The sequence below is a fragment of the uncultured Aquabacterium sp. genome, from assembly GCF_913773725.1.
In the GTDB taxonomy this organism is placed as follows: Bacteria; Pseudomonadota; Gammaproteobacteria; order Burkholderiales; family Burkholderiaceae_C; genus Aquabacterium.
In genome coordinates this window covers 1-113,076 of record NZ_CAJYGK010000053.1, presented here as the reverse complement: position 1 = coordinate 113,076, position 113,076 = coordinate 1, and the positions used below count along the sequence as shown (strand labels likewise).

Annotated in this window: 99 protein-coding genes (1 of these 99 only partly in view); 41 read left to right on the top strand and 58 right to left on the bottom strand. The window is 67.5% G+C overall.

Translation table 11 applies throughout. The features are described 5' to 3' along the window. The 3 genes from QZ709_RS06380 to QZ709_RS06370 all read left to right on the top strand — a co-directional run. Positions 1 to 2,201: the 3' portion of an FtsX-like permease family protein gene (locus QZ709_RS06380; protein ID WP_294636420.1), read on the top strand. It extends 394 nt beyond the left edge of the window; only the last 2,201 of its 2,595 coding nucleotides appear in the window; its start codon lies beyond the left edge, outside the window; its stop codon occupies positions 2,199 to 2,201. 35 nt (positions 2,202 to 2,236) lie between these two features. After that, complete coding sequence (locus QZ709_RS06375) at positions 2,237 to 3,376, top strand: carotenoid 1,2-hydratase (RefSeq protein ID WP_294636419.1); 1,140 nt, start codon at positions 2,237 to 2,239, stop codon at positions 3,374 to 3,376. 135 nt (positions 3,377 to 3,511) lie between these two features. Next, the gene (locus QZ709_RS06370) at positions 3,512 to 3,766 is read left to right on the top strand and encodes a hypothetical protein (RefSeq protein WP_294636418.1); all 255 of its coding nucleotides are present in this window, start codon (positions 3,512 to 3,514) and stop codon (positions 3,764 to 3,766) included. Here the strand turns inward: QZ709_RS06370 and QZ709_RS06365 are convergent. Further along, positions 3,727 to 4,629 (bottom strand): Sir2 family NAD-dependent protein deacetylase, encoded by a 903-nt coding sequence (locus tag QZ709_RS06365; protein ID WP_294636417.1) that lies wholly within the window; start codon positions 4,627 to 4,629, stop codon positions 3,727 to 3,729. The genes QZ709_RS06370 and QZ709_RS06365 overlap by 40 nt on opposite strands. Positions 4,630 to 4,684: 55 nt before the next feature. Then, the gene (gene arfB, locus QZ709_RS06360; protein WP_294636416.1) at positions 4,685 to 5,083 is read right to left on the bottom strand and encodes an alternative ribosome rescue aminoacyl-tRNA hydrolase ArfB; all 399 of its coding nucleotides are present in this window, start codon (positions 5,081 to 5,083) and stop codon (positions 4,685 to 4,687) included. 79 nt (positions 5,084 to 5,162) lie between these two features. Between arfB and QZ709_RS06355 the strand changes: the two genes are divergently transcribed. From QZ709_RS06355 to chrA, 3 genes are read left to right on the top strand one after another with little or no spacing between them, the layout of a single operon-like run. Continuing rightward, positions 5,163 to 6,221, top strand: coding sequence for a diacylglycerol kinase family protein (locus QZ709_RS06355; protein WP_294636415.1), 1,059 nt, complete (start codon positions 5,163 to 5,165; stop codon positions 6,219 to 6,221). A 7-nt stretch (positions 6,222 to 6,228) separates the two neighbouring features. Then, positions 6,229 to 7,044 carry a metallophosphoesterase gene (locus tag QZ709_RS06350; RefSeq protein ID WP_294636414.1) on the top strand — a complete coding sequence of 272 codons (816 nt, stop codon included), beginning with the start codon at positions 6,229 to 6,231 and terminating at the stop codon, positions 7,042 to 7,044. A gap of 46 nt (positions 7,045 to 7,090) precedes the next feature. Beyond that, positions 7,091 to 8,437: a chromate efflux transporter gene (gene chrA / locus QZ709_RS06345; RefSeq protein ID WP_294636494.1), complete on the top strand. Its 1,347-nt coding sequence runs from the start codon at positions 7,091 to 7,093 to the stop codon at positions 8,435 to 8,437. On the opposite strand, the gene QZ709_RS06340 is transcribed toward chrA, so the two are convergent. Then, positions 8,427 to 9,017 (bottom strand): GNAT family protein, encoded by a 591-nt coding sequence (locus QZ709_RS06340; RefSeq protein WP_294636413.1) that lies wholly within the window; start codon positions 9,015 to 9,017, stop codon positions 8,427 to 8,429. The two genes, chrA and QZ709_RS06340, sit on opposite strands and share 11 nt — an antisense overlap. A 151-nt stretch (positions 9,018 to 9,168) precedes the next feature. On the opposite strand from QZ709_RS06340, the gene QZ709_RS06335 reads away from it, so the two are divergent. Together QZ709_RS06335 and QZ709_RS06330 are read left to right on the top strand one after the other, a co-directional pair. Then, positions 9,169 to 10,110, top strand: coding sequence for a lipase secretion chaperone (locus QZ709_RS06335; RefSeq protein WP_294636412.1), 942 nt, complete (start codon positions 9,169 to 9,171; stop codon positions 10,108 to 10,110). A 25-nt stretch (positions 10,111 to 10,135) separates the two neighbouring features. Continuing rightward, positions 10,136 to 11,086: a triacylglycerol lipase gene (locus QZ709_RS06330; RefSeq protein ID WP_294636493.1), complete on the top strand. Its 951-nt coding sequence runs from the start codon at positions 10,136 to 10,138 to the stop codon at positions 11,084 to 11,086. Positions 11,087 to 11,113: 27 nt separating this feature from the next. On the opposite strand, the gene alaC is transcribed toward QZ709_RS06330, so the two are convergent. Further along, entirely contained in the window at positions 11,114 to 12,322 is a 1,209-nt protein-coding gene (gene alaC, locus QZ709_RS06325; protein WP_294636411.1) for an alanine transaminase, read from the bottom strand. A gap of 109 nt (positions 12,323 to 12,431) precedes the next feature. Between alaC and QZ709_RS06320 the strand changes: the two genes are divergently transcribed. After that, on the top strand, positions 12,432 to 12,938 hold the full coding sequence (locus tag QZ709_RS06320; RefSeq protein WP_294636409.1) for a YbaK/EbsC family protein: 507 nt from the start codon (positions 12,432 to 12,434) through the stop codon (positions 12,936 to 12,938). A gap of 10 nt (positions 12,939 to 12,948) precedes the next feature. On the opposite strand, the gene QZ709_RS06315 is transcribed toward QZ709_RS06320, so the two are convergent. From QZ709_RS06315 to QZ709_RS06290, 6 genes are all read right to left on the bottom strand, one after another. Continuing rightward, the gene (locus QZ709_RS06315) at positions 12,949 to 13,227 is read right to left on the bottom strand and encodes a hypothetical protein (RefSeq protein ID WP_294636408.1); all 279 of its coding nucleotides are present in this window, start codon (positions 13,225 to 13,227) and stop codon (positions 12,949 to 12,951) included. Between the two features lie 22 nt (positions 13,228 to 13,249). Next, a complete protein-coding gene (locus tag QZ709_RS06310; protein ID WP_294636407.1) occupies positions 13,250 to 14,395 on the bottom strand; it encodes an alpha/beta hydrolase in 1,146 nt (381 codons plus the stop codon). 92 nt (positions 14,396 to 14,487) lie between these two features. After that, positions 14,488 to 15,081: an HD domain-containing protein gene (locus QZ709_RS06305; protein ID WP_294636406.1), complete on the bottom strand. Its 594-nt coding sequence runs from the start codon at positions 15,079 to 15,081 to the stop codon at positions 14,488 to 14,490. A gap of 74 nt (positions 15,082 to 15,155) precedes the next feature. Next, the gene (locus QZ709_RS06300) at positions 15,156 to 15,473 is read right to left on the bottom strand and encodes a nucleotide pyrophosphohydrolase (protein WP_294636405.1); all 318 of its coding nucleotides are present in this window, start codon (positions 15,471 to 15,473) and stop codon (positions 15,156 to 15,158) included. An 11-nt stretch (positions 15,474 to 15,484) separates the two neighbouring features. Then, positions 15,485 to 16,459, bottom strand: coding sequence for a hypothetical protein (locus QZ709_RS06295; RefSeq protein WP_294636404.1), 975 nt, complete (start codon positions 16,457 to 16,459; stop codon positions 15,485 to 15,487). A 136-nt stretch (positions 16,460 to 16,595) separates the two neighbouring features. Further along, a complete protein-coding gene (locus tag QZ709_RS06290; protein ID WP_294636403.1) occupies positions 16,596 to 17,576 on the bottom strand; it encodes an MDR family oxidoreductase in 981 nt (326 codons plus the stop codon). A 145-nt stretch (positions 17,577 to 17,721) separates the two neighbouring features. Between QZ709_RS06290 and QZ709_RS06285 the strand changes: the two genes are divergently transcribed. The 3 genes from QZ709_RS06285 to QZ709_RS06275 all read left to right on the top strand — a co-directional run bounded on the left by QZ709_RS06285 (position 17,722) and on the right by QZ709_RS06275 (position 21,356). Then, the gene (locus QZ709_RS06285; protein ID WP_294636402.1) at positions 17,722 to 18,198 is read left to right on the top strand and encodes a prepilin-type N-terminal cleavage/methylation domain-containing protein; all 477 of its coding nucleotides are present in this window, start codon (positions 17,722 to 17,724) and stop codon (positions 18,196 to 18,198) included. Between the two features lie 8 nt (positions 18,199 to 18,206). Continuing rightward, a complete protein-coding gene (locus QZ709_RS06280; RefSeq protein WP_294636401.1) occupies positions 18,207 to 20,564 on the top strand; it encodes an EAL domain-containing protein in 2,358 nt (785 codons plus the stop codon). A gap of 93 nt (positions 20,565 to 20,657) precedes the next feature. Further along, entirely contained in the window at positions 20,658 to 21,356 is a 699-nt protein-coding gene (locus QZ709_RS06275) for a DUF4197 domain-containing protein (protein ID WP_294636400.1), read from the top strand. Between the two features lie 12 nt (positions 21,357 to 21,368). Here the strand turns inward: QZ709_RS06275 and QZ709_RS06270 are convergent, their stop codons facing one another. Genes QZ709_RS06270 through QZ709_RS06260 form a run of 3 tightly spaced genes read right to left on the bottom strand, consistent with a single transcriptional unit; the run spans position 21,369 to position 24,675 of the window. Then, on the bottom strand, positions 21,369 to 22,607 hold the full coding sequence (locus tag QZ709_RS06270) for an MFS transporter (protein WP_294636399.1): 1,239 nt from the start codon (positions 22,605 to 22,607) through the stop codon (positions 21,369 to 21,371). 10 nt (positions 22,608 to 22,617) lie between these two features. Next, positions 22,618 to 22,971, bottom strand: a complete 354-nt coding sequence (locus tag QZ709_RS06265; protein WP_294636398.1) for a hypothetical protein — start codon at positions 22,969 to 22,971, stop codon at positions 22,618 to 22,620. Positions 22,972 to 23,031: 60 nt separating this feature from the next. After that, on the bottom strand, positions 23,032 to 24,675 hold the full coding sequence (locus tag QZ709_RS06260) for a response regulator (protein ID WP_294636397.1): 1,644 nt from the start codon (positions 24,673 to 24,675) through the stop codon (positions 23,032 to 23,034). A 120-nt stretch (positions 24,676 to 24,795) separates the two neighbouring features. On the opposite strand from QZ709_RS06260, the gene QZ709_RS06255 reads away from it, so the two are divergent. The 4 genes from QZ709_RS06255 to QZ709_RS06240 are packed head-to-tail and all read left to right on the top strand — an operon-like array spanning position 24,796 to position 30,472. Then, positions 24,796 to 25,674, top strand: a complete 879-nt coding sequence (locus QZ709_RS06255) for a hypothetical protein (RefSeq protein ID WP_294636396.1) — start codon at positions 24,796 to 24,798, stop codon at positions 25,672 to 25,674. 1 nt (position 25,675) lies between these two features. Next, positions 25,676 to 27,238 (top strand): hypothetical protein, encoded by a 1,563-nt coding sequence (locus tag QZ709_RS06250; RefSeq protein ID WP_294636395.1) that lies wholly within the window; start codon positions 25,676 to 25,678, stop codon positions 27,236 to 27,238. Beyond that, positions 27,219 to 28,142: a glycerophosphodiester phosphodiesterase family protein gene (locus tag QZ709_RS06245; RefSeq protein WP_294636394.1), complete on the top strand. Its 924-nt coding sequence runs from the start codon at positions 27,219 to 27,221 to the stop codon at positions 28,140 to 28,142. Before QZ709_RS06250 ends, QZ709_RS06245 begins: the two co-directional genes overlap by 20 nt. Then, a complete protein-coding gene (locus QZ709_RS06240) occupies positions 28,139 to 30,472 on the top strand; it encodes a hypothetical protein (RefSeq protein WP_294636393.1) in 2,334 nt (777 codons plus the stop codon). The genes QZ709_RS06245 and QZ709_RS06240 overlap by 4 nt, the downstream gene beginning before the upstream one ends. A gap of 4 nt (positions 30,473 to 30,476) precedes the next feature. Here the strand turns inward: QZ709_RS06240 and pbpC are convergent, their stop codons facing one another. The 3 genes from pbpC to QZ709_RS06225 form a co-directional block, all read right to left on the bottom strand. Next, positions 30,477 to 32,717, bottom strand: a complete 2,241-nt coding sequence (gene pbpC, locus QZ709_RS06235) for a penicillin-binding protein 1C (protein ID WP_294636392.1) — start codon at positions 32,715 to 32,717, stop codon at positions 30,477 to 30,479. Further along, positions 32,714 to 38,872, bottom strand: a complete 6,159-nt coding sequence (locus tag QZ709_RS06230) for an MG2 domain-containing protein (RefSeq protein WP_294636391.1) — start codon at positions 38,870 to 38,872, stop codon at positions 32,714 to 32,716. The genes pbpC and QZ709_RS06230 overlap by 4 nt, the downstream gene beginning before the upstream one ends. 79 nt (positions 38,873 to 38,951) lie before the next feature. Further along, positions 38,952 to 39,878 carry a Na/Pi symporter gene (locus tag QZ709_RS06225; protein ID WP_294636390.1) on the bottom strand — a complete coding sequence of 309 codons (927 nt, stop codon included), beginning with the start codon at positions 39,876 to 39,878 and terminating at the stop codon, positions 38,952 to 38,954. A gap of 100 nt (positions 39,879 to 39,978) precedes the next feature. Here QZ709_RS06225 and QZ709_RS06220 point away from each other — a divergent pair, with 100 nt between their 5' ends. The 3 genes from QZ709_RS06220 to QZ709_RS06210 all read left to right on the top strand — a co-directional run bounded on the left by QZ709_RS06220 (position 39,979) and on the right by QZ709_RS06210 (position 43,497). After that, positions 39,979 to 41,391 (top strand): TAXI family TRAP transporter solute-binding subunit, encoded by a 1,413-nt coding sequence (locus tag QZ709_RS06220; RefSeq protein ID WP_294636389.1) that lies wholly within the window; start codon positions 39,979 to 39,981, stop codon positions 41,389 to 41,391. A gap of 208 nt (positions 41,392 to 41,599) precedes the next feature. Then, the gene (locus tag QZ709_RS06215) at positions 41,600 to 42,478 is read left to right on the top strand and encodes a glycine betaine ABC transporter substrate-binding protein (RefSeq protein ID WP_294636388.1); all 879 of its coding nucleotides are present in this window, start codon (positions 41,600 to 41,602) and stop codon (positions 42,476 to 42,478) included. A 38-nt stretch (positions 42,479 to 42,516) separates the two neighbouring features. Further along, on the top strand, positions 42,517 to 43,497 hold the full coding sequence (locus QZ709_RS06210) for a porin (protein WP_294636387.1): 981 nt from the start codon (positions 42,517 to 42,519) through the stop codon (positions 43,495 to 43,497). Between the two features lie 113 nt (positions 43,498 to 43,610). Here the strand turns inward: QZ709_RS06210 and QZ709_RS06205 are convergent, their stop codons facing one another. The 21 genes from QZ709_RS06205 to QZ709_RS06105 all read right to left on the bottom strand — a co-directional run bounded on the left by QZ709_RS06205 (position 43,611) and on the right by QZ709_RS06105 (position 70,414). Then, a complete protein-coding gene (locus QZ709_RS06205) occupies positions 43,611 to 44,678 on the bottom strand; it encodes a GlxA family transcriptional regulator (RefSeq protein ID WP_294636386.1) in 1,068 nt (355 codons plus the stop codon). 24 nt (positions 44,679 to 44,702) lie between these two features. Then, positions 44,703 to 45,575, bottom strand: coding sequence for a proline/glycine betaine ABC transporter permease (locus QZ709_RS06200; protein WP_294636385.1), 873 nt, complete (start codon positions 45,573 to 45,575; stop codon positions 44,703 to 44,705). Then, entirely contained in the window at positions 45,568 to 46,605 is a 1,038-nt protein-coding gene (locus tag QZ709_RS06195; RefSeq protein ID WP_366937146.1) for a glycine betaine/L-proline ABC transporter ATP-binding protein, read from the bottom strand. Before QZ709_RS06195 ends, QZ709_RS06200 begins: the two co-directional genes overlap by 8 nt. Before the next feature lie 273 nt (positions 46,606 to 46,878). Beyond that, complete coding sequence (locus tag QZ709_RS06190) at positions 46,879 to 47,994, bottom strand: hybrid-cluster NAD(P)-dependent oxidoreductase (protein ID WP_294636384.1); 1,116 nt, start codon at positions 47,992 to 47,994, stop codon at positions 46,879 to 46,881. Positions 47,995 to 48,009: 15 nt separating this feature from the next. Beyond that, a complete protein-coding gene (locus QZ709_RS06185) occupies positions 48,010 to 49,266 on the bottom strand; it encodes an aromatic ring-hydroxylating dioxygenase subunit alpha (protein ID WP_294636383.1) in 1,257 nt (418 codons plus the stop codon). A 58-nt stretch (positions 49,267 to 49,324) separates the two neighbouring features. Continuing rightward, entirely contained in the window at positions 49,325 to 50,116 is a 792-nt protein-coding gene (locus QZ709_RS06180; RefSeq protein WP_294636382.1) for a hypothetical protein, read from the bottom strand. Beyond that, complete coding sequence (locus QZ709_RS06175) at positions 50,116 to 51,288, bottom strand: electron transfer flavoprotein subunit alpha/FixB family protein (RefSeq protein WP_294636381.1); 1,173 nt, start codon at positions 51,286 to 51,288, stop codon at positions 50,116 to 50,118. Before QZ709_RS06175 ends, QZ709_RS06180 begins: the two co-directional genes overlap by 1 nt. Next, a complete protein-coding gene (locus QZ709_RS06170; protein ID WP_294636380.1) occupies positions 51,285 to 53,258 on the bottom strand; it encodes a DUF3483 domain-containing protein in 1,974 nt (657 codons plus the stop codon). Before QZ709_RS06170 ends, QZ709_RS06175 begins: the two co-directional genes overlap by 4 nt. A 2-nt stretch (positions 53,259 to 53,260) precedes the next feature. Beyond that, positions 53,261 to 55,321, bottom strand: a complete 2,061-nt coding sequence (locus QZ709_RS06165) for an NADH:flavin oxidoreductase (protein WP_294636379.1) — start codon at positions 55,319 to 55,321, stop codon at positions 53,261 to 53,263. Between the two features lie 11 nt (positions 55,322 to 55,332). After that, positions 55,333 to 55,875, bottom strand: a complete 543-nt coding sequence (locus QZ709_RS06160) for a DUF5943 domain-containing protein (protein ID WP_294636378.1) — start codon at positions 55,873 to 55,875, stop codon at positions 55,333 to 55,335. Positions 55,876 to 55,937: 62 nt separating this feature from the next. Next, positions 55,938 to 56,921, bottom strand: a complete 984-nt coding sequence (locus QZ709_RS06155) for a dipeptidase (RefSeq protein ID WP_294636377.1) — start codon at positions 56,919 to 56,921, stop codon at positions 55,938 to 55,940. Positions 56,922 to 56,946: 25 nt separating this feature from the next. Continuing rightward, positions 56,947 to 58,221, bottom strand: coding sequence for a serine hydroxymethyltransferase (gene glyA / locus QZ709_RS06150; protein ID WP_294636376.1), 1,275 nt, complete (start codon positions 58,219 to 58,221; stop codon positions 56,947 to 56,949). A gap of 48 nt (positions 58,222 to 58,269) precedes the next feature. Then, positions 58,270 to 58,950 (bottom strand): sarcosine oxidase subunit gamma, encoded by a 681-nt coding sequence (locus QZ709_RS06145; RefSeq protein ID WP_294636375.1) that lies wholly within the window; start codon positions 58,948 to 58,950, stop codon positions 58,270 to 58,272. Next, on the bottom strand, positions 58,943 to 61,948 hold the full coding sequence (locus QZ709_RS06140) for a sarcosine oxidase subunit alpha family protein (RefSeq protein ID WP_294636374.1): 3,006 nt from the start codon (positions 61,946 to 61,948) through the stop codon (positions 58,943 to 58,945). The genes QZ709_RS06145 and QZ709_RS06140 overlap by 8 nt, the downstream gene beginning before the upstream one ends. After that, complete coding sequence (locus QZ709_RS06135; RefSeq protein ID WP_294636373.1) at positions 61,945 to 62,292, bottom strand: sarcosine oxidase subunit delta; 348 nt, start codon at positions 62,290 to 62,292, stop codon at positions 61,945 to 61,947. Before QZ709_RS06135 ends, QZ709_RS06140 begins: the two co-directional genes overlap by 4 nt. A gap of 40 nt (positions 62,293 to 62,332) precedes the next feature. Then, the gene (locus tag QZ709_RS06130; protein WP_294636372.1) at positions 62,333 to 63,589 is read right to left on the bottom strand and encodes a sarcosine oxidase subunit beta family protein; all 1,257 of its coding nucleotides are present in this window, start codon (positions 63,587 to 63,589) and stop codon (positions 62,333 to 62,335) included. Between the two features lie 126 nt (positions 63,590 to 63,715). Beyond that, the gene (locus tag QZ709_RS06125) at positions 63,716 to 65,107 is read right to left on the bottom strand and encodes an L-serine ammonia-lyase (protein WP_294636371.1); all 1,392 of its coding nucleotides are present in this window, start codon (positions 65,105 to 65,107) and stop codon (positions 63,716 to 63,718) included. A 130-nt stretch (positions 65,108 to 65,237) separates the two neighbouring features. Beyond that, positions 65,238 to 65,594, bottom strand: a complete 357-nt coding sequence (folB, locus tag QZ709_RS06120; protein ID WP_294636370.1) for a dihydroneopterin aldolase — start codon at positions 65,592 to 65,594, stop codon at positions 65,238 to 65,240. Next, entirely contained in the window at positions 65,591 to 66,472 is an 882-nt protein-coding gene (gene purU / locus QZ709_RS06115; RefSeq protein WP_294636369.1) for a formyltetrahydrofolate deformylase, read from the bottom strand. The genes folB and purU overlap by 4 nt, the downstream gene beginning before the upstream one ends. 191 nt (positions 66,473 to 66,663) lie before the next feature. Continuing rightward, positions 66,664 to 68,478 (bottom strand): NERD domain-containing protein/DEAD/DEAH box helicase, encoded by a 1,815-nt coding sequence (locus QZ709_RS06110; protein WP_294636368.1) that lies wholly within the window; start codon positions 68,476 to 68,478, stop codon positions 66,664 to 66,666. A gap of 160 nt (positions 68,479 to 68,638) precedes the next feature. Beyond that, positions 68,639 to 70,414, bottom strand: coding sequence for an EAL domain-containing protein (locus QZ709_RS06105; RefSeq protein WP_294636367.1), 1,776 nt, complete (start codon positions 70,412 to 70,414; stop codon positions 68,639 to 68,641). Between the two features lie 201 nt (positions 70,415 to 70,615). Here QZ709_RS06105 and QZ709_RS06100 point away from each other — a divergent pair, with 201 nt between their 5' ends. The 4 genes from QZ709_RS06100 to QZ709_RS06085 all read left to right on the top strand — a co-directional run bounded on the left by QZ709_RS06100 (position 70,616) and on the right by QZ709_RS06085 (position 74,369). Continuing rightward, on the top strand, positions 70,616 to 71,605 hold the full coding sequence (locus QZ709_RS06100; protein WP_294636366.1) for a glycosyltransferase: 990 nt from the start codon (positions 70,616 to 70,618) through the stop codon (positions 71,603 to 71,605). A 12-nt stretch (positions 71,606 to 71,617) separates the two neighbouring features. Further along, positions 71,618 to 72,694 carry a radical SAM protein gene (locus QZ709_RS06095; protein ID WP_294636365.1) on the top strand — a complete coding sequence of 359 codons (1,077 nt, stop codon included), beginning with the start codon at positions 71,618 to 71,620 and terminating at the stop codon, positions 72,692 to 72,694. 112 nt (positions 72,695 to 72,806) lie between these two features. Continuing rightward, positions 72,807 to 73,745, top strand: coding sequence for a class I SAM-dependent methyltransferase (locus QZ709_RS06090; RefSeq protein WP_294636492.1), 939 nt, complete (start codon positions 72,807 to 72,809; stop codon positions 73,743 to 73,745). Between the two features lie 117 nt (positions 73,746 to 73,862). Then, entirely contained in the window at positions 73,863 to 74,369 is a 507-nt protein-coding gene (locus QZ709_RS06085) for a hypothetical protein (protein ID WP_294636364.1), read from the top strand. A gap of 6 nt (positions 74,370 to 74,375) precedes the next feature. On the opposite strand, the gene QZ709_RS06080 is transcribed toward QZ709_RS06085, so the two are convergent. After that, complete coding sequence (locus QZ709_RS06080) at positions 74,376 to 74,840, bottom strand: Lrp/AsnC family transcriptional regulator (RefSeq protein WP_366937151.1); 465 nt, start codon at positions 74,838 to 74,840, stop codon at positions 74,376 to 74,378. Positions 74,841 to 74,983: 143 nt separating this feature from the next. Here QZ709_RS06080 and leuA point away from each other — a divergent pair, with 143 nt between their 5' ends. Beyond that, positions 74,984 to 76,645 (top strand): 2-isopropylmalate synthase, encoded by a 1,662-nt coding sequence (gene leuA, locus QZ709_RS06075; RefSeq protein ID WP_294636362.1) that lies wholly within the window; start codon positions 74,984 to 74,986, stop codon positions 76,643 to 76,645. A gap of 7 nt (positions 76,646 to 76,652) precedes the next feature. Here the strand turns inward: leuA and QZ709_RS06070 are convergent, their stop codons facing one another. Further along, positions 76,653 to 77,951: a hypothetical protein gene (locus QZ709_RS06070; protein WP_294636361.1), complete on the bottom strand. Its 1,299-nt coding sequence runs from the start codon at positions 77,949 to 77,951 to the stop codon at positions 76,653 to 76,655. Between the two features lie 239 nt (positions 77,952 to 78,190). Between QZ709_RS06070 and QZ709_RS06065 the strand changes: the two genes are divergently transcribed. Genes QZ709_RS06065 through QZ709_RS06040 form a run of 6 tightly spaced genes read left to right on the top strand, consistent with a single transcriptional unit; the run spans position 78,191 to position 80,851 of the window. Continuing rightward, positions 78,191 to 78,457, top strand: a complete 267-nt coding sequence (locus QZ709_RS06065) for a hypothetical protein (protein WP_294636360.1) — start codon at positions 78,191 to 78,193, stop codon at positions 78,455 to 78,457. 12 nt (positions 78,458 to 78,469) lie between these two features. Continuing rightward, positions 78,470 to 79,249, top strand: coding sequence for a DUF692 domain-containing protein (locus QZ709_RS06060; protein ID WP_294636359.1), 780 nt, complete (start codon positions 78,470 to 78,472; stop codon positions 79,247 to 79,249). Then, on the top strand, positions 79,225 to 79,494 hold the full coding sequence (locus QZ709_RS06055; RefSeq protein WP_294636358.1) for a putative DNA-binding domain-containing protein: 270 nt from the start codon (positions 79,225 to 79,227) through the stop codon (positions 79,492 to 79,494). The genes QZ709_RS06060 and QZ709_RS06055 overlap by 25 nt, the downstream gene beginning before the upstream one ends. Beyond that, positions 79,454 to 79,969: a DoxX family protein gene (locus QZ709_RS06050; RefSeq protein ID WP_294636357.1), complete on the top strand. Its 516-nt coding sequence runs from the start codon at positions 79,454 to 79,456 to the stop codon at positions 79,967 to 79,969. The genes QZ709_RS06055 and QZ709_RS06050 overlap by 41 nt, the downstream gene beginning before the upstream one ends. 7 nt (positions 79,970 to 79,976) lie before the next feature. After that, positions 79,977 to 80,615, top strand: a complete 639-nt coding sequence (locus QZ709_RS06045) for a sigma-70 family RNA polymerase sigma factor (RefSeq protein ID WP_294636356.1) — start codon at positions 79,977 to 79,979, stop codon at positions 80,613 to 80,615. After that, on the top strand, positions 80,615 to 80,851 hold the full coding sequence (locus QZ709_RS06040) for a hypothetical protein (RefSeq protein WP_294636355.1): 237 nt from the start codon (positions 80,615 to 80,617) through the stop codon (positions 80,849 to 80,851). The genes QZ709_RS06045 and QZ709_RS06040 overlap by 1 nt, the downstream gene beginning before the upstream one ends. A gap of 30 nt (positions 80,852 to 80,881) precedes the next feature. On the opposite strand, the gene QZ709_RS06035 is transcribed toward QZ709_RS06040, so the two are convergent. Continuing rightward, complete coding sequence (locus tag QZ709_RS06035; protein WP_294636354.1) at positions 80,882 to 83,080, bottom strand: hypothetical protein; 2,199 nt, start codon at positions 83,078 to 83,080, stop codon at positions 80,882 to 80,884. Between the two features lie 31 nt (positions 83,081 to 83,111). Continuing rightward, a complete protein-coding gene (locus QZ709_RS06030) occupies positions 83,112 to 84,143 on the bottom strand; it encodes an ABC transporter substrate-binding protein (protein ID WP_294636353.1) in 1,032 nt (343 codons plus the stop codon). A gap of 488 nt (positions 84,144 to 84,631) precedes the next feature. Here QZ709_RS06030 and QZ709_RS06025 point away from each other — a divergent pair, with 488 nt between their 5' ends. Beyond that, the gene (locus QZ709_RS06025; RefSeq protein WP_294636352.1) at positions 84,632 to 85,630 is read left to right on the top strand and encodes a 2-oxoglutarate and iron-dependent oxygenase domain-containing protein; all 999 of its coding nucleotides are present in this window, start codon (positions 84,632 to 84,634) and stop codon (positions 85,628 to 85,630) included. Here the strand turns inward: QZ709_RS06025 and QZ709_RS06020 are convergent. From QZ709_RS06020 to QZ709_RS06005, 4 genes are read right to left on the bottom strand one after another with little or no spacing between them, the layout of a single operon-like run. Beyond that, on the bottom strand, positions 85,597 to 86,046 hold the full coding sequence (locus QZ709_RS06020; protein WP_294636351.1) for a hypothetical protein: 450 nt from the start codon (positions 86,044 to 86,046) through the stop codon (positions 85,597 to 85,599). The genes QZ709_RS06025 and QZ709_RS06020 overlap by 34 nt on opposite strands. Beyond that, positions 86,043 to 86,882, bottom strand: coding sequence for an FAD:protein FMN transferase (locus QZ709_RS06015; protein ID WP_294636350.1), 840 nt, complete (start codon positions 86,880 to 86,882; stop codon positions 86,043 to 86,045). The genes QZ709_RS06020 and QZ709_RS06015 overlap by 4 nt, the downstream gene beginning before the upstream one ends. Positions 86,883 to 86,892: 10 nt before the next feature. Next, positions 86,893 to 87,435 carry an FMN-binding protein gene (locus tag QZ709_RS06010; protein WP_294636349.1) on the bottom strand — a complete coding sequence of 181 codons (543 nt, stop codon included), beginning with the start codon at positions 87,433 to 87,435 and terminating at the stop codon, positions 86,893 to 86,895. Between the two features lie 8 nt (positions 87,436 to 87,443). Next, positions 87,444 to 88,334, bottom strand: coding sequence for a DUF6662 family protein (locus tag QZ709_RS06005; RefSeq protein WP_294636348.1), 891 nt, complete (start codon positions 88,332 to 88,334; stop codon positions 87,444 to 87,446). 143 nt (positions 88,335 to 88,477) lie between these two features. On the opposite strand from QZ709_RS06005, the gene yccS reads away from it, so the two are divergent. Then, positions 88,478 to 90,646, top strand: a complete 2,169-nt coding sequence (gene yccS / locus QZ709_RS06000) for a YccS family putative transporter (protein ID WP_294636347.1) — start codon at positions 88,478 to 88,480, stop codon at positions 90,644 to 90,646. A 103-nt stretch (positions 90,647 to 90,749) separates the two neighbouring features. Here the strand turns inward: yccS and QZ709_RS05995 are convergent, their stop codons facing one another. The 5 genes from QZ709_RS05995 to dnaA all read right to left on the bottom strand — a co-directional run bounded on the left by QZ709_RS05995 (position 90,750) and on the right by dnaA (position 97,577). Further along, positions 90,750 to 91,079 carry a nucleotidyltransferase family protein gene (locus tag QZ709_RS05995; protein WP_294636346.1) on the bottom strand — a complete coding sequence of 110 codons (330 nt, stop codon included), beginning with the start codon at positions 91,077 to 91,079 and terminating at the stop codon, positions 90,750 to 90,752. Further along, positions 91,072 to 91,500: a nucleotidyltransferase substrate binding protein gene (locus QZ709_RS05990; RefSeq protein ID WP_294636345.1), complete on the bottom strand. Its 429-nt coding sequence runs from the start codon at positions 91,498 to 91,500 to the stop codon at positions 91,072 to 91,074. Before QZ709_RS05990 ends, QZ709_RS05995 begins: the two co-directional genes overlap by 8 nt. Before the next feature lie 20 nt (positions 91,501 to 91,520). Continuing rightward, on the bottom strand, positions 91,521 to 94,046 hold the full coding sequence (gene gyrB, locus QZ709_RS05985) for a DNA topoisomerase (ATP-hydrolyzing) subunit B (RefSeq protein WP_294636344.1): 2,526 nt from the start codon (positions 94,044 to 94,046) through the stop codon (positions 91,521 to 91,523). Between the two features lie 174 nt (positions 94,047 to 94,220). Continuing rightward, positions 94,221 to 95,363 (bottom strand): DNA polymerase III subunit beta, encoded by a 1,143-nt coding sequence (gene dnaN, locus QZ709_RS05980; protein ID WP_294636343.1) that lies wholly within the window; start codon positions 95,361 to 95,363, stop codon positions 94,221 to 94,223. Positions 95,364 to 96,011: 648 nt separating this feature from the next. Then, the gene (gene dnaA, locus QZ709_RS05975; protein ID WP_294636342.1) at positions 96,012 to 97,577 is read right to left on the bottom strand and encodes a chromosomal replication initiator protein DnaA; all 1,566 of its coding nucleotides are present in this window, start codon (positions 97,575 to 97,577) and stop codon (positions 96,012 to 96,014) included. Positions 97,578 to 97,971: 394 nt separating this feature from the next. Between dnaA and rpmH the strand changes: the two genes are divergently transcribed. From rpmH to yidC, 4 genes are all read left to right on the top strand, one after another. After that, positions 97,972 to 98,106 carry a 50S ribosomal protein L34 gene (gene rpmH, locus QZ709_RS05970; RefSeq protein ID WP_058086564.1) on the top strand — a complete coding sequence of 45 codons (135 nt, stop codon included), beginning with the start codon at positions 97,972 to 97,974 and terminating at the stop codon, positions 98,104 to 98,106. Between the two features lie 141 nt (positions 98,107 to 98,247). After that, entirely contained in the window at positions 98,248 to 98,799 is a 552-nt protein-coding gene (locus tag QZ709_RS05965) for a ribonuclease P protein component (RefSeq protein WP_294636341.1), read from the top strand. A 77-nt stretch (positions 98,800 to 98,876) separates the two neighbouring features. Next, a complete protein-coding gene (yidD, locus tag QZ709_RS05960) occupies positions 98,877 to 99,131 on the top strand; it encodes a membrane protein insertion efficiency factor YidD (RefSeq protein ID WP_294636491.1) in 255 nt (84 codons plus the stop codon). Continuing rightward, on the top strand, positions 99,128 to 100,816 hold the full coding sequence (gene yidC / locus QZ709_RS05955) for a membrane protein insertase YidC (protein ID WP_294636340.1): 1,689 nt from the start codon (positions 99,128 to 99,130) through the stop codon (positions 100,814 to 100,816). The genes yidD and yidC overlap by 4 nt, the downstream gene beginning before the upstream one ends. Positions 100,817 to 100,913: 97 nt before the next feature. Here the strand turns inward: yidC and QZ709_RS05950 are convergent, their stop codons facing one another. After that, positions 100,914 to 101,042: a hypothetical protein gene (locus QZ709_RS05950; protein ID WP_294636339.1), complete on the bottom strand. Its 129-nt coding sequence runs from the start codon at positions 101,040 to 101,042 to the stop codon at positions 100,914 to 100,916. Between the two features lie 121 nt (positions 101,043 to 101,163). Next, positions 101,164 to 102,126 carry a sterol desaturase family protein gene (locus QZ709_RS05945; RefSeq protein ID WP_294636338.1) on the bottom strand — a complete coding sequence of 321 codons (963 nt, stop codon included), beginning with the start codon at positions 102,124 to 102,126 and terminating at the stop codon, positions 101,164 to 101,166. 127 nt (positions 102,127 to 102,253) lie between these two features. Here QZ709_RS05945 and mnmE point away from each other — a divergent pair, with 127 nt between their 5' ends. The 5 genes from mnmE to QZ709_RS05920 all read left to right on the top strand — a co-directional run bounded on the left by mnmE (position 102,254) and on the right by QZ709_RS05920 (position 108,310). Then, positions 102,254 to 103,720 carry a tRNA uridine-5-carboxymethylaminomethyl(34) synthesis GTPase MnmE gene (gene mnmE / locus QZ709_RS05940; protein ID WP_294636337.1) on the top strand — a complete coding sequence of 489 codons (1,467 nt, stop codon included), beginning with the start codon at positions 102,254 to 102,256 and terminating at the stop codon, positions 103,718 to 103,720. Positions 103,721 to 103,894: 174 nt separating this feature from the next. Beyond that, the gene (locus QZ709_RS05935) at positions 103,895 to 105,112 is read left to right on the top strand and encodes an integrase arm-type DNA-binding domain-containing protein (protein WP_294636336.1); all 1,218 of its coding nucleotides are present in this window, start codon (positions 103,895 to 103,897) and stop codon (positions 105,110 to 105,112) included. A gap of 993 nt (positions 105,113 to 106,105) precedes the next feature. Further along, positions 106,106 to 106,417, top strand: a complete 312-nt coding sequence (locus QZ709_RS05930; protein WP_294636335.1) for a DUF4031 domain-containing protein — start codon at positions 106,106 to 106,108, stop codon at positions 106,415 to 106,417. Position 106,418: 1 nt separating this feature from the next. Further along, the gene (locus QZ709_RS05925; protein WP_294636334.1) at positions 106,419 to 107,639 is read left to right on the top strand and encodes a nucleoside triphosphate pyrophosphohydrolase family protein; all 1,221 of its coding nucleotides are present in this window, start codon (positions 106,419 to 106,421) and stop codon (positions 107,637 to 107,639) included. After that, the gene (locus tag QZ709_RS05920; protein ID WP_294636333.1) at positions 107,636 to 108,310 is read left to right on the top strand and encodes a uracil-DNA glycosylase; all 675 of its coding nucleotides are present in this window, start codon (positions 107,636 to 107,638) and stop codon (positions 108,308 to 108,310) included. The genes QZ709_RS05925 and QZ709_RS05920 overlap by 4 nt, the downstream gene beginning before the upstream one ends. On the opposite strand, the gene QZ709_RS05915 is transcribed toward QZ709_RS05920, so the two are convergent. The 6 genes from QZ709_RS05915 to QZ709_RS05895 form a co-directional block, all read right to left on the bottom strand. Further along, positions 108,280 to 109,149, bottom strand: coding sequence for a hypothetical protein (locus QZ709_RS05915; protein WP_294636332.1), 870 nt, complete (start codon positions 109,147 to 109,149; stop codon positions 108,280 to 108,282). The two genes, QZ709_RS05920 and QZ709_RS05915, sit on opposite strands and share 31 nt — an antisense overlap. Positions 109,150 to 109,151: 2 nt before the next feature. Then, positions 109,152 to 109,793 carry a C1 family peptidase gene (locus QZ709_RS21290; RefSeq protein ID WP_366937150.1) on the bottom strand — a complete coding sequence of 214 codons (642 nt, stop codon included), beginning with the start codon at positions 109,791 to 109,793 and terminating at the stop codon, positions 109,152 to 109,154. Between the two features lie 2 nt (positions 109,794 to 109,795). Then, complete coding sequence (locus tag QZ709_RS05910) at positions 109,796 to 110,815, bottom strand: ImmA/IrrE family metallo-endopeptidase (protein WP_294636331.1); 1,020 nt, start codon at positions 110,813 to 110,815, stop codon at positions 109,796 to 109,798. Beyond that, on the bottom strand, positions 110,812 to 111,177 hold the full coding sequence (locus tag QZ709_RS05905) for a helix-turn-helix transcriptional regulator (protein ID WP_294636330.1): 366 nt from the start codon (positions 111,175 to 111,177) through the stop codon (positions 110,812 to 110,814). Before QZ709_RS05905 ends, QZ709_RS05910 begins: the two co-directional genes overlap by 4 nt. Then, positions 111,174 to 111,437, bottom strand: a complete 264-nt coding sequence (locus QZ709_RS05900; RefSeq protein ID WP_294636329.1) for a hypothetical protein — start codon at positions 111,435 to 111,437, stop codon at positions 111,174 to 111,176. Before QZ709_RS05900 ends, QZ709_RS05905 begins: the two co-directional genes overlap by 4 nt. A gap of 339 nt (positions 111,438 to 111,776) precedes the next feature. Beyond that, complete coding sequence (locus tag QZ709_RS05895) at positions 111,777 to 112,907, bottom strand: hypothetical protein (RefSeq protein WP_294636328.1); 1,131 nt, start codon at positions 112,905 to 112,907, stop codon at positions 111,777 to 111,779. Between the last annotated feature and the right edge of the window lie 169 nt (positions 112,908 to 113,076).

Below are 113,076 nucleotides of genomic sequence, written 5' to 3'. Positions count from 1 at the left end.
CATCGCTGATGCCCCGACAGGCGCCACAAACCGAGGTGCCGGCCAAGGAAGCGGGTGCCGACGACGGACGCTTCACGCTGCTGCAGCCGGACGCGGTGTCATTGAACGCCGCCGCCCGGCGCACCCTGGGCGTGCAGGCCGGTGACGTCATTGAGGTCCAGGCCGGCCTGCGCTGGCAGCGCCTGCGGGTGGTCGGCACGGTCAGCGCAGGCGGCGCCGCACTCGGGGTGATGGACATCGCCGGAGCACAGCAGGTTTTCGCCCAGTTCGGTCGCCTGCAGCGGCTGGACCTCAAGCTGGTGGACGGCGCCCGTCCCGCCGACGTGCGGACGGCACTGGACCTGCCGCCCGGCGTGAGCGCCGATGCCAGCGAGGACGCCGGCGAGCGGGTGTCCAACGTGTCGAGCGCCTACCGCATCAACCTCACCGTGCTGGCCCTGGTTGCGCTGTTCACCGGGGCCTTTCTCGTGTTCTCCATCCTGTCGCTGTCGGTGGCCAAACGCCAGCAGCAGTTCGCCCTGCTGGGCGTGCTGGGCCTCGGCGCGCGTGAGCGGCTGCAGCTGGTGCTGGCCGAATCGGCGCTGATCGGCGTGGTGGGATCGGCGCTGGGGCTGGCCCTGGGCACGGGACTGGCGGCCGCGGCGCTGCGGCTGCTGGCAGGCGACCTGGGCGGCGGCTACTTCCCTGGCATCGCGCCCACCCTCCAATGGTCTCCCGGTGCGGCGGCGCTGTATGGGGGTCTGGGCATCGTCGCCGCGCTCGCCGGTGGCTGGCTGCCGGCCCGCGCCGCACAGCGGCTGGCACCGGCCCAGGCGCTCAAAGGGTTGGGCGAACTGGGCGGGGCCGGACGGTCCGCGTGGATCGGGCCCGGCCTGCTGATCGCCGGCACCGGAATGGCCCTGCTGCCGCCGGTCGGTGGGGTGCCGCTGTGGGCCTACCTGGCCGTGGCGGCCATCCTGATGGGCGGCATCGCCTGCGTGCCGGCCGCCGTCGGCGCCATGCTGGGCACCTTGCCGGCCCCCCGCCACCCGGCCGCGTTGCTGGCCATGGAACGGGCCCGGCGCATGCGCCACACCGCCACGGTCGCCATCGCTGGGGTCGTGGCCAGCCTCAGCCTGTCGGTGGCGCTCACGGTGATGGTGGCCAGCTTCCGCGAGTCGGTCACCCAATGGCTGGATGTGGTGCTGCCGGCCGACCTGTATGCGCGCACGGCCACCAGCAGCGACCATACCGACACCCTGAACCTCGGCCCCGCGCTGCTGGACGGCATCCGCGCGCTGCCGGGGGTGCGCCGGGCCGAGGGCGTGCGCGTGGTCGACCTCCGGCTCGACCCGGCCCAGCCAGCGATTGCCCTGATCGCGCGCCCGTTGGCGGATCCGGCACGCGACCTGCCGCTGGTGGGGCAGGCGTGGCCGACCCGCGCGCTGCAACCGGGCGAAGTGGGGGCCTGGGTGAGCGAGGCCATGGTCGACCTGTACGGCGCCCGCCCGGGCACCCGCCTGCTGTTGCCCCTGCGCGCAGGCCAGCCGCCTGTGGCCACGCGCGTGCTCGGCGTGTGGCGCGACTATGCCCGTCAGCAGGGCGCCGTGGTGCTGACCGAGTCCGACTACCAGCGCCTGACCGATGACCGCGCGCTCAACGACCTGGCGCTGTGGCTGACTCCGGAGGCCCGCACCGACGTGCTGCAGACCCGCATCCGGGCGCTGGCCAGCCAGCAAGGACTGGACGGCGCGCTGCTCGAGTTCGCCGAACCCCGGCAGATCCGGGAGGTCACGCTGCGCATCTTCGACCGCAGCTTTGCCGTGACCTACTGGCTGCAGGCGGTGGCCATCGGCATCGGCCTGTTCGGCACGGCGGCCAGCTTCTCGGCGCAGGTGCTGGCTCGGCGCAAGGAGTTCGGCCTGCTGGGCCACCTGGGCTTCACCCGGCGGCAGATCCTGGCCACCGTGGCGGGCGAAGGCGCGGCGCTGACGGGCGTGGGGGCGCTGCTGGGCCTCGGGCTGGGGGTGGCGGTGAGCGTGGTGCTGGTGCACGTGGTCAACCCGCAAAGCTTTCACTGGACCATGGACCTGATGCTGCCCGGCTGGCGCCTGGCCGCCCTGTGTGCCAGCGTGGTGGCCGCCGGCACGCTGACCGCCTGGCTGGCCGGGCGCGCCGCCGCAGGCCATGACGCCGTGATGGCGGTGAAGGAGGACTGGTGATGGGCGTGTCACGCCGCATGCATCTGGCTCACATCATGAGCCTGTCTGCAGGATGGAGCCTGTTGCCGAGCCGAACCCTGGCCGCGCAGGAAAGCGCAGCCGTGCCGGCCGACGGCCGCTCGCCGGAAGACATCCCGAAGCCCGGCCGCGCGCTGCGCTTTCCGCGCGACTTCGGCGCCCACCCGGGCAGCCGCACCGAATGGTGGTACCTGACCGGCTCGCTGCAGACCGAGGGCGAGGCCCCGCGGCGCTTCGGTTTTCAGATCACCTTCTTCCGCTCACGCACCGACGTGGCCCCCGGCAACCCGAGCGCCTTTGCGCCACACCAGCTGCTGTTCGCCCATGCTGCGGTCACCGACCTGGCTGGCCGGCGCCTGCTGCACGACCAGCGCCTGGCCCGCGCCGGCTTCGGCCTGGCGGAGGCCAGCACGCGGGACACCGCCGTGCGCCTGCGCAACTGGACCCTGCGGCGCGAAGGCCCGCCCGAGCAGAGCCGCTACCTCGGTCACATCGAGGCCGGCGATTTCGTGCTCGACCTGCGCTTCACACAGACCCAGCCCGTGCTGCTGCAGGGCCAGGCCGGCTTTTCCCGCAAGGGGCCTGACGTGACCCAGGCCAGCCACTACTACTCGCACCCCCAACTGCGGGCGACCGGGCACCTGACGCTCAAGCGGCCCACCGGCCAGAGCAGCCCACCGCGCGAGGCCGTGGCTGTCACGGGCCTGGCATGGATGGACCACGAATGGAGCGAGACCGTGATGCACCCCGATGCCGTGGGGTGGGACTGGATCGGCATGAACCTGGCCGACGGCAGCGCCCTGACGGCCTTCCGTCTGCGGCGTGCCGATGGCAGCACGCTGTGGACGGGCGGCAGCTGGCGGGCACCGGGCCAGCCCGCGCGGGCCTTCACCCATGGCGAGGTGCAGTTCGCGCCGGGCCGCGTGTGGCGCAGCCCGGCCACCGGGGCCGCCTATCCCGTCAGCTGGACCCTCACACTGCCGCAAGGGCGTCGCTACACCGTGCAGGCCGAACTGGACAACCAGGAGCTCGACAGCCGGGGCAGCACCGGCAGCGTCTACTGGGAAGGGCTGAGCGTGCTGCGCGACGCCACCGGGCAGGCGGTGGGCAGCGGGTATCTGGAGATGACGGGTTACGCCAGCCGCCTGGCCCTCTGAGCCGCAACACGCCCGGGTACCGCGGGGTTCCCCGGTCTTGTGCCCGGCTCCTGATCGGCATTCAATGGCGTTTCGCGTGGCATCCCTCACGATTTGCTGCCCTCAGCGGCCACGCCATCCCCCTCAGGAGGCGCCGTGGAAACTGTGCATGCCCCTTCCGCGTGGCGACGCTCGCGCGTCATGGCCACCGTGGCCTGTGCCCTGGGCCTGATGGCCGCCATCTGGGCCGGCTTCACCGGGCACCTGCCCATGGCCGCGGTATTGAGCCTGTCGGCAGCGCTGTTGCTGCCGCGGTCACTGCTCGGGCGCGGCGCCCGCCGGCAGCGGCCTCCCAGCGCGCCTGCCGCCGATCAGTCCGCGTCCAAACCAGACTGGCGACGGGTCGCCTGATCCAGGCGGGCATCGAGTGCCTGCAGGGCGGCCAGGGCCCCCATGGGCAGGCCCACGTCCAGCGGGCTGGGCACCGCTGGCTCGCGCAGGTTGATGCGCACCAGGCGCCCCCCCAGTTGCTGCACCACGGCGTGGCTGAAACGGCGCACCGTCGGTACCGCCGTGCCGGCGCCCAGTTCCACCACCACCGGGCGGCTGACCTGTGCCAGCCAACGTCGCAGTCGATCGGACTGGGCCGACTCCCGGTCATCCACCCAGCCACCATCCCCGAACATCAGGATGTTCGGGCGCGCCAACCCACCGCATCGCGGGCAGGTGGGCGGCGCGTTGCGCAGCAGGCAGGCGTCGTCGTCCACATCGGGCACAAAGGCATCGGCCGGCCAGATGGCGTCGCTGCACGGGCCCAGGCACTGCAGATGGTGGATGGAGCCGTGGCACTCGTGCACGGCCTCCGCGTCGAACCCCGCCTTCTGAAACTGGCCATCGACATTGCTGGTGAACACCCGCACGCCCTGCAGCATGCCCTCGCCCCAGCGTTTCAGGATGCCGAAGCCGGCATGCGGCGCGGTGGCGCGGTACAACGCCAGCCGATGGCCGTAAAAGCCCCAGGCCAGCCCCGGGCGGCGATGAAAGGTGTCCGGCGAAGCGGCGCCGTAGAAATCGATGCGGGCCCGGCCCAGCGCCGGGTAGGCCTTCCAGAAGCCTTCGTTGCCGCGGAAGTCCGGCAGGCCTGAATCGATGCCCATGCCGGCACCGGCCGCCACGATCAGGGCGTCGGCCTGGGCGAGCAACTCGGCGGCATGGTCCAGGGCCGCGGCAAGGTCGGGCGCTGGCGGGGTGGGGTCCGGATCGGAGGGGTCCATGGGAACGGTCTGCGTCACAACGGGAGATCGGACGGCATGCCCGGGGGCCGCGGCCTCACCACGTGAGCTTACCGCGCCCGGCCTTGACCTCGGCGCGCACCGCCTTGCCCTTCAGGCGGCGCTGCTTCGAGCCCAGCGTAGGCCGCGTGGCCCGGCGCGCCTTCTGCACCACGCTCGCTTCGGCCACCATCGCTTCCAGGCGCGCCAGCGCTTCGGCCTTGTTCTGGGCCAGGCTGCGGGCCGATTGCGCCTTGATCACGATGACCCCGTCCTTGCTGATGCGCTGGTCGCCCAGCGCCAGCAGCCGGGCCTTGATGGCCTCGGGCAGGGAGGAAGCCATCACGTCGAAGCGAAGGTGCACGGCGTTCGACACCTTGTTCACGTTCTGCCCGCCCGGGCCTTGCGCCCGGATGGCGATGAACTCCACTTCGTGATGGGCAACCGTGGTCGACATGGGGGCTCTCCAGGATCGGCATCATAGGACGGCCTGCGGGCATGCCGTTTGCCGCCCGGGGGTGCACCCAGGAACCCCGATGCCCGTCACACCGCCTCCCCTGCTGCGCGCCGATCTGCCTCGAATGGCGCAGGCGCCGGCGTGCACGCCGGCCGAGCCGCTCGGGTCGGGTGGGGCTCCTGGCAGCGGGTGGCCCCAGCCGGATGACGGTGCCGCCCTCCTGTCCGACGCCCCGCTGCACATCGTGCTGAACCCGGGCTCGGGCCGCCCGGACAGCGCGGACTGCATGGCCACGCTGCGCCAGGTGCTGGACGCGGCAGGCCGCCGCTACGAACTGCACGCCCTGCGCCACCCGCGCGAGTTGGCGCGCGCCGGCCGGCGCGCCGTCGATGCGGCACGCGCCAGCGGCGGCGCCGTGGTGGCGGCCGGCGGGGACGGCACGGTCAACGCGCTGGCCGCACTGGTGCTGCCCACCGGTCTGCCGTTCGGGGTGTTGCCACAAGGCACGTTCAACTATGTGGCCCGCGCTCACGGCATTCCGACCGACACCGAAGCCGCCCTGCAAGGGCTGTTGAATGCCCGCATCCAGCCGGTGCGCGTCGGCCTGGTGAACGGCCGGCCCTTCCTGGTCAATGCCAGCATGGGACTGTACGCGCGGGCGCTCGATGACCGGGAGGAGATCAAGGGCCGGCTCGGGCGCAGCCGCCCGGTCGCCATGCTGGCCGGCCTGCTGACCGTGCTGCGCCCGCATCGCAACTGGGTGATCCAGCTCGAGGTGGATGGCCAGGCCACGACCGTCGTCACCCCCACCCTGTTTGTCGGCAACAACGCGCTGCAGCTCCAGCAACTGGGGCTGGATGCAGCCGCACAGCCCGGTGAGGACCAGCTGATGGCCATCATGACGGCCCCCATGAGCCGCATGCAGATGCTCGGTCTGCTGCTGCGCGGTGCAGCCGGCCGGCTTGCCGAAGCGGAAGCCGTGACCTGCCTGCCGTTTCACACCCTGACCCTCAGCCCGCGCCTGCCCCGCAAGCCACGGCGACTCAAGGTCGCCACGGACGGCGAAACCACCTTCATGCAGACCCCGCTGCGCTTCACGGTGGCGCCGCAGCGGCTGCAGTTGCTCGTGCCGGCATGAGGGCGGCATGCCGGTGCTGCTGCAGATGTCCGACACCCACTTCGGGACCGAGTGCCCCGCAGCACTCGAGGCCCTGGCCGCCTTGTGGGCGCAAGAGCAACCCGAGGTGCTCGTCTGGTCGGGCGACATCACCCAGCGTGCCCGCGGGGCCGAGTTCGACGCCGCACGGCGCTTCCATGCCCGCCTGCGTCCGCGCCACACGGTCTGCGTCCCGGGCAACCACGACATCCCGCTGTTCAACCTGCCGGCGCGCCTGCTCGATCCCTACCGCCGCTACCACCGGGCGTTCGGCCCCCCGGACGATGTCTGCCTGTCCCTGCCCGACCTGCTGGTGCTCGGCGTCAACACCACACGGGCATGGCGGCACAAGCACGGTGAGGTGTCGGCCGCCCAGGTGGAGCGCGTGGCCGCCCGCCTGCGCCGCGGCACGCCCGGCCAACTCCGGGTGGTCGTGGTGCACCAGCCCCTGTGGGTGACCCAGCCGCAGGACCGACGCAACCTCCTGCGCGGCCATGCCCGCGCCCTGTCCTGCTGGGCCGAGGCGGGCATGCAGGTGGTGCTCAGCGGCCACATCCACCTGCCGTCCATCCATCCGATCGCGCGCGCTGGCGCAGCGCCTTTTGCCGCACCTGTGTGGAACGTCCAGGCAGGCACCGCGGTGTCCCGCCGGGTGCGCGGCCACGCGCCCAACTCCGTCAACCTGATCCGCCTGGGGCAGGGCTCGGCCACCGACGCCGTCATCGAGCGCTGGGACTTCGACCACCAGGCAGCGGCATTCCGGCGCGTCGAGGCCCATGCCATGGCCGCCCCCCTGATGCCGTGATGCGCCCTGACACACGGCGGGACGACAATGGCGGCGTATGACGCCCATGCCGCCCGCCACACCACCCGCTCCACCCACCTTCCGCGAAGCCGTGGCCTACTGGCTGCGGCTGGGATTTCTGAGCTTCGGTGGCCCGGCGGGCCAGATCGCGCTGATGCACGACGACCTGGTGGAGCGCCGGCGCTGGATCTCCGAGCGGCGCTTTCTGCATGCACTGAACTACTGCATGGTGCTGCCCGGCCCCGAGGCCCAGCAGCTCGCAACCTACATCGGCTGGCTGATGCACCGCACCTGGGGCGGCCTCGTCGCAGGCGGGCTCTTCGTGCTGCCGTCCTTGCTGATCCTGATCGCGCTGTCGTGGGTCTACCTGGCGTGGGGGCATGTGCCGGCGGTGGCCGCAGCCCTGTACGGCATCAAGCCGGCCGTCACCGCCATCGTGGTCTCGGCCGCGGTGCGCATCGGCAAACGCACCCTGCGCAACGCCTGGTTGTGGGGCATCGCGGCCGCGGCCTTCGTCGCCATCTTCGCCGCCGGCCTGCCTTTCCCCCTGATCGTGATCGCGGCTGGCCTGATCGGCCACCTGGGCGGGCGGGTGGCCCCCGCCGCCTTCACCGCCAGCGCGGGCCACGGACAGGCCGGTGGGCCTCACGCACCGGCCGTCATCGACGACACGACGCCCGTGCCGAGCCATGCCCGCTTCACCTGGGCGCGCTTTGCGCGGGTGCTGGCGGCAGGCCTCGGCCTGTGGGCCCTCGGCATGGGCGCGCTGACGCTGCTGCTCGGCTGGCAGGCCGTGCTCACGCAGATGGCCTGGTTCTTCACCAAGGCAGCGCTGCTGACCTTCGGCGGTGCGTATGCGGTGCTGCCTTACGTCTATCAGGGTGCGGTCGACCACTTCCAATGGCTCACCGCCGGGCAGATGATCGATGGCCTGGCGTTGGGCGAGACCACGCCGGGGCCGCTCATCATGGTGGTGTCCTACGTCGGCTTCGTCGGCGGCTGGACCCACGCCCTGTTCGGCCCCGACGCCCTGCCGCTGGCCGGCATCGCGGCCGCCTGCGTGGTCACGCTGTTCACCTTCCTGCCGTCGTTCTGCTTCATCTTCCTCGGCGCGCCCTTCATCGAGTCCACGCACGGCAAGCTCGCCTTCACCGCGCCGCTGACCGGCATCACCGCCGCGGTCGTCGGCGTCATCGTGAACCTGGCGCTGTTCTTTGGGTGGCACGTGCTGTGGCCGGCAGGCTGGTCGGGCCCGTTCGAATGGCCCGCCGCGGTCATCGGGGTGCTGGCGGCCGTGGCGTTGATCCGCTTTCAGACCAGCGTGATCAAGGTGGTGCTGGTGTCGGCGGCAGCCGGGCTGGTCGTGCGCCTGCTGCCCGGGCTCATGACCTGAGTGCCATCTTCGCTTCCAGGCCGGCCTTGACCTGCGGCCACTCGGCGGCGGTGATGCTGAAGATCACCGAGTTGCGCACAAAGCCGTCGCGCATGACCATGTGGCTGCGCAGCAGCCCTTCCTGAACCGCGCCCAGCCGCGCGATGGCCTGACGCGACCGCGTGTTGCGCTCGTCGGTCAGGAGTTCGACCCGGTTGCAGCCCCACACCTCGAAGGCGTGGGTCAGCATCAGGCACTTTGCCTCGGTGTTGATCGCCGTGCGCTGGGCCGACGCGGCCAGGAACGTGAAGCCGATCTCGACGCGGCGGTGGGCCGCCTCGATGTTGCGAAAGCGCGTGCTGCCCACCACACGGCCTGTGGCCGCGTCCACCGTGGCAAAGGCCAGTTCGCGCCCTGCGGCGAACGCCGCCTCGGCGTTTGCCAGCAGGCCCGCCACCTCCGCCGGGGGCGGCACAAAGGTGAAGGGCAGTTCCCACAAACGCCCGTCTTCGATCGCCAGCGCAAGACCGGGCAGGTGAGAGGCCACCAGCGGCTCCAGCCGCACATGCCGTCCCACCAGCGCCACCTTATCGATCTTCATTCAACCCACCTCGTCTTTTTTCTGCCGATCACGCCAGCATGCACCAAAACCTGGTGCCAAGCGCCCCGGATCCAGGGACTTTGCCTGATGTGCGGGGGCGCCCGCCTGGGGCTGAATAGCCGGTGACGCACCGTACCACGCCCACACCCGCATGCCCTCCGTCCATCCCGCCGTGCACCTGACACCCGCTCGTCGACACCGCCTGCCGTGGCTCTGGGCCACCGTGGTGCTGAGTGGCGCCGCGATGCTGGCATGGCACGCCGCACGGCCTGACGACACGGCCGGCCACGCCAGCCCCGGTGCGGCCGAGACGCCCTGGCTGGCCCCCAGCCTCGCGGGCACCGAGCCCGATGGCCAGGTGCACGCAGGTGGCGGCCAACTGAGGCTGAGCCCCGAGCTGCTGCGCCGCTTCGATTACTGGCTGACCACGTATGGCGAACGGCCGCTCGAAGCCATCGACGCCGACGTGCGCAGGGACCTGGCCGGCGAACTGAACGCCGAGGCGCAGGCTCAGGCCATGAGCCTGTGGAAGGCCTATGTGGCCTTCAAGGCCGAACTGGCCCGCCTGCCCGCGCTGCCGAGTGGCTCGCTCGAGGCCGAGAGCCTGAGCCGTCAGGTGCAGGCCGTGCGCGCCGTGCGGGCCCGCCACTTCACCCCCGCCCAGGTGCAGGCCTTGTTTGCCCAGGACGATGCCGACGACGACCTGGCGCTGGCTCGTCTGCGCATCCAGCAGGACAGCACGCTGAGCGCCGGCGAGCGCAGCCGTCGACTCACGGACCTGCAGGCCCGCCTGACGCCAGCCCAGCGCGAGACGGAAGCCGCCCCGCTGCTGCACCAGACGGTGCGCGAGGCCGTGGAGGCCGCCCGCGCCCGCGGTGCCGATGCCGCCGAGGTGCAGGCCATCCGCACCCGCCTGGTCGGCCCGGAAGCCGCGGCCCGCCTGGCCGCACTCGATGACGCCGAAGCCGCCTGGCAGGCCCGCGTGCAGCGCTACCGCCACCTGCTGCAACACGATCCCCAAGAAGCGGCCGCCCACAAGGCCGCGCAGTTCAGCGAGACGGAACAGCTCCGCCTGGCTGCCTACGAGCCCTGACCCCGAAGAGGAGACAACCCTGATGATGAAGCGCACCCTGACCCGCGTGGTGGCCGCCCTGACCATCGCCACCGGCACCCTGACCGCCATGGCGCCCGCCCAGGCGCAGACGGGCACCTACACGCAGACGCGTTACCCGGTCGTGCTGGTGCATGGCCTGTTCGGCTTCGACTCGCTGGCCGGCTCGCTCGACTATTGGTACAAGATCCCGCAGGCCCTGCGTGCGGGCGGTGCCCAGGTCTACGTGGCCAAGGTGTCGGCCGCCAACTCGACCGAGGTGCGCGGCGAGCAGCTGCTGACGCAGGTGCGCGAGATCCTCGCGATCTCGGGTGCGAAGAAGGTCAACCTGATCGGCCACAGCCACGGCGGCCCGACCACGCGCTACGTGGCGGGGGTCGCTCCGGAGATCGTCGCGTCCGTCACCAGCATCGGCGGCGTGAACCGCGGCTCGGCCGTGGCCGATGCGCTGCTCAAGATCGCCCCGGACGGCTCGCCCTTGAACGGGACCCTGGCCGGTGCAGTGGACAGCACGCTGGTCGCCCTGATCGAAAAGCTTGCCGGCCAGCCTGCGCTGCCGCGTGATTCGGGCGCCGCACTGGTGTCGCTCAGCACCGCCGGCAGCGCGAAGTTCAACCAGCGCTTCCCCGCCGGTGTGCCCACCAGCGGCTGCGGCGACGGCGAGCACGTGGTCAAGGGCGTCCGCTACTACTCGTGGGGCGGCAACCGCACGCTCACCAACCCGCTCGACATCAGCGACCCGCTGTTGGCCGCCACGGGCCTGCTCTTCAAGGGCGAACCGAACGACGGCCTGGTGGCCGCGTGCTCGATGAACCTGGGCAAGGTCATCCGCACCGACTACCGCATGAACCACCTCGACGAGGTCAACCAGGTGCTGGGCCTGGTCAGCCTGTTCGAGACCAACCCGGTCGAGGTGTTCCGTCAGCACGCCAACCGGCTGAAGAACGCGGGCCTCTGAGCCCGCACACGCCGGCCTGGCGCGAGGTCAGGCCGGCGTCACCCCGTCGGCCTTGAACATCGTCTTGATGCCACGGATGGCCTGGCGGATGCGCGATTCGTTTTCGATCAGCGCAAACCGCACATGGTCGTCGCCGTGGTCACCGAAGCCGATGCCGGGTGACACGCACACCTTGGCCTTCTCCAGCATCTGGCGCGCGAACTCGATCGAGCCCAGGTGCTGGTAGGCCTCGGGGATCTTCGCCCAGATGTACATCGAAGCCTTCGGCTTGTCGACCATCCAGCCCGCCTCGTGCAGCCCCTTGACCAGCACGTCGCGGCGCTTCTGGTACTGCGCGGCGATGTCCTTCACGCACTGCTGATCGCCTTCCAGCGCGGCAATGGCAGCCACCTGCAGCGGCGTGAAGGTGCCGTAGTCGTGGTAGCTCTTGATGCGAGCCAGTGCGGCCACCAGATCCGGGTTGCCGACCATGAAGCCGATGCGCCAGCCCGCCATGTTGTAGCTCTTGCTGAGCGTGAAGAACTCGACCGCGATGTCCTTGGCGCCGGGCACCTGCATGATCGACGGGGCCGTCCAGCCGTCGTAGACGATGTCGGCATAGGCCAGGTCGTGCACGACGAAGATGTCGTGCTTCTTCGCCAGCGCCACCACGCGCTCGAAGAAATCCAGCTCCACGCACTGCGCCGTCGGATTGGATGGGAAGCCGAGGATCATCATCTTCGGCTTGGGGTAGCTGCCGCGGATGGCCTTTTCCAGTTCGGCAAAGAAGTCCACGCCCGGCACCAGCGGCACCGAGCGGATGTCGGCCCCGGCGATCACGGCGCCATAGATGTGAATGGGGTACGACGGGTCGGGCACGAGCACGGTGTCGCCGCGGTCCAGCGTCGCCAGCATCAGGTGCGCCAGGCCTTCTTTCGAGCCGATGGTGACGATGGCCTCCTTGTCGGCATCGATGTCGACGTCGTAGCGGTCCTTGTACCAGTGCGAGATCGCGCGGCGCAGACGCGGGATGCCCTTCGAGGCCGAGTAGCCGTGGGTGTCGGGCCGCTGGGCCACTTCGGTGAGCTTGGCGACGATGTGCATTGGCGTGGCCCCGTCGGGGTTGCCCATGCTCATGTCGATGATGTCTTCCCCGCGGCGGCGGGCGGCCAGCTTGAGTTCGGCCGTGATGTTGAAGACGTAGGGGGGAAGGCGGTCGATGCGCGCAAAGCGGCGCTTGCCCGTCAGAGAGGACATGGTGTGGTCTTTCACGTGAGCGCCCGGAACCGTCCGAGCGACGTGACCGCGCAATGTGGCGCAGCCCGCAGCCATCCTAGCCGAAGTGCTGGCAGCGATAATCCCCCGCATGTGTGGAGCCGAAGTCAAACCCCTGTCCGACAGCGTGCGCCGCGTGTGCACGCTGCTTGAAACCCTGGGCCACCCCCATCTGCCGATCGCGCTCGACGACGCCGCGCACACCGCGCAGCAGGCGGCCGATGCGCTGGGCGTGTCGCTGGGTCAGATCGCCAAGAGCATCATCTTTCGCCTCAAGCCTGATGACCGCGCCGTGCTGGTCGTGACCAGCGGCGACCGCCGGGTCGACGAGCACAAGGTGCAGGCGCTGGTGTGCGGTGCGGGCCAGTCGCTGGGCCGCGCGAATGCCGAGTTCGTGAAGGCGCGCACGGGCTTCACGATCGGTGGGGTGTCGCCGCTGGGGCATGTCGAACCGCCGGTGGTGCTGCTCGATGAAGAGCTGGGCCGCTTCGATGTGATCTGGGCGGCGGCCGGCCACCCCAACGCGGTCTTCAAGCTGACGCTGGCCGACCTGGTGGCGTGGACGCAGGCGCCCGTGGTGGATGTGACGGTGCGCTGACGCCCGGCGATCAAGCCAGGGTCTTCGGCGGATTGCCCTTGTCGGGCGGGCCGCCCCGGTGCGATTTGGTCCAGCTGTAGTCGGCCGGGCGTTCGTCGCTGACGCCCGCGAGGCCGACGTGGTCGCCCAGCTCGGTGCTGATGACCACGTGGCGGTGCAGGGGCTGGCCCTCGGCACTGCGCGCCTTGCGCTGCGCTTCGGCAAAGGCCAGCGCCTCGGACAGTTCCCCATCCGCAAAGCCCTGCACGCCCGGGCCTTGCTCGCTCAACCAGTAGACGACGATGCTCATGCCGCGATCATCGCACCTCCGCTCAGGCGGCCGGCTGCAAGCCGATGTCTTCGGGGGCCACACGGGCGGGCGCGGCCAGGTCCACCGGCGTGTCGGGCGTGACCAGCGACGACACCTCGCGCACGGCGTCGAACACGGCATCGGGATCGGTGTGATGCACCATGTGGCCGGCCCCCGGCACGATGTGCAGCCGGGACTGCGGCAGGCGGTCCTGCACGCGCTTTGAATGCCAGCCGGAGGTGATGAGCCGGTCGTGTTCCCCCGCCACCAGCACCACGGGCACTTGAAGGCGGCTGTGCCGCGCACGCTGCACGACAGACGACGGGATCAGCATCGCGGCCTCGGCTGCCGCGGTCTGGATCGACAGCGGGCGCAACGTCATCCACTTCGGGTAGCGCGCGTTGAAATCCCGACGCACCGCGCTGTCGCCGGGTGAGAACACGCGCCACATCGTCGGCCCCCAGATCGCCCGCGACAACAGCGGCGACAAGGTGTTCGCCATCAGCGGCCCCAGCAAGGGCAGGGCCGGCAAGCTGTTGATCAGCACGTCGAAGCGTGGCGCGGGCGTGTAGTAGCCGCCCACCAGCACCAGGCCCTTGAGCTCGCTCGGCGCCTGCTCCGCCATGGCCACCGCCACCAGCGTGGCCCAGGAATGGGCGAGCACCACGGGACGGTGCACGCCCAGCAAGGTCAGCGCCTGCAAGAACAGCCGGGCCTGCTCATCGGGTGTGTAAAGGCGGCCGGACGGGCGGGTGCTGTGCCCGTAGCCCGGGCGGTCGAACACGAACACGTGATACTGCCGAGCGGCGCGCTCCACCAGCCCGCTCATCTCCATCTCCTGACCCATCATGCCCATGCCGTGCAGCAGCACCAGCGGCGGCGCAGCCGGGTCGCCATGCCGGGTGTAGTGCAGGCGCACACCGTCCACTTCGACGAAGTGCCCGGTCGGCGGGTTCTCGGCTTCCACCCGCGTGCGCTGGCGGTTCACGTACCAGGCGCTGGCTCCCAGGGCGGCCATGGCCCCCAGCGCCACAGCCCAGGTGGACGGCCGCGCAGCCGCACGGCGTACCGACCGCGCCGCCGGCTGAAGGGCGGCTGCCGCATCGTGCAGGCGGGCGACCGGGACGGATCCGCGCACGGATCCACGCGTGAGAGGGGACAGGGACATGACGGCTCCTCTGAAGGGTTCAGGATCCCGTCGTCCGGCAAACCGGATGCCTGCCGAGCTTCCACCCGCCTCAGGACGAGGCGCGGGCAGGCTCAGCTTTCGAGTGCGCGCTGATACAGGCTGCGCTTCGGCGCCGCGAACACGCGCCGCACCATGGGCTCGAAGAACTCGAGGGGCAGCGTCTCGGCCTCGGGGTCGAAGGCCGCCGCGTCGTAGCGCTCGCAGAAATGCGCGGTGCGGCGGTAGAGCTCGGTCTGGTCCTTGAAGCGCTCGCGCAGATTGCGGTCCATGCCCAGGTGGTGGAAAAAGTAGTAGCCCTGGAAGATGCCGTGGTGGGCCACCATCCAGTGGTTTTCCTCGCTCACGAAGGGCTGCAGGATGACGGCCGCCACGTCCGCATGGTTGTAGCTGCCCAGCGTGTCGCCGATGTCGTGCAGCAGCGCGCACACCACGTACTCCTCGTCCTGCCCATCGCGGTGGGCCAGCGTGGCCGTCTGCAGGCAGTGCGTGAGCCGGTCAACCGGGAAGCCGCCGAAGTCGCCATCGAGCAGCTTCAGGTGCGTCAGCACGCGGCCGGGCAGCTCGCGGGCGTAGGCGCCGAACTCGCGCGCGATCACGGCCCAGTCTTCGGGCGTGCCGTCGCGCATGTGGTGGAAGGTGGCAGTGGGGGGCGCAGCAAGGGTCATGCGCCCACTGTGCGCCGGCGACGCAGCCGCTTCAACCGGGAAAGCCAGCACCCCCGGGTCAAGTCAGGGCGCGCTCAGGTGGGCGCGGGGTACTTGACCGCATTCTTCACCAGCTTGTCCTGCACGGCCGCCTCCAGGTCGATGCCGGTCTGCATCGCGATCTGCACGAGGTAGAGCATCACGTCAGCCATCTCCTCGCCGATGTGCTGGCGCGTGGCCGGGTCGTCGGCCGCGTGGGCCGATTCTTCCGGTGTCATCCACTGGAAGATCTCGGCCAGCTCGGCCGCCTCGACCATCAGCGCGGTCGACAGGTTCTTGGGGGTGTGAAACGGCTGCCAGCCGCGCGCGTCGGCAAACGCGCGCAACTGAGCCTGCAGGTGCGTCAGGTCCATGGGACCGCAGCTTAGCGCTCCATTGAGTCACCCGAGCTCCAGCGATGCCGGCGTGCCAGCACACCCAAGCCGGTCAGAGCCAGAATCACGGCTGAAGGCTCGGGCACCTGCGGAGTCAATCCGTGCTGGGCAAGAACCGCCGCCACGACGCCCCCTGCGCCGCGCGACATGGACGACTGACCCAGCAGGCCATCACTGTAGAAGCCCCGCACCTCGTCAAAAAGAAATGGCATGCTGCTGAATAGCATGCCAGGGAGCTCCTCGACCCTTCCATCCACGATGGTGAAGGTGTCGCCCAGAGTGAAGGTAGGCAGGGCAGACAGATACCAGCGCAGATCAACCAAGCTGTAAAGCCGGTCACCAGGCCCAAGTTCGCCATCCAGATTCGTGTCGGCGAAAAGGTCCGGTATGTTCACCTGGGCGCGGGGCCCCAAAGTCTGGGCGATCGTGCCGAAGACATCCACGAGTCGGTAGCGCCCCCCTACCGGGTCGAACACTGTGGCCTCTATGGACAGGTCGCTCACCTCTCCCGCCACGACCTCATCAGGAGTAGGCGCCGCCCGATTGCCAGTGCCCGCTGGTGTGTATCCGCCCGACACCTTCTGGATGATCTGATGAATGTCGGGAAGGGTCGGGTCGGCGGCGACTCGGACTGTCACATTGTCTCGAATGTAGCGCTCGGCGGGAGGCAGACCGGGGAGGCGAACAATGTAATCGCCGCCGCCGCCGATCTTGGTGATCACCTGGCCTTCCACCAGGGCCGGCTGCACATCCTGCTTTTGCGCGTTGGTCCGCCAGATCGAGACCGCCGCGAAATCGAACAGTGTGTACTCAGTCACGACCCCGTCAACGGGCGCTGGAATCACAACGTCTATGGGGTCCGCTGCTGTTGCAGCCGCAGCCACCACAGCCAGCACGGCTCCCGTAGCCACCCTCCAGATCACAGCTTTCATGAGCTCTCCCCTCATCAATGCACGCTCAACCATGCGCGGCTCCGCAGGGAGTGCCCTCAGTGACCACCCCCCCCGTTCGCCGGCTCGCATACTTCAGGATTCAGCATAGACAAAGCACATCCCACCGACACTCCCTAGGTCAATGGCACATCGCTTGAGGGCCGTGCATTCAGGCGATCTTCACGACGACACGGCCGCGCACCTGGCCGTCCAGCAGCTTCTGCGCTGTGGGGATGGCGTCGGCCAGCGAAATGGTCTCGGTGATCAGCGCCAGCTTGCCCGGGTCGAGATCACGGCCAAGGCGCGCCCAGGCTTCCAGGCGCTTCTCGCGCGGGGCCATCACGCTGTCGATGCCCGCCAGCGTCACGCCGCGCAGGATGAAGGGCGCCACCGTGGCGGGGAAGTCCATGCCGCCGGCCAGACCGCAGGCGGTGACCACGCCACCGTACTTCGTGCTGGCACACACATTGGCCAGCGTGTGGCTGCCCACGGTGTCCACCGCCCCGGCCCAGCGCTCTTTGGCCAGCGGCTTTCCCGGGTTGCTGAACGCGCTGCGCTCGAGGATCTCGGCTGCGCCCAGGGTCCTGAGGTAGTCGGCCTCCTGCGGACGGCCGGTCACGGCCACCACGGTGTAGCCGAGCCTGGCCAGCAGGGCCACGGCCACGCTGCCCACACCGCCCGCGGCCCCGGTCACGACGATCTCGCCGCGGTCCGGCGTCACGCCGTGGCGCTCCAGCGCCAGCACGCACAGCATGGCCGTATAGCCCGCTGTGCCAATGGCCATCGCCTGTTCAGGGGAGAAGGCCGATGGCAGCGGCACCAGCCAGTCGCCCTTCAACCGGGCCTTCTCGGCCAGGCCACCCCAGTGGGTTTCGCCCACGCCCCAGCCATTGAGCACCACCTGATCGCCGGGCTTCCAGTCGGCGTGCGTGCTGGTCTCGACGGTGCCCGCCAGGTCGATGCCCGGCACCAGCGGAAACTGGCGCACCACAGGGGATTTGCCGGTGATGGCGAGCCCGTCCTTGTAGTTCAACGTCGATGCGGCCACACGCACCGTGACGTCCCCATCGGGCAGTTGGGCGTCGTCGATGGACTCGAGGGCAGCGCGGTAGCCTTGTTCGTCCTTGCGGATCAGGATGCCTTGAAACACGTCTTGTCTCCATGCGGTTGGCGGGATGCGGAGGGCAGCATACTGCTTTGCTGTCTGCGCCGTGCGGCTTGCCCCCATGGGCTCAAGTACCCCCCGCGGTGTCCGATATCCCATCAGGCGCCTGTTCCGACATCTCCGACATCCCATGTTCCCTTCCCTGGTCTCAGCCCGGCGCCCGGCTCGTGCCCCCCGCGGGTTCACGTTGATCGAGGTCCTGCTCGTCGTCGCGCTCCTGGGCGTGCTGGCTGCCATCGCCCTGCCCGCCTACAACAGCCATCAGGACCGTCTGCGCGCCCGCACCGCCGTGCAGGACATCGCCACCCTGTCCGTCCAGATCCAGCGCCACTGGGACGATCACCGCGCCTTTCCGGACAGCCTGGCCGCCATCGGGGCCGCCCGCAACGACCCCTGGGGTCGCCCCTACGTCTACTACAACGTCGATGCGAACGGCCGCGGTGGCGCACGCAAGGATCGGGATCTCAACCCCATCAACAGCGACTTCGACCTCTACAGCCTGGGCCCGGACGGTGCCACCAAGAGCCAGATCTCCCAGAAGGACAGCCTGGACGACGTGCTTCGGGGCCGTGACGGTCAGTTCGTCGGTGTGGCCACCGATTTCTGACGGAGCCCATGGCAAGGTCCACGCCCCTGTCTCTGCGCACGCTGTTGAGCCAGCGGCTGGCCCATCGCCTGTTCGCCCTCTTCCTTCTGGCCGCCGTGCTGCCCCTGGCGCTGTCGGACGGCATCTCGCACATCGCGGTGCGGGAGGTGGCCCAGACCCTGGACGAACGCGCCAGGGCCGACACCACGCGACGCACGGCACGGCAGGTGTTCGACCGGTTGCTGGCGGGCAAGACGCTGCTGGCCGCCACCCCGGCCGCCGACCCCGTCCGTGACGGCCTGGCTGCGGCCTGGCTTCCGGGGCTGGAGCGGGTCTTCCAGCGGCTGTCGTGGCTGGACGATCGGGGCCGCACCGCCTGGTCCAGCGACCCGGCCGTCGACCTGGGCCGACGCTGGGAAACGGCCCAGGCCGGCCCCTACAACCGGCCGCCGATCCCCGAGTCGCGCGGCGACCACCGCATCGAGGTCCGCCTGCGCGTGGCCACCGGTGCCGACCACGCCCCCCAGGTGCTGCTGGCCGTGAGCCGGGACGGCCTGATCCGCTGGATCGGCGAGCTTCGCGCCGACCACCTGTGGGCGCCGGTGCTGGATGCCGGCCACGACGGCCTGTGGCGGGTGCGCGATGCCCGGGGCGTGGAACTGGCCCGGCTGGGCGGTGGCGACGCGCTGCGCACGGACAGCGACGCTCCCCAGCTGCGCACCGAGAGCCGGCTGTTCCTCGGGGCCGAGTTCGGCGCCGGCGACTGGGTGTTCGAGCAACGCAGCCCGCAGCCCGAAGTGCGCTGGATGGGTCAGCCGCTCAGCGTGTGGTTGGGGCTGGTGGCCGCTGCGACGCTGCTGGGCATTGCGCTGCTGTGCCTGTGGCAGCTGCGTCGCACGCTCAGGCCGCTGGCCGAGCTGACGGACGGCGCACGCCGGGTGGCAGAAGGCCGCCGCGGCACGCGGGTGCAGACGGACCGCGCCGACGAGATCGGCGTGCTGGCCCGGGCCTTCAACGACATGGCCGCCCGCATCGACGACCGTGAGCAGCAGCTGGTGCACCGCGCCGTGCACGACAGCCTGACCGGGCTGCCGAACCGGGACGGTCTGCACGAACGGCTCCAGAGCCTGCTGGACGCGCCAGGCGCCGCAGCCCGCCTGGCCGTGCTGTTCATGGACCTGGATCACTTCAAGGACGTCAACGATAGCCGTGGTCACCAGGCAGGCGACCAGATCCTGCGCCTGGTGGCCCAGCGCCTGCACGAGGCGGTGCCGCCGGGCACGTTCGTGTCCCGGCTGGGCGGAGACGAGTTCGTCATCGTGCTGCCCGAGGCCGACGAGCACGATGCCGTCGCGGTGGCCCAGGCGGTACTCGGCCGCATCTCGGCGCCCTACGAGCTGGGCACCAGCACCCATGTGCTGGGCGCCAGCCTGGGCATCGCCCTGAGCCCGGGGCACGGCCGCACGGCCGCCGAACTGCTGCGTTGCGCCGACATCGCGCTGTACGCCGCCAAGGCCGACGGGCGGGGCCGGCATCAGGTCTTCCAGCGCGCGCTGGACCTGGCCGCCCGCCAACGCGTCAGCCTGCTGGCCGAACTGCGCCAGGCCCTGGCCCGCAACGAGTTCGTGCTGCACTACCAGCCCCGCGTGCGCCCGGCCGACGGCGCGATCGACTCGGCCGAAGCCTTGATCCGCTGGCAGCACCCGGTGCGCGGCCTGCTGTATCCGGGCCACTTCATCGAGGTGGCCGAAACCGGCGGGCTGATCGGCGAGATCGGCCTGTGGGTGCTGGATGCGGCCTGCGCCCAGATCGCGGCCTGGCGCAACCAGGGCCTGCTGCTGGGCCGGGTGTCGGTCAATGTCTCGCCCCAACAGCTGGCCGATGGCGCGCTGGTCGCCCATGTGCGCGATGCCCTGGCGCGCCACCATGTGCCGCCCCAGGCGCTCGAGCTGGAGGTGACCGAAAGCCTGCTGGTGGGCGACACCGCCGCGGCACGCGCCCAGCTCGCCGAGCTGCGCCAGTGGGGCATCTCGATCGCACTGGACGACTTCGGCACAGGCTACTCGTCGATGGCCATCCTGCGCCAGCTGCCGATCGACGTGATGAAGATCGACCGGGCCTTCGTGACGGACCTGGGCCGGGACGACGGCGCCATGGCGATGGCCTCTGCCATCGTGGCCATGGCCAAGGCACTTCGGCTGCACCTGGTGGCCGAGGGCATCGAGACCGAAGGCCAGGCCACCATCCTGCGCGAGATGGGTTGCGACGAACTGCAAGGCTTCTTCTACAGCCGCCCCCTGCCGCCCGAGGCCTTTCACCTGCTGCCGCGCCACCTGCTGCCGGCGCTGTCGGGCGCCACGCCGGTCCTCGCCTCGCGCCCGGGCTGACGCCGGGGCATCGCCGGTTGGCCAGGGGCGGCCCCGCAATCGGGTCATGCCGACAGGCCCCCAACCGGGCGCGCCCGCGCTACAGTGGCCTTCATGTCACGCCGCCTCTTCCTCGCTCAGTCTTCCGTGGCCCTGCTCGTGCTGGCCGCCACCCGCCAGGCCCTGGCCCTGTCGCTCGCCGACCTCAGCAACCAGGACGCCAGTGCCGGCGTGAAGGCCGCGCTGGAAAAGGGTGCGCTGGCGGCGGTCGGCCTGCTGGGGCGCAGCGGCGGGTTTCTCGACAACCCCAAGGTGCGCATCCCGCTGCCGGGCTACCTCGAAGACGCCGCCCGCCTGCTGAAGATGACGGGCCAGGGCAAACGCGTCGACGAACTCGTGACCTCGATGAACCGGGCCGCCGAAGCCGCGGTGCCGCCGGGGCAGGACCTGCTGGTCGGCGCGGTCAAGTCCATGAGCGTCAGCGACGCCAAGAAGATCCTGACCGGCGGCGACAACGCCGTCACCACCTTCTTTGCCGACAAGACCCGCGCCCCGCTGGGCGAGAAGTTCCTGCCCGTCGTCACCCAGACCACCGAGCAAGTGGGCGCCACCAAGGCCTACGACCGCATCGCCAGCAAGGCCTCGGCTGCGGGCCTGGTCAAGCCGGAAGAAGCCAGTGTGGCCCGGTATGTGACGGGCAAGACGCTCGACGGCCTCTACACCATCATCGGCGAGGAAGAACGCAAGATCCGTCAGGATCCGGTCGGCACCGGCAGCGCCCTGCTTCAGAAGGTGTTCGGCGCCGCCCGCTGAGGCACAGCGCGCTCACCACGCTTCGCGCACCCGCGCGTTGACGGGGTGGGCGTCCAGCCAGCGCACCAGCGCCAGCAGGCCTGCCAGCGACACGAGCGCGCCAGCGCCAAAAGCCCAGGCATAGCCCAGCGTGTCACCCACCAGCCCGCCCGCCACGCTGCCCAGGGCCGCCAGGGACACCCCCACGCTGCCCAGCAGGGTGTAGTCCGTGCCGGCGTGGGCCGGGTCGGCCGCATCCATCATCAGCGAGAACAGCGCCACGGTCACCATCGTGCCGATGACGCCTTCCAGCATGGTCGCGCCCCACAGCAGCGGCAGCCCGCCCACGCCCAGCGCGGCGGCCACGTACAGCGCATACACGGCGGCCTGCAGCATGCCGCTGCCCAGCAGGGCCGTGCGCCGGCCCACCCGCAGCATCAAGGCCCCACCCAGCGCGGCCCCGAGCAGGCTGGTGCCCGACCCGACCGTGCCTTTCAGCAGCGCCAGGTCGGCCTTGTCCAGCCCCTGGTCCAGCAGAAAGGGCGTGATGAGGCCGGCCCCCATCTGGTCGCCAAAACGAAAGCAGAAGATCAGTCCGGCCAGCGTCAGCACGCCCGGGCGCAGCGCCCGGCTCAGCCACAACCACGCAAGCTGCCGGCCGCGGGGGCGATCGTCCGGCTGCGGCGCAGGCGCGATGGCAGCGGGCTCGCGCATGCGCCACACCGGCAGCGTCAGCAGGGCCAGCAAGGCCGCCATGCCCAGAAAGGTCACCGTCCAGCCCGTGCGCGCAAACACCCACAACAGCAGCCCACCGCCCAGCACCATGCCGAAGCGGTAGGCGCCGACCTGGATGCCGTTGGCCACCCCGCGCTGGCTGGCGCTCAGCAAGCGCACCGCCAGCCCGTCGGTGGCCACGTCCTGCGTGGCGGCAAAGAGGTTGAAGACGAACACGGCGACGAACAGCGCCACGCTGCCTTCGTGAAAGCCCAGCCATGCCATGGCCAGCGCCAGCGCACAGGACGCCAGCTGCATCGACAGCAGCCAGGTGCGGCGCGCACCGTGGTGGTCCACCCAGGGGGCCCACAGCAGCTTGAGCACCCAGGGCGCGGCCAGGAACTGCAGAAAGCCCAGCGCGGTCAGCGACCAGCCGGCCTCGCGCATCAGCACGGGCAGGGCCAGCGTGAAGAAGCCGTAGGGCAGCCCCTGAGCCGCGTACAGACCGGCCAGCAGCAACAGCGGGGAAGACGACGAGGGCGGGGCGGGCACACGCATGCCCGCGATGCTAGTCCTTGCGACGCAGCCCCGGATACGGTGTGTCGCTGTCGGGCAGCGGATAGGGGTCGGCCACGTAGGTGGGGCCCTTCATCAGCATGACGATGGCGCAGCCGATGGCCACGGTCAGCACCAGGGTCCAGTGCAGCACCATGCCGCCGATCAGGATGAAGACCAGGCGCAGCGTGTCGGGGTCGTGCGCACCACTGGCGTCGGTCGGCGGGGCCAGCCACCACGCGACCCCGGCCACCAGCAGGAGCACGGCTGTGCCCACCAGCAGCACACGGGGCAAAAGGCGCCAGATGCGCCATTCAAGGCCGGCAGGCGAGCGCACGGAGCGGGGGTGTTTGACAAGCCAGGGCATGACCACAGGTTACGCCAGCGCTTCGCCACCAGGACGGACGTCAGCGTTGGCAATGTGGCTTCATGCAGGCGCGGTGACGGCCGATCGACCCACGATGGGAAAGCTGCCGGGCTCGCGCCCCCCGGCGGTCGGGTCCTTGAACGCCGCCGGCAGCAGGGCCACCTTCAACGCCTCGATCACCTCGCCCAGTTCGGCCGCGGCCTTGATGCGCGCACCATGGCGCTTGAGCGCGCCCTCGGCGGTTTCGACAAAGCGCGGGTTGCGCGTCTCGTTGGCTCCGGCGATCAGCGCGCGCACCGCGGCCTCCTGCTTGCCTTCCAGGCTCAGGGCCATGGCCGCCTGCACGCGCGCATTGACGGCCTGGTAGGCCGCACGCAGCAACTCCTTGTGCGTGTCGAGCTCGGCCGCGCCGCTGAGCACGTCCAGCGTCACGCGCGAGGAACAGAAACGCGCCCCGATGGCGCTGACGGTGCGGTCGGCGAAGTCGCGGTTCGACACCCGCTCGGCGATCAGGCCCAACAGCGTCACCATGTTGGTGGCCGCCTCGAAATCGCCGGCAGGCGACATCAGGTCGCGCACCATTTCCTCCAGCAGCGGCGCCAGGTCGGAGGTGCGCTTGCGCTGGCACAGGATCAGGGCCTGCACCGTGTCGGCAAAGCGCTTGAGCCGCAGGTTCAGCGGGTCCTTGCTCAGGGCCCGCGTCAGGTCGTCGGCACAGCGCTGCAGCGTGCGGTCGTCGTCACCCAGGTACTTGCAGAACGACAGCACCACCATGGCGATCGGGTCGAACATCCTCGAGCCCGCCCCGATGCGCACCACCCGCTCCATCAGGCGCTCGGCCTGGGCCTTGCGCCCCGTGTACAAGGCCATCAGCCCCGCCTTCTGCAGCCGCACGATGGACGAGGGCGTGATCTCGCACGCCATGGCAAAGGTCTCGTAGGCCCCGTCCATCTCGCCCTGGTTGAGCTGCACCTTGCCCATCACGTCGTACGCGTCGGCATACGACTTGTGGTCGGCAATCAGGTTCTCGAGCGTGGTGCGGGCCTCCTGCAGGTGACCTTCCGCACCCTGCACGCGGGCGATGCCGAGCCGGGCCCACGGCAGCGCCCGCTCCTTCGTGACGACCTCGTACAGGTGCTGCGCCATCTCGATGCGCCCCTGGCTGATGGAGATCTCGGCGCCGATGCGTGCGGTGTACAGCCAGTAGGGCTTGCGCTCCTCGAAATGCTGCAGGCACAGCTCGGCCGCCTCGTCCATGCGGTTGGCCTCGATGGCGTCGAAGATGGTCTTGAGCTCGCGCTTGCGCAGACGGGCCAGCACGATGCGCTCCATCAGCGCATTGGCGGTGTAGGGCTTGAGCAGGTAGCCGTCCAGCGCGGCCTCGGCGGCCTCGGCCACACAGCCGTAACTCGCCTCGCCCGTCACCATCACGAAGGTGGTCGACAGGGGCAACAGGCCCTTCTGGCGCAGGTCATCGAGCAGATCGCGGCCGGTGTACTGCGTGCGGTCGAAGTGGTACTCGCACACCACGAGGTCATACGGACTGACCTCGAGGCGCTTGCGGGCGTCCTGCGCACGGCCCACTTGCTGGATGTTGTGGATGCCGTACTCGCGCAGCTGCGACACCAGGATGCTGCGCGACAAAGGGTTGCTGTCGACAACAAGGGCGCGGATCTGGTGACGGTCTGCATCCAGGTGGAACATCCGGCCAGCATACCGCCGGGGACGGCGCCGCAATCGATGGAACAGGCAGGTTCCTCCCGGTTTCCCACACGTTCGGCGTGACGCCTGTCACGCAAGGTGCCCGGCACATCATCCTGTAGCATGTGTTTCAAAACCTTTCTGCCCCGTCCCGAGATGACCTGCCGGTTTCCGATTCCCCCTTTGCGGGCCGCCTGGCTCCTGGCTGCCACCACGCTGCTGACCGCCTGCGCCGTCCAGCCCGATCGCCAGGGGCGCCTGCAGTTTCAGGTGGACAACGCCGAACTATTCGGCCAGACGGTCGATGCCTTCCGCATGCCGGATGGCAGCGAAGCGCGGTTGCGGGTGCTCAACGGTCAGTACTCGATCAAGTTGCAGAAGTACCTGCGCGTGATCCCGCTGGACAAGGCCACCACCGTCAAGGTGCAGTCGGTGAGCCTGGTCAACGGCCGCACGCTCATCGTGCTCGACAAGGCCGAACGCAACTGCAATTTCAAGACGCACCTGATCTCGTTGCAGGGCGCCGAGGTGCTGGCCTGGGACTTCGGGGACTGCAACACCGTGCCCGTCGTCAACACCTATGCCGACGCGGCCACCTTCGACTTCGCCTACCCGAACAAGACCATCCGCTTCACCTACCAGGACGCACGCCTGCTGCGTGCGGACTACGCCGGCCCGCCCCCCGGCGCCCCCGCCGCCGCCGCGGGCCCCCTGCCGCGCACCGCGGCACGCCATCAACCTGGCCTGCCCAGTGCCCCCACGACCGAGCGGCCCAGCGGCACGCGGGCCGCGGCGACCGGCCCGGCGCCCGCACCCTCCGGCACGGCGCGCAACACCGCGGCGCCCGCAACGGCCAGCACCACCCCGGCCCGGCGGACGCCGGCCGCTGCGGGCTCGGGGGGCAGCAGCAACCCCACGCGCGTGGCCGGCCCGGCGCCTGCCGGCGCGATGAACTTCCCGGCACAGGAACAGAAGCCCGTCCGCATCGTGCTGGACAACTGACATGACCCGCGGACAGACCGTCTTCATCGCGCTGCTGACGGCGCTCTACCTCTGCTTCGAGCTCGCCTTCAACGCCCGCCTGCTGGACGTGGTCGGGGGCGCGCCGACCACGGACCAGCTCCACCGCATCGAGGTGTTCGGCCGCAGCCTGTCCGGCGTGGCCGTGTCGCTCGTGGTGCTGCAGGTGCTGCTCGGACGCAGGCAGCGCTCGGGGCGGCGCACGCCCAGCTTCATCGCCATCGCCTTCTGGTGTGCGCTGTCGGGGGGCGTGGTCTATGGCTCGCTGCAGACCCTGGTCGAGCAGCTCGTGGCGACCAGCAGCCCGTCGTTTCGCCGTGCCAGCCTCAACATCGTGCTGGTCCAGCGCGCGCTGGTGGAGGGTCGCGTCGAGCTCGATGGCCTCACCGACGACGCCGGTCTGTTCGGGCAGCCGGCCGGCAAGGCCTTTCTGGCGCAGTTTCCCGTGATGGCGGCCTCGGTCGACCGGCTCGACGAGAAGATCCACGACGCCAAGCTCACGCTGATCCGCCGCCAGGTCGAGCAGTCGCTGGGCGGGCCGGCCGGCTACTACGGCCGCTACGTCGAGGCCGTGAACAAGACGCAGGACCAGTGGCGACGTTATGCCCGCATGCCCGGCGCCGGCGACATGGACGACGAAGTGGCACGCCGCCAGGATCAGGCCTGGGGCGACTACCTGCGCGACCTGGGCCGGCGCGGCTGGACACCCTCGACCGTGCCGGGCGGGGCCCAGGATGCCGTGCGGCGCAAGGTGCGCCAGCGTGTGCCCGTGCCGGCCAGCTGGGACCTGGCCGACGAGGCGACCTTCCGCGAGGCCGTGGCCACGCAGGTGCGCCGCAAGGCCGATCGCGCCGGCGCCCAGGGCCTGACCGTCAAGGGCCGGCGCATCCCGCCGGGCCTGGGCTGGCCCGCCTTCTTCGCCCACCCCGGCGTGCAGGCCGAGCTGCGTGACAAGCTGCACCTGCCCGCCGGCATCGTGCTGCAGCCCGGCTACCGGGATGGTGCCGCGTTCCAGCGCGAGGTCTTCCAGCCCCTGGTGGACAAGATCGCCCGCGAGGAACTGACCCGCTACGACGCGCCGGTTGAAGACTTTGCCGACGGCCGCCCGCTGGCCGACCGGGGGCTGGACGCCGCGCGTGCAGCCATCGTGCCGCCGGTGGCGCTGTTCTTCTCGTTGCTGGGTGCCGTGGGCCACCTCGCCAAGCTGAGCTACCTGCTGCTCTCGCTCACGGTGGCGGCCGTGCCCGCTTGGCAGGCACGCGCCCGCTTCCTATGGGCCACGCCCATTGCCGTGCTGGCCCTGGTCTGGCTGACCCTGAGCTGGATCGACAACCCTGTCACCGAAAGCCGCCTGTACGCCTACATGCGCGACCAGGTGCGCGACGGCTACGCGCAGCCCGACGGTCTCAATGTGCGTGGCCGGCTTCTGGGCAACGCCCTGCATGTGGTGGCGGTGGGCCAGGGCTATGGCTACCCCGTCAATGAACTCGTTCGCACCCGCCTGCTGGGCGGCATCACCTATGGCTATGTGCCTCCCAACCCTTGAGCCCCGCAGGCTGGCTCGCCGTCTGAGCCTGACGCTCGCCCTGCTGGCACCTGTCCTGGCCCAGGCCACCTGCCAAGGCATGGCGTTGCACGCCCACCGGGGCACCCCCGATGCGCCCGAGAACGCCCAGAGCGCCATCGTGCGGGCCTTCGATGGCCCCTGGGATGGCGCCGAGATCGACATCCAGCAGCTGGCCGATGGCCATTGGGTGCTGCACCACGACCTGCAGGTGGGTCGCACCACGACCCTGAGCGGCCGCCGTGTTCAGGACCTGTCCAGCGCCGCATGGAAGGAGGTGCTGCTGAAGGACCGTGCAGGGCGCGTCACGCGCGAGCCCGCGCCCTTTCTGAGCGCAGTGCTCGACAAGCTGCGCGATGACGACCGGGACAAGGTACTCAATGTCGAACTCAAGCAGAGCAACAGCCGCTGCGACGCCGCCCAGCAGGCGGTGGCCACATTGCACCGCGGCCTGCCGGATGGCAACTGGTTCCTGACCGCCATCGAGCGCCGGCAACTGCAATGCGCCCGCCAGGTCGACCCGGCAGGCTACCTGGGCCTGATCGTGCTCGATCCCCAGGCGCTGGCCCGCCAGAATCCGGCCACCCGCAACAGCGCCAGCCGGCTTCAGCCGCCTGTGCTCGACGACGCCTGGCTGCGCCGCCTGCAGCAGGAGATCGGCAAGCCCGTCGGCGTGCACGTCGACATCAACACGCTGGCAGCCAATCCGCGCCTGTTGCCCCTGGCCCGCGACCTCGGCATCCCCGTGTTCACCTACCACCTGGGCGCCGACGCCGAACACGCCCGCGCCCTGCGCGAAGCACGGCGCACCACGGGCCTGCTGCCCAGCGGCGCCATCATCGATGGCCAGCCGGCCGCCTTCTGCGACGGGGTGGCCGCGCCATGAGCGAACAGACCTCCACCGCCGAAGCCCCGGCCACCGCACCGGCGGCCGATCCCGCCCACCCGCCCGGCCTCGTGCTGGGCGTGGTCGCTGCGCACATCGAGCCCGTCACGCGCTTCGACGCCGCGGACCTGACACAGACCGCGCCAGAGGAGACCTACGGTCTGCCCGTGGAGATCACGGTAGATCAGTTCGTGAGCTTCTCGGAAAGCGTTCACACCGGCCCCGCGCGGCTGCCAGCCGGCACCGACAAGCACCCCGGCGAGTACGGCTTCCGGCAGGACCTGTCCGAGCGACTCGCACGGGCCCAGGAGGAAGCCCCGCGGGCCCTGCAGGCCTGGGCCAACGAGCAGGTCGGCAGCTACCGGCGGCTGATGCCTCGCTCAGCCGGCTTCCTGCGTGCGCCAGGCACCGTCGGCTACGAGCACACCTGCCACCAGTGCAGCGGCGCCTGCCAGGTCTCGTGCCCATCCTGCTCCGGCGTGGGTCACACCAACTGCCACGCCTGCTTTGGCGCCGGCAAGATCAACTGCTATTCGTGCCACGGCACCAAGCACCTGTCGTGCAGCAGCTGCGGCGGCCGGGGATCGTGGACGGAACAGGTCAGCCAGCAGACCTGGAACCACAGCAGCAACAGCTACGTCACGAGCTACCAGACGGTCTACCGCAGCTGCTCGGCGTGCTCCAGCAGCGGGCGCACCACGTGCTACCACTGCGGCTACGACGGCAAGATCAGCTGCAGCGGCTGCTTCGGCAAAGGCCACATCGACTGTGCGCGCTGCCATGCCACCGGCCGCATCGACTGCCCTGGCTGCCTGGCCTCGGGCATCCAGCACGTGCGCGGCACCATCACCGCCGAGGTGGTGCACGACGAAACCCTGTCCGTTGTGACGCCCGACGAGACGCTGCGCGCCCTGGTCGAGCACAAGGTGCCGCGCGAAGACATGCCTCAGCTGGGCGCCCTGCTGGACGTGCTGCACAGCGTGCAGGGCCAGGCCCTCGAAACCCGGCACCGCCTGCGCCTGGACGTGCGCCGCGCCAGCCTGCGCGCCAGCGACGACGACTTCGTGCTGTACGGCTTCGGGCCCGAGGCCCGCGTGTTCAGCTTCGAGAACATCGCTGGCCACATGCTGGCCGATGACCTGGCCACCCTCGAAGCCCGCGTGGCCGGCTCGGCACGCTGGCGGCGCCACCGTGGCAGCGACCTGCTCGACACCACGGCCGACTTCCTGCGCTCCGAGCTCAACATGCTGATCGCCGAGCGGGTGGCCGATGCCAAGGCCAGCCCGGAGGATGCCGCCGCCGCCGTCGAGACCCATTTCAAGGGCCTGGTCGACCAGGCTTACGTGGCCCGGGCCACCACCGCGTTGCGCACCGCCCTGGCCCGGCTGTACGGCTCGGAGCTGACCGAGCCAGCCGTCTACCTGTGCGGGCTGACCGCGCTGGCCGCCGGCGCGCTGTACGGCACCGGCTGGCCCGCCCCGGGCGTCTGGCAGCCCGTGCTCTGGAGCCTGGGCGGTGGCGCGCTCGCGTGGTTGGCACTCGAGTGGACAACGCGTCGCCGCATCGCCCGCCATTTCGACGGCGATTTCGGTCGCCGCGTCCTTGAACAGCTCAAGGCCAACGGCAGCGTCAAGCGCTGGCGCATCGGCATGGGCGTGGCCGCCCCGGTGGCCGTGTGGCTGGCCCTGGTCGGCACGGGCATGCTGCCCTTCGTGCGCCAGCACCACACGCTGCAGCAGGCCCGCGCCGATGCGCAGATGCTGCTGGCGCAGTGGCCGATGCAGTTCGAGCCCGACCTGCGCCTGCGCACCTACCCGGCCGAAGCCGTGCTCGAAGAGCAGGCCCAGGCGGGGCAGACGCAGGCCCAGCTCATCCTGGCGTGGCAGAAGCTGCTGGGCGCGGGCGGGGCCACGAAGGACGTGGCCGGCGCCGCCCGCCTGCTGGAGCAGGCCGCCCCGCAGGCCCGTGAAAGCAGCCTGTGGCAGGCCGCCAAGGCCGTGCAGCTGCTCAACCAGGAAGCGCTGCCCGACGACATCCGCGCCGCAGCGCAGGACCTGGACCGCGCCGCCGACAAGGGGCTGGTGGAAGCACGCTACTGGCAGGCGCGCATCCTGCTGGCCGAGCAGAGCCCGCTGCATGACGCCCGGCAGGGCCTGCGCGTGCTGACGCAGGCGGCCGACAAGGGCCACGCCCATGCGGCGCTGATGCTGGGCAACAAGCTGGCCAAGGGCGAGGACACGCGGCGCGATGTGCGCGCCGCACGGCGCTATCTGCAGCAGGCGGCCGGCAAGGGGCTCACCGAAGCCAACGAGGCGCTGCAGAAACTCTGAGCGGTCAGCGCCGGGCGGGTGAGGGCGCAGGGGCGCGAACTTGCGCACCCCGCACCTCGAAGCGGGCGGTGGCGCGCACGGCCTGCCGCTCGTCCACCAGTTCGAGCACGTGCTTGCCGGGCCACATCGGCCAGGCCCGGTCGCCCGCCGGGCCCAGGCGGCGGCCATCGAGCCGCCAGGCCCAGCGCGCGGGCAGGCCGTCCACGCCCTTGAACATCAGCTTCTGCGCGTGCAGGGGGATGTCCGGATCAAGCGCGTAAATCGTCCCATCGCCCGGCGACTGGATCAGAGTGTGAGCCACACCCCGCGCGCTGGCCAGGCGGATCTCGGCCTGCTCGGTGCCGGCCACGAACCACTCGTTGCGCGCCGCCTCCAGGCCGCCTTCGAAGTGCACGGCCTGCTGCACCAGCCCGGCAGGGGGCGGGGGCGCTCGGTGCGCCTGCGGATCGGGATGGCGCCGGTGCAGCTCGTCCATCACCGCGCGCCACACGGGGGCGGCGCCCGTGGTGCCCGACACGCCCCACATCGGCTCGCCATCGGCATTGCCGACCCACACGCCCACCGTGAAGCGCTTCGAAAAGCCCACGCACCAGTTGTCGCGCATGTCCTTGCTGGTGCCCGTCTTGGCGGCCGCCCAGTAGCGCGCCGTCAGCGCGTTGGCCAGGCCGAAGGTCGGCACGCGCGCTTCCCGGTCGGCGAGCACGTCGGCCACGATGTAGGCGGCGGCCGCGTCCATCACGCGCACCACGGGCGCGGACACCGGCTTCCCATCGCCCACGGCAGCGCTGACGGCGCGCCACGGGCTGTACAGCCCCCCCTGCGCCAGCGCCCGGTAGGCGTTGGTCAGGGACACGAGCGAGACCTCGGCCGAGCCCAGCGCCAGGCTGTAGCCATAGTGGTCGCCGCGGTGCGTCAGCGGCAGGCCGAGCGCCGTCAGCCGCTGGGCGAAGCGCTCGGGCGTGACCAGCACGAGCGCCCGCACCGCCGGCACGTTCAGCGACGAGCCCAGCGCCGTGCGCACCGACACCGGACCCTTGTGCCGGTGGTCGTAGTTCTGCGGGATGTAGAGCCCCGCGCCGGTGTTGAGGCCCACGGGCGAGTCGTCCAGCACCGAGGCGGCGGTCAGCCAGCGTTGCTCGATCGCCTGGCCATAGAGAAAGGGCTTGAGCGTGGAGCCGGCCTGGCGCAAGGCGCTCACGCCATCCACCTCGGCCGCCTGCGACAGCCCGCCGCCGCTCGACCCCACCCAGGCGCGCACCTCGCCCGTGGCGTTGTCCAGCACCACCACCGCGCCGTCCTCGACGTGCCGGTTGCGCAGCTCGCGCAGCCGCAGGCGCAGCGTGTCGCGGGCAAAGCGCTGCAAGCCGGCGTCCAGCGTGGTCCTCACGCGCGCGGGCGGCGTGGGGCCGGCGATGCCCGCCAGCACCCGCCGCGCCAGGTGCGGGGCCAGTTGCGCGTCCGCGTCCAGGCGTTCGCTGTGGCGCAACGCCAGCCGCTGCGCGGTGTAGGTGGCCAGCGCGCTGCAATTAGGCGCCAGCTTCTGCTCGCGCAGCAGCGCACAGGCGCGGTCGGCCACCCGTCGCGCCGGGGCATTCGGCGCGCGCACCAGCGCGGCCACGATGGCCGCCTCGTCGTGGTTCAGGCCCGAGGGGTATTTCTGGAACAGCCGCGCCGACAGCGCACCGATGCCCACCACCTCGCCCCGAAAGCCCACCAGGTTCAGGTAGGCCTCCAGGATCTGGTCCTTGCGCCACTGGCGCTCCAGCCGCAGCGCGGTGGCCGCCTGGCCCAGCTTGGCCACGCCCGAGCGCGACTGTCGGCCGCCACCGGGCATGGCCAGATCTTCGTCCAGCAGGCCGGCCAGCTGCATGGTCACGGTGGAGGCGCCGCGCGTGCGGCTGTTCCACAGGTTGCCCCAGGCCGCCGCGCCCACGGCCTGCCAGTCGACGCCGGCGTGCTCGTAGAAGCGCCGGTCTTCGGACAGCAGCAGGGCGGTTCGCAAGGCCGGCGACACCTCGGTCAACGGCACCCACGCGCCGCGAAGCTGCGTGGGGTCGGTGCGCACGGCCTGCAGCGGCACGCCACGGCGGTCTTCCACCACCGTGTCCGAGGCGCGGTAGGCGGCCTTGACCTCGTCAAAGCGGGGCAGGGCCTGCACGGGCAGGGCCCACAGCGCGCCGCACAGGGCCGCCCAGCGCCACGCCTGCCGCGGGCACCGCCCCCACCGCGGCCCGCGGTGGGTCATGGCTTCACCACCACCGGCGCGTTGGGCGCCTCGCCGAACATCTCGGGCGCGTACATGGCTTCCATGCGCGTCTGCGGCAGGCCGAAGGTGCCCGGGTTGTTGAGGCGCACCGTGTACTCGACCTGGAAGCGGCCCTTCGGCAGGTAGCGGTAATAGGCGCGGTAGGCCTCGAAGCTGCGCTCCTTGTAGGCCAGCCAGCCGCGGTCGTCTTCCTGCTCGCTGGCGGTGTCGATGGCGCTGTCGCGGCCGAGGCCGCTGCCCAGAATCGTCGCCCCGCCCGGCACCGGGTCGTTGAGCACCACCCAGGTCGCATCGGCCTGCACGTCGATGTCGAGCCGCACGCGCAGCACGTCGCCGCGGCTGTACTGGCCTTTCACCTTCTGCTCCACCGGCGTCACCGTCTTGGTGAGGCGGTAGCCCGAGCTGAACGGCACCTGCACGGGCACCGCGGCCTTGCTGGTGAAGGTCACCCACGGCTTGCCCGTGCCATCGTGCGTCACGCGCACAGTGGTGTCGGCCTTGTTGCCGCCCACCGCAAAGCCGCGCGGCCAGCCCAGCGCCAGCGTGCCGCCCGCCGCCTGGCCGGACCAGTTCAGCACGCGTGCTTCGCCGCTGGGCACCGGCGCGCCACCGGCCACCGGCATCTCGAACAGCGCGCGGGTGCTGCCGGTCACGGGCTCCTTCTCGAAGCGCTTCGAGAAGGCCTCGACCGCCACGCTGCCCCAGGCATTGGCCACCGTGGTCGACCAGTGCCCGCGCTGCTGGCGTTGCAGCGTGCCGGTCATCAGGCGCGGCATGTCGTCGGCCCAGCCCGGGCGGTCCATCGCGCCCAGCAGCATGCGCACGCTGTTGACGTCGCCGTTGGCCATCAGCCACCACCAGCTGTCGTCGCGCTCGGTCGAGAAGCCCAGCCGCGTGCCCTGCACGTTCAGGCGCGCACGCAGGATCTGCTCGGCCTCGGCCAGCCGCTTGTCGCGCTCGGGGATGTCCTTCACGCGCTGCAGCACCATCAGCCAGTCGATCACCGCGCCGGTTGGCCACTGGTTGGGCAGGATCTGGATCGAGCCCAGCATGCGCGGCAGCACGCGGCCCGTGCGGCTCAGGGCTTCGAGCGCCGCCAGCTTGCGCACGTCCAGGTCGCCGTTCTTCAGGAAGGCGGGCGCCCAGAAGTCGCGCTTGATCTGCCCTTCGACAAAGGCAATCAGGCCGCGCTCCATCTTCTCGCGCGTGTCGGCCGGGATGCGGAAGTCGTAGCCCAGCCGGCTGGCCTCGTCGGTGATGGCCAGCAGGTAGGCGGTCAGGCTGTCGCTGCCGGTGCGCGGCATGCCGGACGAGGGCGGGAAGTAGTTCGCCAGGCCGTCTTCATCGAGGTACAGCGGGATCTGGCTGGCGATGCTCTGCCAGTAGGCCGCGTCACGCAGGCCGATGGCCACCGAGGTGCGCTGCTCCAGGCAGCTCCAGGGGTAGCGAGCGAAGAACTCGCGCACGCCGGGCAGGCCATCGGCCAGCCGCGGCTTGAGCGCCACCTCGATGCCGCCGCGCAGCGCGCCGTTGCCATCGGGCAGCGCTTTCAGCGGCGGGGCGATCGGGATGCCCGCTGCCTTGTCGAGCTGCATCAGCGTGGCCTGCTGCACCGTGACCGGCACGGCAGGCACCACCTTCTGCGTGAAGGCCATGCGGTCCTGCGCCCCGGTGCTGCCCGTGGCCTTCGCGCTCACCTGCCAGGCCAGCTGCGCCACGTTGTAGGGCACGGTGATGTCCCAGCCCGCCTCGGCCGCAGCGTTGGGCTCGATGCGCAGGCGCTGCTCGGGCAGCGGCCCGCCGGCCTGGCCCTGCAGCACCACGTCCATGGCCTGGGCCGTCGTGTTCCGCAGTGTGAACATGGCGCGGTACTGGTCGCCCTCGCGCACCAGCGGCGGCACCCCCGACAGGATCTGCAGGTCCTGCGTGGCGCGGATCTGCGCCTGCCCCTTGCCGAACAGCGCGGCGTTGTCGCCCTGCACGGCATCGGCCACCACGACGATGCGGAAGCTCGTGAGCGCATCGTTCAGCGGCACCTTGACCAGGGCCTCACCGCGGGCGTCGAGCACCACGCGCGGGTTCCACAGCAGCAGCGTGTCGAACAGCTCGCGGGTGGGAAAATCGCCGCCGCCCCCGCCGGTGGGGACGGCCTTGCGGCCATAGTGCCGCTTGCCGATGATCTGCATCTGCGCCGTGGCGGTCTCGACGCCATAGGCCCGGGGCTGGATCATGGCCTTCATCAGGTCCCAGCTGTCGTTGGGCTGCAGCTCCAGCAGGGCCTCGTCCACGGCCGCCAGCGCCACCTCGGTGCCGGCCGGCACGGGCTTGCCATCGGGCAGCGTCACCTTCACGCGGACCAGGCTGGTGCCGCGCACCGGGTAGCTCGGCTTGTCGGGCTGCACGTCCACCTTCAGCGTGTGCGCCTTGTGGCCCACCTCGATCTCGGCAATGCCGTACTTGAAGGCGGGCTTGGAGAGGTCGACCATCGCGGTCGGCTCCTGGTACTGCTGGCCTTCGTTGCGCCATGCCTGCCACCACTCGCTGGGCGCGCGCCAGCCCCAGGTGAAGAAGGAATACCAGGGCACCTCGCGGATGCGGCCGCGCACGGCCAGCACCGACACGTACACATTGGGCGCCCACTCGGCCTTCACCGGCACCTCGATCGTCGGGTCCTGCCCGTTCAACTGCACCGTGAAAGTTTCGAGGATGCCGTTGCGCTCGATGGCGATCAGCGCGGTGGCCTGGCGGAAGGGACTGCGCACCTGGAACTTCGCGACCTGCCCGGCCTCGTACTGCCGGCGCTCGGGAATCAGGTCCATGCGGTCCTGGTTGTCGCCGCCGAACCAGACTTCGCCCTGCCGCGTGACCCACACCGACGCGGCCGAGCGTGCCAGGTGGCCGCCTGCATCCTTGGCTTCGGCGATCAGTTCGATCTCGCCGGCCTGCTTCATCTCGACCTCGCACAGCACCAGGCCGCGGGCGTCGCTCGTGCCACGGCAGACCGTGCCCAGGTCCTCGTCGGCGTTCTGGTTGTCGTAGGCGTAGAAGCCGCCCACCAGCCGCTTGCGGGTGGAGCTCGTCCGGTGAGCCACCGCCTTCACGGTCACGCTCACGCCGGCCTGCGGCACGCCCTGGGTGTCCAGCGCCAGCACCTGCGTGGCCACCTTCTGCTTGACCGACACCCACGAATCCGTGCGCACGCCCAGCACCACGGCGGAAGGCCACACCGGCAGCGACTGGCTCAGCGTCTGCACCTCGCCGTTCGGGTCGGCGTAGGTGGCCTGCACCAGCAGCTGCTGCGGCCGCGTCACCGCGGGCAGGCCGGGCAGCGTCACCTTGCCGGCGCCCTTGGCGTCCAGCGTGACGGCCAGCTTGTCGGCCACCAGCCGCGCGCTGCCGTCGCGCGGGTGCAGGGCGTTCTCCTCGTCGTCCTCGTCGACCCGATCATCCGAGAAGAAGCTGCGTTCTGCCTGCGAGCGCGGCTCGCGCGGTGGCTCGAAGCGGAAGCCCGGGAAGCGCTGCGTGCGCAAGGCCGCCTGCACGTCGGTATCGCCCAGCTGGGCCGACACGCGCACCGGCAGGCCGCTGGCGCCGCCGCCGTTGCCATAGTTGATCTGCAGGCCCAGCGGCACGTCGCGCGGTTGCACCAGCGCGCCCTTCGGTCCCATCAGGCGCCCGGTCATCACGGGCAGGCGGAATTCTTCGACGCGGAACGACCCGGTCTGCACATACCCGCCATGCGGCCCGTGCGGCATCTGCACGGCATACACGCCCAGCTTGGCGTCTTCCGGAATGGCGAAGGTGGTTTCGGCATGGCGCCGGCCGCGCCAGTTCAGTGTGAAACTGAACTCCTGGCCCGAGCCCTCGTGCACGATGCGGCCTTCCGAGGGCAGCTCGTCCGCCGTCGGCAGGCGCAGGCCGCGCAGCCGCTCGGCCCGCGCATGGTGCTGCATCGACACGGTCTGCCCGGCACGCAGCAGGGTGCGGTCCATCACCGTGTGATAGCGCACGGGCTCGGTCTCTTCGCTGTAATCCTGGTTCACGTGGAAGCGCCAGGCCTCGATGCCCTCGTTCCAGGTCGACCACACGAAGGCCATGTCGGCACGGCCCTGGGCGTCGGTCTTGCGCGCACTGACGAAGTAGCCCACTTCGCGGCCTGTCTCGCCGGCATCGCACGACGACCAGTCCATGCGAGGCAGCGCCTCGTTCACCAGCGCAAAGCCCTGGCGGTCGGTCCGGCCGCGCCACACCACCCGGCCCAGGCAGTCCGAGACCTGCACGGCGGCGTCCGGCACCGGCTGGGCCTTGTCGAGCGTGGTCACCCACACGCCCGAGTTGGCCGCCCCCCACTTGAAGTGCACGCCCAGGTTGGTCACCAGCACGCTGGTGCGCACGTACATGGGCGCGTTGCGGTCCAGCAAGGCCTGGCCCAGGCGCGGCGAGGCGATCTCGACCACGTGGAAGCCCGGCTGCGGCATCGGAATGCCGATCACCTCGAAGGGGTGTGGCTCGGTGCGCTGCGAGGTGGGCAGCTTCAGGCTGGTGGCGGCCTTCTCGCGCGCCAGCAGGCTCACGGTGCGGGTCTGCACCCAATTCGGGTCGTCCTCGCGGCGGTCGTCTTCCCAGCTGTCGGCGTCATCCCGGCGCTTCACCGGGCGCTTGGCTTTCGGCTGGGGCGGCGGCGGCAGGCGCACGCCCAGTTCTGCCTCCACGTCCTTGCGCTGCAGGCGGCGCTCGTCGTAGCGCTTGACGCGCGCCAGCCACGCGATGATGGCCGCGTCGTCCGCCACCTTCAGGTCGCGCACGCCGGCCTGCAGGCCCTTGATGGCCAGGTCGCCCTCGACATGGCGCACCGTCACCGGCAACGTGGGTTCGGCATTGAGCTCCAGCACGCCGAAGGTCGCCTTCGGGAACTTGGCCAGCGGCGGCGCATCGGCCGTGCGCGTCTGCAGCGGAAAGGCCGAGGCATTGCCCAGCGTGCGGCCGGCATCGTCCTTGAAGCCTGCCGGCAGCTCGATGCGCACGGCGGCGTTCTCGGGGAAGCCCGGCTGGAAGACGACCGCGCTCACGCCGCTTTCGTCCGGGTCGATGCCGGTGCTGCCCTTGTTGCGCGTGAAGAAGTAGAACCACCGGCGGAGGCCGCCGCTGTCGGCGCTCACCAGGCGCTCCTGCACCTCGCCCCGGTGTTGCTCGACCACCGGCTTGCGCTCCCCGTCCGGCGTTTTCAACACGATGCGTTCGGCCAGCTTGCGCGGCACGGGCGACGAGAACTCGATGCGCATCGGCCGGATGGGCAGGCAGTCACTGCGGGCGTTCACCCGCTCGCAGGTGAAGCTGGCCGTGAACGGCGGGCGCACGCGGTAGCTCAGCACCCGGTCGGCCGAGCTGCCCACGCCCGACGGCGTGGCAATGCCCTTGGCCCACACCAGCTTCACCTGGGCGTCCGGCGGCAGCGGGCGGCCGCACTGCACCGTCACCACGCGGGCCTGCTGCGCGGTCAGGTCCACCGCTTTCAGGATGTCGTTGCGCACCGCGCCGTCCACCACCTTGACGGGCAGGCGCTCGGCCACGCCGCTGACCTCGCAGTAGGCCCGCTGCTCGATGCTGGCCCGCGTGGCGGCGCCATTGAGCAGCAGCGCAAAGACCTGTTCCTCTTCGATCTCGTTGCCGCTGTCGGCACTCGGGTAGGCGCGCACGACGGCCGGCCCGCCGGTGCTGAAGGCAAAGGCCTTGCTGCCGGTCACGGCCTGCCCGGCCAGCGAGGCCAGGCCGGTGTTCAGGCTCACGTCGCACCGCGTGCCGGCCGGCACGTCCTGCGTGAAGTCGTACACCCAGGTCCGGTCGTCCACCCAGCGGCCGCTGCCCGTCAGGGGGCTCTCGTTGCGGCAACGCACCTGGGCCGGCGCCGGCAGACGCGGGTCGCCGAACTTCACCATCGGGTCCGAAAAGGTGACCCGGGCCTGGCGCACCTTGGCCACCTCGCCCTGGGGCGACATGGTCTGCACCGTGGTGGCCAGCACCTGCGTGGCCACCACCACCGAGACCACGCCCAGCGCCGCCAGCACCGCCGTCCACGCCCGCCCCTGCACGGCCGCGGCCCATCGGCCGCCCCTGGTCTGCCATGACCCGCGCATCTGCAATCCTTCCCGATCGTTTGTTCTGCGCTGCACTATATCGGGGGCCCGGGACGCGGCTGGCGCCCCTCTCGGGGGATCAGCGTGGGGCCAGCCACCGCCGCAGGCGCGGTTCGATCACGTTGAAGCCAGTCAGGCAGACGAAGGCCAGGGTGAGGTTGAAGACCAGATGGGCCCAGGCCACGGCCATGCCGGGATCGCCCGCCTGCCGCACCACCGTTTCGGCAAACAGCGGCAGGAAGGGGAAGAAAGCGAGCATGCCCAGCAGGTTGAACAGGAAGTTCGCCTGCGCGGTCGAGCGCGCGGTGGCGCCCATGCCCAGGCTGGCGATCAGCGCGGTCGAGGTCGAGCCGACGTTGGCGCCGATGACGATGGGCACCGCGGCTTCCGCAGGCAGGGTGCCCTGCTGCACCAGCAGGATGGCCAGACCGGTGGTGACGCTGCTGGACTGGATCACCGCGGTCAGCAACAGGCCGGCCAGCACGCCCAGCAGCGGCACGCTGGCCAGCGCCAGCGCCGACACGAATGCCGGCTCGTTCTGCAGGGGCTTGAGGGTGGCCGAAATCAGATCCAGCGCAAAAAAGATCAGCCCGAAATAGAAGACCGACTGACCGGCCACCCGCACCCGCGCCGGCAGGACCGACATCAGGGTGCCCAGCACGATGAAGAAGGGCCCGATGCCGGTCAGCTTGAAGGACACCAGCCAGGCGGTCGCCGTGGTGCCGACGTTGGCCCCCAGCAGCACGCCCAGGCTGGCCCGAAACGAGATCACGCCCGCGTCGACCAGCGAGGCCGTCAGCGAGGTCACGGCGCTGCTGGACTGCAACACGGCGGTGGCCACCGCGCCCACGCCAAACCCCGCCCACCGGTTGCCGGTGACCCGGCTCAACCAGCTCTGCAGTGCCTCGCCGCCCACCGCACGCAACTCCCGGCTGAAGCCTTGCAGCCCGTAGACGAACAGGACGATGGCGGACACCACCGCAAAAAACGTATGAAGCTGGGACATGGATGGACAAGGACAAACTGCACCAACCCCAAGCATGCCTCAACCGGCCAGCAGCCCTGCCTAGAATCGGATGGTCCGAACCGACCTCCTCCCTGTGCCCATGGCCGACCACCGCCCCCCTGTGACCCAACGTCTGCGGCTCGCCATCCGTCTGTGGGTGCTGTCCGTGCGCGACATGCTGGCCTCGGCCGGCCCCGTGCTGCTGCTGGCAGGGGGGCTGCTGGCGGCGGCCTACTGGTGGCTGGATCCGCAACCGCCGCGCACCGTCACGCTGGCCACCGGCCCGGCTGGCAGTGCCTATGCCGCCTTTGGCCAGCGCTATGCCGATGCCCTGGCGCGCGACGGCATCCGCGTGCGTTTGCTCGCCACCGAAGGCACGGCCGCCAACCTGCAGGCACTGCGGGACGGCGAAGCCGATGTGGCCTTCGTGCGCGGCGGCAGCGACGACCTGGGGGCCGATGCCGACGCCGGCCTGATGTCACTGGGCGCGCTGTTCTACGAGCCCGTCTGGCTGTTCTACCGTCCGGCCGCCCTGTGGCCCCATGGCCGCAAGCCGACAGCCGCCCCCGCCTCGCCGCCGGCCCTGACCTCGCTGACCCAGCTGCGCGGCCTGCGCGTCAACATCGACCAGCCGGGCAGCGGCGTGCCCGACCTGATGCGCCGGTTGCTGGACGCCAATGGCCTGACCCCGCAAGCCCTCCAACTCAGCCAGCAGCCGGCCGACGCCGCAGCCCGCGCCCTGCTGGCCGGCCGGCTGGATGCCATCGTGCTCGTGACCGCACCCGAATCCCCCGTGGTGCAGCGCCTGTTGACCGAACCGGGCATCGCCCTGGCCGACCTGCCGCAGGCCGACGCCCTGGCGCGCCGCCTGCCCTTTCTGCAGACCGTCACGCTGCCGCGCGGCATGGTCGACCTGGCCCGCGACCTGCCTCCGCACGACATCGGCCTGCTGGCGGCCACCACCGCGCTGCTGACCAGCGAGGACACCCACCCTGCGCTGCGCCAGCTGTTCGCGCAGACGGCCCAGCAGCTGCACGGCGGCGCCGGCTGGTTCAACCGCGCACGCGACTTCCCCAACACCCGCACCAGCGAACTGCCCGTCAGCCCCGAAGGCGACCGCGCCATCAACGGCACCCCACCGTTCTGGCAGCGCTACCTGCCCTTCTGGGCCAGCAACCTGCTGGAACGCATGTGGCTGGTCATCGGCGGCTTGATCGTGTTGTTGCTGCCGCTGTCGCGCGTGGTGCCGCCGCTGTACACCTACCGGGTGCGGCAGCGCGTGTTCCGCTGGTATGCGCGGCTGCGCGAGGTCGAACTCCGCATGGACGACCCCGAGGCGCCCGCCACCGAACTGCTCGATGAACTCGACGAGCTCGACCGGGTGGCCAGCCAGATCACGGTGCCGCTGGCGCACGCGGACGAGCTCTATGCGCTGCGCAACAACATCGAGAAGACGCGGCGGCGGCTGTTGGGCGGGCGGGCGGCCGCGGACCACCCGGCCTCGGCCGCCTGAGCGCAGCACGCGGGCCCGGGCGCTCAGGACGTCGCCAGCCCCCCGGCTGAGGGACGTGTGGACAGCGTGGCGTCGCATGCAGGACAGCTTTCGTCGCATCTCAACCAGTTGGGTGCGGGTGGGCTTTCTATTGTGAAGATACGTTGTACGGCCCCACCGCACAACGCCCGCCCCACCCCCCTCAACATCCGATCACTGGAGTAAACGCATGACGACTTTGTCCCGTCGCCGTTTCCTGAGCGGCGCTGCGACCGTGCTGACCATCAGCGCGGCGCCTGGCGTCCTGGCCTCCCCTCCCAAGACCCTGCGCATAGGCTGGACCGCATGGTCCGACGCCGAAGCCGTCACCCACACGGCCAAACAATTGATCGAGGCCAAGCTCGCCACCAAGGTCGAACTGGTCATGACCGACATCGCCCTGCAATACGCCGGACTGCAGCGCGGCCAGATCGATCTGATGCTGATGGCCTGGCTCCCGAACACGCACAAGGGCTACTGGGACAAGGTGCAAGGAGACGTGGAGGACCTGGGCGCCCTCTACACGGACGCCAAGCTGGGTTGGGCCGTGCCCGATTACATCCCCAAATCCGTTCTCAACAGCCTGGACGACCTGAAGAAGCCAGACGTGAAGGACAAGCTCAAGGGCCAGATCCAGGGCATTGATGCAGGCTCCGGCCTGATGCGCTCATCGGAGCAGGCGCTCAAGGCCTACGGCCTGGACTACCGGCTGCTCACCGCCTCGGATGCCGCCATGGTGTCGGCGCTGGACCGGGCCATGCGAAAGAACGAGTGGATCGTGGTGACAACCTGGTCGCCGCACTGGCTGTTCTCGCAGTACAAGATCCGCTACCTTGAAGAACCGCAGAAGGTGCTGGGTGGCGCTGAAGAAATCCACGCGCTCGCACGCAAGGGCTTCACTGCCGACTTCCCGAAGGTCGCTGCGTTCATCAGAAACTTCAAGATCCCTCTGTCCGACCTGGAGGGGGTGATGTTCAAGGCCCGGTCGAGCAGCTACGACAAGGAAGCAGCGGCCTACATCGCCAGCCACCCTCAATTGGTCAGCAAGTGGCTGTCTGCCGCGCTGTGAAGCGCGCCTCCTGACGCATCTCTTTCGGAGTTCTCAACATGAAGTGTTCTCTTTACCGGGGTGGCCGGACAGCCACCTCGTGGACCCTGCTCGCCCTGTCCATGGCCTCGGCGCCCACTTTCGCCCAGGAAGGCGTCAAGATCAGCGGCCTGCTCGATCTCGGGCTTTTTCGTGACACCACCGGCACGACCCAGCTGGGCACGATCAGGCGCAGCAACGTGGCCTTTTCCGGCAGCGAAGACCTGGGCGGCGGCAACAGCGTGTTCTTCCGGCTCAGCACGCGCATGGAGTTGGATACCGGCGCGATCGAGAAGGGCAATCGCCCGTTCTGGCATGACGAAGCCACTGTTGGCCTGAAGGGCGACTTCGGCAGCGTGAAGCTGGGCCGCGCACTCGATGCCACGTACAGCAACGACTGGAAGTTCGACCCCTGGTACTACTTTGACCGCATTGCTTCGCCGGCCTGGGACCTGTGGCACTACAACTACCCCTCCGACCCCAAAGCGAATGGCGGCTCGGCCGAATACGGCCGCATCGACAATGGCGTCTACTACACCTCGCCCACCGTGGGCGGTTTCACGGTCAGCCTCAGTGGCTCGCCTGAGAAGCGAACGGGCGACAAGACCCGGTCCACCGCCGGCGCGCTGGTGTACAGCACGAATGACATCTCGGCGATGCTCTCGCGCGGGCGCAACAGTGCGGGCAACACCGACACCTTTGTCGGCTTGAAGGGCAAGGTGATGGGTGTGTCGCTGATGGGCGCCTGGAACGAAAGCAAGGCGGGCCCTTCGGTGGCCAAGACCATCACGCTCGGTGCCCAGTACACGGTGGACAAATTCACCTACAACCTGGGCTGGGGCAAAGTGAAGGTCGACGGCGCCGAGGCTCAGCGCGTGGCAGGCGCCATGGCGGGCTATGCCTTGAGCCGGCGCACCACCGTCTACGTCGACCTGGCCCGCAAGAGCTTCCCGTCAGAGTCGCGCACGGTGTATGGCGTGGGACTGTCGCACGCGTTCTGACGACAGGCGCGGGGTGCCACGCCCGGCACCCCGCACGGCCATGCTGAAGGCAGCATGAAAAGAGGCCAGCTGGCTTACCGCCCGCTGGCCTCGGTTCCTTGAAGAGCCTTTGCTCAGGCCACCATCGGCGGCCGTTCTCTCTGGCGGTGCGTCACCTTGCGCGCCGTGCTGGCCCCGATGGACTGCCGGCGCTCTTCGCTGGGAGGGTGCCCGAAAAGGTTGCGATAGGCCTTGCAGAAGTGTGACGACGACTGAAAGCCGCAGGCAATGGTGATCTGCATGATCGGCATGGCGCTGTGGGTCAGCAGTTCGCGGGCTCGGCGCAAGCGCAGGTTCATGTAGTACTGCGCCGGGTTCAGATTGTGGTAGCGGTGAAAGAGCCGCTCGATCTGCCTCAGCGACAGATGAATGGCGTTGGCAATCTCCTGCAGCGACAGCGGCTCCTCGATGTTGGCCGACATGATCTCCATGGCCTCGGTGAGGTGCTGGTATCCAGGGCCGATGCACTCAGGCTGAGGCACCCGCTGCCGGTCGGTGCTGGCACGCTGCCGCTCGAGGATGAACTGCTCCGAGATCTGTGAAGTGAGATGAGGGCCGTGGTGAGACCGGATGAGGTGCAGTGCCATGTCGAGGGGCGCGGTGCCCCCCGAACAGGTATAGCGGTCGCGGTCGATGGTGAACACCGCCTGCGCAAACTGCACCTTGGGAAACTCCTCCCGCATGGCTGCGAGGTTTTCCCAGTGCACGGCGCATTTGTAGCCATCCAGAAGACCGGCGCTGGCCAGAGCGAAAGACCCCGTGCACAGGGCGCCCAGCGGCCGTCGCTGGGAGGCCAGGATGCGCAGTTGCAGACGGACGTGCTCGTCGGTGGCGGCGCGCACATCAATGCCCCCGCACACGAACACCATGTCGCAGGTTTCCAGCTGCTGCAGCCCGCCCGTCGGCTGCACCCCCAGCCCATTGCTGGCGAGCACGCCTGGACGCACCGGTACCACAGCCCAGCTGTAAAGCGGCTGGCGACTGGCATAGTTGGCCATCCGGAACGCCTCCAGCGCATTGGCGAATGCGATCATGGAGTAATCCTGCAGCAGCAGAAAGCCCACCCGCCGAGTGCGGCTCGGCCCGACGGTGGGGGGACTCGGCAGGTCGGCGTCGAGCGCCAGATCGGGTGAGTGGGCCATGGTGGGGTGTGCGCCAGAAGAGGGTCAGTGGGATTCGGCCCGCGCAGAGCTGCCGAAGCTCTCGGTGATGCGGTCGAGGATGATGGCCAGCAAGACGACAGCCAGGCCACTCTCGAAACCCAGGCCGACGTCGAGGCGCTGGATGCTGGCCAGCACATCGTTGCCCAGGCCACCCGCGCCCACCATGGACGCAATGATCACCATGGACAAGGCCATCATGATGGTCTGATTGACCCCGGCCATGATGGTCGGCAGCGCAATGGGCAACTGGACCTTGAACAGCAGTTGCAAACCGGTGCAGCCAAAGGCGTTCCCGGCTTCCACCTGTTCAGCGTTGACCTGTCGGATGCCCAGGCTGGTGAGGCGCACCACCGGCGGCATGGCGAACACAACCGTTGCCATGATGCCGGGTACACGTCCGAGGCCAAACACCATGGCCGCAGGGATCAGGTAGACGAAGGCGGGCATGGTTTGCATGAAATCCAGAACCGGTCGCAATGTCTGCTGCACCCAGCCGCTGCGTGCGGCCAAGATGCCCAAAGGCACACCCAGCAACAGGCTGATCAACGTGGCGGACAGCGTCAGCGCCAAGGTCACGACCGTCTGCGGCCAGAAGCCGGTGATGCAGATCAGGGACAGAGAGCCCAGCACGAACAGCGCGAACTTCCAGCCGAGTCGCCAGAAACCGACGGCCGCTGCCATGGCGATGAGCAAAGCGGCCGGTGCGACCGACAACGTCGCTTCGATACCGGTTGCGAAGCCATCCACGACCGTGCCGATGCTGTCGAAGACGGGGCCGCCATGCTCCAGCAGCCAGGCAACAAAGTCATTGACCCACTTGCCCAGGGGCAACAGGTCATGAGGGTTGCCGGTCAGGTTGGACAGCAGGTCAGACATGGCGGGCTCCTTCGGCGATCTTCACGAGCAGGCTCTTCGGGGTGATGCAGCCCAGCAGTTCATTGGTGTCATCCACCACCCCGATCGGCTCGTTGCCGCCCAGAACGCGACGCAGGGCTTCGGGCAAGGTGGTGCTGGAGGGCACGCGCGGCCCTCCGTTGAGGCGGCTCTTGTCGAAGCCCTGGTCGAGCAGGTCGAGCGCAGTGAGGTAGCGGGAGGTGTCCACCCCCTTGAAGAAGCGGCGCACGTAGTCGTTGGCCGGCTGGGTGATGATCTCGTGCGGCGTGCCGACCTGGGCCAGGGTGCCGCCCTCCATGATGGCGATGCGGGTACCGATGCGCAGCGCCTCTTCGAGATCGTGCGACACGAAGAAGATCGTGCGACGCTGTCCGCGCTGCAGCTCCAGCATGAGGTCTTGCATCTCCGTGCGCTTGAGCGGGTCGAGTGCCGAGAAAGCCTCGTCCATCAGCAGGATGTCGGGGTCCACAGCCAAGGCACGGGCCAGACCCACGCGCTGCTGCATGCCGCCCGACAGCTGGCCCGGGTACTTCTTCGCATAGGCCTTCAAGCCCACCTGCTCAAGCACGTGGTAAGCCTTGTTTTCACGCCAGCCGCGCTGGCTTCCCGCCACCTCGAGCCCGAACGCTGCGTTCTCGAGCACAGTGCGGTGCGGCATCAACGCGAAAGACTGGAACACCATGGCCAGGCGCTGCCGCCGCCACTTGACGAGCTGGTTGTGCGGCAGCTTCGCCAGGTCTTCGCCGTCCACGATGATCGAGCCGGCACTGGGTTCGACCAGTCGGTTGATAAGGCGGATCAGGGTCGACTTGCCCGAGCCTGACAGACCCATGAGCACGAAGATCTCTCCGGCGTCCACGTCGAAGCTGACGTTGTTGACGCCGGTCACTTGGCCGGTACGCTCGAATACCTTGTCCTTGCTCATGCCTTGTTGCAGCAAGCGCAGGGCTTCCTCGGGTCGAGGTCCGAAAATTTTGTAGAGGTTGCGTATCTGGATCTTGGTCGAAGTCATCTTGCCTCCGGTTGAGGGAACGCAAAGCACGACGGGGCCTGTAAACGCAAACTCCATGCCATTAGGGGAAGTGTTTGCAGGCTTCGTCAACATCGAAAACCGAGCTTGAGGCGTCTCCTGCCGGGTGAACAGCATCGGTTTCCTGGGGTTTCAGGTGGTGAACGCGGGGCCGTTGCACCTGAAGCGACACCACCGTGCACGCGGTGGGGACCAGCGGTCCTGCATGTCTGCTCTTGGTGCACTGCGGCCGCGCGCCATGCACCAAGGTCCGGATCAGCGGTCCAGGACCACGTCCCCTTGCGGATGGCTGCAGCAGGGCAGGATCCAGCCCTGATCGACGTCACGCTGGCGGATCCCGCCTTTGTGGTTCATGGTCACCTCGCCAGAGACCTTGTGGGTCTTGCAGGTGCCACACAGTCCGTTGCTGCAGGAGGCCGGCAGGCGTACTCCGGCCTGTATGGCCGCGGCCAGAATGGTCTGGCCGGGCTGACAGGTGAAGGTGTCGCCCAATCGGTTCAGCGTGATGCGGTGGCCCGAGGCCGCCACAGGGGGAGCGCTGCAGACGCCCTCAGCGGATGCGAGGCTCGCTGAAGCGAGCTCTTCGAAGTTGAAACTCTCTTCGCGGTAGCGCGCCTCCGGGTGTCCCAGTTCCGCCAGCAGGCGGCGGATGGCGGCCATGAAGGGACCGGGCCCACAGCTGTAGACGTCACGCTCACGCAGGTCGGGCGCGATGCGCATCAGCAAGGCCGCATCGAGTCGACCGCGATAGCCCGGCCAGTGCGGCTGGCTGCCATGCTGCTCGCACACGAAGGCCAGCTGCAACCGCGGGTGCTGTCGCGCCAGGCTGCGCAACTCGTCAGCGAAGATCAGGTCATCGGGACTGCGGGCGGCATGCACGAACAGGATGTCGGCGTCGGTAGACAGGTCCGACAGCGCCCGCGTCATGCTCATTAGCGGGGTGATGCCGCTGCCGCCGGAGACGAAGAGGTAGCGGGGGCGATCGGCACCGCCGAGGCTGATCGGCTGGAGCGGCCCGCCCTTTGCGAAGCAACTGAACTCGCCGGCCGGCCCCAGCGCGTCGACCTGCATGCCGGCTTGCAGGTGATCGTGCAGCCAGTTGGACATGGGGCCACCCGGCACGCGCTTGACGGTGATGCTCAATCGGTCCGGACGCGTTGGGCTCGACGAAATCGTGTAGCTGCGCTGCACGGTCTCGCCACCCGGACCGATGGGCACGCTCAGGGTCAGGAACTGGCCCGGCAGGTAGGCGAAGCGCCGCGGGGAGGGCGTGTTGAACACGAAGGTCTTGACGTCGTGGGTCTCGGGCCGCACCTGCACGCACAGCAGCGTGTCGTCGGTGTCAGAGGACCAGGCGGGGGCGCTGTCCATCAGGGACCCCGCTCGTCAGGCGGTGGTCGGGGTCAGCGCACGCATGCGGCCCACGTACCAGTTGCAAAACTTCTCCACCAGCGCTTCGGTGTAGGGCGAGTAGGGGCCAGGTGTGTACGCACCACTGGCCACACCGACCTGCGACTCTTCCACCAGGCGGCGGTCCTGGTCGTTGGTGGCGTTCCAGACCTTGGTGAGGTTGGCAACGTCGTAGTCCACGCCCTCTACCGCGTCCTTGTGCACGCACCAGGTGGTGCGCACCAGGGTCTGATCCGGCCCGATGGGCAGCACCGAGAAGCTCACCACATGGTCGCTCATGAAGTGATGCCAGGAGTTGGGTTGCGTCCAGAACGACAGCCCTCCGACGGCCGGGTCGGTGATCTGGCCCAGCAGCTTCTTGCTGGCGACCTCGGCGTTCATCGTCTGCGATTGCCCGGCACGGTCCAGCGGCAAGCGCTGCGTGCGGAAGCCTGTGACGCAGGTGTCGAGGACCTCGATCTCACGCGATGGCAGTCCCATGGACTCCCAGCGCTCATGGCTCTTGGCCAAGATGTCGCGGAACCTGGCCATGCCTTCAGCGTTGGCGGGGCTCGGCTGGTAGCCGAAGCCGTACTCGTAAAGTGACAACGTCAACTCGGGATGGTTGCCCACGCAGTGGTAGCACTCGCGGTTGTTCTCCATCACGAGCTTCCAGTTGCCCTTCTCGATGATCTCGGCCTGCGCGGCCACCTTGCAGTCCTTGAGTCGGTGCGGCGCCATGTAGGGCGTCAGCTGGGCAGCCATCTGCTCGAAGTCGGCAGGGGGCTCGTCGGCCAGGCAGATGAAGATCAGGCCTTCGAGGCTGCGCACGTGCACCTTCTTGAGCCCGTGCTGGCGCTTGTCGAAGTCGGCGCCCATGTGCTCCACGTGGATCAGGGAGCCCTTGGTGTCGTATGTCCACTGGTGGTAGGGACACACCAGGTTGCCCACCGAGCCACGGTGCGAAGCGCACAGCCGCGAGCCTCGGTGCCGGCACACATTGTGGAAGGCCTGCACCTCGTTGTCGTCGTCTCGCAAGATGATGATCGAGTTCTTGCCCACATCGACGGTCAGGTAGTCGCCCGCCTCCGGGATCTGAGGCTCGACGGCCACAAAGATCCAGTGCTGACCGAAGATGCGCTGCACATCGGCCTGGAAGACTTCGTGGCTCAGGTAGAACGGGGCCTCGAGGCTGTAGCCGGGGCGGCGGCGTTCGAGCAGGTCGTTGAGCAGATGGTTCTGGGCGTTGGACATGATGGGTCTTTCGCGAGTCGGAAGTGAGATGGGCTAGAAGCGGTGGAAGTGAACAAGGTCAGAAAGGCAGCAAGGCGTTCGCTTGCAGGTACTCGAAGACCGCACGCGCCTTGTCTTGCGCGGTGCCAGTCTTGAGCACCTGCGCTGGCGTCGCGGCGGCATCACTGCCGATGGCACCCAGCATCCGGCTGTGCCCGCTTTGCGCTCGGGGGACGTCAAGCGGCACCAGGCGCCGGGATGCAGGCACGCGCTGCCAGGTGGGCCCGGCGGGCTGGGTCAAGGCCGACGCCGTCGGCGCATCGATGAGCCGCACCTCGCCACTCAGCACGGCCGCATGCGCGTGCCGCTGGGTGACCGCAGCCGACGGATGGATGGCCAGCACGGCCGGACGCAAGAGGCGCCACTGGCGTCTGGCCCCTTTGGGCAAGGCCTGGGTCACCCGCCAGGCGGCTCCTTCGGTCTGAAGGCCCACAACATCGCGCATGACCTGGCAACGCAAGTGCCGGGCCAGGGTGTACGGCAACGCGCCTGAAGCCAGCCCGTCCTCGCCGCGCAGCCCGGTGAACACGAGGTCCTGCGTGTCCGTGCTGCCCGAGGCGATGGCGTCGGCCAGCACGAAGGCCGCGTCCTCACCCGGCGCCACGCTGAGCACGTCGATCGTGCGGGCGCCCAGGGCCAGATAAGCGCGTGCGACCTCCAGGTCGAGGGCTCCCGCACTGAGCAGGCGCACGTGCTCGGCCCCCACGCACTGCAGCGCGAGTGACACGGCCACGGCATCGCCAGGCGCACGCACCATGCGACCACTGACGGGATGAGGTCGCTGGCCGACCAACACGGTGATGTGGGGCATCAGAGGGTCTCCTTACGGGCCTGTCGGTGGGCCTGCACCAAGGCCAGCAGTTCGCGCATCAAGGCGGTGCTGTCCTCGACGGCCATCAAGGCGGCACGTCGGGCCATGGGGGCAGCGGCATCCGTGTTCACGGCAATCACGTGGCGGCAGTCCTTGATGCCTTGCAGGTGTTGCACCGCACCCGAGATGCCGACGGCCAAGTAGGTCGTCGCCTTGACCGTCTTGCCCGTCGCGCCGATCTGCTTGCTGCGCGGAAAGCGGCCATCGTCAACGGCCACACGGGAGGCACCGGTGGCGGCGCCCAGCGCATCAGCCAACTGCTGAAACAAAGCGAGATCGGTCACACCGTTGCCCGCGGCGAGGATGAAGTCGGCTTCTTCGAGCGCCACCGTGCGGGCATCACCGGGCTCGACGCCCAGGTCTTCGAGTCCAGCGTCCTCCTGGGCGGGCCAGCGAGGTGGCATGCCGTGTTCATCGGCATCCCAGCGGCGTCCCAGCCCCACGAAGGGCAGGTCGGTGCGGGCCACGCCCGGCGCGAGCAGCGCCACCTGCGGGGCACTGCACAGCGCATCTTCCCGGGCGTTGACACGCACCCGCCAATGCAGGCCCGCACCATGTCGCTGGACCTCCACCACCGAGGCAGCCAAGGTGAGCTGGCGGCCAGCTGCAAAGCGGCGACCGAGGTCGGCGTCGGCATCGTGATCCGGCAGACAGGTCAATGTGGGGCGCAGTTGCTGGTGCAGGTCGGTGAGCCATTGCGCCGCCGCGTCCAGGCCATGCTGCTCTCGCACGGCGTCCGGCAAGCAGAGCAGGCGGTCGGCGCCCATGTCGGCCACGTCGTCGTGGCAGGGGCCAAGGGTGGCCAGCACCACCTCGGTGTCGGCAGTGGCCAGCATGGCGGCCAGCGCCACCACTTGGCGGGCGTGACCATCGAGCGTACCCCGGTCGGTGTGGCACACCACCAGCACGCAATGGCGGAAGGGACCGGCGGCGCGCAGGCCGCGGGCCTGCACGTCATGTGCCGTGCGGGCAGTCAGGCGCTCGCCTTCGGTGCTGCCCAACACGATGCGACGCAAGCCAGATGGGGCGATCACCGCGGGGCGGCGTGGGTCCACACGGGGCAGCCCGGTGGGGGCGGCCTGCAGCAGGCCGGGGTCGACGAGATGGTTCATGCCACCTCCACGGCGCGGGCCACGAGCTCGGCGATGTCGAGCACCTCTGGGCGCGGCCCCACGACGCCCTCCAGCATGGCGGTGCATTGCGGGCAGGCCACGGCCACCACCTGAGCGCCGGTGGCGCGGGCATCCGCCATGCGCAGATCCGGGATGCGGGTCTCGCCGGGAATGTCGGTCCACGGCGCGCCGCCGCCACCGCCGCAGCAGCGGGCGGCCTGGGCGTGCATCCCCATCTCGGTGAGCTGAATGCCGATCGCCTTCAGTGCGTCACGCGGCGCTTGCACTTCCCGGTTGTAGCGGCCCAGGTAGCAGGGGTCGTGGTACGTGACACTGGGCAGACGCTGACCGGGAGCCGCCTTCAGTCTGCCGTTATCCAGCAGGTCAGCCAGCAACTGGCTGTGGTGCCACACCTCAAAGCTGGCGCCCAGGGCGGGGTACTCGTTCTTGACCGTGTGCAGCACGTGGGGATCGGCCGTCACGATGCGGGCAAAGCGGTGCTGCTTGAGCGTGTCGATCAGCTGCTGGGCCAGACGCTGGAAGCCGGCTTCGTCGCCCAGGCGGCGGGCGAGGTCGCCGCAGTCGGTCTCCGCCTCACCGAGCAGGGCCACTTGCACGCCCGCATGCTTCAGCGTCTTGACCAGGGCGCGCAGCGTGCGCTGGTAGCGCATGTCGAAGCCGCCTTCGCCGATCAGCAGCAGCCAGTCGGTGCTGTCGCCGCTGCTGGCGTGCGGGCGCAGCGTGGGCACGTTCAGGTCCACGGCCCAGTTGGCACGGGCGCTCAAGGGGTGCCCGCCGATGGTGTCGGTTTCACGCAGGTTGGTCAGCGCTTCGGCGCCCTTGTTGGGCACCACGCCATCGTTCAGCGTCAGGCCGCGGCGGATGTCGACCACCGTGTCCACGTGCTCGATCAGCATGGGGCAGGCTTGCACGCAGGCGCGGCAGGTGGTGCAGGACCACAGGGTCTCGGCACCGACCAGGCCGGGCACGATGGCCTGGTCGGGCGCGCCCTGGTGCTGGCCCACGGCCTGGCCTGGATAGGGGCTGCCGGCGTAGGCGGCATCGCTGCCACCCGCCATGCCCACCACCATGTCCTGGATGAGCTTCTTGGGGTTCAAGGGCTGGCCTGCGGCCTTGGCCGGGCAGGCCGCTTCACACTTGCCGCATTGCACGCAGGCATCGAAGGACAGCAGTTTGTTCCACGCAAAGTCGCGGGGCCGGCGCACGCCCATCGGGCGCTCGGCGCGGATGGGGATGACGCGTGCCGATGCACCGCCGCGGGCCACGGTCTGCGGCTGAGGCACCTTGGGCAGCGGCGTACGGCGCAGGGCCGAGGCGCCAATGGCCTGGCCCGTGGGCACGGCCGGCGCGAAGCGCTCGGGGCGCGGATGCAAACCCAGGTGGATCAGGCCGGCCACCGCGTGCTTCATGGGCCCGCCCAGGCCAATGCCCAGGGCCAGCTCGGCGGCGCCGAGGGCGAAGGCGGCGGCCACCAGCGCAGCCAGCCAGGTGGCGGCTTGCGCGCCCAGCAGGCCGATGGCCACGGCTGCTGCGGCAAACAGCATCAGGCTGTAAGGCAGGCGCTGCCATGGTCCTTTGGACAGGCGGGTTGGCGCCTGGCGGCGGCGCTGCGCCATCATGGCTGTGCCCACCAGCATGGCCAGGCCGGCCAGCAGCAGGGCCACGTCCAGCACACGGCTGTACAGCCCCAGGCCGTAGTTCAGTCCAACCAGGGCCAGGGCGGCCAGGCCACCGCCCGCAGTGAAGACGTGCGCGCGCGCCACAAAGGGTTCCTTGGCCACCACGTCGTGCAGGTCCACGAAGTAGCGTTTGGGCACCTGCAACAAGTCGGCCCAGTTCACTGCGGCCCGGCGGCCTTGGCGCCACAGCGTTGCGCGTTTCGCCAGGCCCAGTCCCAAGGCCAGCACGGCGGCCCAGAACAGGGCGCTGACCAGTTGAGGCAGTCCCATGATCAGAAGTCCTTGCACAGACGCAGGGCGTCGTAGATGGCGGCATGGATGTTGTGCATCGAGATGCAGTCGCCCACGCGGTACAGGAGGAACTGGCCCGAGCCCAGGGGCTGGGACAGCGCCGGCTGCGGCTTGGCATCGAACAGGGCGTCGATGTCGGTCTGGCCCTGGTTGGCTGAGCGGGCCTTGAGTTGCCAGTACAGGCCATCGTTGGGCTTGATGCCGTTTTCCACCACGACCTGGTCGACGGCCCGCTCTTCCTGGGCTTCGGTGTACTCGTTGCGCAGCACGGCAATCAGCTTGTCGCCTTCGCGGTAGACGCGGTCCAGCCAGAAGTTGGGCGTCTGGATCACGCCTTGGGCGTACATCTGGCGGTAGAAGATGGGGAAGGTGGTGCCCCCCACATCGTCCGAGACCTTCACGTCCGGCGTGACCACCTCGACCAGCTTGCCGCGCTCGGCGATGTAGTGCGCCACGCCCGCGCCCGCATGGGTGCTGATGCCGTCGTAGACCAGCACGTTGTCCTTCGGGGCCACCTTGCCGCTCAGGATGTCCCAGCCGCTGACGATGAGGCCGTCTGCTTCACCCCAGGCCGGCACCTGGTCGGTGAAGGGCACACCGCCCGTGGCCAGCACCACGATGTCGGGCCGCTCGTCCATGATCATGGCGACATCGGCGTCGACGCCCAGGCGGCGGTCCACGCCCAGGCGCTGCGTCTCGAGGTCGAACCAGCGGATGATGCCGGCCATCTGTTCGCGCTTCGGGGCCTTGGCAGCCAGGTTCACCTGACCACCCACGCTCGCCTGCTTCTCGAACAGCACCACGTCGTGACCCCGCTCGCGCGCCACACGGGCGGCCTCCAGGCCAGCGGGGCCGGCACCCACCACCACCACCTTGCGCTTCGGGCCGGTGGTGGGGGTGATGGTGTGCGGCATGGTCTGCTCGCGGCTGGTGGCGGCGTTCTGCACACACAGCACGTCCAGGCCGTTGTACTGGCGGTCGATGCAGTAGTTGGCGCCCACGCACTGCTTGATCTGGTCTTCCTTGCCGTCGCGGATCTTGATGACCATGTGCGGGTCGGCGATCTGGGCGCGGGTCATGCCGACCATGTCAACCATGCCGCTGGCCAGCAGGCGCTCGGCCTGCGAGGCGTCGCGGATGCTTTGCGCGTGCATCACCGGCACCTTGGACACCTGCTTGATACCAGCGGCCAGGTGCACGAAGGGCTCGGGTGGCAGGGCCATCGGCGGCATGCAGTTGGCCAGGGTGTTGTGCGTGTCGGCGCCCGAACCGACCACGCTCAGGAAGTCGATCAGGCCCGTCTCGGTCATGGCCTGGGCGATCTCTTTGGCGTGCTCGTGCGAGATGCCGTCTTCGTGGAACTCGTCTCCGCACATGCGCATGCCGATGCAGAAGTCGCGGCCCACTTCCGCGCGGATGGCCTTGAGCACCTCGATGCCAAAGCGCAGGCGGTTCTCCAGGCTGCCGCCCCATTCATCGGTGCGGTGGTTGACGCGCGGGCTCCAGAACTGGTCGATCAGCTGCTGGTGCGCCGCCGACACTTCCATGCCGTCCATGCCGGCGGCCTTCACGCGGCGTGCGGCCTGGGCGAAGTCGCGGATGATGCGACGGATTTCTTCGACCTCGATGGTCTTGGCATTGCCCCGGTGCACCGGCTCGCGGATGCCCGAGGGGCTGACCAGGTGCGGCCAGGATTCGCCATGCCAGGCACTGCGGCGGCCCATGTGCGTGGCCTGGATCATGATCTTCGCGCCATGCTTGTGCATGGTCGTGGCCAGGCGGTTGAGCGGCTCGATGACGGCATCGGTGCCCAGGTTGACCGAGGCCCACCAGCTCCAGGGGCTGTCCTTCGACACGGTGCTGGAGCCGCCGCAGATGGCCAGGCCCACGCCGCCCTTCGCCTTCTCCTCGTAGTAGCGGATGTAGCGCTCACCCGGGGCGCCGTTCTCGGCATAGACCTCGGCGTGGGCCGTGCTGACGATGCGGTTGCGAATCGTCAGCTGGTTGAGCTGAATCGGCTCGAACAGATGGGGGTATCGCATGGCCCGGTCCCTCAGCCCGCGGCGATTGGCCACACCGTGAAGACGCAGTGGTCATGCCCTTCGGCGGCGCACTGTGTTTCGGTGCTCTCGGTACGGTAGGCCGCACCGGTGTCATCGGCGACCCAGTCCATGGCGCCCGAGAACCAGCCGGCAAACAGGTAGCAAAGCTTGTCCTTGTTCACCGGCACACCCGCGATGCCCTGGGCCAGCACGAAGACCGAGTGGTCCAGGCGGATGCGGGCGTGTCCAGTGGCTGCATCCACCTCCTGGAAGCTGAACAGGCCCCAGCCCCGTTGCGACAAGCGCTTGAGATAGTGCTCGTAGCAAGCCAGCCCCTTGAGGCCGTGGGTCTTGCTCTCCTGGCTGCACCAGAAGTAGGCCGAGCGGTATCCCGCCTTGTACAGGCTCGCGGCATAGGCTTCCTTGCCGATGGCGGCCTCGGCTTCGACGTGGTTGTTCACGAAGAAGTGGCGGGGCACATAGATCATCGGCAGACCATCGGTGGTCCAGATGCCGGTCTCGGGGTGCACGTCAATGGGCAGTTGCGGTTGCATGGTCGGGCAGGGATCAGGTGGGGGATGAGGGGCAGGACTTGGGCATGAGGCGCGGAGAGGGGTCAGTCGCCCCACACGTCGCGGAAAAAGCGCATCCAGTTGCGGCCCAGCACCTTGGTGATGCGGGCCTCACTCCAGCCGGCCTGCGCCATCGCCACGGCCAGGTTGGGGAAGTCGCCGATCGTGCGGATGCCTTCGGGGTTGACGACCTTCCCGAAGTTGGTGAGGCGGCGCCAGCGGCCCTTGTCGTGGGTCAGCCACTCGAAGAACTCATGGCCATGGCCCTGGGTGAAGTCAGAGCCCAGACCCACGCAGTCTTCGCCGGCCACGTTGATGACGTAGTCGATGGCCTCGACGTAGTCGTGCACAGTGGACTCATTGCCGCGCTTGAGGAAGGGCGAGAACATGGTCACGCCGATGAAACCGCCGTGGTCGGCGATGAACTTCAGCTCGGCATCGCTCTTGTTGCGCGGGTGGTCCTTCAGGCCCAGCGGCAGGCAGTGGGTGTAGGCCACGGGCTTCTTCGAGGCCAGGATGGCCTCTTCAGACGTTTGGCTGCCCACGTGCGACAGGTCGACCATGATGCCCACGCGGTTCATCTCGGCGATGACTTCGCGGCCATAGCCCGAGAGGCCGCCATCGCGCTCGTAGCAGCCGGTGCCGATCAGGTTCTGCGTGTTGTAGCAAAGCTGGACGACGCGCACGCCCAGGTCATGGAAGGCCTCGATGTAGCCCAGGTTGTCCTCGAAGGCGAAGCCGTTCTGGAAGCCCAGGATGATCGCTGTCTTGCCCTCCGCCTTGGCGAGCTCGATGTCGGCCACGTTGCGTGCCAGCATGACGAGGTCGCTGTTGTCGCGGATCAGGCGCTTGAGGTTGGCGATGTTGTCGACGGTCTTGGCGAAGCCCTCCCACACCGAGACGGTGCAGTTGGCGGCGGTCAGACCGCCTTTGCGCATGTCTTCGAAGACGCTGCGGTCGAGGTTGGCGATGATCAGGCCATCGATGACGATGGACTGCTGGTGCAGGGCGGCGGCGTCGAAAGACATGGCGAGGCTCCGTCGGTGTCCAGGGTCAGCGGTAGATCGGGAAGCGGGAGGTCAGCGACTGCACCTGCTCACGCACCAGGGCTTCCACCCTGGCGTCGCCTTCGGGGTTCTGGCGCAAGGCCTGCATCACGTCGAGGATCAGGCGGGCGACTTCGCGGCAGTCGTCCTCTTTCAGCCCGCGGCTGGTGATGGCGGCGGCCCCCACACGGATGCCCGAGGTCACGGTGGGCTTCTCGTCGTCGAAGGGGATGCCGTTCTTGTTGCAGGTGATGCCCGCGCGCTCCAACGCCTGCTCGGTCTGGTTGCCCTTGAGGCCCAGTGGCCGCAGATCGACGAGCAGCAGGTGGTTGTCGGTGCCGCCGGTCACGATGTCCAGGCCACCGGCTTTGAGCACCTCGGCCATGGCCCGGGCGTTGGCCACCACCTGCCGGGCGTAAGCCTTGAACTCCGGCTGCAGCGCTTCGCCGAAAGCCACAGCCTTTGCGGCAATGACGTGCATCAGCGGACCGCCCTGTGCGCCAGGGAACACGGCCGAATTGATCTTCTTGGCCAGTTCCTCGTCGTTGGTGAGGATCACGCCACCGCGCGGGCCGCGCAACGTCTTGTGCGTCGTGCTGGTGGTGATGTGGGCATGCTGCACCGGGCTGGGATAGACGCCGGCGGCCACCAGGCCGGCCACGTGGGCCATGTCGACCATCAGGTAGGCGCCCACGCGGTCGGCGATGGCGCGAAACCGGGCCCAATCGATTTCGCGGGGGTAGGCCGAGAAGCCAGCGATGATGAGCTTCGGGCTGTGCTCGACAGCCAAGCGCTCGACCTCGTCGTAATCGATGCGCAGGTCTTCGCGCCGGACGCCGTACTGGACGGCCTTGAACCACTTGCCTGACAGCGCGGGCTTGGCGCCGTGCGTGAGGTGGCCGCCCGCCGACAGGGCCATGCCCAGCACGGTGTCGCCCGGCTGCACCAGGGCCAGCATCACGGCCGTGTTGGCCTGTGCACCGGAATGTGGCTGCACGTTGGCGAAGCGCGCGCCAAAGAGCTCGCACAGGCGGTCGATGGCCAGCTGTTCAATGGTGTCGGCGTGTTGACAGCCGCCGTAGTAGCGCTTGCCGGGGTAGCCCTCTGCGTACTTGTTGGTGAAGACGCTGCCTTGTGCGTCAAGCACAGCACGCGAGACGATGTTCTCGGAAGCGATCAGTTCGAGCTGGCCTTGCTGACGCTGCAATTCGTCGCCAAGGGCGGCGGCCACAGCAGGATCAACCTGGGCCACGGAGTGCTGGAAAAAGGAGGCGGTGTTCATGGTGGGCTTGAGGGGTGAGCTTCAGGTTGGCGTGGAGGAACACGCGGATCAGTGGCCGGCCTGGCTGGCGGCCAGCATCGGACTGATCACGGGGTCGGCGTGCACCGACAGCGGCGCCACGCAGGGCTTGTAGGGCGACGCAGTGCGGATCAGCAGGCGCCAGAAGTAGTCCGCGAAGCTGCGACGGAACAGCAGGACCACGCCCTGGCTGTCGGTGCGCAGCACGGTGACGTTCGCCTTGCCCATCACGGTGCCGATCGCCTGGCCTGGCTCCAGAGACTCGAAGTCATAGGGGCCGAGGTGACGCAGCAACATCAGGTGACGCGCGCCGCTCACACGCACCGCGGCATGGCCTCCGCTGTTGTCCACCACCTGGGCGAACAGGCCCTGCGTTGCCGCCTGCAGTGCGGCGCAGACGGCGTCACGTTGGACGCGTGCGCAGACCAGCCACCATTCGTCGGGCGACACCCAGAACACCACACCGACCCGGGTGCGCACCCAGGTCGAGGGCGCAACCGGCAAAGGCTGCCCCAAGACGCTGGCCACCGCGCCAGTGAAATCGGCATCGCTCGCATGACCGCGCAGGATCAGATAGCCCAGGTTGGGCAACTCACTGAACAGGATGCCGTCACCGGTCACCGGCGGGCGGGTCTGTCGGGCAAGGTCGAAGGCATGCAAGGGCGAGCGCAGGCGGGCGCTGAGGGCATCGGGAATGTGGTTGTCAGACATGCTGGCGGTCTCCCTTGGGGTCGACGAACACGGCGCTGGGGGCGACCTTCACAGGGGTCACCTTGCCGCGGGCATAGGCGTAGAGGGTCTGGTCTTTCCGCTGCTGGCCGCCCTTGACCACCGCCATCGCGATGGAGCGGCCCAGGAACGCGCTGTGATAGCTGGAGGTGACGTGGCCGAGCATCTGCGCAGGTGCGGTCGTGCTGGTGTTTTCCAGCAGCTGCGCGCCCTCGGGCAGCACGGTGTGCGGGTCCACGGGCAAGAGACCCACCAGTTGCTTGCGATCGCTGCGCGCGGTGTCGGTGCGGGCCAGCGAGCGCTTGCCCAGAAAGCTGAAGGGCTTCTTCATCGACAAGGCCCAGCTCATGCCCAGATCCACCGGCGTGACCGATCCGTCGGTGTCCTGGCCCACGATGATGAAACCCTTCTCTGCACGGAGGACGTGCATGGTCTCGGTGCCATAGGGCGTGATCTCGAACTCGGCGCCAGCGGCCATCACGGCCTCCCACAGGTCGTGCCCGTATCCGCTTTCCACATTCAGTTCGTAGCTCAACTCGCCCGAGAAGCTGACACGGAACACGCGGCATGGAAGGCCCGCCACGGTGCCGGCGCGCCAGTCCATGAACTTGAAGGTGTCGGCCGACAGGTCGATGTCCTTGCACAGCTTGGCCAGCACGGCGCGGGCCTTGGGGCCCACCAGGGCCACGGTGCTCCAGTGATCGGTCACCGACGACATCCACACCTTCAGCTCGGGCCACTCGGTCTGGTGCCAGCGCTCCAGCCAGTTCAGCACCTTGGCGGCGCCACCGGTGGTGGTCGTCATGTAGAACTGCGTGTCATGGATGCAGGCCGTCACACCGTCGTCCATCACCATGCCGTTCTCGTCCAGCATCAGGCCGTAGCGGCACTTGCCGGGTGCCAGCTGGCTCCAGGCATTGCTGTAGACGCGGTTGAGGAACTCGCGGGCATCCGGTCCGTCGATCTGGATCTTGCCGAGGGTGGAGGCGTCCATCACCGCCACGCCGTTGCGGGCGGCCAGACATTCGCGGTTGACGGCCGCATGCAGGTCCTCACCCTTCTTGGGGAAGTACCAGGGGCGCATCCACTGACCTACCGGCTCCAGCTCAGCGCCACGGGCCACGTGGGCAGCATGGCAGGCGGTGTAGCGGCTGGGCTCCAGCGTGTCGTCGGTCATGGTGCCTGCCAGCGCGCCCAGCGTGACCGGGGTGTAGGCGGGGCGATACGTGGTCGTGCTCACCTCCTGCACCGGGCGCTTCAACGTGCGCGCCGCAATCACGAAGCCGTTGACATTCGACAGCTTGCCCTGATCCGTACCAAAGCCTAGCGCGGTGAAGCGCTTGACATGCTCGATGTGCTGCCAGTTCTCGCGGATGGACAGTTCGATGTCGGCTGCCGTCACGTCGTTCTGGTAATCGACGAAGGCCTTGGCGCCCTCGCCTTCCCGCTTGCCGTCGGGCAGCCGGAACATCGGGCGCGGGGGCTGCCCCTTGCGGGCCGACACTTGGGGCTGAGTCGAACTGACCGGGCGGCCTTGCTCGCGCAGCACGGCGCTCATGGCGGTGGCGGTCTGTGACAGGCAGGCATCCAGCGCGAAGGCGCCGGTCACCGCGCCCACGCAGGCCACGCCGGCACGGCCCTCGCGTGGCGCCACAAAGGCGGCCACGGACTCGTCCCACGTCGGACGGCGGCCGTCATGGCAGAACAGGTGCACCGTCGGGGACAACCCGCCGGAAGAGAGCACGGCGTCACAGGCCAGTGTGGGGCCTGCCCCAGCCACTTCGTCGCGCGCTGGATGCAGCTTGACCAGGCGCACCCCCGTGACGCGACCACGGCCTTGGGCCTCCGCGATGCCGTGGCCCGGCAGCACCGTGACCTCCTTGGGTAGTCCCACGGGCTGCGCGTCGGTGCGCACATCGGCCACCGTGACGTGAGCGCCCTTTGCGACCAGCGCACGGGCGGCGTCGTAAATCAGGTCGCTGGTGCCACAGATCACCACACGCTGGCCCACCAGCACGCCATAGCGATGGGCATAAGCCTGGCCTGCCGAGGCAAGCATCACCCCCGGCAGGTCGTTGTTGCCAAAGACCAGGGGACGCTCGATGGCCCCGGTGGCCAGCACCACGTGGCGGGCCCGGATCTTGTGCAGGCGTTGGCGCGGCTGATCGGCCTGACGCTGCTCGACGCGCAGGTGATCCTGACACAGCTCCACCGCCTGCACGAGGTTCTGGTCGTAGAGGCCGAAGGCCGTGGTTCGCGTCAGCAGCGTCACGTTCGGCAAGGCCTGCAAGGCGCCGACCATGGCGCGGATGTATGCCGCAGCGTCCCGGCCATCGATGCGCTCCGTGGTGTCGGCAAGCAACCACCCGCCCAACTGAGGCTGCTCGTCTAGCAGCACGGTCTTGAGGCCGGCCTGCCCAGCTTGCAGTGCAGCCAGCAAGCCCGCCGCCCCGCCTCCCACCACCAGCACGTCCACATGGTGGTAAAGGTGGTCGTAATGCTCAGGATCCGGCTCGGTGGGTGCGCTGCCAAAGCCCGCGAACTTGCGAATCACCGCCTCGTAGGCAGGCCAGAGGGCGCGCGGCCACTTGAAGGTCTTGCTGTAAAAGCCGGCGGGCATGAACCGCGAGGCGGTACCGAGCGCAGCCTTGAGGTCGAACCGGAGGTGCGGCCAGCCCGACGTCGATGTCGCGACCAGACCGTCGTACAGCTCGGCTTGGGTGGCCTTGATGTTGGGGACCGTGTAGGCGCCCTCGCCCAGTTGCACCAAGGCATTGGGCTCTTCCGGGCCAAATCCGATGATGCCGCGCGGACGCCCATACTTGAAGCTGCGCCCCATCAGCTGCACACCGTTGGCCAGCAGCGCGGAGGCCAGCGTGTCTCCCGCATGGCCGGTGTAGCTGCGGCCATCGAAGGTGAAGCGCAGGGTGCGCGCCGGGTCGATCTGGGTACCCTGCGTCTGCGTGCGGCGCGCGGTCATGCTGCGGCTCCTTGGCGCTGAACGACAAGCTGCGCGTCGCGCTGTGCGGCGGCGTCCGGGTCGGCCAGGTACAGCGCCTTGCCAGCCTCCAGCGTCCAAGTGCCTGCGACCTCGTAGCTGGCGGTGTTGCGTTTCACCACGAAGACCTTGCGGCAGCCCGCGGTGTGTTGCCACTGTTCCCAGTACCAGCCCTTGGGGTTGGCGCGCTTGAACAGGTAGTCACCCCAGACCTCGTCGTCGACGGCTTCCGGGTGGGTGGGGCGGACCAAGTAAGCCTGGCCGGCATAGCTGAACTCTTCCTCGTCACGCAAGGCGTCGCAATGAGGGCAATGCAGTTGGAACATGGGCTGCTCTGCGGTGGGTGGGAACGGATGAGGGGAGGGATCAGTGGGCAACGGCAGCGGCGCCGTGCTCGTCGATCAGGTGGCCGTTGGAGAACCGGTCCAGTGCGAATGGCGCAGCCAGGGGGTGGGGTGCATCGTGGGCGATCGTGTGGGCGAAGACGTGGCCCGATCCCGGCGTGGCCTTGAAGCCGCCGGTACCCCATCCGCAGTTGAAGAACAGGCCCTGCACAGGCGTCTTGCTGATGATCGGACAGGCATCCGGAGACACGTCCACGATGCCGCCCCACTGCCGGTTCATGCGCACGCGCGAGAACTGAGGGAACAGTTCCAAGATGGCCGCGGCCGTGTGGTCAATGACGTGCGGCGAGCCGCGCTGGCCATAACCCAGGTAGCTGTCGATGCCAGCGCCGATCACCAGTTCGCCCTTGTCTGACTGACTCAGGTAACCGTGAACCGCGTTGGACATGATCACCGTGTCGATGACCCGTTGCATCGATTCGCTGACAAAGGCCTGGAGGGGATGGCTTTCCAGCGGCAAGCGCACACCGGCCATGGCAGCCAGCACCGACGAATGCCCGGCCGCCACGCAACCCACCCGGTCGGCCTTCACAGGGCCTTGCGAGGTTTGCAGCCCCTTGACGCGGCCGCCCTCGATGTCAAAGCCCAGCACCTCGCAGTTCTCGATCAGGTCCACGCCCAGGCGGCTGGCAGCGCGCGCAAAGCCTCGGGCCACCGCGTCATGGTGTGCAATACCGGCTCGTGGCTGCCAGCTGGCGCCCAGCACCGGCAGGCGGCGACTGCGGCCCGTGTCCAACTGGGGGATCTTCTCCTTCACCTCCGCGGCGGTCAGCACATGCGCGTCCACGCCTTGCAGGTGATTGGCCGCCACCCGGCGCTCGATGTCACGCATGTCCTGCAAGGTGTGGCCCAGGTTGAACACACCGCGCTGGCTGAACATCACGTTGAAGTTCAGGTCTTCGCTCAGGCCCTCCCACAGCTTCATGCCGTGTTCGTACAGCAGCGCGGCTTCGTCCCACAGGTAGTTGGAGCGGACGATGGTGGTGTTGCGGGCCGTGTTGCCGCCGCCCAGATAGCCCTTTTCAAGCACCGCAATGCGGCCCACCTTGTGGTTCTTCGCCAGGTAGTAGGCGGTGGCCAGTCCGTGGCCGCCACCCCCGACGATGACAACGTCGTAGCTGGGCTTCAAGGAGGCCCGCGTCCAGGCGGGCTCCCAGGTCTTGTGATGGTTCAAGCCATGCTTGAACAGGCTCCACAGTGAGTAATTCTGGCCGGGCATGTGAGGGTCGCTGAGTTCTCAAGAGGTGAATCCATTGTGGAAACTTCACCCTCTGTCACCTTGCCCCGCCCGGACGCACACTTGTCCAAAACCGACATCGTGGCAACGCGTCCCGCCACATGCCGCTCAGCATTCGACGATGTTCACGGCCAGGCCACCACGCGCCGTTTCCTTGTACTTCGTCATCATGTCGGCCCCTGTCTCGCGCATCGTCTTGATGACCTTGTCGAGGCTGACATGGTGCGTGCCATTGCCACGCAGCGCCATGCGCGCGGCATTGATGGCCTTCACCGAAGCAATGGCATTGCGTTCGATGCACGGAATCTGCACCAGGCCGCCGACCGGGTCACAGGTGAGCCCCAGGTGGTGCTCCATGCCGATCTCCGCCGCGTTCTCGACCTGCTCGGGTGTGCCGCCTGTGACGGCGCAAAGAGCCCCGGCGGCCATGGAGCAGGCCACGCCCACTTCTCCCTGGCATCCCACCTCGGCCCCGCTGATGCTGGCGTTCTCCTTGTACAGAATGCCGATGGCCGCCGCCGTCAGCAGGAAGTCCACCACCCCGCGGTCGTTGGCACCGGGGATGAACCGGCTGTAGTAGTGCAGCACAGCCGGGACAATGCCTGCTGCCCCATTGGTCGGCGCAGTCACCACCCGCCCGCCATCGGCGTTTTCTTCATTGACGGCCAACGCATAAAGGTTGATCCAGTCCATGGTCTGCAGCGGGTCGCGCAGGGCCGACTCGGGGTGCGCGGTCAACTGCCGATGCAGTTCGGCCGCGCGCCGCTTGACCTTGAAGCCGCCAGGCAAGATGCCCTCGGTGCTGCACCCCCGACGCACGCAGTCCTGCATCACCTGCCAGATCCGGAGCAGCCCCCGGTCGATGTCGTCGTCGCTTCGCCAGTGCCGCTCGTTGCGACGCATGATCTCGGCAATGCTGCAGCGCTCCCGTGCGGTCAGCTTGAGGAGGTCGGCCCCGCTGTGAAACGGATAGGGCAGCAAGGTGGTGTCGGGCGCCACGGTTTTGTGCCGCGTTCCGTCCTCGGCCACCTGCTCGCTCACCACAAAGCCCCCGCCGACCGAGTAGTAGCAGTGGCTGTCCAACGTGCCGCCCTCGTCGTCGAAGGCGGTGCAGCGCATGCCATTGGCGTGGAAGGGCAGAGTCTCGCGACGGTGGAACACCAGATCCGTCTTTTCGTTGAAGGCCACCGTGTGGCGGCCACCCAGGCCGATGCGGCGCTGCGATCGGATCTCGGCGAGCAGCGCCGGTACGGCGTCCACGTCCACCGTCTCCGGGTCGTGACCCGCCAGACCCAGCAGCACGGCCTTGTCACTGCCGTGGCCCCTTCCGGTGGCCCCAAGCGAGCCGTACAGGCTCACCTGAACCCTCTTGCATCGCGCCAGCTTCTCTTGCTGATGTAGCCGCTCCACGTAGAGCCGCGCGGCGCGCATCGGCCCCACGGTGTGCGAGCTCGACGGCCCGATGCCAATCTTGAAGATGTCAAACACGCTGACGGCCATGAGACGCATCCTTTCTATGGTCAAAAGACGCGTCCCGCTCCGGCGCTATTCGGCCGGATCGTGGATGCGTCTGTGTGGAGCGGCGGGCGTCAAAGGCCCTGACCCGCACGAAAAAAAGGGCAGGCGGCGGCTAGCGCGTGCGCTCGATCACAATGCCGACCTCGGCGCCGGGAATGGGTGCGAGCTTGATCAACTCCAGTTCCAGCCAGCTCAGGCCGAATTCGCGCAGCACCGTCTCCGCCATGCGTTCGGCCATGGCTTCGACCAACTGGCGCGGCTCCATGGCGAGCTCGCGCAAGCGCGCCACGACCAGGCTGTAGTCCACCGTGTCGTTCAGTGCGTCCGTACGAGCGGCCTCATGCGGTGGCAAGGCAAAGCTCAGCGTGAGGACGACAGGTTGCGGCGCGGTTTGCTCCCAGTCGTACACGCCGATGCGGGCGGGCATGTGAAGCCGGCGCAGGACGATGCGGTCGATGGCGCGGCTCATCGCAGAACCACCGTTCGCAGGCCGTTGATGAACACCCGACGTTCCAGCATGAAACGCAGCGCCCGCGACAACACCAGGCACTCGATGTGACGCCCGGCGTTGCGCAGTTGCTCCGGGGAGTCCGCGTGGTCCACGCGCTCCAGCGCCTGTTCGATGATGGGGCCTTCGTCCAGGTCGGTCGTGGCGAAGTGGGCCGTCGCGCCAATCAGCTTGACGCCCCGCTCGTGCGCCTGGTGGTAGGGGCGCGCACCCTTGAAGCCCGGCAAGAAGGAGTGGTGGATGTTGATCACGCGGCCCATCAGCCGCTGGCACAGGTCTGCGCTCAGCACCTGCATGTAGCGCGCGAGCACCACCAGCTCCGTGCCGGTCGATTCGATGAGGGCCATCAACTCCGCCTCCTGCTGAGGCTTGGTGTCCGGGGTGATGGGCAGGTGGTGAAAGGGCAGGCCCTCGGCTTCGGCCAGCACGCGGGCGTCCGGGTGATTCGACACCACCGCAGAGATCGTCATGTTCAACTCGCCGCGGCGCCAGGCCGCGATCAGCTCGCGCAGACAATGATCATGACGGGACACCATGATCATCACACGGGTCGGCCGGTCCAGCTCCCCCAGCCGCCATTCAGCGGAGGGGAACAGCCCGGTGTCGGCGGCCAAGGCCGAATGCAGCGCCTCGGGGCTGGCTTCGCAGCGGAACACGGCACGCAAGAAGCAGCGCGCGCTGTCGGCATCGTCGTACAGCGCGAAGGACTGCACATAGGCACCATGCGCGTCCAGCATGCGGGTTACCGCGGCAACCTGCCCTTGGCGGCTATCGCACTGGAGGTTCAACCACAGCAAGGGTGCGTCGGGACGCTGGCGGACATTCAGATCGGCGGACATGTGAGACAGGCGATGACGAAGCGAACAAGCAGGGCCGATTGCCCATGCGTCCGACTTTGGCAGCCCTGGCGGCGGGCGAGTGGTCGAAAACCGACCTGAACTTGCCTGGGGTCGGCGCCAGCCTCCGGTCCGCCCACTGCGGGTCGCCGGATGGCCGTGGCGGCCATGTTCATGGGCTCCGCTCTCCGTGATCAGGCGCCCATCAGCTTCTCTCCGAACTGCCCGTTCCCGCTGACGGTCACGATGAGCTTGTGTGTGGCGCGCGTCGCCGCCACATAAAACAACCGCGCTTCTTCTTTTTCATCCTCGCCGGGCGCGGGCATCGAGCCGGCACCCGGAACCGCCACCACAGGGAACTCCAGGCCTTTGCTAACTTTCATCGTCATCACGCGAATAACGTCTCTCACCGGCTGGTAGTCGCCGGTGTTCTTGCGGACCTGATGCGGTAGCTTCATGCGCGACAGGGCCTGTGCGCAGACGTTCATCGCTGCATGGTCGCGGCACAGGATCGCCATGTCTCCCCAGGGGTGGCCGCTGCTGTCGTGCTCTTCCTTCAGTAGCTCGGCAATCCGCCAGGCTTCGTCGCGCAAGCTGGGCAAACGAACCACGATCGGCGCACTGCCCTCGCGCCCACAGCCGATGGGCTTGACAACGGGAATGCCATCGTCGTCCCTGTCTTCGGGTGTGAGCAAATCGGCTGCGATCAGGTTCGCCGTTTGCAGAATCTGCCTTGTGTTGCGGTAGTTGATCTTCAGGATGGTGGTGCGCCCTTGCGCCTGGATGCCCACGCTCTTGAAACTGAACTGCTTGGACCGGCCGCGCTGGTAAATGCTTTGCGCGTCGTCGTAAAGCAGCAGCAAGCTGTTGGTGGCCGGGTCCACCATGTGCGTGATGAGTTTCAGCCATTCGGGCCTGAAATCGTGGCCTTCGTCGATGAGGATGGCCTGGTACTGGCCCGATGGAATCTGCTTTCTGTCCACCGCTCGGATCACGGCGTCCACCATGTCATCGAAGAAGTCTTTCCCCTGAGGGAGCGCCTGACCATACGCCGTGAGTTGGCGATGGCACCAGCGGTGAAAGTGCACTGCGTGCACCCGGTCGGCGATTCCCTTCGCTCGAAAAGCGGTGTCCAGCTTGATGGACAAGGGCTCGTTGAAGCAGAGAACCAGGATGGGCTTTGCGTGCAGGGTCTGAGCCTTTGCCAGGTACTCGGCCCGATAGCCCAAGATCATGGTCTTGCCAGATCCCGCCACGCCGTGGATGACTCGGTGCCCATCCCCCAGGCTGCGCGCCAGCTGTTCCTGCTGAAGGTCCATGACCTTCATGACGTCTGGCAGTTCAGCGTCTTCGTCCAGGTCATCAAACAGGTCAGCCTGCGTCTGCACGCGCACCTCCGGGAACATGATCCAGCGAACCCGATCAAGCTGAGGCAAGGACATCGCGCCGCCAAAGGAATGCGGGAACATGTCCCACAACCTTTGCTGGAAGACCTCGTCGTCCACCGTATCGAACATCTCGTCTCGGCAAACGACCAAGTGAGACTCGATGGCTTGATCGAGCCCCGAAGCCTCGAACTGTCTTCGAGTGATGTTGGAGAGGACCACGCCGTAGCCCCACGGAAAGGCGAGCTTGCCGGCATGGCTGCCTGACGGCTGCACAAGCTGCCTGTCACGCTCCAGAGCATTCACAACTTGGATGGCGCAGTGCCTCGCCTGGGCCAGCGGGTTGATGACGACCTTCACATCACCGCCCGGCATGATCTCCCAGTATTGCCGTGTCGCCTTCTTGATGGTGTCAAGGCGCCAGTCCTTCACCTCCAGAACGAGGAGTCCGCGTCTGGGATGCAGCAGCACGAAATCCGGATGGGCCTGCTTCGGACCGACGGGAACGTCGTACCAGATCAGGTAGTCGTCTTCAAGCTTCTGCTCCAGACGTTCCGCTGTGCGCTTCTCACCCGATGTCATGCGCGGCAGACACGTGGTCAAAGCCGGAATCAATATGGCCATGTTCGCCCCTTGTCTTGTCAGTCGTCCGGCCGTCGAGGGCCAGACGTTCAAAGTCCAAGTCGTTGATCGGCAACATGCGCAAGAAATGAAGCCCGACGGCCTGCAGCCGCGGTATCGCGCCTTCGCGTGGCGCCTGAGTTCCGGCCCTACTCCGCCCCCCTCACTGAATCAACACCCCCACCCCATCCCGCTTGGCCGCCCGCTTCGCCTCTGCCGCCGCCGACGCCACCTGCTCGGCCCGTGCGAACTGGTTCCGCCGCACGCGCTTCACGCCGATCGACATCGTGGTGAGCGGAAAGAACCGCATCTCCCCATGGCGGTCTTCCGCCTCGAAGCCGCCAGCGCGCAGGTCCGCCTCGTCGTACAGCGTCTGCACCGTCTCGTTGAACTGCGCCACGATGCCGTCGCACCGCTGCAGCCAATCTTCGCTCTGGAACAGCACCACAAAGTCATCACCGCCCACATGGCCCACAAAGTCGCGTCGCGGGTCGCAGTGCGCGACCACGGCGCGGGCCGCCAGCTGGATCACCTCGTCGCCGCGCCAGTAGCCATACTGGTCGTTGAAGGGCTTGAAGTTGTTCAGGTCCACATAGGCGGCCACAAACTCCACACCATGCGCCAGCAGGCGGTCCACGTGTTCGGTGATGGGAATGTTGCCCGGCAGGAAGGTCAGCGGGTTGGCATGCCGGGCGGCCTCCACCCGGATCTCGGTCACCGAGCGCACCAGCATGTCGCCCGTGCCCACGCCAATGTAGCGGCCTTGCTCGGTCACGATGAAACCGTCGCGCAGGTAGCGCTGGTCTTCCGAGGTCAGCACGTCGGTCAGCTGCGCGATGCCCGTGTGTTTGTCCAGCACCAGCGGCGCCGTGTTGGCCACCACGATGCACGACTTGCGCCCGTACAGTTCCCTGAAGAAGGGCTTGCCGTACTGGTCCATGAAGTTGCTGCGGTGAATCAGCCCCACGGGCCGCTCCTCTTCCACGATGGCCAGGTTTTGCAACGTGGGGTCGGCGCGGAAGCAGCGCTCTACATCCAGGGGGGTGGCGCTCACGTCCAGCGCAGGCTGCCGCAGCGTGATGCGCTCGACCGTGAAGTCGCTGCGCACCGATCTCGGCCGGTGCGGCAACACCGCCACGCTGGCCCGCCCGAAATCGCGCTGGGCCTCCTCGGCCACCACGGCCACCGGCTCCGCCGCCGGCCTCCCGAAGAAATAGCCTTGCCCCAGGTGGATGCCCAGGTCACGCGCCACGCGGGCATCGTCCACGGTCTCGATGCCTTCTGCCACCAGCTGCGTTCCGAAGGTCTCGGCGATGCGGGCCAGCGCCTGCATGGTCTGCACCTTCTCGGCACGGTGTGACAGGCCGTTTGAGAAGTACTTGTCGATCTTGACGTAGTCGGGGTGGAGCTCGGACCACAGGCGCAGGCTGGAACGTCCGTCGCCGAAGTCGTCCAGCGCGATCTGGATACCGTGCGAGCGCAGGTCGTTCACGGCGCCCACCAGCCGGCCGACGTCCGACACGCGTTCGTGCTCGGTGATCTCCAGCACCAGCGCCGCAGCCGGCACGCCCAGCACCTGCATGGCAGCCAGCCGCTCCTGCAGGGCCGTGTGCTGCAGGCAGCTCACCAGCGCGTCGGCGCTGACATTGACAAACAGCTTGCCGCCCACCGCATGGGCAGACCAGCACTTCAGTGCCACGGCCACGCAGGCATTCTCCAGGCGCAGCGTCTGCGCTTCGGCCGCAGCGGCCTTGAACAGCGCATCGGGCTGTTGCAGCGGCGAGCCCACGGGACCTCGCACCAGCGCCTCGTGCGCGAACACCACGCCGTCGGCCAGGCGCACCAGCGGCTGAAAGTGCGCAGACAGCGCCCGCCCCGCCACCAGCGACGACACCACGCCAGGCGCATCGGCAGCACAGCAGGCGGTGGGCGAGGCCATGAGATCGCCGAAGGGAGACAACATCGTTTCTGCAAAAAGGGACAACAGCGACCGCAGATGGTGCCCCGGCCGTGTGTCGGCCTGATGACGACACCAAGATGGCAAGACCTTGGGCCGGAAGGCCCATGGCATCGGCCATCCGGCCAGGACGGCACACCGCTTGCCACCCCTGTCGGCCGCCGCACGCACGAGGAGCCGCGCATGGACCACCCCGACAAGCCCGCACGCGATCGCATCAGCATCGTCGTGCTCACCCACAACCGCCCGGCCGAGCTGGCCCGCACCCTGCAGCACCTGGCCGCACTGCCTGAGCGGCCTCATGTCATCGTGGTCGACAACGCCTCGACCCCGCCCGTCACACCGGAGCAGGTTCGCGGCATACCGGGCCTGGCCGATGCGCGCCTGGTGCGCTGCCCGATCAACGAAGGCGCCGCCGGCCGCAACCGCGGCGTGGCCCTGGTGGACACGCCCTATGTGGCCTTCTGCGACGACGACACGTGGTGGTCGCCCGGGTCACTGGCCACGGCCGCCGACCTGCTGGATGCCGACCCGCGCGTGATGGCCTTGTCGGCCCGCGTGCTGGTGGGGCCCGACAACCGCTTCGATCCGGCCTGCGAGGCGATGGCGCGCAGCCCCGTCGCCCCGCCACCCGGCGTGCCCTTGCCCGGCCCGCCACTCGTCAGCTTCATGGCCGGCGCCGTGGTGATGCGCACCGCGGCCTTCCGCGCCGTGGGCGGTTACCAGCCGCGCCTGTTCCTCGGCGCCGAAGAGGTACTGATGGCCTTCGACATGGCCGCCCGCGGGGGCTGGATCGTGTACGCGCCGCAGGTCGTCACGCACCACCATCCCTCGGTGGCCCGCGATGCCGTCCAGCGCCAGCTGACCACCCTGCGCAACCGCCTGTGGATTCCCTGGCTGCGCCTGCCGCTGCGCTGGGCGTGGGACGAATCCCGCGTGGTGCTGCGCCAGGCCCGGGCCGCGGGCATGGCCTGGCCGGTACTGCGGGCGGCGCTCGGTGGCCTGCCCTGGGTGCTGGCGCAGCGCCAGCCCGTGCCGCGCGAGGTGCTGCGCCGCTGGCTGGCCGTCTACCGCCCGCACGCCGCGCCCGCGCCCACCGCCCCCGCCTACGCCCCGGGCACGGCCGCAGGTGCCGGGCCGGTGCCGCACCCCCTCAACAACCGCCCTCGCTGAGGCCACTGCCCAATGACGCTGTCCCGGCCCGCGCCCATCCCGGTTGCACCCGCCCTGCCCGACTTCGCGCAGATCGAGCCCATCGGGCGCTGCAACCTCGCGTGCCGCATGTGCACCGTCAACGACCGCGGCGACACGGTCGGCGAGCTGCCGTTCGAGCAGTTCGCCGCCATCCTCGCGCAGCTGCCCCAGCTCAAGCGGCTGCACCTGCAGGGCCTGGGCGAGCCCATGCTGCACCCTCGCTTTTTCGACATGGTGGCGCTGGCCGCCCGGCAGGGCATCGACGTCTCCACCAACACCAACCTGACGCTGCTGACCGAGGCCCGCGCGCGGCGCTGCGTCACCAGCGGCCTGCGCTCGCTGTCGGTGTCGCTCGACGGGGCCAGCGCCGCGGTGTACGAATCGATCCGGGTGGGCGCCTCGTTCGACAAGGTGGTGCGCAACCTGGGCCGGCTCATGGCCGCCCGCACTGCCGCCGACAGCCCCCTGCACGTGCGCGGGGTGATGGTGCTGATGCGCCGCAACCTGAGCGAGCTGCCCCCGCTGATCCGGCTGCTGCACGACCACGGTGTGCACGAACTGCTGGTGCAGCGCCTGTCCAGCGACCTCACGCAGCCTGACCTGCCCGCACGCTACATCCCCATCCAGCGCTACTGCGACACCGCCGAGTTGACCCCGGCCGACCTGCGGCACGCCGAGGCCGTGTTCGCGCAAGCGCGCGCGCAGGCCGCCGCCCTGCGCTTCACGCTGCACCTGCCCAGGCTCACCGCGCCCACCCCAACCCCCGATGCGGCCACGGGGCCCCCACCGCGCTGCAACTGGCCGTCGGAGCAGCTCTACCTCACGGCCGCGGGCGAGATGCTGCCCTGCTGCATGGTGGCCACCGCCGACCGCGCGACCCTGGGCAACGTGCTGAACGGTGCCCCCCGCCAGGCCCCTGCTGACCCTGCTGACCCTGCTGAGCCCGCCAAGCCCGACGTGGCCGGCGTGTGGGCGGGCGCCCGCGCCCAGGCCTTCCGCACCGCGCTGGAGAGCGACACGCCGCCGGCGGTGTGCCAGTCGTGCGCGTTGTACCGGGGCACGTTCTAGATCCGGCGGGGGCCTCGGCCGGCCAGGGCGTTTCCGGCGGTTCTCTGGGCACAATCGGCGGCTTCTTCGCCGCTCCCCAACGCCCCACCCCGCCGTGCCCGCTCATCCCACGCTGCAGCCCCTGCTGGACGCCATCACCGCCCTGCCCGCCGCCCCCACCGAGGCGCAACGCCTGTTCCACGGCCGCGGCGGTGCCTTTCCCGGCTGCGAGCCATGGGCGCTCGATGCCTATCCGCCCGTCTTCCTGCTGACCAGCTACCAGCCCGCCACCGACGACGACCTGGCCACCATCCAGTCGGCGCTGGCCGCCCGCTGGGCCGAGCTGGCGCCGGGCGAACCCCTGAACCTGGTCTTCCAGCACCGCGACGAGGTGCGCGCCACCACGCAGCTGCTGTGCGGCAGCGTGCCCGACCCCCATGTGGTGACGGCCCAGGGCGCACGCTTCAAGGTGCACCTGATGCGCGCCATGAACCACGGCCTGTTCCTCGACATGGCAGAGGGCCGCCGCTGGGTGCGCGAACACGTGACCCGCGCCGTCGCCACCCGGCCCGGTTTCAAGGTGCTGAACCTCTTTGCCTACACCTGCGCGTTCTCGGTGGTGGCGCTGCAAGCCGGCGCGGCCAAGGTGGTCAACGTGGACATGGCCGCCGGCGCACTCAACACCGGCAAGCAGAACCACCAGCTCAACGGCCTGACCCAGGGCGCCAGCTTTCTGCCGCACGACATCTTCAGCTCGTGGGGCAAGATCGGCCGTGAGGGGCCTTACGACCTGATCGTGCTCGACCCGCCCACCTACCAGAAGGGCAGCTTCGTGGCCGAGAAGGATTACGCGCGCCTTGTACGTCGCCTGCCAGGCCTGCTGACCCCGGGCGGGCACGCGCTGCTGTGCCTGAACTCCCCCAAGCTGGGCCCCGGCTTTCTGCACGACCTGGTGGCCGCCGAGGCCCCCGATCTCGTCTTCCAAGGCCGCCTGCCCAACCCGGCCGCCTTTGTCGACGACGAACCCGAGCGGGCACTGAAAGTGCTCGTCTACAGCAGCCCTTCAGGTTAATGCAGAAATCATCACAGCGGCGCAAAGCCCCCTGGTGACATCTGACGCAAATAAACCGCAGCACAAAGCTGCGGGCTTGGGCATGATGGGGCTGTGTTTTCTCGAAAGGAAGGCGCCATGCAGCGGTTCAGCAATGTGTCGACGGACTGTGATCAGCCCATCGCCCCGGCCAGCCTCTACCAGGGACACTGGCGTTTTCGCCTGCATCCCTACGGGGACGAATTGTTGTGCCGTGTGGTGTTCGACATCGCCGAACCCCGGGTGGTTTCGGCCCAGGTGATCGAACACAGCCTGCCCCAGGATCTGGGCAACACGGCCCTCGAAGACCTCACCGCCGAGATGGTGGCCAAGGAGGTGCACTTCCAGCCCACGGCCTGGGGTCTGTCGCCCTGCGCCACCATGCCCGGCTGGGCCACCCCCACGTTCAGCGAAAGCCAGATCGACGAGTTGCAGCGGCTCGAGGGCTACCTCATCGAGGCGTCGGAAGACAACATCGACGGCCTGCTGCAACTGCGTGACGACTTCCTGCGCGCCCTGGGCATGACCACGCACGACGCCTGCAAGGCGCTGCGCGAGGCCAAGAACGCCCACGGGCCACGCAAACAGGGTCGCCTGGTCAACTGAAGCGCCTTACACCGGCACGGCGGTGCGGTCGACCACGCGCCGCAGCACGAAGCTGGTGTGCACCCCGGTCACGCCTTCGATGCGCGTGATCTGGTTGAGCAGCAGGTGCTGGTAGGCGTCCATGTCGCGCACCACCACCTTGAGCTGGTAATCCGCCTGCTGGCCCGTGATCAGCAGGCATTCCAGCACCTCCGGGATGTCTCGGATCACCGCTTCGAGCGACTGGAATCGCTCGGGCGTGTGCTTGTCCATCGAGATCCCGATCAGCGCCATCAGCGTCAGGCCCAGCTTGCGCGCATCCACCATGGCGCGGTAGCCGGTGATCAGCCCGGCTTCCTCCAGCATCCGCACCCGCCGCAGGCAGGGCGACGGCGACAGGCCGATGCGCTCGGCCAGGTCCTGGTTGCTGATGCGCCCTTCCGTCTGCAGGATGGCGAGGATCTGCCGGTCGTGGCGGGTCAGTTCGGTGATCATGCCGTTTCTCCGTTTGATGGCGCAATTTTCTGCCAAAACCAGGGCGAAGAGGGCACGAAATAGGCAGCCTATTCCAAGGCAGGCCACATAAGATTCTTCCCATCGACGAACGCCCCTCGCATCAGAACAAAGGCCCCGCCATGCTCGCCCACCCGCAGACCAAGTACACCCCGTTCAAGCCCGTCGGCTTGACCGACCGCACCTGGCCGAACCAGGTCATCAGCAAGCCGCCGATCTGGATGAGCACCGACCTGCGCGACGGCAACCAGTCGCTCTTCGAGCCCATGAACGGCGAGAAGAAGCTGCGCATGTTCCAGACCTTGTGCGCCATCGGCCTCAAGGAGATCGAGGTGGCCTTCCCCTCGGCCTCGGACACCGATTTCAACTTCGTGCGCAAGCTCATCGAAGAGCAGCTCATCCCGGCAGACGTCACCATCGAGGTGTTGACCCAGGCGCGCGAGCACCTGATCCGCCGCACCATGGAGTCGGTGCGCGGCGCGAAGAAGGCCATCGTCCACGTCTACAACGCCACCTCCAAGCCCTTCCGCGACATCGTGTTCAACATGACGCGCGACGAGGTGCGCGAGATGGCCGTGGCCGGCGTGAAGCTGGTGCGCGAGATCGCGGCCACCATGCCCGAGACCGAGATCCAGCTCGAGTACAGCCCCGAAACCTTCACCGGCACCGAGCTCGACTTCGCGCTCGAGGTGTGCGACGCCGTGACCGAGGCCTGGGGCGCCACACCGGCTCGCAAGGTGATCCTCAACCTGCCGACCACGGTGGAGCTCACCACGCCCAATGTCTACGCCGACCAGATCGAGTGGATGCACCGCCACCTGGCCCGCCGCGACAGCGTGATCCTGAGCCTGCACCCGCACAACGACCGCGGCACCGCCGTGGCCGCCGCCGAACTCGGCCTGATGGCCGGCGCCGACCGCGTCGAAGGTTGCCTCTTCGGCAACGGCGAGCGCACCGGCAACGTCGACCTCGTGACCCTCGCCCTGAACCTCTACACCCAGGGCGTGCACCCGGGGCTGGATTTCTCCGACATCCAGTCCGTGGTGCGCACCGCAGAGCACTGTACCCAGCTGCCCGTTCACCCACGGCACCCTTACGCGGGTGACCTGGTCTTCACAGCCTTCTCGGGGTCCCACCAGGACGCGATCAAGAAGGGCTTCGCCGCTCAAAAGGCTGGCGAGTTGTGGAACGTTCCTTACCTCCCGATTGACCCGGCCGACCTCGGGCGCAGCTACGACTCGGTGATCCGCGTCAACAGCCAATCGGGCAAGGGTGGGGTGGCCTACCTGCTGGAAACCGACCATGGCGTGGTGATGTCGCGCCGCATGCAGATCGAGTTCTCGGCCGTCGTGCAGGAGGTCGCCGACCAGCAGGGTGGCGAGCTGAGCTCGGCCGACATCTGGCAGATCTTTGCCCGCACCTACCTCGGTGAAGGCGCACCCACGGTGCGCTACGTGGGCCACCGCGTGGCCGAGCAGGATGGCGGCGAGACCATCGAGCTGACCGTGCAGATCGACGGCCAGGAACGGCGCCTGACCGGCCACGGCAACGGCCCGATCCACGCGGCGGTGCAGGCCTTCAAGTCGGCCGGCATCGACGTGGAGGTGCACGGCTTCGAGGAACGCGCCATGGCCTCGGCCCAGGACGACGGCAGCGCCCGCGCCTGCGCCATCATCGAAGTGGGGGTGGCTGGCCGCTCGACCTTCGGGGCCGGCGTGGACGCCAACACCACCAAGGCGTCGATCCAGGCGCTGTGCAACGGGGTGGGGCGCGCACGGCGCTGAGGTCCGCTCAGTTGGCCGGCTTGGCCTCGGCCATCAGATCCGGCCGCTTCTGCAGTTCGGCTGCGACGTCTTCGACGACCTCGCGGCCGAATCCCATTTGCGCCGAGAGTTGCATGCGCCCGTCCGGCAGCACGCGGGCATTCATCGGGCCCACGCCCAGGGTGCGCTCGAGCAGGGTCACCTTCTTGCCGGTTTGGAGGTCCCAGGCATTCACCTGGGCACCCATCGAGCCCTCTTTGGCAATCAGCACCGGGCCGTTCGAGGTTGCCATCCAGTCCGCCCGCCAGAAGTAATGCGTGGGGTTGGGAGAGCCGTCCGGCTGGAAGGTCGACTCATACGACACCGACTGGTCGCACACGTTCACGAGGGCGTTCTTGCGTCGGCATTGCGAGTACGCGTAGGTGTTCTTGCCACTGCTGTTGATGTTGATCGGCACCATCTTGCCCGTCGTCACATTGAGCAGGGCGTAGTCGCTGGCGTCGGCCAGACCCACGATCTTGCCCAGGCCGATCAGTGCGCCCAGCGGCGATTTGCGCTCTTCAGCGGTGTCCTTCTCCAGCAGCAGCCAGCCCGTGGTGCTGATGTTGCCGCGCTGGAGTGGGGTCGGGTACCAGCCTGTGGGGATGTTGATCTGCTGCACGCCGTCACCTGCCACATAGCGGAAGCCAACCGAGTCGCGCAGGACCAGGACGCCGTCTGTCAGGGGAAAGAACAACTCCCCGGCCAGCGTCTTGCCCGTCACGGACGTGAACACCCATTGGTTGGGTTGTCGAACGACATGGCCGAGCGTGACCGCCTCGGTCGGCGCCTGCAGGTTGGCGAGCTTCACCGCCACCCGCTCGCCTGCACCCACGGTGTAGGCCACACGGCCTCGTTGGGCGTCCACCACGAAGCGGGAGGTGCGGCCTTCGGGATCGGCGAAGCGCTGGCCGTCGAATGTGATGCCATCCTTGAGGAAGACGACCTCGCCCACAGCCCGGTCATGCTGCTGGACACCACGCAGGCGCTGGCGCAGGTCGGACTCGCTGACCGCGGCCACCGCGGCAGGCGGCGCCACAACCGGAGAAGCCGGCTGAGCCAAAGCCGGAGCGACCATGGGCTGGCCACCCCCGCCCGGCACCAGGGCCTTGATGGCCCGCACGCGCTGCAGGATGCGGGCCTCGTCCTCCGGACTCAGCTCCTTGCCTGCGGCCTTGTACTTCGCCCGCATGTCATCGAGCATCATCATCTCTTCGGCCGTCACGCTCTGGGCCCAGGCACCATGGGCCGCCACTGCGCACAGCAGGACCATCGTCAGCTTCTTCATCGCATCCCTCGGTGTTGTCGTTGCCGGCCCGGCGGTTGCACAGGCCATCCCGGATCCTAGGGCAGCCGCCCGCGCCACGTCATCGGCCACAAGGTGGGTCGGCGCATCGGCGCAACGCCCCGGTGCGACATCGTTCACCGACCACCGCAAGTTTTTTTCAGGCGGCTGTCAGGAATCGGATGGTCCTCACGACTGAGACGGTGTGCACGCCGTGTGCACCCCTCAGAGAGGACCTCGCCATGAACCTGAAGACCATCGCCGCCCTGGCCACCACCCTGATTGCTTCGAGCGCCTTTGCCGGTACGCCCGCCGACAAGAAGTGCGGCGCCGGCACCTGTGGCAAGAAGGAAAGCTCGGCCAAGGCCGGCTCACGTGCATCTGGCGCATCCGGCGCGTCCGGCCCGGCCGAAGCCGCTTGCAGCAAGAAGGAAGGTGGCAAGGACGCCGGCTGCTCCAAGAAGGAAGCGGGCTGCTCGAAGAAGGACGGCGGCTGCAGCAAGAAGTGAGGCGCGGCAGCCATGACCGGACTGGGCTGGCGCCGCGAGATGGCGGACTGGGATCGGCATGCGGTGCAGGCCGATTTCTTCGAGGTCGTGCCAGAAAACTGGCTGCGGCGTGACCGCGCCCCGCTGCACGCGCTGCGGGCCACCGGGCGGCCCGTGCACCTGCACGGCGTGTCGCTGAACCTGGGCGGGCAGTCGCCCATCGACACGCCCTTTCTGCGTGACGTCGGCCGGCTGATGGACGAGCTGGGCACCCCGCACTACTCGGACCACCTCGCCGCCAGCGGGGATGCCCACCAGCTTTACGACCTGTTTCCCATCCCCTTCACCGCCGACGAGGTGGTGCGCGTGGCCGACCGCATCCGCGCCGCGCAGGACGTGCTGGGCCGGCGCATCGCGGTCGAGAACACGACCTGGTACACCAACATCGGTCCGATCCCCGAGCCGGACTTTCTGGCGGCCGTGGCCGAGCGGGCCGACTGCCAGGTCCTGCTCGATCTCAACAACATCGTCGTCAACCACAAGAACCACGGCGGGCTGGCGCTCGATGCCTTCGTGCAGCGGGTGGACCTGCGCCGCGTGAGCTACCTGCACGTGGCCGGCCACGAGTTCGACGCCCGCTTCGGCCTGCACATCGACACCCACAGCCAGCCGGTCGAGCCCGGCACGCGGGCCATGGCGCAGCGCCTTCAGGCCGAGGCCGGGCTGCCCGTGCTGCTGGAGTGGGACAACGATGTGCCTTCGCTGGACGTGATCAACCAGGAGCTGGCATGGCTGCGTTCCACGACTACGTGAGGGGGCTGAGCGACACGGTGCCGGCCGGCTACACCGAAGCCGGCATGCGCGTGTACCGCCATCTCGTGCGGCTGGGCGTGACGCAGCTGATCGAGGCCCACCACCCGGATCTGCGCACCCAACTGGGCGACGAAGCATGGGATGAGTTGATCACCGCGTTCATCCGGCAATCGGCCTGGACCTCCCACCACTACGGAGACCTTCATGATGAATTCCTTGCTTTCCTGGCGCGCGAAAGCGCTTGAGGCCGTGCGCGATCTGGGCCTGCTCGGCCTGCGCCTGTGGATCGCACAGGAGTTCGTGCTGGCCGGGCTGACCAAGCTGTCCGGCGGCGGGGCTGCACCCGACTGGTTTGCCGGACTCGACTTCCCGCCGGTGCTCGCGGCGTTGCCGGTCCAGATCAACTGGGTGGCCGCCGGGGTGGGCGAGGTGGTGTTCGGCGCCGCCATCGCGCTGGGCCTGTTCAGCCGCCTGGCCGCACTGGGCCTGCTCTTCATCACCTGGGTGGCGGTCTACACCGTGCACTTCGACCTGGGCTGGGCCGGTTGGAACCAGATCGAGACCGAGAACGGGCTGGGCTTCAAGGTGCCGCTGATGCTGGCGCTGATGCTGCTGGCCGTGCTCACGCAGGGCCCCGGACGCTATGCTCTCGACGCCTGGCCGCCACTGGCTCGGCGCTTCCTGCTTCCTTCACACCATGCTCCTGCCCGATCGGCCTGACCCCGCGATGCCCGCTCCCGCATCCTTGCCGATGCCAGGCGCCGCGCGCGCGCCGGCGCCCTCCGCGGCTCGCCCCGACCCCGAGCTGATGGCGCAGTGGGCCCGTGACTGGCGTGGCCCCATGCTGCGCTTCGCCCAACTGCATCTGCAGCCACGCGAAGAAGCGGAAGACGCGGTGCAGGATGCGCTGGTGGCCGCGCTCGGTGTGTCGGCCGATCAGCTGCAGCAGGCCGACCCGCGACGCTACCTCTTCGGCATCCTCAAGCACAAGATCACCGACCGGCTGCGTGCGAAGTACCGGCGCGAAGCGCGGGACGTGGTGTGCGACGAACCCGACGAACTCGATGCCCTGCTGTTCGACGGACACGGGCATTGGGTGGCCGAGATGGCGCCCACCCCGTGGCGCACACCGGAAGCCGATCTGCTGACCGAACAGTTCTTCGCCGTCGTGGACCTATGCATCGACAAGCTGCCGAGCAAGGCCGCCCGCGTGTTCAGCATGAAAGAGCTGCTGGAGTGCGATGCCGACGAGGTGTGCAGCACGCTGGGCCTGAGCAAGGCCGATTACTGGCAGAACATGAGCCGGGCCCGCAAGCAGATCCAGCTGTGCCTGAGCCAGACCTGGTTCGACGGAGGCCGCCCTTGATGAAATGCCAACGCTATGTGTTCCTGCTGAGCTCGGGCCAGCTGACCGAGGCGCCCCTGGCCAGCAGGCTGGAGGCAAGCGCACACCGATGGATGTGCCACCGATGCCGCGCCTTCACGCGCAACAACGACACGCTGGACCACATCATGGCGGCGCAGCGCGACCGCCTGATGCAGCCGGACTCATCCGACCCACCCGGCGTTGTGCCGGGCGAGCCGAGCGATCCCGGCCGCTGAGCTGCGGAAGCGCGCGACCGAAGCCGGCACTCAGCCCTGGGGTGCCGAAGCGGCCGGTGCGCTCAGGGGCTGCAGCAGCTCGTGCACCTTTTCGGGCGCGACCACATAGGCCGTGACCCAGGCGAGCACCAGCACGGCCAGCACGATCCACGGCCAGCGGGTCTTCTTGTCGGCATACGGGTCGACCAGCGCGCGGTCGGCGCCTTCCGGCAGCCGGGCCGTCTGCGTCAGCGCCGTGCCGAACGCGATGTTGATGCGCGCGCGGGTGTTGATGGCCCAGCCATTGGCATCCAGGATGGGACCGAGGTTGCGGTTGCGCAGCTTGAAGTAGGCCATGGCCATGGCCGGGCCCGAAATCAGCAGCATCAGGCCGAACAGCGCCAGGGGCATCTGCCAGGCCTTGAGACCGAGGAAGCCCGTCACCGCCGACGCGAGCGCCGTGCCGATGGCGCCCACCGCCAGGCCCACGGCCGCGAAGATGCCGGCGAACTTGGCCACATCGAAGGCCGCCGGGGGCTGGTTCGGCGCGGGCGCCGCGGCGGGCACCGTGGTGACCTTGTCACCGGCTTTGGTGACGGACTGCGTGGCCAGGTCATCGGCCGCCTTGGCCTTGGCGGCCGCGAACTTCTGGGCCTGCTCGGCCATCAGGCGCACGGCCTTCTTGTATGGCGACCAGAAGGCCTGGCGGATGCTGATGGGATGGTCGACGATCTTGGTGATGGTGGCATCCCAGTCGCGGCCCTCGCGGTTGTAGAACACGCCGTTGCGGCCCACCATGAGCTGGTCCGAGTCGCCCGCGGTGACGGCCGCAGCGATGGTGAGCTTCTGGCCGGCCCGGGTGCAGTCCGCGTACAGCAGGTACACGCCGGACAGCGTGGCCAGCGTCGCGTGGCGCGCCGGATCCAGCACCTTCACGCACAGGTCGCAGCTGCGGCCGTCGATGTAAAGCGTGCCGGCCTGGAAGCTGGCCTTGTCACGACGCGTGTAGAAATCGGTGAACGAAACGAAGTTGTTGGCCAGGCGGGCCAGGTCGCGCACATAGCGCACCAGACGCTCGACATCGGCGATCAGCGCAGCCTGTTCGGCGGCGGCCTCGTCCTGGTCCAGCAGCACGCTCAGGCGGGCATGGGCGTCGCCAGCCACCAGGGCGGACAGGGTGTCGGCCTCGATGGCCTCCAGCACCGTGGCCGGTTTGGCGGCCAGCCAGGCATCGCGGGCGGCAAAGCGGGCCTTGACCTGCGCCCAGTCGGCTTCGGTCAGTTCGGTGCGGGCGCCCAGCAGCGGGATCACGACCTGGTCACGCAAGGCGGCCACCGCATCGGCCCAGGCCGGGTTCAGCCCGGTGGTCAGCGACAGGGCCGCACCGCTTTGCACATAGGCCAGCGGCAGCGTGGCCAGATCGGCGTCGCCGGCACCGGCCAGCACCTGTGCGCCGATGCGCTTGAGGTCGTCTTCGCTGCCGTTGAGCAGCCCACCGGCGCGGGGGTCGAACGCGGCCAGGCGGCAGCGGGTGAAGAAGTCGTCCACCTTGGCGCGCACGGCCTGCAGTGCAGCGTGCGCAGACTCGGTGTCGGCCCCGAGGGGCAGCAGATCGGCCTGGGCACCTTGCGCGCGCCAGGCCACCAGCGCACGGGCCTCGTCGAAGAAGCGGGTGACGGTGTCGCGGTTGACACCGGCCTCGCCGCTGCGGTCGGGCTGGCCGCCAAGCTGCGCCACGATGGTGCCGATGGCCGCGGCCAACGCCTCATCCTGGCCGGCTGCGGTCACCACGCCATCGCCGTTGAAGGCCATGCCCCCGTAGATGCGGGCCACATCGGCACAGTCCTCCACCGTCAGGGCAGGGGCATCGGCCTTGCCCAGGCTGGCCAGGATGCCGCGGGCAGACGCCAGCAGCTTGCGGCCGTCATCGTGGCTGTCGTCGATGTCGGCCAGCGCCAGCGCACCGCCCTGAATCAGCGTGTCGGCCGATTTCAGGCGCGTGGCGGCCCAGTCGATCGCCGCGATCAGCTCGGGTGCGCGCACATGGCCGTCGCCATCGGTGTCGATCTGCGCCAGCGTGCGCGGATCGAACTCCACGCCCTGTGTCGGGCATGACAGCGCCACCCACAGTTTCTGGTCGAGTCGGGCCAGGTTCAACAGGTCGGCGCCGGTGTCGAGGCGGACCTGATCGAAGCCGCTGGCGCGGAAGAAGCGCCAGGTGTGAGAGGGTGTCTTGTTGGGCAACAGCATGGTCGAAAAGCCTACCACGCAGGCCCGTCGTTCACACCTTCACCAGCCGCTCGGACAGGGGTGGGAGCTTACCCAGATCGTAGAGCTGGGCCCCCGTGGGCGCCTGGCTCAGACCGAAGGCCTCGGTGACCCCGGCGATCTGGCGGCCGACATGGGCCATGTGGATGCCACCCAGTCCTTCCGTGCGGGTTTCGGCGCCGGCCACGTACTGCCGGGTGATGGCCCAGCGCTGGCGCTCGACCGCCAGATCGAGGATGGGCTCGCGTGCCTTGATGGCCGCCAGCGCCGGCTCGGGGTTGGCCAGCGTCTCCTTCAAGGCACGGTGGGTGGCGCGCAGGAAGCCGCGCACCGCATCGGGTTGCTCGGCCAGGAGCCTGCGGCTGGCCAGGATGGCGTTGCCGTACAGGTCGAGCCCCGCACTGGCATAGGGCAGCACCTGCAGCTCGGCCTGCGGCATGCGGGCGAACAGCGAGATGGCCGAGTCGTGGAAGTAGGTGGCCGCGTCCACATCGCCGCGCACCATGACGTTGTCGCGCACCGAGAAGTCGGTGGTCACCCAGTCGAAGTGGCCTGTACCCAGCTTGAGCTTGCGCTCCACCATGGGCCACAGGCGGCGGGTGGACTCGACCGCGGCGGCGGCCACGCGCTTGCCCTTGAGGCTCTGGAAGTCGGCCGTGATGCCGCGGTCCTTGCGGCCGATGATGGCGAACGGCGCCCGGTTGTAGTACTGGTAGACGGCCTTGACGGCATCGCCGTTGCGCGACTGGAATTCGATCAGGGCGCTGATGTCGCCCAGGCCCAGGTCGTAGGCGCCACTCGCAATGCGGGTGATGGACGCCACCGAGCCCGCACCGGCGTCGATGGTGACGTCCAGCCCTTCCTCGCGGTAGTAGCCCTGGCTCAGGGCGAGGAAGAAGGGGGCGGTCTGCCCGGTGACGCGGAAGTCGAGCGTGAAGCGCAGCGGGATCGGCTTGCCCGGTTGGGCGCGAACGCGCGAGGGCAGGCTGGCGAGGGGCAGGGCAGCGGTGGCGGCAAGGGCCGACAGCACGTGGCGACGGTGCATGGCGAGGGGCTCCGGGATGAGGGTTCGTCGACACCGACCGGCGCGCCAGGCTCTTTGAAGCCAGAGCGCACCAGCCAGGATGCGAGAGCAATTTCCGGGCGCCTGCCACCAAGGGCTGTGCGCTGAACGCTTCTACTCTTGCCGCCCTTGAAGCAGCCTGCGTGCCAGCACGGCACGCACCAGCGTGGCGCGCCCCAGCCTCATTTCGGCGCACGGGGCCCGCCCATCGGGTGGCGCAGAACCTGCTTGGCATGCAGCGAGAGTAGAAGCGTTCAGCCGCGCAGTGCCCGTTCTTTCGCGGGCCCGGGCCGGCAGGTCATTGCTCTTGAAGTGGCGGGTGCCCGTGCGGTGCCGGCCGTGTCCTTCAAGAGGCGATGCATGCCTGTCGGCGCAGCAACGGGCTCAAACCATGAGCCTGGGTTGAACCGGTCGGCATCGTCCCTCGTCTTTCATGGCCTTGATCGGCCTTTCAGGCTTGGAGTACCGAAATGAACGACCCTCGATTCAATGACTACACCCTCGATGAACTGAAACTGGAAGCCCGCATGGGCGGCCTGGGCGAGACGCGGGCGCGCGAGGTGCGCCGCATCGACGTGAGCGACTTCGAAGCGCGGCGCGAGGAGATCACCGAACAGCTGTGGGCGGCCGCCATCGAGGTGGGCTTTTTCCAGCTGGTGAACCACGGGATCGCGCTGGATGACATCCAGCAGGCTTTCCGCACGGCCGAGCGCTTCTTTGCGCTGCCCGATGCCGTGAAGGCCCGGTATCCGCTGAAGAAGGGCTGCAACGCGGGCTGGGAAAGCCGCGCGCAGGTGCGTCCTTCCACCGGCACACCGGATCAGAAAGAGAGCTACCAGATCACGAGGCCGCACATGGCCGACCTGTGGCCGACCGAGGCCGAGCTGCCGGGCTTTCAGCAGACCATGCTGGGCTTCGAGCAGCAGTGCTGGACGCTGGCCATGCAGGTGCTGTCCTGCTTTGCCGACAAGCTGGGCTTCGAGCGCACCTTCTTCACGCAGGCCCATGACCCGTCGGTGCCGGCCTACCAGAGTACGCTGCGCCTGCTGCACTACTACGCCATCGCGCCCGAACTGAAGGACAAGCTCGACCTGTGGCGTGCCGGCGCCCACACCGACTTCGACTGCCTGACCCTGCTGTTCCAGCAAACGGGGCAGGGCGGCCTGCAGGTGTGCCCCGGCAAGGAAGCCGATGGCCAGGTGTGGACCGAGGTGGAGCCCGCCGACGGCGTCATCACGTGCAACATCGGCGACATGCTGATGCGCTGGAGCGACGACGTGCTGCCGTCCAACTTCCACCGGGTGCGCAACCCCCGGCCCGACGAATACCAGGGCCCCCGGTACAGCGTGGCCTTCTTCGCGCAGGCCAACCGCGATGTGGTGATCCAGGGGCCGAAGGGCACGCATCCGCCCATCACGGCGGAGGACTACCTGTATCAGCGGGTCAACGCCAACTTCGCCAAGTACTGACGCCCGACCACCAGGTGCAGGGGAAAGGCCGCCACGGCGGCCAGCCCGACCGCCCAGTGCACGAGCACCGTGGTGTCGCGGGCCTCCTCGCTGCCGTAGTACAGCAGCAGGCCTGTCGCCATGAGCGCCACCATCACGGCCAGCATCAGCACGCCGGTGGCGCGGTTGCGCCGGGCGTTCCAGGCGCCCCGCACATGGCCGGGCAGCACTGAACCGAGCACCACCAGCGTCAGCGCCGAACTCGTGCCATGCCAGACCAGCAGGCTGTGGGCCGACACCTCACCCAGGTCCAACCCCGCCTGGCGCTTCAGCAGAAAGCCCAGCCCGGACACGGCGCACACCGTGAAGATCAGGTGGGCAGACAGGCGCTGCCAGCGGGGCAGCAAGCCGATGCGGCTGCGTTTGGAATGGCTCATGGCGAACAGGGTTCAGGTGACAGCACGACGGACTCGGCGCCGTAGGCCGCCAGACAGGGATGGCCGGGCTCGCCCGCCAGCGCCAGCACCTTGGTGAGTGCATCGGCCACGGCGCAACTCGGCGCGACGACGGTGTAGCTGCTGCGGGTGCGAAGCGCGGCCCCGGTACGCGGGTCCACCAGGGCCGACACCTCCTCGCCCTCGACCGTGCGGCGGGAGTAATAGGTGGCCGACGTGGCGCAGGCGCCGTCGCGCAGGGTGCCCGCATGGCGCAGGTGTGCGGGATCGGCCGGGTCACGCAGCCAGATGTCTTCCTCCGCATCGCCGAACACGCGCAGATCGCCCCCCGCGTTGACCACCCCGCCGGCCACGCCGGCTTCGCGCAGAGCGGCGACCGCCTGGTCCACCGCATACCCTTTGGCGATGCCGCCCAGGTCGATCTGCACCGGCGCGTCACAACGCACGCCGCCGTCGGGGGTCAGGATCAGGCTGGCCAGCGAGGAAGCGGGCACCTCCACCGCTGCGGGCGGCAACAGCCCCCAGCTGGCCAGTCGCGCGGCCACGCCACAGTCGAACAGCCCGCCCGACGCGACATGGATCTCCTTTGCCAGCGCCAGCACCTCGTGCGTCCACGGGTGCACCGCAAGCGTGTCACCGGGCCGCATGCGGTTGATGCGGCCAACATCGGAGGTGGCATCGAACACCGACATCAGGCGGTGGACCTGTTCGATGCGCGCAAAGGCCTGGGACAGCGCGGCCGACAAGGCGTGCTCCGGCCCCGGATCGGCGAGCCGGATCTCGACATAGGTGCCGAGATGAGGCCGGCAGGCTTTCACATCAAACCCTTCACTTCAGGCCCTTGAGCACCAGATCGTGCATGACCATCAGGCGCTTGACGCCATCGGTCAGGTGCTTGCACGACAGTGTTGCGCCCGAGATGTTCTGGATGTCCTTGTTGAGCTTCAGGGTCGACGCGCCGGTCTTGCCGACGAACTGGTTGCGCCAGCTGGCCTCGCCCACCTCGTAGCCGTAGGACTCGACGTACTCCATGATCTCGATGCCCTTGATGGTGCCGTCGGCGTGGATGGCCAGCGCGTACTTCACCATCTCGTGCTTGCCCACCACTTCATCGACGATGAACCAGTCGCCCTTGGCCGTGCGCCATACGCGCTCACCGCGGAAGGGCTCGCGCACCGACGAGAGCTCGCGCATGCGTTCGCGCTGGGCTTCGGTCAGCGCCACAGGCGTCTGCACCAGCTTCTCGCCGGGAAAGAGGCGCTTCTGCGTGTCCTCGACACTGACGTAGATCTTGGCGTGGGCGATGGCCGGCGCGATGATCGCCGCCACGGGGATCAGCGCCAGGGTGGCAGCCGGTTTCCATTGCATCATGGGCCTCCTCAGAACGGCATGCCGAACTTGACGATGAACTCGTTGCGGGTGTGGCTGTCCCATACGCGGCGGCCCGAGCACTCGCCGTCATTGGGCGCCCAGCATTTCCCGCCGGTCGGCTGATAGCGCCACGCGGCCGTCACCCACCAGTCCTTCTCGGCGTAATGCACGTTCGGGCCGATGAACCAGGCACGCTGCGTGTGCGTCTGGTAGCGGTAGCCGTAGTAGTCGTTGTGATAGCGGGCCTCCATGCCCGCCGTCCAGTTGTTGGCAAAGCGGTAGGTGGCGCCGAACAGCACGTCGAACATGCTCTCGGGGCCGGTCTCGCCGTTCACGAACTTCACCTTTTCCACCGCCGCGACCAGGTTGCTGGCCAGCACCAGCTTGTCGTCCAGGAAGTTGGACTGCAGCAGCAGGCGCGCTTCGAACTCGTCCTTGACGGTGCCCAGCGTCAGCTCGCCATACAGACCCACGCCCACCGGGTCGATCACCGGGTTGGTCAGGCGGTAGATGCCCTCGAGCGACACGCCCTCGACCCGCCACTTGCGGTAATGGCCGTCGCCAGGATAGGCCACGCCCCAGCCGCCGGTTTCCCCGTTGGGGAACTCGTCCGTGGCGGGATAGTTGCGGTAGGCGTTGGTGAAGCTGGTGTTGAGGTAGCCAGCGAGCTGGAAGTTTTCATTGACCCCGTACTCGACCTCGGTGCGCGCCTGCCAGAAGTCGTAGGTGCCACCGGCCTGGCCGCGGTTGTACTGCAGGCGTTGCTCGAATTCCCACGTGCCCTTGGGCTGCAGGTCGAGGGTGTACAGCCAGCCAAACGTGCCTTCACCGGCATGCAGCGAACCCATGGTGGCCAGCAGTGCGCCCGCGCAGGCGGCCTTGTGTATGAAACGACGCATCGAAACTCCCTGTGATGAGGTGCCTGCACACCACGCCCCACGGCGTGGCAAAGCAGCAAGTGCGCGGCACGCTGAATTCTGAAATGAGAACCATTAGCATTCATTGAGTTTGATCAAGAAAGCGCGTGTGGCAGGATTCATCCGTGCGCCTCGAACACCTCACCTCCGACTGGAACCAACTCTGGAAACAAGCCCGCCAACATGAAGGCGTGATGCACGGCGTGCGGGCCATGCTCGCGCTCAGCGTGGTGCTGCTGGTGGGCTGGCAGCGAGACTGGTCGTGGCAGGTGATGCCGGTGCTGCTGGGCGTCGTGGCCAGCGCCCTGACGGAAACCGACGACAACTGGCGCGGCCGTCTGCGCACCCAGGTCATCGCCATGGCGGTGTTCGCCTTGATCGCCGGGCTGGTCAGCCTCACCCAGCCCTGGCCTGCGCTGCTGGCCGGCGCCCTGGCCGTGAGTGCCTTCGTGCTCACCATGGCCGGGGCCGTGGGGGAACGCTACCGCGCCATCGCCTTTGCCTCGCTGGTGTTCTTCAGCTACGTGGCGCTGTCCATGCAATCCAACCGCATGGCCGCGCGCCAGCTCACGCCCTATCTGTTCGGCGGGGTGGCCTGGTATGGGCTGGTGTCGGTGATCTGGGCTGGCGCGGTGGCGCGGCCGCCCGTGCGGCACCGGCTGGCGCAGCTGTACGCGCTGCTGGGCGAGTACCTGAAACTCAAGTCCAAGCTGCTCGAGCCCATCCACGATGTGGACATCGAGCAGCGACGCATGGCCCTGGCGCTGTACAACGGCCTGGTGGTGGACGCGCTGCACACGACCAAGGAAGCCCTGTTCTGCCGACTGGGCCGGCGCACGCCGCCGGGCTGGCTGCAGCAGGCGCTGCACCAGTACCTGTCGGCACAGGACATCCACGAACGCACCTCGTCCTCGCACGAAAACTACAGGACCCTGTCCGACGCCTTCTTCCGCTCGGACGCGCTGTACCGCTGCCAGCGCGTGCTGGCCCTGCAGGGCGAGCAGTGCCTGAAGCTGTCGGCAGCCATCGCGCGGCGGCAACCACCGAAGCACCAGGGCGCCACCACGCGCGCCATCGAAGACATGCAGGGCGCCATGGCGGTGGCCCGGCAGACCATGCCGCCCGGACGTGCCTTGCAGGCCCTGCAGGCGCTGGGTGCCAACCTCACCGAGCAGGCCGCCGTGCTGGCACGGGTGCAGGACCCGGCCCCCCTCGCCACCGAGCGCACGCTGGTCAACAGCCACCCTACGACGCTGAAGGAAGCCTGGCACCGCGTGAAGACCCAGGCCCGTGTGGCCTCCCCCTTGTTCCGGCATGCCGTGCGCCTGGCTGTGGCCCTGCTCGCGGGCTTCGGGCTGATGACCCTCACGAACGACCAGCACGGCTACTGGATCGTCCTGACCATCACCTTCGTCAGCCAGCCGCATTACGCGGCCACCCTCAAGCGCCTGAGCCAGCGCCTGAGCGGCACGCTGATCGGCCTGGCACTGGGTTGGGCGCTGACCCGCTTGTTCCCCGGTGACCTGGCCGGCAGCGTGCTGATTGCCGTCAGCGGCGCCGTGTTTCTGGGCGCACGCCGCACGCATTACACCGTGGGCACGGCCGCCATCACCACCTTGCTGCTGCTGGCCTTCCACCAGCTGGGCATGACAGAGGGTGTGATGGCCAACCGGCTGCTGGACACCGTGGCCGGCGGCACCATCGCCGCGCTCGCGGCCTGGCTGGTGCTGCCTACCTGGCAGGCGCGGCAATGGCACGGCCTGGCTGCAGCCACGCTGCGCACGCAGGCGCGGTATCTGGACGAGGTGCTGCGCCAGTATCAGGCCGGCAAGCAGGACCACCTGGCCTACCGCACAGCCCGCCGCAACATGCACAAGGCCGATGCGGCGCTGTCGAACTCGCTGGCGGCCATGCTGAAGGAGCCGGCCGGCGTGCGCCTGAACACGGATGCCTGCGGGCGCTTCCTGGTGCGCTCGCACACGTTGCTGAACTACCTTTCGGCGCTGGGCGCGCACCGCGGCGAGCCCGGGGCGCGGGACCTGGATCAGGCCACGCTGGAGACCGCGGCCGCGCTGCAGGACGCCTTGAAGCGGCTGGCCACGGCCATTGAGGCCGCACGGTCACAGAAGGCTGACGACTGGCGGTTCGAGCTGGGCACGGTGGAAGCGCCGGGGTTCGATGTGGCACCCGAGGCGCCGTTGCAGCAGCTGGTGCGGGCGCAGCTGGGGCTGGCGATCGGGGTGGCGAGGGAGTTGGTGGGGGTGGTGCCGGGCTTCAGAACGGCACCCGCTTGAAGGATCACAGCGAAAGGTAGCGCGACCGCCCCAGCGGCAAGCACAGCACATGACCGCCGGAATGAGGTGACAAAACCGTTCCCATCCCGACGGGAAAGAAACCTCAGCGCCCTTGCTGAAGCACCACTGTGTGCTGCTGGATCAATTCCCGGAACGCCTCGCTCGTGGTCGCCCAATCGACCACATCCACGCGCCACGGCAGATCCGATTCGGCAAACGCGTCATTCAGCCGAGCCTGGGTCGCAATGTCGAGCGCGACATCTCCCATCACCACCAGGTCGAGATCGGAGTGCGGCTTGGCCGAGGCCTTCACCCGAGACCCGAAAGCACGGACCTCCCGGTCCGGTACCTCTTGCATCAGGATCGACTGGATGATGTTCCAGTGGCGGGGTTCGACGTTCAGCCCCCGTGGCACCTCAGGCTGATCAGCCATGGCGCGCTTCAAGACGCGCCAGCAAGTCACGCGCGTGCGTCAGAAAACCTTGCGTGGCGGCGTACACCTGCTGAGCCTTGGCGTGATCATAGGTGTGGGCCGTGATGTTTCGCATCTGTCGAAAGCCGAACCAAGCTTCGACATCGTCAATGAGCCCCTTTTCCGCCGCGATGCGCAGCAACTTCCGAAAGCTGGCCTGATCGACATCGACCGGGCTGTCGGCTTCGAGCTCCAGTTGTCGGCGCAGCATCTTCATGCTGATTTCGTAGACGAACTCGAAGTTCTGGATCACGCCGGCAACCAGGGTATTGCGCACCTTGGCATCTTGCCCATTGAACCAGGCTGCATCACTGACCACAGCCAGCCCATCGTCCAGCGAGGTGATCGCCGAGCGCAGGGCCGTGAGGTCGAGTACCGCCATGGTTCGCTCCCCTCAACGCATCACGCGTCGATGTTCGTCGCCCTCAACGCGTTCGTCTCGATGAAGTCGCGCCGCGGCTCGACCTCGTCGCCCATCAGCATCGTGAACACCCGATCCGCCTCGATGGCATCCTCGATCTGCACGCGCAGCAGGCGACGCACGTTCGGGTCCATCGTCGTTTCCCACAGCTGCTCGGGGTTCATCTCGCCCAGGCCCTTGTAGCGCTGGCGGCCCACCGAGCTTTCGGCCTGCTGCATCAGCCACGCCATGGCAGCGCGGAAATCGCCCACCTTGGCTTCCTTGGCCTTTTCGCCTTCACCGCGGCGCACCACGGCTTCGTCCGTCAGCAGGCCCTTGAACGTGGTGCCGGCCTTGGCCAGGGCCTCGTAGTCCGCGCCGTGCACGAAATCCGGCGTGATGATCGAGTACTTGGTGTTGCCGTGGAAGATGCGGCTGATGCGCAGGATGTGCTTGTCGCTGCGGGCATCGAACTCGGCTGTCACTTCGGCGTTGTGCAGCGCGGCCTTCAGGGCGGCGGCGCTCTTCTCGGCGTCTTCCAGCGTGTCGAGGTTCAGCGTCAGGCCGTTGGCAATGACCCGCAGCGCCTCGATGTCCATCCAGTTGCCCAGACGCTCGACCACGCTGTTGGCCGTCACGTAGGCATCGGCCAGTTCCTTGAGCGCCTCGCCGGTGATGGCCGGCTTGCCCTGGCCGGGCTCGACCACGGCGCCGTCCAGCGCCACCTTGGTCAGGTACTCGTCCAGCGCGTGCGCGTCCTTCAGGTACTGCTCCTGCTTGCCGTGCTTGACCTTGTACAGCGGCGGCTGGGCAATGTAGATGTGGCCGCGCTCCACCAGTTCCGGCATCTGACGGAAGAAGAAGGTCAGCAGCAGCGTGCGGATGTGGGCGCCGTCCACGTCCGCGTCGGTCATGATGATGATGCGGTGGTAGCGCAGCTTGTCCGGGTTGAAGTCGTCGCCGCCCGCACCGCGGCCGATGCCGGTGCCCAGCGCCGTGATCAGCGTGAGGATTTCGTTGCTGGTCAGCAGCTTCTCGTAGCGGGCCTTCTCGACGTTCAGGATCTTGCCGCGCAAGGGCAGGATGGCCTGGAACTTCCGGTCGCGGCCCTGCTTGGCCGAGCCACCGGCGGAGTCACCCTCCACGATGTAGATCTCGCAGAGCGACGGGTCTTTTTCCTGGCAGTCGGCCAGCTTGCCGGGCAGGCCCAGGCCGTCGAGCACGCCCTTGCGGCGCGTCATCTCGCGGGCCTTGCGCGCGGCTTCACGGGCACGTGCAGCCTCCACGATCTTGCCGCAGATGATCTTCGCGTCGATCGGGTTCTCGAGCAGCCAGTCGGTCAGCAGGCGGCCCACGATGTCTTCCACCGGCGCGCGCACTTCGCTCGACACCAGCTTGTCCTTGGTCTGGCTGCTGAACTTGGGCTCCGGCACCTTGACCGACACCACGCAGGCCAGGCCTTCGCGCATGTCGTCACCGCTGACGTCGACCTTGGCCTTCTTGGCCAGTTCGTTGTCTTCGATGTACTTGTTGATGACGCGGGTCATGGCCGCGCGCAGGCCCGTCAGGTGGGTCCCGCCATCGCGCTGCGGGATGTTGTTGGTGAAGCACAGCACCGACTCGTTGAACGAGTCGTTCCACTGCATCGCCACCTCCACGCCGATGTTCGTGCCTTGCTCGGAGAGCTTGTCGCCCGTGGCGTGGAAGATGTTGGGGTGCAGCGTGCTCTTGCCCTTGTTGATGAACTCGACAAAGCCCTTCACACCGCCGGCATAGGCGAAGTTGTCTTCCTTGCCGTTGCGCTCGTCGATCAGGCGGATCTTCACGCCGTTGTTCAGGAACGAGAGTTCACGCAGGCGCTTGGCCAGGATGTCGTAGTGATACTCGTTGTTCTCTTTGAAGATCTCGGTGTCGGGCAGGAAGTGCACCTCGGTGCCACGCTTGTCGGTGTCCCCGACGATCTTCATGGGGCTGATCTCGATGCCGTCGCGCTGTTCCAGCACGCGGTCTTGCGGGATGCCCTGCTTGAACTCGAGGTAGTGCACCTTGCCATCACGGCGCACCGTCAGGCGCAGCCACTTGCTCAGGCCGTTCACGCACGACACGCCCACCCCGTGCAGGCCGCCCGAGACCTTGTAGCTGTTCTGGTTGAACTTGCCGCCGGCGTGCAGCTCGGTCAGGGCGATTTCGGCGGCCGAGCGCTTGGGCTCGTGCTTGTCGTCCATCTTCACGCCGGTCGGGATGCCGCGGCCGTTGTCCACCACCGAGATCGAGTTGTCGGTGTGGATGGTCACGACGATGTCGTCGCAGTGGCCGGCCAGGGCCTCGTCGATGGAATTGTCGACCACCTCGAACACCAGGTGGTGCAGACCGGTGCCATCCGACGTGTCGCCGATGTACATGCCCGGGCGCTTGCGCACCGCTTCCAGGCCTTCCAGGATCTGGATGCTGCCCTCGCCATAGCCCGTGTCGGCCGGCGCGGCGGGCGGGGTGACAGGCTGCTGATCAGGGGAGGTGGCGTCGGTCATGGGTACAAGCGCGTGGTGGAAAGGGACCAGCGATGTGGTTCCAGAAATGGAAAAAGGCCCCCCATCTGACAATGGGAGACCCTTATTCTAGCCCGCGCCACCGGGTTGCCCGGTGCGCGGCGGCCACACCCGTTCAGCGGTGCGGCCGGCCTGTCGCGCGATGCCCGCTGGGGCTCAGATCCGCATCGGCATCACGACGTACTTGAATCCCTCGAATTCCGGATTCGTGATCAGCGCCGAGCTGTTAGCGTCCTGCAGCGACACGGTCACCATGTCCTGGCTCATGTTGGCCAGCACGTCCATCAGGTAGCCCACGTTGAAGCCGATCTCGAAGCTGTCGCCGCCGTAGTCGATCTCGAGCTCTTCCTTGGCCTCTTCCTGCTCGGCGTTGCTCGAGGCGATGCCCAGCACGCCAGGCGCAAAGTTCATGCGCACGCCCTTGAACTTCTCGGACGTCAGGATGGCCGCGCGCTGCAGCGAGGCCAGCAGCGTGGCACGGCCCAGCGTGATGTGGTTCTTGTGGTTCTTGGGGATGACGCGGTTGTAGTCGGGGAACTTGCCCTCGACCAGCTTGGTGACGAACTCCAGTCCGCCGAAGCTGAACTTCGCCTGGTTGCCGGCAAAGCGCATTTCGATCATCGGCTCGCCGCTGTCCCCATTGCTGCCTTCCTTGCCCTTGCCGTCGTCCTTGAGCAGGCGCTGCAGTTCCAGCACGGTCTTGCGCGGCAGGATGACCTCCTGCTTGGGCATGTCGACATCGAGCGTGGCCTGGGCCAGCGCCAGGCGGTGGCCGTCGGTGGCCACCAACGTCAGGCTGTTGCCTTCGGCCACGAAGAGGATGCCGTTGAGGTAGTAGCGGATGTCGTGCACGGCCATCGCGAAGTGCACCTGACCGATCAGCATCTTCAAGGTCTTCTGCGGCACGCTGAAGGCGGGGCCGAAGTCGGCCGCTTCCTGCACCAGCGGGAAATCTTCGGCCGGCAGGGTCTGCAGCGTGAAGCGGCTCTTGCCGCCCTGCAGCGTCAGCTTGTTCTGGTTGGCGGTCAGCGACACGGTCTGGTCGCTGGGCAGGCTCTTGAGGATGTCGCCCAGCTTCTTCGCGCCCACGGTGATGGCGTAATCGCCTTCGTCGCCGTCGAGCTGCGCGGTGGTGCGGATCTGGATTTCCAGATCGCTGGTGATCAGTTCGAGTTCAGGACCGTGCTTGCGGATCAGCACGTTGGCCAAGATGGGAAGCGTGTGGCGCCGCTCAACGATGCCCGCCACCGACTGCAGGGCGGCGAGAACTTTTTCCTGGGCTGCTTTCAACACAATCATCTCAGTCTTTCAAATTGGTCGTTGTAGTAGAGGACGACTTTTTCTGTGAACAACGCTATTTTGTCCTGACCGATCAAGCCCTTAAGGCGCGGACAAACCTGTGCATCCTACCCGGGAACGAGGGGTGCTTCACAGACAACAACTTCGCTGGGAAGCGACACCCTGTGGACAAGGCCTCGGTTGTCCTTTTTCTGTCCACAGGCTTGTTGGCTTGACAGGTGCTGATTGTCCATGCCGCACCGACCGCGCGGCGCGTTTCACTGTGGTGCAGGACGGGAGAGAAGGCGAACGTGAAAGGGCCAGGGCCGGTCTCCCGGCCGCGTGAAGCTGTCAGGCTGAAAAAGAAGCCCGGTGTTATCTACACCAATGACTTCAGTTTCAAAGGTGGTGGTTGTAGTAGAGGGGGCCTGAAGCTGTGCACAAGCCTTGTTTTGCAAGTCAGAACAACAACTTGGGATCATGACAACGGTGTGGAGGGCACCCGGGTTGGTGCGTGCATGGAACGACAACAACCTGCCGAAAGCCGCTGACCCTGTGGACAAGCCCGTACTTGTCCTTTTCTTGTCCACAGCGTTGTTGGCTTGACAGGCGAAAAAAAAGAGGCCGAAGCCTCTTGGGTCCATGCAGGACGGATGCCAGGCGCGCCGCTCAGCCCTTGAGCGTCTGCTCCAGCACGTGGAGCTGCTGGTTGAGCTCCGTGTCCTTGGCGCGGTCGCCAGCGATCTTGCGCACGGCGTGCAGCACGGTGGTGTGGTCGCGGCCGCCGAACAGCTCGCCGATCTCGGGCAGGCTCTTCTGGGTCAGTTCTTTGGCCAGGTACATGGCGATCTGGCGCGGCTTGGCGATCGAGGCCGGGCGCTTCTTCGAATACATGTCCGCGACCTTGATCTTGTAGAAATCGGCCACGGTCTTCTGGATGTTCTCGACCGAGATCTGGCGGTTCTGGATCGACAGCAGGTCCTTCAGGGCCTCGCGCGCCAGGTTGATCGTGATCTCCTTGTGGCTGAACTTGGCAAAAGCCAGCACCTTGCGCAGCGCACCTTCGAGCTCGCGCACGTTGGCACGCACGTTCTTGGCGACGAAGAAGGCGACATCCTCGGGCAGCTCGATGGCTTCCTGGGCGGCCTTCTTGATCAGGATGGCCACGCGCATTTCCAGCTCGGGCGGCTCGATGGCAACCGTCAGGCCCGAGTCGAAGCGCGAGGTCAGGCGTTCATCGATGTTGGCGAGCCCCTTGGGATAGGTGTCGCTCGTCATGATGATGTGCGCCTTCTTGGCCAGCAGGGCCTCGAACGCGTTGAAGAACTCTTCCTGGGTTCGGTCCTTGCCGGCGAAGAACTGCACGTCGTCGATCAGCAGCAGGTCGAGCTGGTGGTACTTGGCCTTGAGCTCGTCGAAGGTCTTGCGCTGGTAGTTCTTCACCACGTCGGAGATGAACTGCTCGGCGTGGAGGTAGAGGATGCGTGCGTCGGGCTTGTCGGCCAGCAGCGCGTTGCCCACCGCGTTCATCAGGTGGGTCTTGCCCAGGCCGACGCCACCGTAGATGAACAGCGGGTTGTACATCTGGCCGGGCGCGCCGGCCACGTGCAGGGCGGCGGTGCGCGCCATCTGGTTGGCGCGGCCGGGCACGAGGTTGTCGAAGGTGAGGGCCGGGTTCAGGCCCATGACGCGCGGGTGGCCGCGACCGGACTGCCCTGTGGCCGCGGACTCGGCGGCGTGCTGCTGCAGCTGGGCGTTGACCGCACTGGCCTGCTGCGGCGTCAGCATGGCGGGCCCGGCCTGCACCGGGGTGGGCGAGGGCGACAGGGTTGCGGTGGCATTGGGCGGCAGCACGCGGGTGGGCAGGGCCATGCCCGGGCGCAGCCCCGTGCCCCCTGCGGGCATGGCCGCACGAGGGGCCAGGGCGATGTCCATGCGGACTTCGCCCGGTTGCAGTTCGCTGAGGATGGCTTCGATGCGGGCGCTGTACTGCGTGCGGATCCAGTCGAGCATGAAGCGGTTGGGCACGCGCACGCCCACCAGCGTCACACCGGCTTCCTGGCTGACCTCGGCCGGCGGCAGGGGACGGATCCAGGTATTGAACTGCTGTTCGGGCAGCTCCATGGCCAGCCGGGCGCAGGTCCGGGCCCAGAGCGTGGCCGGGTCGTCAAGGGCTGGAGGGGACGCGTCTGCCCCCAGATCGCGGGCGGGGGCAGGGAGGTCAGCGGCACTCATGTTGTGGACAAGTCCTTCAGGGGGAGCGAATTCTAAGCGCGCCGAAGCCGGTTGCGGACAGGTTATCCACAGTTTTTCATGTGGTTCGAAAGAGGGGCTTGACGGCCGGCAAACAGTCCGGGGCACAAGGGACGACGCATGCAATCGCGAGGCCATCGGAGGACGGGTTGACCCGGACCCGGGCCAAGGCGGTTGACCTGGGGGCCGAAAGCTGCTGTAATCGCGGGTTCCTCCGGCCAGGCGGCTTGCCCCTGGTCGTCAACCGCGCGGCAATTGCATCGTGCGGGGATCCAGTCAACAACAGAAACCTGGGCCGCAGCGCCCTGCATTCGCTTTTCCGGGCACATGGCCCGGAGCAGCCGGTGTGGGCTTTCAGGCCTGATGAAGGACCACCATGAAACGTACCTACCAGCCTTCCAAGACCCGCCGCGCCCGTACCCACGGCTTCCTGGTGCGCATGAAGACCAAGGGCGGCCGCAAGGTCATCAACGCCCGTCGCGCCAAGGGCCGCAAGCGCCTGGGTCTCTGATCGCCCACGCGATCAAGCGAGCGGCGCCGGCCTGTGGCCCGGTCCGCCTGCCGTGAGGCCTGCGCTGGTGGCGCAAGCCCTGCGGCGTGAACGAGGCCGGGCACTGCCCGGCTTTGTTGCGACTTCACCCTCCTCCATACCGTGCGCGCACCCAGCCTGAAAGCCACTGACTTCCAGAGGGCTTTGGGCTCCCGCCCGGTCTCTCGCACGTCGCACTTCGTGCTGCACGTGCTGCCTGTCATGGCCGTGCAGACCCCGCCACAGCCCGGGTTGTCAACAGAAGGCAGTGCCCCCGGTACTGTGCCTGTGGAAGACCTCGTCTGTGCGTCGGTCGCAGACGCCGGGTCTGGCGCCGCGGTGCCGGCCTGGCGCTTCGGGCTGGTCCTGCCGAAGAAGCAGGCCCGCCGCTCCGTCACCCGTTCATTGATTCGTCATCAGGCCCGTGAAGCCTTGCGCCGCCATGCGGAGGCAGTGTGTGCCTGTCCGGCTTATGCCGAAGGCGTCGACGGCTGGGTGCTGCGGCTCAAGACGCCGTTCGACCGCCAGCAGTTTCCCAGCGCGGCCTCGGAGGCGCTCAGCGCCGCCGTGCGTACCGAGCTGGACGAACTGTGGCGCCAGGTGCTGCGGCCCCGGCGCGTTTCCTCATCGTCTTCCGTGATGGCCTCTTCTGGCGATCGCGGAGCTGCGGCATGATGGCCGGCGGTGCGCATCCCGGGCTCTGGCTTCGGCGCGTGTGTGCCGTGGCGGGCCGGTCTGTCAACGCCGTGCTCATGGGTGTGGTGCGTGCCTACCGCTTCTTCCTCAGTCCGTGGCTGGGATCGGCCTGCCGGTTCACACCGACCTGTTCGCAGTACGCGCTGCAGGCTCTCGAACGCCATGGACCCGCGGCGGGCAGCTACCTGGCTGCCCGCCGTCTGCTGCGTTGCCATCCGGCCTGTGCCGGTGGCCACGACCCGGTGCCCGAAGGGGTACCAGGTCTGTTTTCCCGTCATTGCAACCCTTCGTCGGATTCACCTCGCTCATGAATGATCTGCGTCGCACCCTGCTGTGGTCGGTGTTTGCCGTCTCACTGCTGATGTTGTGGGATGGCTGGCTGCGGCACACCGGCCAGCCCTCCTTGTTCGCGCCTGCCCCTGCGGTGGCGACGGCACCGGCCTCGGCGGCCGCCCAGGGTGCGGTGCCTGCACCGGGGGCCAGCCTGCCGGGCGGTGCAGCCCAGGTGGCCACCGCAGCGTCGGGTGCGGCCTCCGCGCCGGCCGTGCCGCGTGAACTGGTGACCATCACCACCGACGTGGTCAAAGCCACGGTCGACAGCGATGGCGGCAGCCTGGTCAAGGTCGAGTTGCTCAAGCACCAGGACCAGCACGAAACCGGCCGCAACATGGTCGTGCTCGACAAGACGGCCACCCACACCTATGTGGCCGAGTCCGGTCTGATCGGTCAGCGCGCTGGCGAGACGCTGCCCAACCACACCACGCCTTACACGGTGCTGCCCGGCGAACGCACGCTGGCGAACGGCGCCGATGCGCTGACGCTCAAGCTCGAGTCGCAGCCGGTCAATGGCGTCAAGCTGGTCAAGACCTACACGTTCAAGCGGGGCGACTACGCCATCGGCGTGAAGCAGGAAGTGGTGAACGGCTCGGGCGCCACGGTGCGGCCCCAGGTCTACCTGCAGCTGACGCGCGACCGCAGTGATCCCGCAGCAGCAACCGGCCCGGCATTCCTGGGCGGACCGGTCGCCTACACCGGCATGGCCGTCTACAACGAGAAGGGCAAGTACCAGAAGCTGTCGTTCGACGACCTCGACAAGGACAAGGCGACCTTCGAGAAGGCGGACAAGAGTGGCTGGGTGGCCATGGTGCAGCACCATTTCGCGTCGGCCTGGCTGCAGAACGAGCCGATCGAGCGCGAGTTCTTTGGCAAGAAGATCGGCACCAACCTGTATGCCACGGGCATGCTGTTCAATCTGGGTGACGTGGCGGCGGGCCAGACCAAGGCCTTCGAATCGACGCTGTTTGTCGGTCCTCAGGAAGAAAACAAGCTCAAGGCCCTGGCCGAAGGCCTGGAGTACACCAAGGACTACGGTTGGACGCACATCATGGCGGCGCCGCTGTTCTGGCTGCTCGACAAGCTGCACGGCATCCTGGGCAACTGGGGCTGGGCGATCGTGGCACTGGTGGTGCTGCTGAAGGCCGCTTTCTACTGGCTGAACGCGAGCGCCTACCGCTCGATGGCCAAGATGAAGGCCCTGAACCCCCGCATCCAGCAGCTGCGCGAAAACCTCAAGGACAACCCGCAGCAGATGCAGCAGGAGATGCTGAAGATCTACCGCGAGGAAAAGGTCAACCCGATCGGCGGCTGCCTGCCCATCCTGATCCAGATCCCGGTGTTCATCGCGCTGTACTCGGTGCTGTCGTCGTCGGTCGAGATCCGCAATGCCCCGTGGATCGGCTGGATCACCGACCTGTCGGTCAAGGACCCGTTCTTCGTGCTGCCGGCGCTGATGACGGCCTCGACCCTGCTGCAGACCTGGCTGAACCCGACGCCGCCGGACCCCGTCCAGGCCAAGATGATGTGGATCATGCCGCTGCTGTTCAGCGTGATGTTCTTCTTCTTCCCGGCCGGTCTGGTGCTGTACTGGCTGACCAACAACATCCTGTCGATCGGCCAGCAGTGGATGATCAACAAGCAACTGGGTGTGCAGAACTGAACACCCCCGCCTGAATGACAAAGCCGCCTGCGCAGTGATGCCAGGCGGCTTTTTTCATGCTCGGCCGCAAAGGCCGGCGCGGGCGAGAGCAGGGCGTTCAGTCGCGCTTGTGTCGGCGGCTCATCAGCATGGCAGCGGCCACGCCAGCCAGGCCAAGGGCCCAGAACGAGGGATCCTGGTTGTCAGGACCGCGAAACAGCAGAAAGTCCTGGATCAGTTCGAGCATGGTGGTTTCCTCCGTGAGACCAAGTGCAATTGGTGCATTGCAACAATGATGCCATGGTGTAAACCCTTAATGACGCCCCGATGACACGACCTGCACCGCAACGTGGCGGCGCCGCGCCAGTTCAGGGCGCGGTGGCCGGCCGGCCTGTGCCGTCGTGGTGCGACACCGAGGCAGCCGATGCAAGGCCCGCAGCCGCATCTTCTTGAGCCCGGCGAGCCTTGATCCGCCCCCAGGCCAGCGGTACCGTCTGTTGCCCGGCAAAGCTGTGCAGCGGGTAGTGCCGCTCGTCGAACAACCCCAGTTGGTCTGGCGCGCGTCGGTCGCGGGGGTAGACGAAGGTGCCGAAGAGGTGGTCCCACAGCATCACGATGCTGTAGTTCTTGGCCTCGTCGATGCGGTTGGAATGGTGCCAACGGTGGATTTCGTTGGTGCCGATCAGGTAGTTGAGCCAGCCGAAGCGGAAGCGCACGTTCATGTGCGTGATCGTGGCCAGCACGCTGCCGATCACGCCGCTCAGGATGAAGGCCTCCTGGCTCACCCCGGTCTGGAAGGTGACGAAGACGGGCACGATGCGTCGCCAGATCAGGTCGAGCGGGTGGGCGCGGCTCGCGTTGAGCACGCTCAGGCGGTGGGCGCAATGGTGCACGCTGTGCAGACGCCAGAAGAAGTCGACCTCATGGCCGATGCGGTGGGTGACGTAGAACATGAAGTCGAACACCAGCCAGGCCACCAGCACCTGTGCCCACAACGGCAGGTGGTGGGCGGCCCAGGCGTCGGGCAGCACGCCTTGCTGAAAGAGCAGGCCGGTGCCCGTGAGCGGCACGAGTGCATGGATCACGAAGTTCTGGAAGCCGGTGACCGCGATCAGCATCAGGTTGTGCAGCACGTCGGTCAGCACCTCACCGCGTTCGAAGCGGTTCGGGGTTTCGGGCCACACGTACTGCAGGGCCGTGCAGACGGCGTAGTACGGGAAGAGGAAATGGGTTGCGATCGGGGTGGGGTCGAAGTCGAAGTGCAGCACCGTGGCGATACCGAGCGCCACCGAACCGAACAGAAAGAGCCAGCTGAGAAATTGACGGACCATGCAACGATCTCCATTCACCCTCAGGGTAGGAGGGCCGGCCTGGACCCGTCATCCGGGTTTGCGCGGCGCAGCCCTCGGTTCGGGGGGCCGGGCGGTGACAATGGCGGATGGTGAGGCGACAACGAGGATGAACAAGACGATGGTGAACACGCAGGGGCAGCCCCCGATCGTGGCGGTGGCCACGGCGTCGGGCCGGGGGGCGGTGGGGATCGTGCGGGTGTCGGGACGCGGGCTGGGCGGCCTGGCCCGTGCCCTGTGTGGCCGCGACCTCGTGCCCCGGATGGCCACCTACGGGCCGTTTCGCGACGCCCGGGGCGGTGCCATCGACCACGGACTTGCCTTGTACTTCCCGGCCCCGCACAGCTACACCGGTGAGGACGTGCTGGAGCTGCAGGGCCACGGCGGCCCGGTGGTGATGCAGCTGCTGCTGGCGCGCTGCCTGGAAGCCGCGGCCGAGGTCGACCCTGCTACGGGCCGCGCCTGCCTGCCCGGGCTGCGGCCGGCCGAGCCGGGCGAGTTCACGCAGCGCGCCTTCCTGAACGACAAGATCGACCTGGCCCAGGCCGAGGCGATTGCCGACCTGATCGACGCCAGCACCGAGGCGGCGGCCCGCTCGGCCAGCCGCTCGCTGGGGGGCGCGTTCTCGCGCGAGGTCAATGCGCTGCGCGACCGCATGGTCAACCTGCGCATGCTGGTCGAGGCCACGCTGGACTTCCCGGAAGAAGAGATCGACTTCCTTGAAAAGGCCGATGCCCGCGGCAAGCTCGATGGCCTGGCGGCGGCACTCGATGCCGTGCTGGCGCAGGCCCGCCAGGGCGCGCTGCTGCGCGAAGGCATGCAGGTCGTGCTGGCCGGCCAGCCCAATGCGGGCAAGAGCTCGCTGCTCAATGCACTGGCCGGTGCCGAGCTGGCCATCGTCACGCCGATTGCGGGCACCACGCGCGACAAGGTCAGCGAGACCATCCAGATCCGCGGGGTGCCGCTGCACGTGATCGACACGGCCGGGTTGCGGGCCGAGCACGAGGCGGCCGACGAGGTCGAGCGCATCGGCATGGCACGCAGCTGGGAGGCCATCGGCCAGGCCGATGCAGTGCTGTTCCTGCATGACCTGACCCGGGTGGACGAGCCGGCCTATGCCGCCGCCGATGGCGAGATCCGCGGGCGGCTGCCTCGCGGTGTGCCGGTGGTCCACGTGTTCAACAAGGCCGACACCTTTGAGGCTCCGGGCGAGGCGGCGGCGCGCATGCCGGCCTGGCTGGCGGCGCATGCGGCGCAAGGGGACCAGGCACTGGCCCTGTCGGCCCGCACCGGCGAAGGGCTGGATGCCTTGCGCGACACGCTGCTTTCGCTGGCGGGCTGGCAGGCGGGTGGCGAGGACGTGTTCATCGCCCGGCAGCGGCACGTGCAGGCCCTGCGTGTCGCGCGGGCGCATCTGGCCGAAGCGCAGGCGCATGCCACGATGCAGGATGGGGCTCTGGATCTGCTGGCGGAAGAACTTCGCCTGGCGCACAATGCCCTGGGCGCCATCACCGGCGCCTTTTCCGCCGATGACCTGCTGGGCGAGATCTTCACGCGCTTCTGCATCGGAAAGTAGTTTTTTGTCTAATGGCGTTCAATGGTATCTTGAATTCATAGAAATATCTTTTAAATCAATGACTTGATTGTCTTTGATTGTCTGAAGGGATCTATGGACATCTCGACTTCTTAGGTACACAATTTGGTACACGCATGAGGTGTGCGTGTGTGACGTGTACCAAAAGGTTCTTGAATGCCACGACAAGCCACTCCACTGACAGACACCAAGATTCGTTCTTTGAAGCCAAGGGTGGATCGCTACCGTGTCAGTGATATCGGTGGACTACTGATCGAAGTGATGCCCAGCGGCACCAAGATCTGGCGCTATCGCTACCAGCTTCATGGTGTTCGCCAACCGACATTGACGATTGGCAACTACCCGGAGATCAGCCTGGCCGATGCCAGAAAGCAGAAGGATGAGTGGGCTGCTTTGGTTGCTCGGGGGGAGTCTCCAAAGCGAGCTGTTCAGGCGGTCAAAGCTGCTCACAAAAATACCGTCAAGGTTTTTGGGTTGGATTGGCTTGACGACCAACTCAAAGGCAAGTCGGACAGCTACGTGAAGACGATGCGTCGCGTGTTCGAGAAGGACATCATTCCGACGATGGGTCAGATGCCACTGTCGGAAGTCAAGCCTGCGGACATCCTGAACTTGTGCGACCGCATCAAGTCACGGGGCTCTCCCCAGATGGCGCTGTTAACGCGAAACGTACTGAGACGCATGTACGACTTCGCTGTTGCTCGCCAGATGGTGGATACCAACCCAGCGACTGCGCTCGTAGCAAGGTTCATTGCCTCTGCCGAAAGTCGAACTCGGGCCTTGAGCGCGAAGGAGATTGGCGATGTGATGCGCAGCATTTACGCGTCTGATGCCAGGCGAGGTGTGAAGCTGGCATTGCACCTGCTGCTGATCACGATGGTTCGGAAAACGGAACTCACCGAAGCGCCGTGGACTGAGTTCGACTTCGATGCGGGGATCTGGGACATCCATGCTGATCGCATGAAGAAGGACAAGCCACACAGGGTGTATCTGTCTGATCAGGCCAAGGCGATGTTCCTGGAGCTCAAGCGACTCTCCAATGGCTCAGCCTATGTGTTTCCGAGCACTCACGGGAGCGAGGACCGTCCCATCCACAGCAGCACGCTGAACCAGGCAATCCGGGCGATGTCGATGGACGTGCAGCATTTTGTTCTTCACGATTTCCGGCGAACGGCTTCGACTCACCTCCACGAGATGGGACACTCCTCTGATGCCATTGAGCTGGCTCTGGCGCACAAGATCTCCGGGATCAAAGGTGTGTACAACCGTGCTGAGTACGCCAACCAGAGGCGAATGATTCTGCAAGCCTGGGCAGACTTTGTGGATGCTCAGATGCACACAGGAACTGTCACGCCGATTTTTAGCAGGGCTTAAGATTTGCAACCGGCTAGCAGCGGATGGCCACGGCTTGCCAATCAATGTCAGTGCTAGCCTGGCTGCTGCTCTTTATGCGATTGGCCAAAGGATGTCTGCGCTGATCTCAAGCTGACATTGATTGGGCGCGATTTATACGGGCGTGTCGATCCGCCATGCGTACGGCGTCCAATGACGGCATCTGAAAGCGGCGAACTGGTTCTGTTGCCCGCTCTATTGGCGGCATGTACTGACTACAACTTGTCGCTTCCCCGCAGCCAATCGCATGCCACTCGTGGGGCCTTTCAAGGCTGATGTGAGCGTTTGGGCTGCTGCCGGTTCTGTGGACACCGACCTAAGCTTCTTGAGCTTTCTCGAACTGTATCGGACCGACGTAGCCCAGCGTTGTGGGCCTCAGCCCTGAGCAAGGCCTCCACGGCTGTCAGGTGCCATGGCGATTTCAGGCTGATTGCGGACTGTCAGGCTGAGTCTCCGCGACCATGGTTATGGATTCACTCCACCCGTTCGCTCGGCGGTGTGCGTGAGACATTTTCAGCGAGCAGCAGTTCGTTCGTAAGCAGCTTAGCTGTTTGTCTTAGCTCGACGTCTGAGGCGACCGCTTCCGCGCGTGCCTTGCTCTGACCGATGACTCAAGTACGTCGAATAGGCGAGCGAAGGCTGTTGCGCTGCCTGGCAGCTCCTCAATCAAAGCGTCGAACCGTGCACTGAGTAGGCGTCCGGGGGGGCTTGCATTGGACAGTTGAGGATGTGAGACATCTAAGTATTCGCACAGCGTTCGCACATTATTGCTAACCACTTTGAAGGCACCTCGCTCACAGCGGCTCACCTGAGAGTGGTGAAGTCCGGTAGCGAGTCCAACCTCAATCAAGCTCCTATTTGAGCGAAGTCGGGCAGCCTTGATGAGCGCACCTATGGCGATCGCTTCGGCTGGTGTGAGCTTGTTGCGCATTGTGTGAATTATGTGCCAATATTGGCAAACTGGAAAAAGAGACGATGACTATCTACGTGGACAACGAGCGCATTGAGTGGCGCGGAAAGCTCTGGTGCCATCTCGTTGCAGACTCGCTCGAAGAGCTGCACGAGTTCGCGGCGACTCTTGGCTTGCGCCGAAGCTGGTTCCAAGGCAAGGCCTCTTATCCACACTATGACGTGACGACGACCGTGCGCGACCGTGCATTGCAGCTAGGTGCCACGCCCGGTTCCAAGGTGCAGATCATTGCCTGCGCTAAGCGCCTTCGTGAGGAGTTGCGTCCAAGCCCACCCGCCCATCTCAGCAATGGCGACAGGCTACAGAGGATGGCCTAAGATGGCTGCGCTGTGTGTGAAAGAGATGCCGCTGTCGGTCGCTGACTACTTTGCCAAGGCCGGGGACACGAACCGATTTCGCGATGAGCCGGACGGCGTCACTCAGCTGTGCTTCGGTCTGTTCGGAGAGATCGGAAGCTTGTTGGCGGCGCTGAAGAAGGTTAGCCGCGACAAGTTGTTGGAATCGGAAACGCATTTCGCTGCGGAAGAAATTGGCGATGCGCTCTGGTACTTAGTGAGCCTGGCCCACCACGGCGGTGTGGAGCCCGACTTGCTGGCTGCAGCCTGCATACTGGGCTTGCGGAGGAGGCTCAATGAAGCCGAGATCAGGCCAGAAGGTGGAGTCTCCTTTGAGGAGATTGACAGCTTGGCGGAGTTGCACCGAGTCAAGTTTGAAGGGCAACGGGAGAATCTGTTGCGCGAGCTAGCCGCGGCCGCTGGCGCGCTTACCGCGTCGTCTCAACAGAACTTCAAGAGCTGGACGCCCGAGAAGGTTGCCGATACGTTAGGCGGGCTGATGGCCCAGCTCGCCTTGGTGGCCCGATGTTTCCAATTCGGGCTGGCCGCCGCCGCCCGGGAGAATCTGAATAAAATCAAGGATCGGTGGCCGGGCGATAATCCGGAGTTCTGCCGGCTCTTCGACGCCTCAGGCTGCGAAGAGCATGAACGGCTGCCACGCCAGTTTGAAATCGAGTTCATCACCCGCAAGGTGGGAAATCGGACGGTCGTCGTGCAACAGCTCAATGGAGTCAACATCGGCGATCCGCTCACCGACAACAGTCACGTACCCGACGGGTACAGCTACCACGACGTGTTCCATCTCTCCTACGTTGCCCACTTGGGCTGGTCGCCAGTCATCCGCGCCTTACTGAAGCTCAAGCGCAAGTCGCGCTCGCAGGTCGACGAGAACGAAGATGGGGCGCGAGCCATCATTATCGAAGAGGGCATCGCGACCTGGATCTTCAACCATGCACATGCCCGAGGTGACTTTGAGGGCGTCCAGATCGGCAAGTTGGAGTTTGGCCTGCTGAAGCAGGTTCGCGCCATGGTCCAAGGATATGAGGTTCACCAGTGCCCTTGGTGGCAATGGGAACTCGCGATCTTGCGCGGTTTCGAGGTTTTCCGTGAACTGCGGGAGCATAAGCGCGGCATCGTGTCCGTGGACATGGTGAAGCGCACGCTGACCTTCAGGCCAACTAGCGAACCCCGGGTGGCGGAATGACGCCCACTAGCTTTGTCCAGGCGCTTGCCGCCATTCAACTTCCTAATGTGTTCAATCCCTACGCCGACACCTGCCCCGTTCACGATCGGGCGGATGCGGTGTTGGTACGGCGTCGAAGCCTGAGAACATTGCTGAGCGCTGCCCAGGAACTGGGCATCGACACGGTCTGGATGGGGCGCGATCTCGGTTACCGCGGTGGGCGACGCACTGGCTTGGCGTTGACTGACGAGGTGCGCCTCGCGCGGTTTTCGGACGTCTATCCCGGCGCAACTGCGGCAAAGTCAACGCTTGGCCCCGCAGTAGCTGAACGAACTGCTACCGAGATCTGGGCTATCTTGGCGCAACTCGATCTGCCGCCGCTGCTGTGGAACGTGTTCCCGTTCCATCCGCATGAGCCGGGTCAGCCGTTCACCAACCGCAAGTTCACGGCAGCTGAACTGAAGGTCGCTGACGAACTCAATCGGCAGCTGCTCTCATGGCTGGGCATTCGCCGCATCATTGCTATCGGGCAGGACGCAGCCCACTACGCTGGCCAGTTTGGCGTCAAGGTCGAATGCGTCCGGCATCCGAGCTATGGCGGGGTCACGGAGTTCCGAGATGGTATCCGTCGCCTTTACGGCCTCAAGCAACCGCTCGTTCCTCAGGTAGCAATGCAGGCTTCGCTGCTCTGAGCTGGCGTCTGTCCTAGAGCCACCTCCGTATCCAGCTTGCTCGCTTGGATGACCCTGGCAAGCGCGGCTCGGCCAGAGGTCACCCCACCCCAGCTCTCAGAATAGTCCAAGTGCGCGTCTGTCGAGATACAGGTCAACTGGCCTACCTGCACGCCGGCCTCCTTGGCCACAAACTGCATCAGGTGGCTCAGTCCGATCAGGTTGCCCAGTGCCCGCTGCAAGTAGTAATGGGAGCGGTAGATTGCCGTGAGATTGAGCGTGCGCTTACCCACCAATTTGAACGTCAGATGGCTCAGGCAGGGGTAGTTTGAGACCATGCGACCGTCACGCGTCGGGCAGTAAAGCGGCACTTCCCCAAAAGCGCTGTCGTCGACAAGGTCGGACGGTGCATGGACGCCGAGCTCATAGTTCGATTGGTACCCGGTGCCGCTTCCCGCTGCTTTGCGCAGTTTTGCGATGACGAGCTGGAGTGGGTTGATGAAGGTGCCCGACTTCTTTCCAGGACGCTGCATCAGTCGCATGGCGTAGGTTCCCCAGGTGCCGGACTCTTGGGCTCGCGCCATGATGGCCAGGAATCGGCTCGGGAGTTCTTCTGCGCCAACCTTGAGATACAGCCGGTAAGGAAAGATCGTCCCTGCCACGGTCTGCACGCTCAGGTCACAGTGCCTGCGTAGCATCTCATCGACGACAGCAATCGCTGCCCGGTCACCGACGGAAAGCGTCGTTGGATTGGTAATCTCCAAAAGCACGTTCTGGTCGCGTCTCCTGTGATCTTCTAGATGCTGAACAGCAGCCAGCCACGTCGGCAAGATTCGACCTTTCGCGATGACAGCGCTCATGTTTATCCCCCAAAGGCTTCCAGGACATGTAGGTTAATGAACGGCTCCGGCAACCAGGCATGACCGGCAAGAGCCCAAGCTGAGCCCCAGCTGTTCCTAATCAACAGGTAGCGAGAGCCCGATATTGGCTCAGTCCCCCAGCCCACCGCGAGGATCGCGTGATAGGCGTCGGGGATAGCCAGCGTCTCGTGGGCCACAACTCCGCCAATGGGATTAAAGAGCCCCGGTGTTACTCGAGTCACAAGGCCAACAGGCGCACCTTGCGAGAGGCCGTCGATAACGGACTGCATTGCAGTCTGGCGAACGCGGACTTTACTGCTGAACAGGCACGCGCCATTCGGTGTTGCGGGCGTGCCCACTCCGGTCGGCTCGCCGGGTTGGTAAGGGAATACCGTCTCAAAGGGCTGGCCAGGCGATGAGACCGCTTGAATCGCAGCCGAGGTGAGGAGACCCTGTCCAGGCTGCCACCCGGGAATGAGCGTGCCGGCGGATTGGTACAAGAACTCGGCGCTCAGGACATCGGGTGCGTCGGCCCTGACACGATTCAAATCCGACATAGCGAACGCCATGCAGGTGCTGCGCTGGCCCTGATCGCGTGCTGGTCCGAGCGTCGCCGACAGATCAACAATGGGCTGTATGGCCATCGTCACGCCGCCCCTTCAACGAGACGCCTACGAGTGCCGCGGCTTAGTCCTTCGGACAGGGTCTCGTACTGGGCTCGCAATGCGAACCTGTCGCGCGCTTCACCGCTTACCCACGGCTGCCTCTCGGCGAGCTGCACTGGTAGCACCGCATCGGTGTTCATCGCCCCGGCGCTTGGTTCAAGCAGGTAGGCCGAGTTCGGCGCTCCGCCGACCATCACTGGGACGCTGGGCCTAGCCACGGCGCTAGCATCGATGAGGACAGGCCTGATCGTGAAGCCGGCGGCTGATGCCTCCTCGGCCGTCCACACATAGCCCGCGCTGGCGTGGTTTGGTAACTCTACGACGAAGCGATCACTGGCACGCGGCTCGATGATGCAGTCCTGATCGCTCGGATCAAGAACCCAGACGTCGCCTCCCTGCGGAGCTGCGAGTCCGCCGGGCGACGCTTCCTTGAGCGACTTGGGACTGATACGGCTCATAGCCTGCGCGGAGCCCGCATCCAGCAATGCAAGGTTGTTGAGCGACCAAACCATGGCTGCATAGCTGACGCCAAGCCGCAACGAGAGCTGGTACACGACGCCTGCTTGTTGGAGATGCCCACGCCCCCAACCTTTGCGCCGCATCATGTGGGCTACCAGCCACTTGGGCATGAGTAACTTGTAGGCGAACTCGTTTGCCGCGCGCTCTTCCGGTGAGGCCGTATTTCCATAGTCCAAATCCTCGTCTGTCTTGGTGCCATGGCCCAGAAAGAAATGCCCAAGCTCGTGAGCACAAGTCAGATGAACCATGCCGATGGGGCGCTGAGAGTTCACCAGAATGCCGGGTGACTCCTCCTCCTTCAGGAATGCGCCGAGCAGCTTTTCCAGCGGCCGTACCATCACCGGCACTCCGTCGCCCTCTGCGATGGCAATTGGGTCGATCCTGGTGTAGCCATCTTCCAGGATTCGGCGCTTGGCGGCGGCCTCCTCAAGTACCTCGCCAGCCCGCTTGGCCGCCTGTAGAAGCTGGTCGCGCAAGTTCATTTCCTGCTCCGTGATCCTTTGCTGCCTCCAGAGGCGCGCAAAAACTCGGCAAAGCGAGCCACTTCCTCCAGGTCCTTACTGGAGAGCCCTTGAAGCGCACGGGCTGCGAAGGCCACCTTGCTATCGACCTTTGCTTGCTCGCCGTTAAGGAAGAAGCCTGCTGGCTTGCCGTACAGCCGCGCCAGCTGCTCCAGTTCGATAGCTTCGACCTTGCGGGTTCCAGATTCGATATTGGTAACGGCCGGCCTGGACACCTTCAGGGCCGCTGCCACTTCATCTTGTGAGAGTCCTAGGTACTCTCGGGCTTCACGCAAACGAGCCGCCATGGCGGCTCGTTGTGCTGAGGGATCTTCATCGCTCATGAGTGCTCCTCGACGTAAGTGAGCACGCGGGTGGTGAGGTCGCTGATGAAGTGCTCTTGATCGTTGTAGCCGCCTCGCCGAATCACCTGACCCGACGGCAGCTCCATCCCAACAATCTTCTCGACGGCTATCAGCGCTTCGACAGCCGTCATAGAGTCCATCGCCGCAACTAGGTCGTCGATCGATGTGGAACTGCCATCGACACTGATGGATTGCTCGTCCCAAAAGCTCTTGAGCGCCTCTCTGATCTGTCTGACCAAGCCTTCGTCTACCAAGCCACACCCCCGCGACGCGTTTTGTTTTCGAACACCGTGCCGTAAGAATATCGTACGAAACGCTTACCCGTCAAGCTCAACAGGGAGTGCTTGGCTACGATTGGTAGTTGCGGCGCGTATTGAGCGATGGGCTGTCTCCAATGCTGTCGCCTCGATCTGACGCTGGCCTCCGAGTGGCGGGGAGCTGTCTCTGGAGCCGAGGGTGGCAAGCGGCGGCAATCGCTGCCTTGCAGCCCCTCATCGACATTAGTCTGTGACCGGTGTAGCCATGGCCAGCATTTGAACTTTTGTGGTTTCAACGTGGACTCCAACTTGCAAGTTGGTTCAAGTATCACCGACACCGTGATCCGACTGTTGAAGGACGTAGTTTCGTTCGAGCGGCAATCCAGCGAGCGTCTCGACCGATGTCGTTAATCGCCGTGCGCCCGTTGTGGTGCCCAGCTTCAAGTCCTGAAACAACTGAATGATGCGATCCTTGATGACAGCCTGAGCGGCGAGCCATTCCAAGGACGAAGCCCCTTTGTTTGACGCAATGAGGAAGTCAACGGCAAATGCCAGAGCGCGAGCATGCAGGCCGAGGTTTCGCAGGGGCTTAGGATCTTTCAGCCTTGCTGTGACCTCGTTGATCGTGTCGACCGTAAGCATCTCGCCTCGGGCACAACGCTGCAGGTGGCTGTCAGGAGAGGGGCCAGACATGCCAGCCCGTGTGGCAAGCGACGCCAAGTCCTTGGCTCGGTAGTTGTGTCGAACCAAGTCGAGCCAGTTTCTGAACACGTGGGAGTCACCGCTACACAAGTTGGCTAAATGGGCGGCTGCGTGTCGCTTTTGTTCCCAGTCCGAACTGAACACAAGGGGCAGTAACGTTGTGGCCAGTACGCTGTACAGGATCCGATCGACAAAACGATATTCCGGCTCACCCAGGTCGCAGACCTGCTCAGACCACCACAGCGCTGGTTTGGAAATCAGTTCGGCCTGACAGTGGACACACTTTAGCGATCCAGATGACAGTGTCCGCATAACTTGGAATAGCGCTCCCTCTGCCACTCTTGTGTACTGAGCAAGTTCCGCGATCAAAACGCCTTCTTTCATTTTGATCGCCAGAAGCGCCAGCACTTCTTCGCTTCCACCCACGGCGTTCAGCAGTCGCTTGCGAACCGCAGGTGTCGTCTCGACTCTTTGCAGTGCGTAATTCTGGAAGTTCTTGAAATCCCGCCCGAAGCCATTCCGGATGTATGCCAAGTACGTTCGACGACCAGTCAGAAAGTTAGCTAGGAAGTCATCACTCGGAAGTCCTGCTTTGAGGGGCTCGAGCCCCAGGGAGGTCGGGAAGAGCCTCATCGGGCGACGCAAGGTAAGCGGCTCAAATGGCTGGCTCAGTCCGCTTTGAAGAATCTGGCCAACAGTCGGTGTATGCATTTCCACGTTTCCTCTGTCGCGCAACTTCGATTGCTTCAAGATCAATTCCGACGCCCGACAAGAACGCCGCCAATCGGTCGGCTAGCAGGCTGCGGAAATACCCAACGGGCGCAGCTTCGCTGCTGACGCAAGGGCTCGTTTTTCGATGATGCGGGTCGACTCCGACGCCAAAACACCCCATTTCAAGCCCATTTTGGCCTGATCTGAG

Excerpts from the sequence above, each read along its gene's own strand:
- glyA (WP_294636376.1), bottom strand. The coding sequence starts at position 58,221 with ATGAACACCGCCTCCTTTTTCCAGCACTCCGTGGCCCAGGTTGATCCT.
- QZ709_RS06165 (WP_294636379.1), bottom strand. The coding sequence starts at position 55,321 with ATGCGATACCCCCATCTGTTCGAGCCGATTCAGCTCAACCAGCTGACG.
- QZ709_RS06210 (WP_294636387.1), top strand. The coding sequence starts at position 42,517 with ATGAAGTGTTCTCTTTACCGGGGTGGCCGGACAGCCACCTCGTGGACC.
- QZ709_RS06275 (WP_294636400.1), top strand. The coding sequence starts at position 20,658 with ATGTCACGCCGCCTCTTCCTCGCTCAGTCTTCCGTGGCCCTGCTCGTG.
- QZ709_RS06350 (WP_294636414.1), top strand. The coding sequence starts at position 6,229 with ATGCCGGTGCTGCTGCAGATGTCCGACACCCACTTCGGGACCGAGTGC.
- QZ709_RS06040 (WP_294636355.1), top strand. The coding sequence starts at position 80,615 with ATGAAATGCCAACGCTATGTGTTCCTGCTGAGCTCGGGCCAGCTGACC.
- QZ709_RS06335 (WP_294636412.1), top strand. The coding sequence starts at position 9,169 with ATGCCCTCCGTCCATCCCGCCGTGCACCTGACACCCGCTCGTCGACAC.
- QZ709_RS06245 (WP_294636394.1), top strand. The coding sequence starts at position 27,219 with ATGTGCCTCCCAACCCTTGAGCCCCGCAGGCTGGCTCGCCGTCTGAGC.
- alaC (WP_294636411.1), bottom strand. The coding sequence starts at position 12,322 with ATGTCCTCTCTGACGGGCAAGCGCCGCTTTGCGCGCATCGACCGCCTT.
- chrA (WP_294636494.1), top strand. The coding sequence starts at position 7,091 with ATGCCGCCCGCCACACCACCCGCTCCACCCACCTTCCGCGAAGCCGTG.
- rpmH (WP_058086564.1), top strand. The coding sequence starts at position 97,972 with ATGAAACGTACCTACCAGCCTTCCAAGACCCGCCGCGCCCGTACCCAC.
- QZ709_RS06130 (WP_294636372.1), bottom strand. The coding sequence starts at position 63,589 with ATGCCCGGCCAGAATTACTCACTGTGGAGCCTGTTCAAGCATGGCTTG.
- dnaN (WP_294636343.1), bottom strand. The coding sequence starts at position 95,363 with ATGATTGTGTTGAAAGCAGCCCAGGAAAAAGTTCTCGCCGCCCTGCAG.
- QZ709_RS06110 (WP_294636368.1), bottom strand. The coding sequence starts at position 68,478 with ATGGCCATATTGATTCCGGCTTTGACCACGTGTCTGCCGCGCATGACA.
- QZ709_RS06355 (WP_294636415.1), top strand. The coding sequence starts at position 5,163 with ATGCCCGTCACACCGCCTCCCCTGCTGCGCGCCGATCTGCCTCGAATG.
- purU (WP_294636369.1), bottom strand. The coding sequence starts at position 66,472 with ATGTCCGCCGATCTGAATGTCCGCCAGCGTCCCGACGCACCCTTGCTG.
- QZ709_RS05925 (WP_294636334.1), top strand. The coding sequence starts at position 106,419 with ATGGCTGCGCTGTGTGTGAAAGAGATGCCGCTGTCGGTCGCTGACTAC.
- QZ709_RS06055 (WP_294636358.1), top strand. The coding sequence starts at position 79,225 with ATGGCTGCGTTCCACGACTACGTGAGGGGGCTGAGCGACACGGTGCCG.
- QZ709_RS06065 (WP_294636360.1), top strand. The coding sequence starts at position 78,191 with ATGAACCTGAAGACCATCGCCGCCCTGGCCACCACCCTGATTGCTTCG.
- QZ709_RS05990 (WP_294636345.1), bottom strand. The coding sequence starts at position 91,500 with ATGGCGGTACTCGACCTCACGGCCCTGCGCTCGGCGATCACCTCGCTG.
- QZ709_RS06260 (WP_294636397.1), bottom strand. The coding sequence starts at position 24,675 with ATGTTCCACCTGGATGCAGACCGTCACCAGATCCGCGCCCTTGTTGTC.
- QZ709_RS06180 (WP_294636382.1), bottom strand. The coding sequence starts at position 50,116 with ATGCCCCACATCACCGTGTTGGTCGGCCAGCGACCTCATCCCGTCAGT.
- QZ709_RS06070 (WP_294636361.1), bottom strand. The coding sequence starts at position 77,951 with ATGAAGAAGCTGACGATGGTCCTGCTGTGCGCAGTGGCGGCCCATGGT.
- QZ709_RS06305 (WP_294636406.1), bottom strand. The coding sequence starts at position 15,081 with ATGACCCTTGCTGCGCCCCCCACTGCCACCTTCCACCACATGCGCGAC.
- QZ709_RS06255 (WP_294636396.1), top strand. The coding sequence starts at position 24,796 with ATGTGTTTCAAAACCTTTCTGCCCCGTCCCGAGATGACCTGCCGGTTT.
- QZ709_RS06185 (WP_294636383.1), bottom strand. The coding sequence starts at position 49,266 with ATGTCCAACGCCCAGAACCATCTGCTCAACGACCTGCTCGAACGCCGC.
- QZ709_RS06295 (WP_294636404.1), bottom strand. The coding sequence starts at position 16,459 with ATGGTTGAGCGTGCATTGATGAGGGGAGAGCTCATGAAAGCTGTGATC.
- QZ709_RS06155 (WP_294636377.1), bottom strand. The coding sequence starts at position 56,921 with ATGTCTTTCGACGCCGCCGCCCTGCACCAGCAGTCCATCGTCATCGAT.
- QZ709_RS06060 (WP_294636359.1), top strand. The coding sequence starts at position 78,470 with ATGACCGGACTGGGCTGGCGCCGCGAGATGGCGGACTGGGATCGGCAT.
- QZ709_RS06020 (WP_294636351.1), bottom strand. The coding sequence starts at position 86,046 with ATGAGCCATTCCAAACGCAGCCGCATCGGCTTGCTGCCCCGCTGGCAG.
- mnmE (WP_294636337.1), top strand. The coding sequence starts at position 102,254 with ATGAACAAGACGATGGTGAACACGCAGGGGCAGCCCCCGATCGTGGCG.
- QZ709_RS06205 (WP_294636386.1), bottom strand. The coding sequence starts at position 44,678 with ATGGCCCACTCACCCGATCTGGCGCTCGACGCCGACCTGCCGAGTCCC.
- QZ709_RS05950 (WP_294636339.1), bottom strand. The coding sequence starts at position 101,042 with ATGCTCGAACTGATCCAGGACTTTCTGCTGTTTCGCGGTCCTGACAAC.
- QZ709_RS06030 (WP_294636353.1), bottom strand. The coding sequence starts at position 84,143 with ATGCACCGTCGCCACGTGCTGTCGGCCCTTGCCGCCACCGCTGCCCTG.
- QZ709_RS06145 (WP_294636375.1), bottom strand. The coding sequence starts at position 58,950 with ATGTCTGACAACCACATTCCCGATGCCCTCAGCGCCCGCCTGCGCTCG.
- folB (WP_294636370.1), bottom strand. The coding sequence starts at position 65,594 with ATGAGCCGCGCCATCGACCGCATCGTCCTGCGCCGGCTTCACATGCCC.
- QZ709_RS06215 (WP_294636388.1), top strand. The coding sequence starts at position 41,600 with ATGACGACTTTGTCCCGTCGCCGTTTCCTGAGCGGCGCTGCGACCGTG.
- QZ709_RS06310 (WP_294636407.1), bottom strand. The coding sequence starts at position 14,395 with ATGTCCCTGTCCCCTCTCACGCGTGGATCCGTGCGCGGATCCGTCCCG.
- QZ709_RS06045 (WP_294636356.1), top strand. The coding sequence starts at position 79,977 with ATGCCCGCTCCCGCATCCTTGCCGATGCCAGGCGCCGCGCGCGCGCCG.
- QZ709_RS06365 (WP_294636417.1), bottom strand. The coding sequence starts at position 4,629 with ATGGACCCCTCCGATCCGGACCCCACCCCGCCAGCGCCCGACCTTGCC.
- QZ709_RS06005 (WP_294636348.1), bottom strand. The coding sequence starts at position 88,334 with ATGCGTCGTTTCATACACAAGGCCGCCTGCGCGGGCGCACTGCTGGCC.
- gyrB (WP_294636344.1), bottom strand. The coding sequence starts at position 94,046 with ATGACCGACGCCACCTCCCCTGATCAGCAGCCTGTCACCCCGCCCGCC.
- QZ709_RS06240 (WP_294636393.1), top strand. The coding sequence starts at position 28,139 with ATGAGCGAACAGACCTCCACCGCCGAAGCCCCGGCCACCGCACCGGCG.
- QZ709_RS06285 (WP_294636402.1), top strand. The coding sequence starts at position 17,722 with ATGTTCCCTTCCCTGGTCTCAGCCCGGCGCCCGGCTCGTGCCCCCCGC.
- QZ709_RS06100 (WP_294636366.1), top strand. The coding sequence starts at position 70,616 with ATGGACCACCCCGACAAGCCCGCACGCGATCGCATCAGCATCGTCGTG.
- QZ709_RS06225 (WP_294636390.1), bottom strand. The coding sequence starts at position 39,878 with ATGTCCCAGCTTCATACGTTTTTTGCGGTGGTGTCCGCCATCGTCCTG.
- QZ709_RS06200 (WP_294636385.1), bottom strand. The coding sequence starts at position 45,575 with ATGTCTGACCTGCTGTCCAACCTGACCGGCAACCCTCATGACCTGTTG.
- QZ709_RS06300 (WP_294636405.1), bottom strand. The coding sequence starts at position 15,473 with ATGGACCTGACGCACCTGCAGGCTCAGTTGCGCGCGTTTGCCGACGCG.
- QZ709_RS06195 (WP_366937146.1), bottom strand. The coding sequence starts at position 46,605 with ATGACTTCGACCAAGATCCAGATACGCAACCTCTACAAAATTTTCGGA.
- QZ709_RS05995 (WP_294636346.1), bottom strand. The coding sequence starts at position 91,079 with ATGGCTGATCAGCCTGAGGTGCCACGGGGGCTGAACGTCGAACCCCGC.
- QZ709_RS06010 (WP_294636349.1), bottom strand. The coding sequence starts at position 87,435 with ATGATGCAATGGAAACCGGCTGCCACCCTGGCGCTGATCCCCGTGGCG.
- QZ709_RS06105 (WP_294636367.1), bottom strand. The coding sequence starts at position 70,414 with ATGGCCTCGCCCACCGCCTGCTGTGCTGCCGATGCGCCTGGCGTGGTG.
- QZ709_RS06330 (WP_294636493.1), top strand. The coding sequence starts at position 10,136 with ATGAAGCGCACCCTGACCCGCGTGGTGGCCGCCCTGACCATCGCCACC.
- QZ709_RS06170 (WP_294636380.1), bottom strand. The coding sequence starts at position 53,258 with ATGGGACTGCCTCAACTGGTCAGCGCCCTGTTCTGGGCCGCCGTGCTG.
- QZ709_RS06230 (WP_294636391.1), bottom strand. The coding sequence starts at position 38,872 with ATGCGCGGGTCATGGCAGACCAGGGGCGGCCGATGGGCCGCGGCCGTG.
- QZ709_RS06050 (WP_294636357.1), top strand. The coding sequence starts at position 79,454 with ATGATGAATTCCTTGCTTTCCTGGCGCGCGAAAGCGCTTGAGGCCGTG.
- QZ709_RS06220 (WP_294636389.1), top strand. The coding sequence starts at position 39,979 with ATGGCCGACCACCGCCCCCCTGTGACCCAACGTCTGCGGCTCGCCATC.
- QZ709_RS06265 (WP_294636398.1), bottom strand. The coding sequence starts at position 22,971 with ATGCCCTGGCTTGTCAAACACCCCCGCTCCGTGCGCTCGCCTGCCGGC.
- arfB (WP_294636416.1), bottom strand. The coding sequence starts at position 5,083 with ATGTCGACCACGGTTGCCCATCACGAAGTGGAGTTCATCGCCATCCGG.
- QZ709_RS06095 (WP_294636365.1), top strand. The coding sequence starts at position 71,618 with ATGACGCTGTCCCGGCCCGCGCCCATCCCGGTTGCACCCGCCCTGCCC.
- QZ709_RS21290 (WP_366937150.1), bottom strand. The coding sequence starts at position 109,793 with ATGGCCATACAGCCCATTGTTGATCTGTCGGCGACGCTCGGACCAGCA.
- QZ709_RS06375 (WP_294636419.1), top strand. The coding sequence starts at position 2,237 with ATGAGCCTGTCTGCAGGATGGAGCCTGTTGCCGAGCCGAACCCTGGCC.
- leuA (WP_294636362.1), top strand. The coding sequence starts at position 74,984 with ATGCTCGCCCACCCGCAGACCAAGTACACCCCGTTCAAGCCCGTCGGC.
- QZ709_RS06025 (WP_294636352.1), top strand. The coding sequence starts at position 84,632 with ATGAACGACCCTCGATTCAATGACTACACCCTCGATGAACTGAAACTG.
- QZ709_RS06340 (WP_294636413.1), bottom strand. The coding sequence starts at position 9,017 with ATGAAGATCGATAAGGTGGCGCTGGTGGGACGGCATGTGCGGCTGGAG.
- QZ709_RS06175 (WP_294636381.1), bottom strand. The coding sequence starts at position 51,288 with ATGAACCATCTCGTCGACCCCGGCCTGCTGCAGGCCGCCCCCACCGGG.
- QZ709_RS06320 (WP_294636409.1), top strand. The coding sequence starts at position 12,432 with ATGTGTGGAGCCGAAGTCAAACCCCTGTCCGACAGCGTGCGCCGCGTG.
- QZ709_RS06140 (WP_294636374.1), bottom strand. The coding sequence starts at position 61,948 with ATGACCGCGCGCCGCACGCAGACGCAGGGTACCCAGATCGACCCGGCG.
- QZ709_RS06280 (WP_294636401.1), top strand. The coding sequence starts at position 18,207 with ATGGCAAGGTCCACGCCCCTGTCTCTGCGCACGCTGTTGAGCCAGCGG.
- QZ709_RS05920 (WP_294636333.1), top strand. The coding sequence starts at position 107,636 with ATGACGCCCACTAGCTTTGTCCAGGCGCTTGCCGCCATTCAACTTCCT.
- QZ709_RS05945 (WP_294636338.1), bottom strand. The coding sequence starts at position 102,126 with ATGGTCCGTCAATTTCTCAGCTGGCTCTTTCTGTTCGGTTCGGTGGCG.
- QZ709_RS06270 (WP_294636399.1), bottom strand. The coding sequence starts at position 22,607 with ATGCGTGTGCCCGCCCCGCCCTCGTCGTCTTCCCCGCTGTTGCTGCTG.
- QZ709_RS06190 (WP_294636384.1), bottom strand. The coding sequence starts at position 47,994 with ATGGACAGCGCCCCCGCCTGGTCCTCTGACACCGACGACACGCTGCTG.
- QZ709_RS05905 (WP_294636330.1), bottom strand. The coding sequence starts at position 111,177 with ATGAGCGATGAAGATCCCTCAGCACAACGAGCCGCCATGGCGGCTCGT.
- yidC (WP_294636340.1), top strand. The coding sequence starts at position 99,128 with ATGAATGATCTGCGTCGCACCCTGCTGTGGTCGGTGTTTGCCGTCTCA.
- QZ709_RS06125 (WP_294636371.1), bottom strand. The coding sequence starts at position 65,107 with ATGGCCGTCAGCGTGTTTGACATCTTCAAGATTGGCATCGGGCCGTCG.
- QZ709_RS06135 (WP_294636373.1), bottom strand. The coding sequence starts at position 62,292 with ATGTTCCAACTGCATTGCCCTCATTGCGACGCCTTGCGTGACGAGGAA.
- pbpC (WP_294636392.1), bottom strand. The coding sequence starts at position 32,717 with ATGACCCACCGCGGGCCGCGGTGGGGGCGGTGCCCGCGGCAGGCGTGG.
- QZ709_RS06250 (WP_294636395.1), top strand. The coding sequence starts at position 25,676 with ATGACCCGCGGACAGACCGTCTTCATCGCGCTGCTGACGGCGCTCTAC.
- QZ709_RS06315 (WP_294636408.1), bottom strand. The coding sequence starts at position 13,227 with ATGAGCATCGTCGTCTACTGGTTGAGCGAGCAAGGCCCGGGCGTGCAG.
- QZ709_RS05935 (WP_294636336.1), top strand. The coding sequence starts at position 103,895 with ATGCCACGACAAGCCACTCCACTGACAGACACCAAGATTCGTTCTTTG.
- QZ709_RS05915 (WP_294636332.1), bottom strand. The coding sequence starts at position 109,149 with ATGAGCGCTGTCATCGCGAAAGGTCGAATCTTGCCGACGTGGCTGGCT.
- QZ709_RS05930 (WP_294636335.1), top strand. The coding sequence starts at position 106,106 with ATGACTATCTACGTGGACAACGAGCGCATTGAGTGGCGCGGAAAGCTC.
- dnaA (WP_294636342.1), bottom strand. The coding sequence starts at position 97,577 with ATGAGTGCCGCTGACCTCCCTGCCCCCGCCCGCGATCTGGGGGCAGAC.
- QZ709_RS06035 (WP_294636354.1), bottom strand. The coding sequence starts at position 83,080 with ATGCTGTTGCCCAACAAGACACCCTCTCACACCTGGCGCTTCTTCCGC.
- QZ709_RS06085 (WP_294636364.1), top strand. The coding sequence starts at position 73,863 with ATGCAGCGGTTCAGCAATGTGTCGACGGACTGTGATCAGCCCATCGCC.
- yidD (WP_294636491.1), top strand. The coding sequence starts at position 98,877 with ATGGGTGTGGTGCGTGCCTACCGCTTCTTCCTCAGTCCGTGGCTGGGA.
- QZ709_RS06160 (WP_294636378.1), bottom strand. The coding sequence starts at position 55,875 with ATGCAACCGCAACTGCCCATTGACGTGCACCCCGAGACCGGCATCTGG.
- QZ709_RS05910 (WP_294636331.1), bottom strand. The coding sequence starts at position 110,815 with ATGAACTTGCGCGACCAGCTTCTACAGGCGGCCAAGCGGGCTGGCGAG.